Origin of the sequence: Streptomyces sp. NPDC014656 (assembly GCF_043084305.1) — a bacterium.
Taxonomy (GTDB): Bacteria; Actinomycetota; Actinomycetes; order Streptomycetales; family Streptomycetaceae; genus Streptomyces.
Map to the genome: position 1 here is coordinate 1 of NZ_JBIBZN010000017.1, position 110,985 is coordinate 110,985.

The 110,985-nt window shown below is 73.6% G+C and carries 106 protein-coding genes, 1 pseudogene and 1 riboswitch; of the genes and pseudogenes, 58 read left to right on the forward strand and 49 right to left on the reverse strand.

From position 1 onward, the window contains the following. Positions 1 to 200 precede the first annotated feature (200 nt). The 10 genes from ACF1ED_RS30530 to ACF1ED_RS30575 all read left to right on the forward strand — a co-directional run bounded on the left by ACF1ED_RS30530 (position 201) and on the right by ACF1ED_RS30575 (position 10,499). Complete coding sequence (locus tag ACF1ED_RS30530; RefSeq protein ID WP_391765907.1) at positions 201 to 809, forward strand: CDP-alcohol phosphatidyltransferase family protein; 609 nt, start codon at positions 201 to 203, stop codon at positions 807 to 809. Positions 810 to 925: 116 nt separating this feature from the next. After that, positions 926 to 3,421, forward strand: a complete 2,496-nt coding sequence (locus tag ACF1ED_RS30535) for a sugar phosphate nucleotidyltransferase (RefSeq protein WP_391765909.1) — start codon at positions 926 to 928, stop codon at positions 3,419 to 3,421. Between the two features lie 98 nt (positions 3,422 to 3,519). Then, positions 3,520 to 4,449, forward strand: a complete 930-nt coding sequence (locus ACF1ED_RS30540; protein WP_391765911.1) for a DUF881 domain-containing protein — start codon at positions 3,520 to 3,522, stop codon at positions 4,447 to 4,449. Beyond that, positions 4,446 to 4,778 (forward strand): small basic family protein, encoded by a 333-nt coding sequence (locus ACF1ED_RS30545; protein WP_030492461.1) that lies wholly within the window; start codon positions 4,446 to 4,448, stop codon positions 4,776 to 4,778. Before ACF1ED_RS30540 ends, ACF1ED_RS30545 begins: the two co-directional genes overlap by 4 nt. A gap of 5 nt (positions 4,779 to 4,783) precedes the next feature. Next, on the forward strand, positions 4,784 to 5,728 hold the full coding sequence (locus ACF1ED_RS30550; protein WP_391765913.1) for a DUF881 domain-containing protein: 945 nt from the start codon (positions 4,784 to 4,786) through the stop codon (positions 5,726 to 5,728). Positions 5,729 to 5,809: 81 nt separating this feature from the next. Further along, positions 5,810 to 6,754 (forward strand): FHA domain-containing protein, encoded by a 945-nt coding sequence (locus ACF1ED_RS30555; RefSeq protein ID WP_391766229.1) that lies wholly within the window; start codon positions 5,810 to 5,812, stop codon positions 6,752 to 6,754. A gap of 32 nt (positions 6,755 to 6,786) precedes the next feature. Then, positions 6,787 to 7,545 (forward strand): MerR family transcriptional regulator, encoded by a 759-nt coding sequence (locus ACF1ED_RS30560; protein WP_391765915.1) that lies wholly within the window; start codon positions 6,787 to 6,789, stop codon positions 7,543 to 7,545. 90 nt (positions 7,546 to 7,635) lie between these two features. Next, entirely contained in the window at positions 7,636 to 8,103 is a 468-nt protein-coding gene (locus ACF1ED_RS30565; protein ID WP_030492457.1) for a bifunctional nuclease family protein, read from the forward strand. Between the two features lie 212 nt (positions 8,104 to 8,315). Continuing rightward, the gene (locus tag ACF1ED_RS30570; protein ID WP_391765917.1) at positions 8,316 to 8,933 is read left to right on the forward strand and encodes a MerR family transcriptional regulator; all 618 of its coding nucleotides are present in this window, start codon (positions 8,316 to 8,318) and stop codon (positions 8,931 to 8,933) included. 72 nt (positions 8,934 to 9,005) lie between these two features. Further along, the gene (locus ACF1ED_RS30575) at positions 9,006 to 10,499 is read left to right on the forward strand and encodes a DNA polymerase IV (RefSeq protein ID WP_391765919.1); all 1,494 of its coding nucleotides are present in this window, start codon (positions 9,006 to 9,008) and stop codon (positions 10,497 to 10,499) included. Between the two features lie 117 nt (positions 10,500 to 10,616). On the opposite strand, the gene ACF1ED_RS30580 is transcribed toward ACF1ED_RS30575, so the two are convergent. Continuing rightward, complete coding sequence (locus ACF1ED_RS30580; protein WP_391765921.1) at positions 10,617 to 10,988, reverse strand: PRC-barrel domain-containing protein; 372 nt, start codon at positions 10,986 to 10,988, stop codon at positions 10,617 to 10,619. Positions 10,989 to 11,101: 113 nt separating this feature from the next. Continuing rightward, positions 11,102 to 11,201: riboswitch (glycine riboswitch) on the forward strand. 179 nt (positions 11,202 to 11,380) lie between these two features. Here ACF1ED_RS30580 and gcvP point away from each other — a divergent pair. After that, on the forward strand, positions 11,381 to 14,266 hold the full coding sequence (gcvP, locus tag ACF1ED_RS30585) for an aminomethyl-transferring glycine dehydrogenase (protein WP_391765923.1): 2,886 nt from the start codon (positions 11,381 to 11,383) through the stop codon (positions 14,264 to 14,266). A gap of 70 nt (positions 14,267 to 14,336) precedes the next feature. Here the strand turns inward: gcvP and ACF1ED_RS30590 are convergent, their stop codons facing one another. Both ACF1ED_RS30590 and ACF1ED_RS30595 read right to left on the reverse strand, forming a co-directional pair. Further along, the gene (locus ACF1ED_RS30590) at positions 14,337 to 14,543 is read right to left on the reverse strand and encodes a DUF5999 family protein (protein ID WP_391765925.1); all 207 of its coding nucleotides are present in this window, start codon (positions 14,541 to 14,543) and stop codon (positions 14,337 to 14,339) included. A gap of 329 nt (positions 14,544 to 14,872) precedes the next feature. Next, positions 14,873 to 15,463: a hypothetical protein gene (locus ACF1ED_RS30595; protein WP_391765927.1), complete on the reverse strand. Its 591-nt coding sequence runs from the start codon at positions 15,461 to 15,463 to the stop codon at positions 14,873 to 14,875. Positions 15,464 to 16,023: 560 nt separating this feature from the next. Between ACF1ED_RS30595 and ACF1ED_RS30600 the strand changes: the two genes are divergently transcribed. Next, entirely contained in the window at positions 16,024 to 17,529 is a 1,506-nt protein-coding gene (locus ACF1ED_RS30600) for a glutamate--cysteine ligase (RefSeq protein WP_391765929.1), read from the forward strand. A gap of 335 nt (positions 17,530 to 17,864) precedes the next feature. After that, positions 17,865 to 18,605, forward strand: coding sequence for a CPBP family intramembrane glutamic endopeptidase (locus ACF1ED_RS30605; protein WP_391766231.1), 741 nt, complete (start codon positions 17,865 to 17,867; stop codon positions 18,603 to 18,605). 66 nt (positions 18,606 to 18,671) lie between these two features. Here the strand turns inward: ACF1ED_RS30605 and ACF1ED_RS30610 are convergent, their stop codons facing one another. Next, positions 18,672 to 19,544: a PhzF family phenazine biosynthesis protein gene (locus ACF1ED_RS30610; protein WP_391765931.1), complete on the reverse strand. Its 873-nt coding sequence runs from the start codon at positions 19,542 to 19,544 to the stop codon at positions 18,672 to 18,674. Positions 19,545 to 19,738: 194 nt separating this feature from the next. On the opposite strand from ACF1ED_RS30610, the gene ACF1ED_RS30615 reads away from it, so the two are divergent. Next, on the forward strand, positions 19,739 to 20,365 hold the full coding sequence (locus ACF1ED_RS30615) for a PadR family transcriptional regulator (protein ID WP_391765933.1): 627 nt from the start codon (positions 19,739 to 19,741) through the stop codon (positions 20,363 to 20,365). Between the two features lie 80 nt (positions 20,366 to 20,445). Here the strand turns inward: ACF1ED_RS30615 and ACF1ED_RS30620 are convergent, their stop codons facing one another. Both ACF1ED_RS30620 and ACF1ED_RS30625 read right to left on the reverse strand, forming a co-directional pair. After that, a complete protein-coding gene (locus tag ACF1ED_RS30620; RefSeq protein WP_391765935.1) occupies positions 20,446 to 20,874 on the reverse strand; it encodes an SRPBCC family protein in 429 nt (142 codons plus the stop codon). A gap of 70 nt (positions 20,875 to 20,944) precedes the next feature. Then, complete coding sequence (locus tag ACF1ED_RS30625) at positions 20,945 to 21,166, reverse strand: hypothetical protein (protein WP_391765937.1); 222 nt, start codon at positions 21,164 to 21,166, stop codon at positions 20,945 to 20,947. A 195-nt stretch (positions 21,167 to 21,361) separates the two neighbouring features. On the opposite strand from ACF1ED_RS30625, the gene ACF1ED_RS30630 reads away from it, so the two are divergent. The 3 genes from ACF1ED_RS30630 (at position 21,362) to ACF1ED_RS30640 (ending at position 24,465) form a co-directional block, all read left to right on the forward strand. Continuing rightward, on the forward strand, positions 21,362 to 22,087 hold the full coding sequence (locus tag ACF1ED_RS30630; RefSeq protein WP_391765939.1) for a Clp protease N-terminal domain-containing protein: 726 nt from the start codon (positions 21,362 to 21,364) through the stop codon (positions 22,085 to 22,087). A gap of 91 nt (positions 22,088 to 22,178) precedes the next feature. Continuing rightward, entirely contained in the window at positions 22,179 to 23,216 is a 1,038-nt protein-coding gene (locus ACF1ED_RS30635) for a DMT family transporter (protein ID WP_391765941.1), read from the forward strand. A 196-nt stretch (positions 23,217 to 23,412) separates the two neighbouring features. Beyond that, positions 23,413 to 24,465 carry a DMT family transporter gene (locus ACF1ED_RS30640; protein ID WP_391765943.1) on the forward strand — a complete coding sequence of 351 codons (1,053 nt, stop codon included), beginning with the start codon at positions 23,413 to 23,415 and terminating at the stop codon, positions 24,463 to 24,465. A gap of 108 nt (positions 24,466 to 24,573) precedes the next feature. On the opposite strand, the gene ACF1ED_RS30645 is transcribed toward ACF1ED_RS30640, so the two are convergent. Both ACF1ED_RS30645 and ACF1ED_RS30650 read right to left on the reverse strand, forming a co-directional pair. Then, positions 24,574 to 25,221, reverse strand: coding sequence for an FMN-binding negative transcriptional regulator (locus ACF1ED_RS30645; RefSeq protein WP_391765945.1), 648 nt, complete (start codon positions 25,219 to 25,221; stop codon positions 24,574 to 24,576). A gap of 9 nt (positions 25,222 to 25,230) precedes the next feature. Then, positions 25,231 to 25,938 (reverse strand): pyridoxamine 5'-phosphate oxidase family protein, encoded by a 708-nt coding sequence (locus ACF1ED_RS30650; RefSeq protein WP_391765947.1) that lies wholly within the window; start codon positions 25,936 to 25,938, stop codon positions 25,231 to 25,233. A 47-nt stretch (positions 25,939 to 25,985) separates the two neighbouring features. Between ACF1ED_RS30650 and ACF1ED_RS30655 the strand changes: the two genes are divergently transcribed. Beyond that, positions 25,986 to 27,320: an aminotransferase class I/II-fold pyridoxal phosphate-dependent enzyme gene (locus ACF1ED_RS30655; protein ID WP_391765949.1), complete on the forward strand. Its 1,335-nt coding sequence runs from the start codon at positions 25,986 to 25,988 to the stop codon at positions 27,318 to 27,320. A 60-nt stretch (positions 27,321 to 27,380) separates the two neighbouring features. Continuing rightward, positions 27,381 to 27,881 (forward strand): DUF6924 domain-containing protein, encoded by a 501-nt coding sequence (locus ACF1ED_RS30660; RefSeq protein ID WP_391765951.1) that lies wholly within the window; start codon positions 27,381 to 27,383, stop codon positions 27,879 to 27,881. Positions 27,882 to 27,897: 16 nt separating this feature from the next. Here the strand turns inward: ACF1ED_RS30660 and ACF1ED_RS30665 are convergent, their stop codons facing one another. Further along, a complete protein-coding gene (locus tag ACF1ED_RS30665; protein WP_391765953.1) occupies positions 27,898 to 28,902 on the reverse strand; it encodes a DMT family transporter in 1,005 nt (334 codons plus the stop codon). 73 nt (positions 28,903 to 28,975) lie between these two features. Here ACF1ED_RS30665 and ACF1ED_RS30670 point away from each other — a divergent pair, with 73 nt between their 5' ends. Further along, positions 28,976 to 29,878 (forward strand): LysR family transcriptional regulator, encoded by a 903-nt coding sequence (locus ACF1ED_RS30670; protein WP_391765955.1) that lies wholly within the window; start codon positions 28,976 to 28,978, stop codon positions 29,876 to 29,878. A gap of 101 nt (positions 29,879 to 29,979) precedes the next feature. Here the strand turns inward: ACF1ED_RS30670 and ACF1ED_RS30675 are convergent, their stop codons facing one another. Then, positions 29,980 to 30,447 carry a pyridoxamine 5'-phosphate oxidase family protein gene (locus ACF1ED_RS30675; protein ID WP_391765957.1) on the reverse strand — a complete coding sequence of 156 codons (468 nt, stop codon included), beginning with the start codon at positions 30,445 to 30,447 and terminating at the stop codon, positions 29,980 to 29,982. Positions 30,448 to 30,562: 115 nt separating this feature from the next. Here ACF1ED_RS30675 and ACF1ED_RS30680 point away from each other — a divergent pair, with 115 nt between their 5' ends. Continuing rightward, positions 30,563 to 31,216 (forward strand): cysteine hydrolase, encoded by a 654-nt coding sequence (locus ACF1ED_RS30680; RefSeq protein WP_391765959.1) that lies wholly within the window; start codon positions 30,563 to 30,565, stop codon positions 31,214 to 31,216. Between the two features lie 69 nt (positions 31,217 to 31,285). Here ACF1ED_RS30680 and ACF1ED_RS30685 read toward each other — a convergent pair whose 3' ends face one another. After that, the gene (locus ACF1ED_RS30685; RefSeq protein ID WP_391765961.1) at positions 31,286 to 31,702 is read right to left on the reverse strand and encodes a Rieske (2Fe-2S) protein; all 417 of its coding nucleotides are present in this window, start codon (positions 31,700 to 31,702) and stop codon (positions 31,286 to 31,288) included. A gap of 170 nt (positions 31,703 to 31,872) precedes the next feature. On the opposite strand from ACF1ED_RS30685, the gene ACF1ED_RS30690 reads away from it, so the two are divergent. Both ACF1ED_RS30690 and lepB read left to right on the forward strand, forming a co-directional pair. Further along, on the forward strand, positions 31,873 to 33,087 hold the full coding sequence (locus ACF1ED_RS30690) for an AraC family transcriptional regulator (RefSeq protein ID WP_391765963.1): 1,215 nt from the start codon (positions 31,873 to 31,875) through the stop codon (positions 33,085 to 33,087). Between the two features lie 115 nt (positions 33,088 to 33,202). Continuing rightward, positions 33,203 to 33,814: a signal peptidase I gene (lepB, locus tag ACF1ED_RS30695; protein WP_391765965.1), complete on the forward strand. Its 612-nt coding sequence runs from the start codon at positions 33,203 to 33,205 to the stop codon at positions 33,812 to 33,814. An 89-nt stretch (positions 33,815 to 33,903) separates the two neighbouring features. On the opposite strand, the gene ACF1ED_RS30700 is transcribed toward lepB, so the two are convergent. After that, a complete protein-coding gene (locus ACF1ED_RS30700; RefSeq protein WP_391765967.1) occupies positions 33,904 to 34,521 on the reverse strand; it encodes a TetR family transcriptional regulator in 618 nt (205 codons plus the stop codon). Between the two features lie 210 nt (positions 34,522 to 34,731). Here ACF1ED_RS30700 and ACF1ED_RS30705 point away from each other — a divergent pair, with 210 nt between their 5' ends. The 6 genes from ACF1ED_RS30705 (at position 34,732) to ACF1ED_RS30730 (ending at position 38,744) form a co-directional block, all read left to right on the forward strand. Continuing rightward, positions 34,732 to 35,412, forward strand: coding sequence for a DUF6230 family protein (locus ACF1ED_RS30705; protein ID WP_391765969.1), 681 nt, complete (start codon positions 34,732 to 34,734; stop codon positions 35,410 to 35,412). A gap of 141 nt (positions 35,413 to 35,553) precedes the next feature. Further along, positions 35,554 to 36,081 carry a DUF6114 domain-containing protein gene (locus ACF1ED_RS30710; protein ID WP_391765971.1) on the forward strand — a complete coding sequence of 176 codons (528 nt, stop codon included), beginning with the start codon at positions 35,554 to 35,556 and terminating at the stop codon, positions 36,079 to 36,081. Then, positions 36,078 to 36,863 (forward strand): DUF6230 family protein, encoded by a 786-nt coding sequence (locus tag ACF1ED_RS30715; protein ID WP_391765973.1) that lies wholly within the window; start codon positions 36,078 to 36,080, stop codon positions 36,861 to 36,863. Before ACF1ED_RS30710 ends, ACF1ED_RS30715 begins: the two co-directional genes overlap by 4 nt. Positions 36,864 to 36,934: 71 nt before the next feature. Beyond that, the gene (locus ACF1ED_RS30720; RefSeq protein WP_391765975.1) at positions 36,935 to 37,330 is read left to right on the forward strand and encodes a DUF6114 domain-containing protein; all 396 of its coding nucleotides are present in this window, start codon (positions 36,935 to 36,937) and stop codon (positions 37,328 to 37,330) included. A gap of 68 nt (positions 37,331 to 37,398) precedes the next feature. Beyond that, positions 37,399 to 38,016, forward strand: coding sequence for a hypothetical protein (locus ACF1ED_RS30725; RefSeq protein WP_391765977.1), 618 nt, complete (start codon positions 37,399 to 37,401; stop codon positions 38,014 to 38,016). After that, entirely contained in the window at positions 38,013 to 38,744 is a 732-nt protein-coding gene (locus ACF1ED_RS30730; protein WP_391765979.1) for a DUF6230 family protein, read from the forward strand. Before ACF1ED_RS30725 ends, ACF1ED_RS30730 begins: the two co-directional genes overlap by 4 nt. Positions 38,745 to 38,799: 55 nt before the next feature. Here ACF1ED_RS30730 and ACF1ED_RS30735 read toward each other — a convergent pair whose 3' ends face one another. After that, on the reverse strand, positions 38,800 to 38,982 hold the full coding sequence (locus tag ACF1ED_RS30735) for a hypothetical protein (RefSeq protein ID WP_391765981.1): 183 nt from the start codon (positions 38,980 to 38,982) through the stop codon (positions 38,800 to 38,802). Between the two features lie 122 nt (positions 38,983 to 39,104). Here ACF1ED_RS30735 and ACF1ED_RS30740 point away from each other — a divergent pair, with 122 nt between their 5' ends. The 7 genes from ACF1ED_RS30740 (at position 39,105) to ACF1ED_RS30770 (ending at position 45,283) form a co-directional block, all read left to right on the forward strand. Continuing rightward, positions 39,105 to 39,977, forward strand: a complete 873-nt coding sequence (locus ACF1ED_RS30740) for a HipA family kinase (protein WP_391765983.1) — start codon at positions 39,105 to 39,107, stop codon at positions 39,975 to 39,977. Then, complete coding sequence (locus ACF1ED_RS30745) at positions 39,974 to 40,357, forward strand: DUF3037 domain-containing protein (protein WP_391765985.1); 384 nt, start codon at positions 39,974 to 39,976, stop codon at positions 40,355 to 40,357. The genes ACF1ED_RS30740 and ACF1ED_RS30745 overlap by 4 nt, the downstream gene beginning before the upstream one ends. A gap of 322 nt (positions 40,358 to 40,679) precedes the next feature. Further along, positions 40,680 to 41,441, forward strand: a complete 762-nt coding sequence (fabG, locus tag ACF1ED_RS30750) for a 3-oxoacyl-ACP reductase FabG (protein ID WP_391765987.1) — start codon at positions 40,680 to 40,682, stop codon at positions 41,439 to 41,441. 28 nt (positions 41,442 to 41,469) lie between these two features. Then, positions 41,470 to 42,237: an SDR family oxidoreductase gene (locus ACF1ED_RS30755; RefSeq protein WP_391765989.1), complete on the forward strand. Its 768-nt coding sequence runs from the start codon at positions 41,470 to 41,472 to the stop codon at positions 42,235 to 42,237. Between the two features lie 148 nt (positions 42,238 to 42,385). Next, entirely contained in the window at positions 42,386 to 43,963 is a 1,578-nt protein-coding gene (locus ACF1ED_RS30760) for an ABC transporter substrate-binding protein (protein WP_391765991.1), read from the forward strand. A 91-nt stretch (positions 43,964 to 44,054) separates the two neighbouring features. Then, positions 44,055 to 44,738: a uracil-DNA glycosylase gene (ung, locus tag ACF1ED_RS30765; protein ID WP_391765993.1), complete on the forward strand. Its 684-nt coding sequence runs from the start codon at positions 44,055 to 44,057 to the stop codon at positions 44,736 to 44,738. 71 nt (positions 44,739 to 44,809) lie between these two features. Next, a complete protein-coding gene (locus ACF1ED_RS30770) occupies positions 44,810 to 45,283 on the forward strand; it encodes a hypothetical protein (protein WP_391765995.1) in 474 nt (157 codons plus the stop codon). A gap of 9 nt (positions 45,284 to 45,292) precedes the next feature. Here the strand turns inward: ACF1ED_RS30770 and ACF1ED_RS30775 are convergent, their stop codons facing one another. The 3 genes from ACF1ED_RS30775 to ACF1ED_RS30785 form a co-directional block, all read right to left on the reverse strand. Continuing rightward, a complete protein-coding gene (locus ACF1ED_RS30775; protein ID WP_391765997.1) occupies positions 45,293 to 45,814 on the reverse strand; it encodes a hypothetical protein in 522 nt (173 codons plus the stop codon). Positions 45,815 to 45,917: 103 nt separating this feature from the next. Then, on the reverse strand, positions 45,918 to 46,457 hold the full coding sequence (locus ACF1ED_RS30780) for a DinB family protein (protein WP_391765999.1): 540 nt from the start codon (positions 46,455 to 46,457) through the stop codon (positions 45,918 to 45,920). Between the two features lie 32 nt (positions 46,458 to 46,489). Further along, positions 46,490 to 47,107: a TetR/AcrR family transcriptional regulator gene (locus ACF1ED_RS30785; protein WP_391766001.1), complete on the reverse strand. Its 618-nt coding sequence runs from the start codon at positions 47,105 to 47,107 to the stop codon at positions 46,490 to 46,492. Positions 47,108 to 47,220: 113 nt separating this feature from the next. Here ACF1ED_RS30785 and ACF1ED_RS30790 point away from each other — a divergent pair, with 113 nt between their 5' ends. Together ACF1ED_RS30790 and ACF1ED_RS30795 are read left to right on the forward strand one after the other, a co-directional pair. Further along, positions 47,221 to 48,414 (forward strand): FAD-dependent monooxygenase, encoded by a 1,194-nt coding sequence (locus ACF1ED_RS30790; RefSeq protein ID WP_391766003.1) that lies wholly within the window; start codon positions 47,221 to 47,223, stop codon positions 48,412 to 48,414. A 58-nt stretch (positions 48,415 to 48,472) separates the two neighbouring features. Further along, complete coding sequence (locus tag ACF1ED_RS30795; protein WP_391766005.1) at positions 48,473 to 49,378, forward strand: Gfo/Idh/MocA family protein; 906 nt, start codon at positions 48,473 to 48,475, stop codon at positions 49,376 to 49,378. Here the strand turns inward: ACF1ED_RS30795 and lnt are convergent. Further along, the gene (lnt, locus tag ACF1ED_RS30800; RefSeq protein ID WP_391766007.1) at positions 49,323 to 50,960 is read right to left on the reverse strand and encodes an apolipoprotein N-acyltransferase; all 1,638 of its coding nucleotides are present in this window, start codon (positions 50,958 to 50,960) and stop codon (positions 49,323 to 49,325) included. The two genes, ACF1ED_RS30795 and lnt, sit on opposite strands and share 56 nt — an antisense overlap. A gap of 57 nt (positions 50,961 to 51,017) precedes the next feature. Further along, positions 51,018 to 51,464 (reverse strand): nuclear transport factor 2 family protein, encoded by a 447-nt coding sequence (locus ACF1ED_RS30805; RefSeq protein ID WP_391766009.1) that lies wholly within the window; start codon positions 51,462 to 51,464, stop codon positions 51,018 to 51,020. A gap of 90 nt (positions 51,465 to 51,554) precedes the next feature. Here ACF1ED_RS30805 and ACF1ED_RS30810 point away from each other — a divergent pair, with 90 nt between their 5' ends. After that, positions 51,555 to 52,148: a flavin reductase family protein gene (locus tag ACF1ED_RS30810; protein WP_391766011.1), complete on the forward strand. Its 594-nt coding sequence runs from the start codon at positions 51,555 to 51,557 to the stop codon at positions 52,146 to 52,148. A 118-nt stretch (positions 52,149 to 52,266) separates the two neighbouring features. Here ACF1ED_RS30810 and ACF1ED_RS30815 read toward each other — a convergent pair whose 3' ends face one another. Next, positions 52,267 to 53,142 (reverse strand): undecaprenyl-diphosphate phosphatase, encoded by an 876-nt coding sequence (locus tag ACF1ED_RS30815; protein WP_391766013.1) that lies wholly within the window; start codon positions 53,140 to 53,142, stop codon positions 52,267 to 52,269. 344 nt (positions 53,143 to 53,486) lie between these two features. Continuing rightward, positions 53,487 to 54,272: a TVP38/TMEM64 family protein gene (locus ACF1ED_RS30820; RefSeq protein WP_391766015.1), complete on the reverse strand. Its 786-nt coding sequence runs from the start codon at positions 54,270 to 54,272 to the stop codon at positions 53,487 to 53,489. Between the two features lie 47 nt (positions 54,273 to 54,319). Between ACF1ED_RS30820 and ACF1ED_RS30825 the strand changes: the two genes are divergently transcribed. From ACF1ED_RS30825 to ACF1ED_RS30835, 3 genes are all read left to right on the forward strand, one after another. Continuing rightward, complete coding sequence (locus ACF1ED_RS30825; protein WP_391766233.1) at positions 54,320 to 55,060, forward strand: DNA alkylation repair protein; 741 nt, start codon at positions 54,320 to 54,322, stop codon at positions 55,058 to 55,060. 52 nt (positions 55,061 to 55,112) lie between these two features. Next, on the forward strand, positions 55,113 to 56,072 hold the full coding sequence (locus tag ACF1ED_RS30830) for a patatin-like phospholipase family protein (protein WP_391766017.1): 960 nt from the start codon (positions 55,113 to 55,115) through the stop codon (positions 56,070 to 56,072). A 95-nt stretch (positions 56,073 to 56,167) separates the two neighbouring features. Next, the gene (locus ACF1ED_RS30835) at positions 56,168 to 57,013 is read left to right on the forward strand and encodes a spermidine synthase (RefSeq protein ID WP_391766019.1); all 846 of its coding nucleotides are present in this window, start codon (positions 56,168 to 56,170) and stop codon (positions 57,011 to 57,013) included. Here ACF1ED_RS30835 and ACF1ED_RS30840 read toward each other — a convergent pair. Together ACF1ED_RS30840 and ACF1ED_RS30845 are read right to left on the reverse strand one after the other, a co-directional pair. Beyond that, positions 56,975 to 58,402, reverse strand: a complete 1,428-nt coding sequence (locus tag ACF1ED_RS30840) for an MFS transporter (RefSeq protein ID WP_391766021.1) — start codon at positions 58,400 to 58,402, stop codon at positions 56,975 to 56,977. The genes ACF1ED_RS30835 and ACF1ED_RS30840 overlap by 39 nt on opposite strands. A 208-nt stretch (positions 58,403 to 58,610) precedes the next feature. Further along, a complete protein-coding gene (locus ACF1ED_RS30845) occupies positions 58,611 to 59,717 on the reverse strand; it encodes a hypothetical protein (RefSeq protein WP_391766023.1) in 1,107 nt (368 codons plus the stop codon). A 187-nt stretch (positions 59,718 to 59,904) separates the two neighbouring features. On the opposite strand from ACF1ED_RS30845, the gene ACF1ED_RS30850 reads away from it, so the two are divergent. The 3 genes from ACF1ED_RS30850 (at position 59,905) to ACF1ED_RS30860 (ending at position 64,145) form a co-directional block, all read left to right on the forward strand. After that, positions 59,905 to 60,366, forward strand: coding sequence for a DUF4442 domain-containing protein (locus tag ACF1ED_RS30850; RefSeq protein ID WP_391766025.1), 462 nt, complete (start codon positions 59,905 to 59,907; stop codon positions 60,364 to 60,366). A gap of 406 nt (positions 60,367 to 60,772) precedes the next feature. Then, positions 60,773 to 63,397 carry a beta-glucosidase gene (locus ACF1ED_RS30855; RefSeq protein ID WP_391766027.1) on the forward strand — a complete coding sequence of 875 codons (2,625 nt, stop codon included), beginning with the start codon at positions 60,773 to 60,775 and terminating at the stop codon, positions 63,395 to 63,397. Between the two features lie 91 nt (positions 63,398 to 63,488). Beyond that, complete coding sequence (locus tag ACF1ED_RS30860; protein ID WP_391766029.1) at positions 63,489 to 64,145, forward strand: DedA family protein; 657 nt, start codon at positions 63,489 to 63,491, stop codon at positions 64,143 to 64,145. A 75-nt stretch (positions 64,146 to 64,220) separates the two neighbouring features. On the opposite strand, the gene ACF1ED_RS30865 is transcribed toward ACF1ED_RS30860, so the two are convergent. Continuing rightward, a complete protein-coding gene (locus tag ACF1ED_RS30865) occupies positions 64,221 to 64,748 on the reverse strand; it encodes a gamma carbonic anhydrase family protein (RefSeq protein ID WP_391766030.1) in 528 nt (175 codons plus the stop codon). A 149-nt stretch (positions 64,749 to 64,897) separates the two neighbouring features. Here ACF1ED_RS30865 and ACF1ED_RS30870 point away from each other — a divergent pair, with 149 nt between their 5' ends. After that, positions 64,898 to 65,764, forward strand: a complete 867-nt coding sequence (locus ACF1ED_RS30870; protein ID WP_391766032.1) for an acyltransferase — start codon at positions 64,898 to 64,900, stop codon at positions 65,762 to 65,764. On the opposite strand, the gene ACF1ED_RS30875 is transcribed toward ACF1ED_RS30870, so the two are convergent. Next, a complete protein-coding gene (locus tag ACF1ED_RS30875) occupies positions 65,748 to 66,611 on the reverse strand; it encodes an EamA family transporter (protein WP_391766034.1) in 864 nt (287 codons plus the stop codon). The genes ACF1ED_RS30870 and ACF1ED_RS30875 overlap by 17 nt on opposite strands. A gap of 119 nt (positions 66,612 to 66,730) precedes the next feature. Between ACF1ED_RS30875 and ACF1ED_RS30880 the strand changes: the two genes are divergently transcribed. Both ACF1ED_RS30880 and ACF1ED_RS30885 read left to right on the forward strand, forming a co-directional pair. Then, a complete protein-coding gene (locus ACF1ED_RS30880; protein ID WP_391766036.1) occupies positions 66,731 to 67,303 on the forward strand; it encodes a helix-turn-helix domain-containing protein in 573 nt (190 codons plus the stop codon). Positions 67,304 to 67,347: 44 nt separating this feature from the next. Next, a complete protein-coding gene (locus ACF1ED_RS30885) occupies positions 67,348 to 67,911 on the forward strand; it encodes a YbaK/EbsC family protein (RefSeq protein ID WP_391766038.1) in 564 nt (187 codons plus the stop codon). 199 nt (positions 67,912 to 68,110) lie between these two features. On the opposite strand, the gene ACF1ED_RS30890 is transcribed toward ACF1ED_RS30885, so the two are convergent. The 3 genes from ACF1ED_RS30890 to ACF1ED_RS30900 all read right to left on the reverse strand — a co-directional run bounded on the left by ACF1ED_RS30890 (position 68,111) and on the right by ACF1ED_RS30900 (position 72,070). Continuing rightward, entirely contained in the window at positions 68,111 to 68,551 is a 441-nt protein-coding gene (locus ACF1ED_RS30890; RefSeq protein ID WP_391766040.1) for a CoA-binding protein, read from the reverse strand. Between the two features lie 164 nt (positions 68,552 to 68,715). Continuing rightward, positions 68,716 to 70,338, reverse strand: coding sequence for a carboxylesterase/lipase family protein (locus tag ACF1ED_RS30895; protein ID WP_391766042.1), 1,623 nt, complete (start codon positions 70,336 to 70,338; stop codon positions 68,716 to 68,718). 241 nt (positions 70,339 to 70,579) lie between these two features. After that, positions 70,580 to 72,070: a long-chain fatty acid--CoA ligase gene (locus ACF1ED_RS30900; RefSeq protein WP_391766044.1), complete on the reverse strand. Its 1,491-nt coding sequence runs from the start codon at positions 72,068 to 72,070 to the stop codon at positions 70,580 to 70,582. Positions 72,071 to 72,256: 186 nt separating this feature from the next. Here ACF1ED_RS30900 and ACF1ED_RS30905 point away from each other — a divergent pair, with 186 nt between their 5' ends. The 4 genes from ACF1ED_RS30905 to ACF1ED_RS30920 all read left to right on the forward strand — a co-directional run bounded on the left by ACF1ED_RS30905 (position 72,257) and on the right by ACF1ED_RS30920 (position 78,750). Beyond that, the gene (locus tag ACF1ED_RS30905; protein ID WP_391766046.1) at positions 72,257 to 73,666 is read left to right on the forward strand and encodes a PucR family transcriptional regulator; all 1,410 of its coding nucleotides are present in this window, start codon (positions 72,257 to 72,259) and stop codon (positions 73,664 to 73,666) included. 9 nt (positions 73,667 to 73,675) lie between these two features. Further along, entirely contained in the window at positions 73,676 to 74,302 is a 627-nt protein-coding gene (locus tag ACF1ED_RS30910; protein WP_391766048.1) for a YigZ family protein, read from the forward strand. A gap of 231 nt (positions 74,303 to 74,533) precedes the next feature. Further along, a complete protein-coding gene (locus tag ACF1ED_RS30915) occupies positions 74,534 to 75,709 on the forward strand; it encodes an exonuclease SbcCD subunit D (protein ID WP_391766050.1) in 1,176 nt (391 codons plus the stop codon). Further along, on the forward strand, positions 75,706 to 78,750 hold the full coding sequence (locus ACF1ED_RS30920) for an AAA family ATPase (protein ID WP_391766052.1): 3,045 nt from the start codon (positions 75,706 to 75,708) through the stop codon (positions 78,748 to 78,750). The genes ACF1ED_RS30915 and ACF1ED_RS30920 overlap by 4 nt, the downstream gene beginning before the upstream one ends. Here ACF1ED_RS30920 and ACF1ED_RS30925 read toward each other — a convergent pair. The 3 genes from ACF1ED_RS30925 to ACF1ED_RS30935 all read right to left on the reverse strand — a co-directional run bounded on the left by ACF1ED_RS30925 (position 78,740) and on the right by ACF1ED_RS30935 (position 81,505). After that, the gene (locus ACF1ED_RS30925; RefSeq protein WP_391766054.1) at positions 78,740 to 79,186 is read right to left on the reverse strand and encodes an Lrp/AsnC family transcriptional regulator; all 447 of its coding nucleotides are present in this window, start codon (positions 79,184 to 79,186) and stop codon (positions 78,740 to 78,742) included. The two genes, ACF1ED_RS30920 and ACF1ED_RS30925, sit on opposite strands and share 11 nt — an antisense overlap. 71 nt (positions 79,187 to 79,257) lie before the next feature. Then, a complete protein-coding gene (locus ACF1ED_RS30930; protein ID WP_391766056.1) occupies positions 79,258 to 80,967 on the reverse strand; it encodes a DUF885 domain-containing protein in 1,710 nt (569 codons plus the stop codon). Between the two features lie 40 nt (positions 80,968 to 81,007). Then, positions 81,008 to 81,505, reverse strand: coding sequence for an Lrp/AsnC family transcriptional regulator (locus tag ACF1ED_RS30935; RefSeq protein ID WP_391766058.1), 498 nt, complete (start codon positions 81,503 to 81,505; stop codon positions 81,008 to 81,010). Positions 81,506 to 81,564: 59 nt separating this feature from the next. On the opposite strand from ACF1ED_RS30935, the gene ACF1ED_RS30940 reads away from it, so the two are divergent. Continuing rightward, positions 81,565 to 82,776: a trans-sulfuration enzyme family protein gene (locus ACF1ED_RS30940; RefSeq protein WP_391766060.1), complete on the forward strand. Its 1,212-nt coding sequence runs from the start codon at positions 81,565 to 81,567 to the stop codon at positions 82,774 to 82,776. On the opposite strand, the gene ACF1ED_RS30945 is transcribed toward ACF1ED_RS30940, so the two are convergent. From ACF1ED_RS30945 to ACF1ED_RS30965, 5 genes are all read right to left on the reverse strand, one after another. Continuing rightward, the gene (locus tag ACF1ED_RS30945) at positions 82,703 to 84,136 is read right to left on the reverse strand and encodes a GNAT family N-acetyltransferase (protein WP_391766062.1); all 1,434 of its coding nucleotides are present in this window, start codon (positions 84,134 to 84,136) and stop codon (positions 82,703 to 82,705) included. The genes ACF1ED_RS30940 and ACF1ED_RS30945 overlap by 74 nt on opposite strands. Positions 84,137 to 84,224: 88 nt before the next feature. Beyond that, the gene (locus ACF1ED_RS30950) at positions 84,225 to 86,954 is read right to left on the reverse strand and encodes a DUF6493 family protein (RefSeq protein WP_391766064.1); all 2,730 of its coding nucleotides are present in this window, start codon (positions 86,952 to 86,954) and stop codon (positions 84,225 to 84,227) included. 32 nt (positions 86,955 to 86,986) lie between these two features. Next, the gene (locus tag ACF1ED_RS30955; RefSeq protein ID WP_391766066.1) at positions 86,987 to 88,354 is read right to left on the reverse strand and encodes an SWIM zinc finger family protein; all 1,368 of its coding nucleotides are present in this window, start codon (positions 88,352 to 88,354) and stop codon (positions 86,987 to 86,989) included. 84 nt (positions 88,355 to 88,438) lie between these two features. Beyond that, a complete protein-coding gene (locus ACF1ED_RS30960) occupies positions 88,439 to 90,067 on the reverse strand; it encodes an alkaline phosphatase D family protein (RefSeq protein ID WP_391766068.1) in 1,629 nt (542 codons plus the stop codon). A 151-nt stretch (positions 90,068 to 90,218) separates the two neighbouring features. Next, positions 90,219 to 91,688 (reverse strand): PLP-dependent aminotransferase family protein, encoded by a 1,470-nt coding sequence (locus ACF1ED_RS30965; RefSeq protein WP_391766070.1) that lies wholly within the window; start codon positions 91,686 to 91,688, stop codon positions 90,219 to 90,221. 47 nt (positions 91,689 to 91,735) lie between these two features. On the opposite strand from ACF1ED_RS30965, the pseudogene ACF1ED_RS30970 reads away from it, so the two are divergent. Next, positions 91,736 to 92,572 (forward strand): annotated as a pseudogene (locus ACF1ED_RS30970) (DMT family transporter); the annotation flags it as partial. A gap of 51 nt (positions 92,573 to 92,623) precedes the next feature. On the opposite strand, the gene ACF1ED_RS30975 reads toward ACF1ED_RS30970, so the two are convergent. Next, positions 92,624 to 93,460 (reverse strand): alpha/beta fold hydrolase, encoded by an 837-nt coding sequence (locus ACF1ED_RS30975; RefSeq protein WP_391766072.1) that lies wholly within the window; start codon positions 93,458 to 93,460, stop codon positions 92,624 to 92,626. Positions 93,461 to 93,813: 353 nt separating this feature from the next. On the opposite strand from ACF1ED_RS30975, the gene ACF1ED_RS30980 reads away from it, so the two are divergent. Beyond that, positions 93,814 to 94,554, forward strand: coding sequence for a GntR family transcriptional regulator (locus tag ACF1ED_RS30980; RefSeq protein WP_391766074.1), 741 nt, complete (start codon positions 93,814 to 93,816; stop codon positions 94,552 to 94,554). 195 nt (positions 94,555 to 94,749) lie between these two features. Here the strand turns inward: ACF1ED_RS30980 and ACF1ED_RS30985 are convergent, their stop codons facing one another. The 5 genes from ACF1ED_RS30985 to ACF1ED_RS31005 form a co-directional block, all read right to left on the reverse strand. After that, complete coding sequence (locus tag ACF1ED_RS30985; protein ID WP_391766076.1) at positions 94,750 to 95,856, reverse strand: IS630 family transposase; 1,107 nt, start codon at positions 95,854 to 95,856, stop codon at positions 94,750 to 94,752. Positions 95,857 to 95,891: 35 nt separating this feature from the next. Then, positions 95,892 to 97,049 (reverse strand): ROK family transcriptional regulator, encoded by a 1,158-nt coding sequence (locus ACF1ED_RS30990; RefSeq protein WP_391766078.1) that lies wholly within the window; start codon positions 97,047 to 97,049, stop codon positions 95,892 to 95,894. A gap of 167 nt (positions 97,050 to 97,216) precedes the next feature. Beyond that, a complete protein-coding gene (mug, locus tag ACF1ED_RS30995; protein WP_391766080.1) occupies positions 97,217 to 97,825 on the reverse strand; it encodes a G/U mismatch-specific DNA glycosylase in 609 nt (202 codons plus the stop codon). A gap of 5 nt (positions 97,826 to 97,830) precedes the next feature. Further along, entirely contained in the window at positions 97,831 to 99,273 is a 1,443-nt protein-coding gene (purB, locus tag ACF1ED_RS31000) for an adenylosuccinate lyase (protein WP_351851780.1), read from the reverse strand. A gap of 112 nt (positions 99,274 to 99,385) precedes the next feature. Beyond that, entirely contained in the window at positions 99,386 to 100,168 is a 783-nt protein-coding gene (locus ACF1ED_RS31005) for an SGNH/GDSL hydrolase family protein (protein WP_391766082.1), read from the reverse strand. Between the two features lie 64 nt (positions 100,169 to 100,232). On the opposite strand from ACF1ED_RS31005, the gene ACF1ED_RS31010 reads away from it, so the two are divergent. Then, positions 100,233 to 101,270 carry a maleylpyruvate isomerase N-terminal domain-containing protein gene (locus ACF1ED_RS31010; RefSeq protein ID WP_391766084.1) on the forward strand — a complete coding sequence of 346 codons (1,038 nt, stop codon included), beginning with the start codon at positions 100,233 to 100,235 and terminating at the stop codon, positions 101,268 to 101,270. Positions 101,271 to 101,447: 177 nt separating this feature from the next. On the opposite strand, the gene ACF1ED_RS31015 is transcribed toward ACF1ED_RS31010, so the two are convergent. From ACF1ED_RS31015 to bioB, 7 genes are all read right to left on the reverse strand, one after another. Next, positions 101,448 to 102,467, reverse strand: a complete 1,020-nt coding sequence (locus ACF1ED_RS31015; RefSeq protein ID WP_391766086.1) for a hemolysin family protein — start codon at positions 102,465 to 102,467, stop codon at positions 101,448 to 101,450. After that, the gene (locus ACF1ED_RS31020; protein ID WP_391766088.1) at positions 102,464 to 103,804 is read right to left on the reverse strand and encodes a hemolysin family protein; all 1,341 of its coding nucleotides are present in this window, start codon (positions 103,802 to 103,804) and stop codon (positions 102,464 to 102,466) included. Before ACF1ED_RS31020 ends, ACF1ED_RS31015 begins: the two co-directional genes overlap by 4 nt. A gap of 200 nt (positions 103,805 to 104,004) precedes the next feature. Further along, entirely contained in the window at positions 104,005 to 104,430 is a 426-nt protein-coding gene (locus ACF1ED_RS31025) for a GNAT family N-acetyltransferase (RefSeq protein ID WP_391766090.1), read from the reverse strand. Positions 104,431 to 104,616: 186 nt separating this feature from the next. Then, positions 104,617 to 104,961: a VOC family protein gene (locus tag ACF1ED_RS31030; protein ID WP_391766092.1), complete on the reverse strand. Its 345-nt coding sequence runs from the start codon at positions 104,959 to 104,961 to the stop codon at positions 104,617 to 104,619. Positions 104,962 to 105,020: 59 nt separating this feature from the next. Beyond that, positions 105,021 to 105,737 carry a dethiobiotin synthase gene (gene bioD / locus ACF1ED_RS31035; protein ID WP_391766093.1) on the reverse strand — a complete coding sequence of 239 codons (717 nt, stop codon included), beginning with the start codon at positions 105,735 to 105,737 and terminating at the stop codon, positions 105,021 to 105,023. A 73-nt stretch (positions 105,738 to 105,810) separates the two neighbouring features. Then, positions 105,811 to 107,091, reverse strand: a complete 1,281-nt coding sequence (locus ACF1ED_RS31040) for an adenosylmethionine--8-amino-7-oxononanoate transaminase (RefSeq protein ID WP_391766235.1) — start codon at positions 107,089 to 107,091, stop codon at positions 105,811 to 105,813. A 9-nt stretch (positions 107,092 to 107,100) separates the two neighbouring features. Further along, positions 107,101 to 108,354: a biotin synthase BioB gene (bioB, locus tag ACF1ED_RS31045; protein WP_391766095.1), complete on the reverse strand. Its 1,254-nt coding sequence runs from the start codon at positions 108,352 to 108,354 to the stop codon at positions 107,101 to 107,103. Positions 108,355 to 108,510: 156 nt separating this feature from the next. On the opposite strand from bioB, the gene ACF1ED_RS31050 reads away from it, so the two are divergent. After that, positions 108,511 to 109,689 (forward strand): 8-amino-7-oxononanoate synthase, encoded by a 1,179-nt coding sequence (locus tag ACF1ED_RS31050; RefSeq protein WP_391766097.1) that lies wholly within the window; start codon positions 108,511 to 108,513, stop codon positions 109,687 to 109,689. A 315-nt stretch (positions 109,690 to 110,004) separates the two neighbouring features. Beyond that, entirely contained in the window at positions 110,005 to 110,448 is a 444-nt protein-coding gene (locus tag ACF1ED_RS31055; protein ID WP_391766099.1) for an ATP-binding protein, read from the forward strand. A gap of 18 nt (positions 110,449 to 110,466) precedes the next feature. Here the strand turns inward: ACF1ED_RS31055 and ACF1ED_RS31060 are convergent, their stop codons facing one another. Next, positions 110,467 to 110,910, reverse strand: coding sequence for a cytidine deaminase (locus ACF1ED_RS31060; RefSeq protein ID WP_391766101.1), 444 nt, complete (start codon positions 110,908 to 110,910; stop codon positions 110,467 to 110,469). Between the last annotated feature and the right edge of the window lie 75 nt (positions 110,911 to 110,985).

The window sequence follows — 110,985 nt, forward strand, 5'->3', positions numbered from 1 at the left end:
ACTGCAGGGGGGACCCTGTGGGAGAGTAGGACGCCGCCGAACAATCATTGTGGGAAAGCCCCGCACCATCTGGTGCGGGGCTTTTCTGCGTTTCCAGGGGTTTTCGGAGGAAGCCGGCCGACCCGGTGCCCGGAGGGGGTCGGGGCGGGAGGTAAGGTCAGGGGTCAACGTCAGTACCGCTCCCAGCAGGAGGCCCCCGGGTGGAGGTCCAGGAGACCGAGGTCCAGACGGACCGGGTCCTCACCATCCCCAACATTCTCAGCATGGCACGTCTCCTCGGCGTGCCGCTGTTCCTGTGGCTCATCCTCCGGCCGGAGTTCGGCGGGCCCAACAGCGATGTCTGGGCACTGGTCGTCCTGATGCTCAGCGGCGTCAGCGATTACCTCGACGGCAAGCTCGCACGGAAGTGGAACCAGATCAGCAGCCTCGGCCGGCTGCTGGATCCGGCCGCAGACCGTCTGTACATCCTGTCCACGCTCGTCGGACTCACCTGGCGCGAGATCCTGCCGCTGTGGCTGACCGCCGTTCTTCTGGCACGGGAAGTCATGCTGCTGGTCATGGTGGGAATCCTGCGCCGGCACGGCTACCCGCCGCCGCAGGTGAACTTCCTCGGGAAAGCTGCCACTTTCAACCTGATGTACGCCTTCCCCTTGCTGCTTCTCAGTGACGGAACCGGATGGCTGGCGTCACTCGCTGAAGTTTTCGGATGGGCTTTCGCCGGATGGGGTACAACTCTGTATTGGTGGGCAGGGATCCTCTACGTGGTCCAGGTCCGTCGACTCGTGAAGGCGGATACCGAGGCCGATTGAGCCCTTCCGTCCCGCGCCGTGCAGCGTCGCCGGCAGGAACGAGGATGTCCGAGGGCGAGTGAGCGGACAGGGCCGGTCGGCAGGACCGTCGTCTCTTCAAGGAGGACGCTTCCGACATGAAGGCCGTCGTGATGGCCGGTGGCGAAGGAACCCGCCTTCGCCCCATGACCTCGAGCATGCCCAAGCCTCTGCTGCCGGTGGTGAACCGGCCGATTATGGAGCACGTCCTACGACTGCTCAAGAGGCACGGTCTCAACGAGACCGTCGTCACCGTTCAGTTTCTCGCGTCGCTCGTCAGGAACTACTTCGGCGACGGCGAGGAGCTCGGGATGGAGCTCACGTACGCCAATGAGGAGAAGCCTCTTGGCACAGCGGGCAGTGTGAAGAACGCCGAGGAAGCGTTGAAGGACGACGCTTTTCTCGTGATCTCGGGGGATGCCCTCACCGATTTCGACCTCACCGACCTGATCCGATTCCACAAGGAGAAGGGCGCGCTCGTCACGGTCTGTCTGACGCGCGTGCCGAATCCGCTGGAATTCGGCATCACGATCGTCGACGAGGAAGGGCAGGTCGAGCGGTTCCTGGAGAAGCCGACCTGGGGACAGGTCTTCTCCGACACCGTGAACACCGGCATCTACGTGATGGAACCCGAGGTGTTCGACTACGTCGAAGCCGATGTTCCGGTCGACTGGTCCGGTGACGTCTTCCCGAAGCTGATGAAGGAGGGCAAGCCGATCTACGGCTATGTCGCCGAGGGCTACTGGGAGGACGTGGGCACCCACGAGAGCTACGTCAAGGCACAGGCCGACGTGCTCGACGGCAAGGTCCAGGTCGACATCGACGGGTTCGAGATCTCGCCCGGCGTCTGGGTCGCCGAAGGAGCGGAGGTGCACCCCGACGCGGTGCTGCGCGGGCCGCTCTACATCGGGGACTACGCCAAGGTCGAGGCCGGCGCCGAGATCCGCGAGCACACCGTCATCGGCTCCAACGTGGTGGTCAAGACCGGGGCCTTCCTGCACAAGGCGGTCGTCCACGACAACGTCTACATCGGTCAGCACAGCAATCTCCGCGGCTGTGTGATCGGCAAGAACACCGACGTCATGCGGGCGGCCCGGATCGAGGACGGGGCCGTCATCGGAGACGAGTGCATGATCGGCGAGGAGTCGATCGTGCAGGGCAACGTCCGGGTCTACCCCTTCAAGACCATCGAGGCCGGCGCCTTCGTCAACACCTCGGTGATCTGGGAGTCCCGCGGACAGGCCCACCTCTTCGGAGCGCGCGGGGTGTCCGGGATCCTCAACGTCGAGATCACGCCCGAGCTGGCCGTGCGGCTCGCCGGAGCGTACGCGACGACGCTGAAGAAGGGCTCCACCGTCACCACCGCGCGTGACCACTCCCGTGGCGCGCGGGCGCTCAAGCGGGCCGTGATCTCCGCGCTCCAGGCCAGCGCCATCGACGTGCGCGACCTGGAGAACGTGCCGCTGCCGGTGGCCCGGCAGCAGACCGCGCGGGGGAGCGCCGGCGGCATCATGGTGCGTACCTCTCCCGGGGTGCCGGACTCGGTCGACATCATGTTCTTCGACGAGAGAGGGGCCGACCTCTCGCAGGCCCGGCAGCGGAAACTGGACCGGGTGTACGCGCGGCAGGAGTACCGGAGGGCCTTCCCCGGCGAGATCGGTGACCTGTCCTTCCCGGCGAGCGTCTTCGACTCGTACACCGGCTCCCTGCTGCGGAACGTCGACACGACCGGGATCGCGGAGGCCGGGCTCAAGGTCGTGGTGGACGCGTCCAACGGGAGCGCCGGTCTCGTGCTGCCCAGCCTGTTGGGCCGGCTCCAGGTGGACTCGCTGACCATCAACCCGGGGCTCGACGAGTCGCGGCCGACCGAGTCCGTCGAGCGCAGGAGGGCCGGGCTCGTCCGGCTCGGGGAGATCGTGGCGTCGGCGCGGGCCGCGTTCGGCGTGCGGTTCGACCCGGTGGGCGAGCGGCTGTCGCTCGTCGACGAGCGGGGCCGGATCATCGAGGACGACCGGGCGCTGCTGGTGATGCTCGACCTGGTGGCGGCCGAGCGCCGGTCCGGGCGGGTCGCGCTGCCGGTCACCACGACCCGCATCGCCGAGCAGGTGGCCGCGTACCACGGCACGCAGGTCGAGTGGACGACCACCTCGCCCGACGACCTCACCCGGGTCGGCCGGCAGGAGTCGACCATCTTCGGTGGCGACGGGCGCGGCGGGTTCATCGTGCCCGAGTTCAGCAGCGTCTTCGACGGGGCCGCGGCCTTCGTGCGGCTGATCGGTCTGGTGGCGCGGACGCAGCTGACGCTGAGCCAGATCGACGCCCGGATCCCGCGGGCGCACGTGATCAAGCGGGACCTCGCGACGCCGTGGGCGGTGAAGGGGCTCGTGATGCGGCGGGTGGTCGAGGCGGCCGGCAGCAGGTCGGTGGACACCACCGACGGCGTGCGGGTCGTGGAGGCCGACGGGCGGTGGGTGATGGTGCTGCCGGACCGTGCCGAGGCCGTCACCCATCTGTGGGCCGAGGGGCCCGACGACACCTCGGCGCAGGCACTGCTCGACGAGTGGGCGCAGGTGGTCGAGAGCGCGGGTCGCTGACGGGACGGCGGGCGGGGGCCGGGCGGCGCCGTGGTGCCGCCCGGCCCTTCCGAGGGGCCATTCGGCGGTAGGACGTGCGACGTGCGACGATGTGCGGCATGTCGCAGCAGCCCCCCGTTCGGAGCACCGGTTCTCCGCCCCCGCGCCCGGACGCGTCGATGTCGCTGCTGAACAACGTCATCGACCACGCGCTGGACGACGGGTACGCGGAGGCGACCGCCCGGCGCGAGGCCGAGGGCGGCGCGCTGCCCAAGCCGCTGCGGGCCAAGCTGGGTCTGGCGGCCGGCCTCGTGCTGGCCGCCGCCGTGGTGACGGTGGGCGCGGCCGAGGCCCGGGTCTCGGCCCCCGTGGTCGCCAAGGAGCGGCAGGAGCTGATCGACCGGATCGAGGGCGAGAACGCGACCGCCGACGACCTGGAGCGGGACGTCGAGCGGATCCGTACCGAGGTCGGCGAGCGGCAGCGGGCCGCGCTCGAACAGCACGGCGGCGACCAGACGGAACTGGTCGCGCTGCTGTCCGGTGCCACCCCCGTGCGCGGGCCCGGTGTGAAGCTCGTGGTCGACGACGCCAAGGAATCCGACAGCGGGGGCGGCGGGCCGCGCGAGAGCGCGGGTTTCTCCGACACCGGTCGGGTGCGCGACCGCGACATGCAGCGGGTGGTCAACGGGCTGTGGGAGTCGGGTGCGGAGGCCGTGTCGATCAACGGCCAGCGGCTGACGGCGCTCTCCGCGATCCGGGCCGCGGGCGACGCCGTGCTCGTCGACAACCGGCCGCTCGTGCCGCCGTACACCGTGCTGGCCATCGGGGACGGGCAGCGGCTGAGCACCGCCTTCCAGGACAGCGCCGACGGGCAGTACCTGCACGCGCTGGTGGAGAACTTCGGGATCCGCAGCGGCATCTCGGTCGAGGGCGAGCTGAGCCTGCCGGCCGCGCCGAGCCTGATCGTACGTACAGCTGAGCCGAGGGGGGCCGGGGCGGCGACGCCGTCCGGCCGGGCCACGGCCGACAAGGGGAAGGCAACATCGTGATCGCCGTACTGGGCCTGATCGTCGGAGTCGTGGCGGGACTGCTGGTCCGGCCCGAGATCCCGGCGGTCGTCGAGCCCTATCTCCCGATCGCCGTGGTCGCCGCCCTCGACGCGGTCTTCGGCGGCCTGCGGGCCATGCTCGACGGGATCTTCGTCGACAAGGTCTTCGTCGTCTCCTTCCTGTCGAACGTGGTCGTGGCCGCGCTGATCGTCTTCCTCGGCGACAAGCTCGGCGTGGGCGCGCAGCTGTCCACCGGCGTCGTGGTCGTGCTCGGCATCCGGATCTTCTCCAACGCGGCCGCGATCCGCCGCCATGTCTTCAGGGCGTGAGGCCGATGAGTGTGAACCCGAACGAGAAGCCCGAGCCGGGCGACGAGCGGCCGGAGGGGCCGGACCAGGCGGGGAAGCCGGTGGCCGACGGGAAGCCGGAGGCGGTCGGGGCGTCCGAGGCCGGGCCTGCCGGTCGCACGGAGCCGCAGGGCCGTGCCGCGGAGGGCGCTGAGAGCGTTCCCGAGGGCGCTGTGCCGTCCCCGGAGGCGGGCACGGGGGCCAAGGCCGCGCCGGACGGGCGGCGGCGCCTCGCGGACGCCCTGTGGCCGCCGCGGGTGACGCGGGCGCAGCTCATCGTGGCGCTGTTGCTGGCCTGCCTGGGCTTCGGCCTCGCCATCCAGGTCTCCTCGACGAGCGAGGGCAGCGCGCTGCGCGGGGCCCGGCAGGAGGACCTCGTACGGATCCTCGACGAGCTCGACGACCGGACCCAGCGGCTGGAGGACGAGAAGACGCGGCTGGAGAAGCAACGGTCGGAGCTGGAGTCCAGCTCGGACCAGGCCGAGGAGGCCCGTCGGCAGACGGCGGAGAAGGAGCGGCAGCTCGGGATCCTGGCCGGCACGGTGGCCGCCGAGGGGCCGGGCATCACGCTGACGGTGACCGACCCGGTCGGCGCGGTCGAGTCCGACATGCTCCTCGACGCCATCCAGGAGCTGCGGGCGGCCGGTGCCGAGGCGATCCAGGTCGACGGGGTGCGGGTGGTCGCGAACAGCTATTTCACAGGTGGCGGTGATGACATGCGGATCGATGGAACGCAGGTGACCGCTCCGTACGTCTTCAAGGTCATCGGCAAGCCCGAGGATCTGGAGCCCGCGCTCAACATCCCCGGTGGAGTCGTCCAGACCCTCGAGAAGGAGCAGGCCACGGCCACGGTGGAGCGGTCGGCGAAGATCGTCGTCGACGCCTTGCGACCCGTGAAGCGGCCTGACTACGCTCGGTCGTCCTCCCAGTGAGAGAGGGGGCGAGGGGTCCCGCGACATGGGCTGGAGCGTTGCGGGGGGTCGGCGCACCACAACGGTGGTGCGTGGTGGAAACTGTCCGGAGGATACGGACGTTGTGAAGGTGTCCGGGTCGGCAGGTGTGATGGATCTCGGTTCGTCCTGCCCCACGGGCGGGTCTGTTTCGGTCAAGGGGAATCGCCCGTGAAGTTGTTTGCGAAGTTGTTCGGCAAGAGCGCACGCGAGGACGGCGGCAACGCCAGGCACCGCGCGTCGCGCCATGCCCAGAGCGAGGAGCAGGGCGGCGAGCGTCCGCTCTTCCGTGACGAGGTCGGCGGCCAGGGTGGTGACATTCCAGGCGGACGGGGCGCGTCGTCTGTTGACCCCGCCGGTGCCGCGCGCATAGGTTTCGGTGAACCATCAACCTCAGGTACGGGTGGAGGGTTTACCCCCGATCCGTACGCGACCCAGACCTCCGCGGGGCAGCCGCGGCAGGAGGACGCGTCCATGCCGGTGTGCACGAGGTGCGGTCACCGCAATACGCCGGACAGCCGGTTCTGTTCCCACTGCGGCACGCCGCTGCGGGGCGGGGCCGCCGCCGAGCGTCCCTCCGAGACGACGTCGACGATCTCGATCTCGGGTCTGGAGGCGTACGATGCGGAGACCACCGGCCAGATCGCGATGCCGGCGCTGTCGCCCGAGGCCCTCGCGGCCGTCGAGGCGCTGCCGCCGGGCTCCGCGCTCCTGGTGGTGCGCCGCGGTCCGAACTCGGGAAGTCGCTTCCTCCTGGACGGTGAGCTGACGACGGCCGGCCGGCACCCGCAGAGCGACATCTTCCTGGACGACTTCACGGTCTCCCGGAGGCACGTCGAGTTCCGCCGGCGCCAGGACGGCAGCTTCACGGTCGCCGACGTCGGCAGCCTCAACGGCACCTACCTCAACCGTGAGCCGATCGATTCCGACATCGTGCTGAACAACGGCGACGAGGTGCAGATCGGCAAGTACCGGCTGGTCTTCTACGCGAGCCAGCGAGGCGTCTGACACGCCTGGCGGAGATCCTTCAGGAAAGGTCCATGGTGCGAACACCGACGGGCGGTGCCGGATCCGGCACCGCCACCGCGGGTGACCGGCTGGTGAGTATCGGCACCGTGCTGAACCAGTTGCGGGACGAGTTTCCCGAAGTGACGATCTCCAAGATCCGCTTCCTGGAGGCCGAGGGGCTCGTCGAGCCCCGGCGTACGGCCTCCGGGTACCGGAAGTTCAGCCCGGAGGACGTGGAGCGGCTCGCCGCCGTCCTGCGGATGCAGCGGGACCACTATCTTCCGCTGAAGGTCATCCGGGAGCACCTCGACGCCCTCGCCCGTGGCGAGCAGGTGAAGCTTCCGGCGCCCGGCCGGCGGCGCGATCTGCTGGACGGGCTGCTCGACGGCTCCGCGGACGACGAGGGTGACGAGCGGCCGACCGCCGCGCGGCTGGGCCGTGCCGAGCTGGTCGCCGCGGCCGGGGTCACCGAGGCGGAGCTGGTGGAGTGGGAGTCGTACGGCCTGATCGGCGAGAGCGAGGGCGGCGGCTACGACGCGGAGACCGTCAACGTGGCGCGGATCGTGGCCGATCTCGGGCGGTTCGGGCTCGAACCCCGGCACCTGCGGGCCGTGAAGGCCTCGGCGGACCGGGAGGCCGGGCTGATCGAGCAGGTCGTCGCGCCGCTGCGGCGGCACCGCAATCCGCAGACCAGGGCCCATGCCGAGGAGACGGCCGCCGATCTGGCGCAGCTGTCGGTGCGGCTGCACGCGGCGCTGGTGCAGACGGCGCTGGGCGTACGGCTCCCGTGACCGGCGCGGACGGCTCCGGAGCGGGGTTCCGGCGGCGCTGAGCGGGGGCCCGACTATCCAAACAGGTCGGGCACGTCCTAGGGTTGCTGTGTGAACGAGCTCGACGTTGTGGGTGTCCGGGTGGAAATGCCCTCCAACCAGCCGATCGTGCTCCTGCGCGAAGTGGGAGGCGACCGGTACCTTCCCATCTGGATCGGACCCGGCGAGGCGACCGCGATCGCCTTCGCCCAGCAGGGCATGGCGCCGCCCAGGCCGCTGACGCACGACCTGTTCAAGGACGTGCTGGAGGCGGTGGGGCAGGAGCTGACCCAGGTGCGCATCACCGACCTGCGGGACGGGGTCTTCTACGCCGAGCTGGTCTTCGCCAGCGGCGTGGAGGTGAGTGCGCGGCCGTCCGACGCGATAGCCCTGGCGCTGCGGACCGGTTCGCCGATCTTCGGCAGCGACGGCGTCCTCGACGACGCCGGGATCGCGATTCCCGACGAGCAGGAGGACGAGGTGGAGAAGTTCCGCGAGTTCCTCGACCAGATCTCGCCGGAGGACTTCGGGAGTCAGTGACGGGACGGCTCCCGTGCGCCGCTCGGGCGGGGCGCGTGGGGGGCGGCCGAGGACCGCTGTCGGCGCATTCGAGTAGCCTTTCCCCGGAGTGGGATACGTGAAACCACTCTCTGGGTGATTATCACTCGGCGTGCCGAGTGTGGCGATCGTTGACGCACCCCTAGCGACTGCCTACCTTCGAGTGGGCAGGTCAAGGACGGAGGGTCGGCGTGATGAGCAGCGCGGACGGTACGGCAGGGAGCTCGCTCGGACGCGTGTCCGGGGAGAGCGCGCCGTATCCGCTTCACGGCAGTGTGGGCGACTTCGGTACGGAGCGGAGCGCCGGGGTGGCGGACGAGGCGATCGGGTATCGCGGTCCCACGGCCTGCGCGGCCGCCGGCATCACCTACCGCCAACTGGACTACTGGGCGCGCACCGGGCTCGTCGAGCCGAGCGTGCGGCCCGCGTACGGCTCCGGGACGCAGCGGCTGTACAGCTTCCGCGACGTCGTCGTCCTGAAGATCGTGAAGCGTTTCCTGGACACGGGCGTGGCCCTCCAGAACATCCGGGCGGCGGTGCAGCACCTGCGGGCCCGCGGTTTCCGCGATCTGGAGCGGATGACGCTGATGAGCGACGGGGCGACGGTCTACGAGTGCTCCTCGCCGGACGAGGTCGTCTCGCTGCTCCAGGGCGGGCAGGGGGTCTTCGGGATCGCGGTGGGCGTCGTCTGGCGCGACGTCGAGGCGGCCCTGTCGCAGCTGCACGGGGAGCGCGTGGACACCGGGGAGACGCTGGTGGGGCACAACCCGCAGGACGAACTGGCGCGGCGCCGGCGCGACCGGGCCGTCTGAGCTCTTTCCGGGAGGCCGGTGCGGGCGGGCCCGTACCGGCGATTGTCAGTGGCGTGAGGCAGCATCGGAGACGTGAGAGCCGCCCCCACGATCCTGCATCTGGACATGGACGCCTTCTTCGCCGCCGCCGAGCAGGCGTCGAAGCCGAGCCTGCGCCGCAAGCCCGTGGTGGTGGGCGGCCTCGGTCCGCGCGGTGTGGTGGCCACGGCGTCGTACGAGGCGCGGCGCTTCGGGGTGCATTCGGCGATGCCGATGGGGCAGGCGCGGCGGCTCGCGCCCCACGCCGCGTATCTGGTGCCGCGCTTCGCGTTCTACCGGGCGATCAGCGGGCAGGTGATGGAGCTGCTGGGGCGGCTGTCGCCGCTGGTGGAGCCGCTCAGCCTCGACGAGGCGTTCGTGGACCTGGAGGCCGGGGGGCTGGCGGACGACAGCGCGAGCGCGCGTGCGGTGGGGGAGCGGCTGCGGGCGGACATCCTGGCGACGACCGGGCTGACCGGTTCGGTGGGCCTCGCGGGGTCCAAGATGCTCGCGAAGATCGCGTCGGAGGAGGCGAAGCCGGACGGTCTGGTGCTCTTCGAGCCGGGGACCGAGCGGGAGCTGCTGGCGCCCCGGTCGGTGCGGATCGTCCCGGGGGTGGGGCCGGCCACCGGTGACCATCTGCGGCGGGCGGGGATCACGACGGTCGCCGACGTCGTGGAGGCGGGCGAGGACGAGCTCGTACGGATCCTGGGGCGGTCGCACGGGGCCTCGCTGTACCGGATGGCGCTCGGGCACGACGACCGGCCCGTGGTGGCCGAGCGGGACGCGAAGTCGGTCTCCGTGGAGGACACCTTCGACATCGACCTGCACGACCGGCTGCGGATCCGGCTGGAGGTGGAGCGGCTCGCCGAGCGGTGTGTGGCGCGGCTGCGGGGGTCGGGGCACTCGGGGCGGACGATCGTGCTGAAGGTGCGGCGGTACGACTTCTCGACGCTGACCCGGTCGGAGACGCTGCGGGGGCCGACGGACGATCCGCTGGTGGTGCGGGAGGCCGCGGAGCGGCTGCTGGAGCTGGTGGACACGACGGGCGGGGTGCGGCTGCTGGGCGTGGGGGTGAGCGGGCTGGCCGATTACACGCAGGAGGACCTGTTCGCGCAGGCCGGGGCGGGGACCGGGGGCGGGGCGGCGGTGGGGGACGCCGGGGCGGGTGCGGGTGCGGGTGCGGGTGCGGGTGAGGGTGCCGGGGCGCCGGGTGCCGCCGTGGCCGCGGACGTGGGGGAGAGCGGGCCGGAGGAGGTCTCCGGGTACCCGGCCGACGCGCCGCCGACGGCCACCGGACCCGCGACGCGGCGGTGGGCCCCGGGGCACGACGTGCGGCACGCGGTCCTCGGGGCGGGGTGGGTGCAGGGCAGCGGGCTCGGCCGGGTCACCGTCCGCTTCGAGGAGCCGGGGAGTACGGCTCCGGGGCGGGTGCGGACCTTCGCGGTGGACGATCCGGAGCTGGAGCCCGCGGATCCGCTGCCGCTGGTGCCCGGCGGGGTGACGGGGGCGGAGGGGGCCGCCCCGGCCGTCCGCACGGGCGCGTGACCCCCCGGGGGTGTCCGGGCGGGTGGGTGAGCCCTTCCGGGGGCGTCGGGAGGGCTCTGCGCGGGTTTCTCCGGGGCGGGGCGTCCCGTGCCGCGTTCTTTCCCGCGTCGCGTTCTCCTAGGCCGCGTCGTCCTGGCCGGCCAGCCGCCCGAAGTCGGGGATCTGCGCCGGCGGGGGCGGCAGCGTCAGCTCGTAGTGGCGGTAGAGCTGGAGCTCCTGCTCGGGGGAGAGGTGGCGGCCCACGCCGAAGTCCGGCGCGTCCTTGATGAGGGAGCGTTCGAAGGGGATGTGGAGGCCGTCGTCGGCCAGTTCGCTGGGCTCCAGCGGGACGAAGGCGTCCCTGCTGAACAGGCCGGTGCGGACGGCCGCCCACTCGGGGACGCCGGTCGCGTCGTCCAGGTACACCTCGTCCACGGTTCCGATCTTGTGTCCGTTCCGGTCGAACGCCTTGCGGCCGATCAGGCTGCGCGGATCGATGTCGGTCTGCACGGTCCCTCCAACTGGTCGCAACTGCTCTACACCCCTACGAAAGTGCACAACTGGGATGTCGGCCACTTGAGCGATGAGGGCGACAACCGCGCTGGTAGGCTGGCTGTGGCTGTCGACACCGTGCGGGAGAGTCCATCGGAGAGGGTTTCCGGTGGCGCCGAAGGAGCAAATCCTCCCCGGAATCTCTCAGGCACCCGGTACCGCGCGGGCGAGGTCACTCTGGAAAGCAGGGCGGGAGTCCGACGGCACCCGCCCTCACCGACGGTGAAAGCCGGCGTGCCCACGGGCGTGCCGGTGAAGCTCTCAGGTTGAGATGACAGAGGGGGAGGCCGTCCGGGCACCCGCGCCGTGGTGCCCCTCGCAGGTCGTGACGACCAGGAGGCCCCCGCATCATGACCGCCAACCGCACCCCGCTCTCCGAGCTCGAACAGGGCATCCCTTTCGAGCAGCGGCACATCGGACCCGACGCCGAGGCGCGGGCCAAGATGCTCGCGCAGGTCGGATACGGCTCCCTCGACGAGCTGACGGCCGCCGCGGTGCCGGACGTCATCAAGAACGCCGAGGCGCTGGACCTGCCCGGTGCCCGCACCGAGGCCGAGGTCCTCGCCGAGCTGCGCGCCCTCGCCGGTCGCAACGAGGTCCTCGCCCCGATGATCGGCCTCGGCTACTACGGCACCTTCACGCCGCCGGTCATCCTCCGCAACGTCATGGAGAACCCGGCCTGGTACACGGCGTACACGCCCTACCAGCCGGAGATCTCGCAGGGCCGCCTGGAGGCGCTGCTCAACTTCCAGACGATGGTCGCCGACCTCACCGGCCTGCCGACCTCCGGCGCCTCCCTCCTCGACGAGGGCACCGCCGCCGCCGAGGCCATGTCGCTCTCGCGCCGCGTCGGCAAGGTGAAGAACGGCGTCTTCCTCGTCGACGCCGACGCCCTGCCGCAGACCATCGCCGTCATCGAGACCCGCGCCGAGCCGACCGGCGTCGAGGTGGTCGTCGCCGACCTCTCCGAGGGCATCCCGGCCGAGATCGCCGAGCGCGGCGTCTTCGGCGTGCTCCTCCAGTACCCCGGTGCCTCCGGCGGCGTCCGCGACATCAAGCCGCTGATCGACGCCGCCCACGAGCTCGGCGCGATCGTGACCGTCGCCGCCGACCTGCTCGCGCTCACCCTGCTCGTCTCGCCCGGCTCGCTCGGCGCCGACATCGCCGTCGGCACCACCCAGCGCTTCGGCGTCCCGATGGGCTTCGGCGGCCCGCACGCCGGCTACATGGCCGTCCAGGACAAGCACGCCCGCTCCCTGCCCGGCCGCCTCGTCGGCGTCTCCGTCGACGCCGACGGCAACAAGGCGTACCGCCTCGCCCTGCAGACCCGCGAGCAGCACATCCGCCGCGAGAAGGCCACCAGCAACATCTGCACCGCCCAGGTGCTCCTCGCCGTCATGGCCGGCATGTACGCCGTCTACCACGGCCCGGACGGCCTGAAGCAGATCGCGCAGCGCACCCACCGGTACGCCGCGATCCTCGCCGCCGGTCTGACCGCCGGGGGCGTCGAGCTCACCCAGGGCGCCTTCTTCGACACGCTCACCGCCCGCGTGCCGGGCCGTGCCGACGCCGTCGTCGCCGCCGCCCGCGAGGCCGGCGTCAACCTGTACCGCGTGGACGCCGACCGGGTCTCGGTCTCCTGCGACGAGACCACCGGCCGCGAGCAGCTCGCCGCCGTCTGGGCCGCCTTCGGCGTGACCGGCGACGTCGAGGCGCTGGACGCCGCCACCGAGGACGGCATCCCGGCCGGCCTGCTGCGCTCCGACGCGTACCTGACCCACCCGGTCTTCCACGCGCACCGCTCCGAGACCGCGATGCTGCGCTACCTGCGCCGCCTCTCCGACCGCGACTACGCGCTCGACCGCGGCATGATCCCGCTCGGCTCCTGCACCATGAAGCTGAACGCGACCACCGAGATGGAGCCGGTGACCTGGCCCGAGTTCGGCCAGATCCACCCCTTCGCGCCGATCGACCAGGCCCAGGGCTACGTCACGCTCATCACCGAGCTGGAGGAGCGCCTGGCCGAGGTCACCGGCTACGACAAGGTCTCGATCCAGCCGAACGCCGGTTCGCAGGGCGAGCTGGCCGGTCTCCTCGCGGTCCGCGCCTACCACCGCGCCAACGGCGACGAGCAGCGCACCGTCTGCCTCATCCCGTCCTCCGCGCACGGCACCAACGCCGCCTCCGCGGTGATGGCCGGCATGAAGGTCGTCGTCGTGAAGACCGCCGAGGACGGCGAGGTCGACGTCGAGGACCTGCGCGCCAAGATCGAGCAGCACCGTGACGAGCTCTCCGTGCTGATGATCACCTACCCGTCGACGCACGGCGTCTTCGAGGAGCACGTCGCCGACATCTGCGCGGCCGTGCACGAGGCCGGCGGCCAGGTGTACGTCGACGGCGCCAACCTCAACGCCCTGGTCGGCCTCGCCAAGCCGGGCCACTTCGGCGGCGACGTCTCGCACCTCAACCTGCACAAGACCTTCTGCATCCCGCACGGCGGCGGCGGCCCCGGCGTCGGCCCGGTCGGCGTCCGCGCGCACCTCGCCCCGTACCTGCCGAACCATCCGCTCCAGCCCACCGCGGGCCCGGAGACCGGCGTCGGCCCGATCTCGGCCGCCCCGTGGGGCTCCGCCGGCATCCTGCCGATCTCCTGGACGTACGTCCGCCTGATGGGCGGCGAGGGCCTCAAGCGCGCCACCCAGGTCGCCGTCCTCGCGGCGAACTACATCGCCAAGCGCCTGGAGCCGCACTACCCGGTGCTCTACACCGGTCCGGCCGGGCTCGTCGCCCACGAGTGCATCGTCGACCTGCGGCCGCTGACCAAGGCGACCGGCGTCACCGTCGACGACATCGCCAAGCGCCTGATCGACTACGGCTTCCACGCCCCGACCATGTCCTTCCCGGTCGCAGGCACGCTGATGATCGAGCCGACCGAGTCCGAGGACCTGGCCGAGCTGGACCGCTTCTGCGACACGATGATCGCGATCCGCGCCGAGATCGAGAAGGTCGGCTCCGGCGAGTGGCCCGCCGAGGACAACCCGCTGCGCAACGCCCCGCACACCGCGGCCGCGCTCGGCGGCGAGTGGGCGCACGCCTACGACCGCGACGTGGCGGTCTTCCCCGCCGGGGTCTCGGCCGCCGACAAGTACTGGCCGCCGGTCCGCCGCATCGACGGCGCCTTCGGCGACCGGAACCTGGTCTGCTCCTGCCCGCCGCTGGACGAGTACGACCACTGACCGCGGGCATGACAGAGGGCCGGTCCGGAGTCTCCTCCGGGCCGGCCCTCGGCGCTGCCCGCGCGGTGCCTCAGGCGGCCGTCGTCACCCGGCCCGCGGTGAGCGGCCGGTGCGGAGCGATGATCTGCCCGTCCGGCAGCAGTTCGCCGGTGTCCTCGAAGAGCAGGACACCGTTGCACAGCAGGCTCCACCCCTGCTCGGGGTGGCACGCCACAGGGGTGGCGGCCTCACGGTCGGCGGAGTCGGCGGTGGGACAGGCAGGCTGGTGCTGGCACATGGGTGGGTTCTTTCGCTGCGTCGTGGTGGATGTCCTGCGGCTGCTCGCGCTCATGGCCGCCCCCGTAGGTCGGTTCGGTTCCGGTCCCAGTCTTGCCGCACGGACGGCCTTCCGCAGGGATTTCGCGTCAGCTCGTCCTCTCCCGGGAAGACGCATCACCCGCAGGGGCGGTTCAGCTCAACACCCCCGCCCTTTCGGGTGGTTCGGGGTGGCCCGAGCGGGCTAGTCCGTCCGGGAGGGGTGTTCGGCGGCGGTGTTCGGACGCCGGTTGCGGACAGCAGTGCGCCCCGTGACCCGGGCGGGTCACGGGGCGCGGCGCGCGGACCGGGTCAGGCGGTCGCCGCGGATCCGAGCAGGGGCGGCGGCGCGAGCCGCGTGCTGAGCACCGGCAGCAGATCGGCCACCCGGTAGGGGCGGTTGGCGGCGATGCCGGGCGGTGCGGGGGCGAGCGGCACCAGCACGTCGGCGGACTCCGCGCCCGGCTCCGTCCCGTCCGGGTCCTGCTCCGCGTGCAGCCACAGCGTCAGCATGTACAGCTCCGGCACCGAGAGCAGCCGTGGCTGGTACGTGCCCGGCAGCGCCTCGGCCTGGACCAGCGCGCGCTCCGTGGCGGCGACGTACGGTCCCTCGAAGAAGTGCGAGAAGGACCAGCCGTCCGGCGTGAGCATGGTGTCCGCGGCGGCGACCGCCCGGTCCCCGCTCCGGATCAGGAACCGCCAGCCGACGAGCCGGGTGCCCGGCTCGTGTCCGGGGGCCCCGGAGATCCTCAGCACGTGGACGGGCAGCGGGAGTTCGGGACACAGCGGTCCGGAAGCGGCCCGCAGGGCCGGGGTGCGGGCCTCTCGGACGGCCGTGGGCGAGCCGAGTGCCGCGAGGACACTGCGGAGGGCCGGCGCGGGGGCCGGGGAGGGTCGGAGCATCGTGTGGGTCGCCTCTCGCTCAGGAGACACGGGATACGGGTACGGGTGCGGGTCCTGGTAAGGGCCTTGGTACGGGTCCTGGTACGGCATGCGCGGCTGCGGGCCGGGTGCGACGGCGCTGTCGGCGGCGGGGGCGGAGCGGGGGGCCACGGGTCGTGGCCGGTCGCCGGCGCTCTGCCTCGTCCGCGGAGTTTATACGACACGTGTTCAGAGATTGTTTCCGCTAGACCCCGCCGATATTCCTGACAAGGCGTCATCAGGCCGTATGCGGTGGGCCGCGGGGCGGAATCGGAGCGAGGACAGGATCTCCGTCCTCACATTCCCCGGCAAGCCGGACGTCCGAATTCCGAAAGCCGCGCCGCCTCCACCGGGGAGGCAATATGACATTGGTATATGTCGAAGGCCGTTCCGGAAGTGTGGTCCCGCGCGCGCGGCGACAGGTTCGTACCAGACTATCCGCGGAGCGGCCGGAAACGCAGGCGTTGTCGATCAGCGGCGTGGGCATCATCGTCCGTACGCGCGGCCTGCCCGGTGGCCGCCCACGCGGGAGGGACGCCTCGATGGGGGAGAAGGTCGTGACGGACGGGTTCGGCCCGGCCGACCGGCAGCGGTACCGGCGCAAGCTCCAGCAGTGTCTGGCAGGGCTCGCCCGGCTCCTCGCGGAGCAGCGGTTCGACCGCCCGCGGAACCTCATGGGCGTCGAGATCGAACTCAATCTCGCGGGCTCCGACGGGCTCCCGCGGATGCTGAACGACGCCGTCCTCGAAAAGATCTCCAGCACCGATTTCCAGACCGAACTCGGAATGTTCAACCTGGAAGTGAACATCGCCCCGAGGCGGCTCGACGGCCACGTTTTCGACCGGCTCGCGGAAGAGCTGAGGACCGGACTGGGATATGCCGACCGGCAGGCCGCCGAACTCGACGCCGGCCTCCTCATGATCGGCATCCTGCCGACCCTCTCGCCGCGCGATCTCGTCTTCGAGAACCTTTCCTCCGCGGACCGCTACGCCCTGCTCAACGACCAGATCCTCGTCGCCCGCGGAGAACGGATCACGCTCGACATCCAGGGCGTCGAAAGGCTCCGGCACACCTCGGAGTCGATCATCGCGGAGGCCGCCTGCACCTCCGTACAGCTGCACCTCCAGGTCACGCCGGCCCGCTTCCCGTCCGTCTGGAACGCCGCCCAGGCCGCCGCCGGCGTGCAGATAGCCCTCGGCGCCAACTCGCCCTTCGTCTTCGGCCACGAGGTGTGGCGCGAGTCCCGCCCGCCGCTCTTCACGCAGGCCACCGACACCCGCCCGCCCGAACTCCAGTCCCAGGGCGTGCGGCCGCGCACCTGGTTCGGTGAGCGGTGGGTGGACTCGGTGTACGACCTCTTCGAGGAGAACGTGCGCTACTTCCCCTCGCTGCTGCCGCTGTGCGACGACGAGGACCCGCTGCGCGTGCTCGACGAGGGCGGGGTGCCGCAGCTCAAGGAACTCGTCCTGCACAACGGCACGGTGTACCGCTGGAACCGGCCGGTCTACGGCTGGGTCGACGGCGTCCCGCACCTCCGGGTGGAGAACCGCGTCCTGCCCGCCGGGCCCACCGTCACCGACGTCCTCGCCAACGCCGCCTTCTACTACGGACTCGTCCGCTCGCTCGCCGACGACCCGCGCCCGCTGTGGAAGCGGATGGCCTTCGAGGACGCGGAGGCCAACTTCGACGCCGCCTGCCGGCACGGCATCGAGGCGGAGCTGCGCTGGCCCCGGGCGGGACGCGCGGGCGGGACGGCGACCCTGCCGGCCGTGCGCCTCGTCCTCGACGAGCTGCTGCCGCTGGCCGCGGCGGGGCTCGACGCGTGGCACATCGACCCGGCGGACCGCGACTTCTACCTGGGCGTCATCGAGCAGCGCTGCCGCCGCCGGGTCAACGGCGCGTCCTGGCAGGCCGACACCTTCCACCGAGCCCTGGACTCCGGCCTCGACCGGGAGGCGGCGCTGGCGGCGACCACCCGGCGGTACCGCCGGCTGATGCTGGAGGGGGAGCCGGTGCACACCTGGGAGGTGGGGGTCGCGGGGGCCTGAGCCGGCCGGGCGACTTGGAGGCCGTTCCGGTCGCCGGGGGGCTCCGGTCGTCGGGGCGTTCCGGTGGCGGGGAGCTTTTCTTTGGGGCCGGGGAGGTGCTCCTGGGACGGGGAGGCGTTTCCGGGGGCAGGGGGTGTTCTCTCCGGGGCCGGGGAGGCGTTCCGGTGCCTGGATGGCGTTCCGGGGGTGCCGTCACGCATGATCGTCGTGAGGGGGGCCGAGGCCGGTCCCCGTGGCGGTCGTGACGGGAACCGGAACGGGAACGGGAGACGGGTGTGGTGTCGGAACAACGGGTCGTGGACGCCGGCCCGCCGCCGGGCGGTCTGTCGCGGCGGATGCTGCGCTCCGAGACCCTCATCGTGCTCGCGCTCTCGCTCGGCGCGAGCGCGGTCTCCTCGCTCGTCAGCTTCATCGGCTCGCTGACCAGACCCGGCGCGCTCAAGGAACAGGCGGCCACCCTCAACGGCTCGTACGCGCCCGGGCGCCCCTGGCTCGACCTCACCTGGCAGCTCTTCGGCATCGCCACGGCCCTCGTGCCGGTCGTGCTCGTCGCCCACCTGCTGACGCGGGAGGGATCCGGGATGCGGGCCATCGGCTTCGACCGGACCCGGCCGTGGCCCGACCTCGGGCGCGGGACCCTGGTGGCCGCCGGCATCGGCAGCGCCGGCCTCGCCTTCTACCTGGCGGCGCGCGCCTCCGGCTTCAACCTCACGGTGGTCCCCGAGTCGCTGCCCGACGTGTGGTGGAAGTACCCCGTCCTGATCCTCTCGGCGATCCAGAACTCCGTCCTGGAGGAGGTCATCGTCGTCGGCTATCTGCTGCGCCGGCTGGACCAGCTGGGGTGGTCGCCGAAGGGCGCGCTGGTCGCGAGCTCGGTGCTGCGCGGCTCGTACCACCTCTACCAGGGCATCGGCGGCTTCGTCGGCAACATGGTGATGGGCGTCGTCTTCGTGCTGCTCTACCGCCGCTGGGGGCGGGTGGGGCCGCTGGTGGTCGCCCACGCGCTGCTCGACATCGTGGCCTTCGTCGGCTACGGACTGCTGGCGGGGAAGGTGGACTGGCTGCCCACCGTGTGAGCACGGGACGACCGGAGGGGCGTACGGCACCGGAGCCGTACGCCCCTCCGGCGCGTCCGGGCCGCGTCAGGCGTACAGCTCGCCGTCGACGACCGTCACGGCGCGGCCGGTGAGCAGGGTGCGGTCGCCGCGCAGGCGGGTGCGGACCAGGCCCGTACGGGCACCGCCCTGGAAGCCGGTGAGCTCGTCGCGGCCGAGGCGGGCCGACCAGTACGGCGCGAGCGCGGTGTGGGCGCTGCCGGTCACGGGGTCCTCGTCGATGCCGACGGAGGGGAAGAAGCCGCGCGAGACGAAGTCGTAGCCGCTCAGGGGGGCGGCGGCGAGCGCGGTCGCGATCACGCCGCGCGACGAGTGGGCCCTGAGCGCCGCGTGGTCGGGGGCGAGGCCGCGGACGGCGGCCTCGTCGCGCAGTTCGACCACGAGGTCGCCGACGTGCGCGGCCGTGTCGTGGACGGCGACGATCTCGGCTCCCAGCGCCTCCGCCAGGCCCTCGGGGACCGGCGCGGGGGTGAGCGAGGAGGTCGGGAAGTCCAGGGTGATGCCGCCGTCCGCCTCGGTGACGGCGCCGAGGACGCCCGAGCGGGTCGCGAAGCGGACCGGGCCGGCCGCCGCGCCGGTGGTGTGCAGGACGTGGGCGGTGGCGAGGGTGGCGTGACCGCACATGTCGACCTCGGTGGTCGGGGTGAACCAGCGCAGCGCCCAGTCGGCCTCGCCGCCCGCGGGCAGCGGGTGCGCGAAAGCGGTCTCGGAGAGGTTGACCTCGGCGGCCACCTTCTGGAGCCAGGAGTCGTCCGGGAAGGAGCCGGGGGAGCCGGGGGAGGCGGAGGAGCCGGGGGAGGTGGAGGGGTCGAGGGAGGTGGAGGGGTCGAGGAGGACGACTCCGGCGGGGTTGCCGGAGAAGGGCCGGTCGGTGAAGGCGTCGACGATTCGGATGCGCATGAAGCGGACGGTACCGGGGGGCCGGAGGGGCGGGCCAAGGCCAATCCGGGGCGGCCGGCCTGGGCGGGGTGATGGGGGCGCCGTGCGGTGGGTTGACGGGTCGGTTGTTCGATCGGTTGCTCACCGAACAGTTCCGATATATCGTTGAGGCATCGCGACAGTTCAACGATGACTCTCACGGAAGGAGCGTTGCGATGCGTTCACATGGACACGACCACGGACACGAGTTCGGCCACGGTGCCGGGCGCGGGAACTGCGGGCCCGGGCCGCGGGGCGACTTCGAGGGACGGCGTGCCGCCTTCGGGCCCTTCGGCCCCGGTTTCGGCGGCCCCGGCTTCGGCGGCGGGCCCTTCGGGCGCGGCCGGGGCGGCGGTCGGGGGCGGGCGCGGCGCGGTGACGTGCGCGCCTCGATCCTGGCGCTGCTCAAGGACCGTCCGATGCACGGTTACGAGATGATCCAGGAGATCGGCGAGCGCAGCGGCGGGGCCTGGAAGCCCAGCCCCGGCTCGGTCTACCCGACCCTCCAGATGCTGGAGGACGAGGGGCTGATCATCAGCGCGAGCGAGGGCGGCAAGAAGCTCTTCTCGCTCACCGACACCGGGCGCGAGGAGGCCGAGGCCGCGCCGGACGCCCCCTGGGAGGAGGCCGGCCGCGGTGTCGACTGGGATGCCCTCAACGAGATCCGGCAGGCCGGTTTCGGCCTGATGGAGGCGTTCGGCCAGGTCTGGAAGACCGGCAGCGCCGAGCAGCGGCAGAAGGCCGTCGAGGTCATCAACGAGGCCCGGAAGAAGCTGTACCTGATTCTCGCCGACGAGCACTGAGGCGGGGTCCGCACGGGGAAGGCCCCCCGCGCGACACATGTCGCGCGGGGGGCCTTCCCCGTGTCCGTGCGTCCCGGTGCTCAGGCGACCAGGCCGGAGAGCTTGCGCAGCGACTCGTTGAGCGCCGTCGTCGCCGAGTCCTTCAGTTTCCCGGCCATCAGCGAGACCGCCGCGCCGGTGAACTCGCCGTCGATGCGGACGGTCGTCGCGCCGCCCTCGTCCGCGAGCGAGTAGCGGGTGCCGACGATCACGCCCATGGGGCCCTTGCCCCGGATGGCGAGGACCCGGCCGTCCTCCAGCTCCTCGACGGTCCACAGCACCTCGGCGGGAAAGCCCATGAGCTTCATGTTCTCGGTGAAGGTGGACCCGGCCGCCAGGGTCTCCGGGCCGCCGTTCGGGAAGCTGGTGTGGGTGGCGTTCCACTCGCCGTACGAGCCGAAGTCGGTGAGGCGTTCCCACACCTTCCCGGCCGGTGCCTCGATCCGTGCCTCCGCGGTGACTTCGGCCATGACGACCACCCCTTCACGCGTGCCCGCTGGGTTCTGGTGTCGCGGAACGTAGCCGGAGGGGCGTGAACATTCAATACTGATGAACCGTCAGTTCTGCGGCGGCCGGACCCGTACCGCCGATCCACCAGATCTCGGCCGCGTCGAAGCGGTCCGAGACGCGCGGGCCGCCGTCCTCCTCGTGGCTGTGGAACGCGGCCCAGAACAGATCGCCCGGCAGCGCGTCCCGGGGGGCGTACACCCGGTACACGTACTGCCGGCCGTCGCGCGCGGGCAGACCGACCATCCAGAACACACAAGAAGGACGCTCGGGAGCGGTTCGTGGTTGCGATGAGGGCGTGAGGCAAGGCGGCGCGCGCCCCGCAGGGGAGATCGACCGGATCTCCTCCCCCAGGAGGAGGACTCGCGCGGGCGTGCACGACTCCGGTGGGACGCGGACATGGTTCTCCCGTGTGATGACCCGCGCGGGCGCGGCTGGTGAGGTGGGAGGGTGCACCCTCCCGTCCCGTCGCGCCCCACCGCGCCCCCGGTTCACGCCGGGCCCGAGCCGCTCCTCGCCACCGTGGTCGCCGCCGCCCGCCGCCGGGCCCTGCGGGACGGCGACCGTCAGGTCGACACCGCCCACCTCCTGCACGCCCTCGTCGAGTCCGACCCGGAGACCCGCGCCGCCTTCGACGGCGAGGAGCGGGTCACGCGCGTCCTCGGCTACCTCGTTCAGCGGTCGATCGGATACGGGCTCCGCTGGCAGCGGTCCGCCGAGGGCGCCGAGGCCCCGCGTCCACTGCCCGCCGTACGGGCCGGGGAGGGGGTGCGCCGCCGCCCCTCCCGCTGGTCGCCGGCCGCCGCGGCCGCGCTGGAGGAGGCCCTGCGGCGCGCCGCCGCGCGCGGGGAGGAGCAGCCCCACGGGCTCGACCTGCTGGCCGGGCTCGCCGCCGACCCCGACAGCCGGGCCGGCGAGGTGCTGCGGCACGCCGGGGTCGACCCGCCCGCGCTCGGCGCCCGCGCCGTGGCCCTCGCCTCCGTCATCGCTCCGCGCGGCGCCGGTGCCTGGCCGGGCGTCGAGGGTGGCGCCGGGCCTCGTGCCGGGGCCGGTGCCGGGCCGGGTGCGGGGTCCGGGGTCGGGTCCGGGAGTGGGTCTGGTGCCTGGTCCGGTGCCGGGCCCGGTGGTGGTGCTCTTGGCGGTGAGGGGGGCTTCGCGCGGGACGCGGAGGGCTGAACTCCGGGTCCGGGGAGGGTTGCCAGGGGCCCTCGTCTCAACAGGTGCGACGGGGGTTACACGCCTGACCGGGTCCTGCCATGATGGCCCGATGCACGCGTCTCAGGGGAGAAGCGCCGGCCTGGGACTCGCCCTGGCCTCGGCCTTCGCATTCGGTGGTTCGGGAGTGGCGGCCAAGCCGCTGATCGAGGCGGGACTCGATCCGCTCCATGTCGTCTGGCTCCGGGTCGCCGGCGCCGCCCTCGTCATGCTGCCCGTGGCCTGGCGCCACCGGGACCTGCTGCGCCGCAAGCCCGGCCTCCTCGTCGGCTTCGGCCTGCTCGCCGTCGCCGGCGTCCAGGCCTTCTACTTCGCCTCCCTCTCCCGGATCCCGGTGGGCGTCGCCCTCCTCATCGAGTACCTCGCCCCGGCGCTGGTCCTCGGCTGGGTCCGCTTCGTCCAGCGCAGGCCCGTCACCCGCGCCGCCGCCCTGGGCGTGGTGCTCGCGGTCGGCGGTCTCGCCTGTGTCGTCCAGGTCTGGTCCGGACTGAGCTTCGACCTCCTCGGGCTGCTCCTCGCGCTCGCCGCCGCCTGTTGCCAGGTCGGGTACTTCGTCCTCTCCGACCAGGGCGCCGACGAGGCCGAACCGGCCGACCCGCTCGGGGTGATCGCGTACGGGCTGCTCATCGGCGCACTCGTGCTCACCGTCGTCGCCCGCCCCTGGGGCATGGACACGTCCGTGCTGGCAGGGCGCGCCGACCTCGGCGGAACCGCCGTGCCGGCCTGGCTGCTGCTCGGCTGGATCATCCTGATCGCCACCGTCCTCGCGTACGTCACCGGCGTCGTCTCGGTGCGCCGGCTCTCGCCGCAGGTCGCCGGTGTCGTCGCCTGTCTGGAGGCGGTCATCGCGACCGTCCTCGCCTGGGTTCTGCTCGGTGAGCACCTGGAGACGCCGCAGCTCCTCGGCGGCGCGCTCGTCCTCGTCGGGGCCTTCATCGCCCAGTCCACCGCGCCCAAGGCGCCGTCCGAGGGGCCGGTCGCCGGCTCCGAAGCCGAGCGCGACGGGCGTGACGAGAGCGGCGGGAGCGGCGAGCGGGGGATCGCCGCGGGCGCCGAGGGGGAGTTGTCGGGCGGCCGGACCAGCCCGTAGGGTGCCGAGCATGCATTCGACCGTACTTCCGCCGCCCGCCGCCTAGCGCGCGCGGCCCCTTCTCCCGAAGACGACCGACCGGGCTCGGGCGGGCGATCACGCCCCCGAGCGGTCCGTCGCTGCCCGCGCGCGGAGCCGGCGACCATCCTTCACCCCGGTCCGTCCGCACGGACGACCGTCCTCACGGAGAAACCACGTGTCGAACCCGCAGTCCCTTTCCGCTGTGCGCCCCGCCCTGCCCGTCGGGCGGAGCCTGGTCTACCTCGTCGTCGCCGGAATCGCCTGGGGCACCGCCGGCGCCGCCGGCTCCCTCGTGTTCCGGAACAGCGACATGGGCCCCCTCGCCCTCTCCTTCTGGCGCTGCGCCGGCGGCCTGCTGCTGCTCCTGGCGGTTCCCGCGCTGCGGCTGCTGCGTCCCGGGCGGGCCCGGACGGAATCAGCAGGGTCCGCCGCCTCTTCCACCGGTGGGTCCACCGGTGGGTCCACCGCCTCGTCCGCCGGCGAGAGCCGCGCGACGCGGCTGATCCGGATCGGTGGCACCGGCCTCGGTCTCGCGGTCTTCCAGACCGCCTACTTCGCCGCCGTCGAGTCCACCGGGCTCGCCGTCGGCACGGTCGTCACCCTCGGCGCGGGGCCCATCCTCATCGCCGCCGGCGCCCGCGTCACCATGGGCGAACGCCTCGGCTCCGGCGGACTCGCGGCCGTCCTCGGCGCGCTCGCCGGGCTCGCCGTCCTCGTCCTGGGCGGCGGGGGAGCCGAGGTCCGGCTCGCCGGCGTCGGTTACGCGGTGCTCTCCGCCGCCGGCTTCGCCGCCCTCACCCTGCTCACCCGTTGGCTCGGCCGCAGCGGTGCCGGTGCCGCCGGCTCGCTCGCGAGCACCGCGTGGTCCTTCGGCGTCTCGGCGCTCGTCGTGCTGCCCCTCGCGGTCGTCGAGGGACTGCTGCCGCACACCGAGGACGTCGTCCGGCTGCTGCTCCTGCTGCTGTACGTGGCGGCCATCCCGACGGCCCTCGCCTACGCGCTGTACTTCGCCGGGGCCGCGGTCGTCCGGGCCGCCACCGTCTCCGTGATCATGCTCCTGGAGCCGGTCAGCGCCGCGCTGCTCGCCGTCACCCTCCTCGGCGAGGAGCTGACGGTGACGACCGTGCTCGGCACGGTGCTGCTGCTCGCGGCCGTCACCGGCCTCGCCCTCGCGGAGGCGCGGACGGCGGCGGAGCGGCGCAGGGCGGTCGAGCTCGCGGCCGTATAGCCGCACGGCTGCACGGCTGCACGGCTGCACGGCTGTATGGTTGCACGGCCGTATGGCTGCGCGGCTGGGGCTGGGGCTTGTGCCTGTGGTTGGGGCGTGCGGTGTCGGTCAGGTGTCCCCGGGCAGGCGGCGGAGCTGGTGGGCGCGGGCGGCGAGGTCGCCCGGGCCGGCCCGCTCGGCCAGCCGGGCCGCGACCCGGCGCTGCACACCGGCCGGCTTGTTGCCCGCGTACTTGAACTTCGCGCGCACCTCCGTCACGTCCAGGACCAGTCCCCGGATGCCGGGGAGCAGCCGGCCGAACGGGACCTCGCCGGGGGCCACCGGCGCGGTCCCGCCGTCCGGCTGGAAGTGGGCGACCTGGCGGTTCAGCAGGTCCGCCTTCTCCGCCGGATCGTCCACCACGCGCGCGACACAGTGCAGTTGCACAGCCGCGTAGTACGAGGTCGGGGTCCCGTGCTCGGTGGGCTCGCCCTCTGGGGCCGTCCAGTGGCCGGGGACGTACACGTAGTCGTCGACGACGCTGAGCAGCACTTGTGCGTCTGCCTCAAGGGCGCGCCACAGCGGGTTGGGCCGGGCCAGGTGGGTGAGGACCCTGCCGTACGGGCCGGGCTCCGCCTCGTACCGGAAGTGCGCCGGCTGCACCCAGGGCGGTTCGCCGGGCAGGCCGTTGACGGCGAGCTGTCCGAAGTCGTGGCGGGCGAGCCACTCCCGCCACTCGGTCTCGTCGGCGGCGGCGTCCCAGGGATGGATGAGCATGCCGGTTCCTCAGCGTGCGGTCAGGTAGGAGGGCAGGGCGATCGCCGGGTCCAGGTCCGCCGAGGCGACCGGGGCGCCGGTGCGGGGGGCGACCGGGACCACGCCGGCCCAGTGCGGCAGGGACAGGTCCTCGGCGTCGTCGTTGGGGCCGCCGGTGCGGACCTTGGCCGAGACCTCCTCCAGGTCGAGCCGGATCACCGCGGTGGCGGCCAGCTCCTTGGCGTTCGCCGGCCGCGAGTCGGCGGCGCGGCCCGGGACGACCTGGTCGACGAGCGCGTCGAGCGCGGAGCGCAGCTCCTCGGGGTCGGTGACCTGGTGGGCGGTGCCGTGGACCACGACCGAGCGGTAGTTGAGCGAGTGGTGGAAGGCGGAGCGCGCCAGGACCAGGCCGTCGACGTGGGTGACCGTGAGGCAGACGGGCAGTCCCGGGGCTTCGGTGGGCCCCTTCGCGCCGGCCATGCGCAGCGGGCTGGAGCCGGTGGAGCCGTGGACGTAGAGCCGCTCGCCGATCCGGCCGTAGAGGGTCGGGAGGACGACGGGCGCGCCGTCGCGTATGAAGCCGAGGTGGCAGACGTACCCCTCGTCGAGGATCGCGTGGACGAGCGCCTTGTCGTACGAGGCGCGCTGCCGGGAGCGCGTGGGCACGGTCCGGTCGGTGGGCGGGTAGCTCGGGCCGCCCTCGGCCGGCGAAGTCGTCTCGGTGGTCGTGGTGCTCATGGCGGGTCCCCTTGCCCTTCGTATTGCACTAGTGCATAATCTGGTTTGTGCTAGGAGAGTATCGGATCGAAGGTCGTCGCGCATCGGAGATCGCCGCCAGCGTGGAGCGGGGGGTGGGGGCCGGCGCGCTGGAGCCGGGGCAGAACCTGCCGCCCATGCGGGAGTTGGCGGCCGACCTCGGCGTGAACCCCAACACCGTCGCCGCCGCGTACCGGACCCTGCGGGAGCGCGGGGTCATCGAGACCGACGGGCGGCGCGGCAGCCGGGTGCGGCCGCGCCCCGCCACCACCGCGCGCGGCTCGCTGCGCGTCGAGGCGCCGCCGGGCGTGCGGGACATCAGCGGAGGCAACCCCGACCCGGCCCTGCTGCCACCGCTCGACGGCGCCCTCGCCGAGGCGGCGCGGCGGTACGCCGTGCGGCCCGGGCTCTACGGGGAGGCGCCCGTCGACCCGGACTTCGCGCGGCTCGCCCGCGCGGCGTTCGACGCCGACGGCGTCCCCGACGGGCCGGTCGGCGTCGCCTCCGGTTCCCTCGACGCCATCGAACGGGTCCTCGCCGCGCACCTGCGACCCGGTGACGCGGTCGCCGTCGAGGACCCCGGCTGGGGCAGCCTCCTCGACCTCGTCCCCGCCCTGGGGCTGCGTCCCGTCCCCGTCGCCGTCGACGACGACGGGCCGCTCGCGGACCGGGTCGAGCGGGCGATCCGGCACGAAGGCGTCCGCGCGGTGATCGTCACCGACCGCGCCCAGAACCCCACCGGCGCCTGCGTGGGCCCCGCCCGCGCGGCGCAGCTGCGCCGCGTCCTCGCCGGCCACCCCGGGGTGCTGCTCATCGAGGACGACCACGGCCACGGCATCGTCGCCCGGCGCCTGCGTCCGCTCGCCGGCGTCACCGACCGCTGGGCGCTCGTCCGCTCGGTCGCCAAGGCGTACGGGCCGGACCTGCGCATCGCCGCCTTCACCGGCGACCCCGAGACCGTCGACCGCGTCCTCGGCCGGCAGCGCCTCGGCCCCGGCTGGGTCAGCCGCCTCCTCCAGCAGGCCGTCGCCCACCTGTGGGCCACCGGCGCGGTCGACCCCGAGACCGTCGCCGACGCGTACGGGGAACGGCGCGACGCCCTCGTCCGGGCGCTGGCCCGGCGGGGCGTCGAGGCGCACGGGCGCAGCGGCATGAACGTCTGGGTGCCCGTCGCCGACGAGACGGGCGCCGTCGCGCGGCTGCTCTCCGCGGGGTGGGCGGTCGCCCCCGGCGCCCGCTTCCGCATCGCCGCCGGTCCCGGGGTCCGCCTCACGGTCTCGCCGCTCACCCGCCACGACATCGAACCCCTGGCCGACGCGGTGGCCCTGGCGGCGGGCCCGGCCCCCGCCCGGAGCTACGGCTGACGCGGACGTCTCCGCCGGCGGGCGGGGTGACTGTCGGACCCGTGTGCGAGAGTCGGCGGCATGACGGATCAGGAGCGGCGGGACGACGCGCGACGGGCGATCGAGGGCTGGGACACCTGGGCGGCGTTCGTCGTGCGGACCGACTTCGGCGACGAGACGGCGTGGCGGGAGGTGCTCGCGGAGCTCGACGGCCCGGACGGGGACGCCGAGACCGGTGTCCGGGTGCTCGACGCGCCGTGCTGGTCGGGGGCGAGCGTGGAGGAGGTGCTGGCCGCCGTGGACGGCGACGAGGGGCCGGCCGCCGTCTTCCTTGCCGACCGGCACACGGCGGAGTCGCCCGTACGGGCCCTGCTCGCGGTCGACACGCTGTGGGAGGACGAGAGCGGGCTCGACCCGGAGTACTACCAGGAGCTCGTGGACTCGCCGGCGCCCCGGGAGTTCCGGCTCGTACCGGCCGCCGTCCACGGGGTCCACGCGAACCTGGAGCTCGGCAACCTCGGGTTCGAGGAGTTCGCCGCGTCGGCGGCGGCGGGGCCCGGCGGGGTGCTGCGGCCCGCCTGAAACCCCGCCTGCCGGGTCAGGCGCGGGTCGGGGTCTTTCGGGGGGCTTCCGTCAGGGGCGCGGTGGTGCGGGAGGGGACGGGGGTGCGGGGGGAGGTGCGGGTCTGGGTGAGGGCGGCGCCGAGCAGGACGACGGCGGCGCCCACGGGGGTGTTCCACGCGAGGTGTTCGCCGAGGAAGGCCACGCCCGCCGCCGTCGCGATGACCGGGATGAAATACGTGACCATCGAGGCCGTCGTCGGGCCGACCTCCGCGACCACGCCGTACTGGAGCAGCATCGCGTAGCCGGTGCCGAGGGCGCCGAGCGCGATCACCGCGAGCAGGGGGAGGAGCTCGACCGACTCCGGCAGGGTGGTGAAGAGCGGGGTGACGAGGGCGAGCTGCAGGGTGGCCACGCCGACCTGGCCGGTCGCCAGGGAGAGGTGCGAGGAGCCGGTCCCGCTCAGGGTGCGGCGGACGTAGATCCAGCCGACGGCGTAGCTGAAGGAGGCCAGCAGGGCCAGCGCGGTGCCCGTCACGTCGAGGCCCGAGAAGCCCTGCCACGCGCCGAGGACCGTCAGCACGCCGATGAAGCCGATGCCGAGGCCCGCCGCGCGCACCCGGGTCGGCCGGTCCTCCGAGAGCGCCACGAGCGAGAGGACCATGCCCCACAGCGGGGTCGTCGCGTTGCAGATCCCCGCCAGCGTCGAGGGGATCGTCAGCTCCGCGTACGCGAAGAGCGAGAACGGCAGCGCGTTGAGCAGGAACGCCGCCACCGCCAGGTGCCCCCACGTGCGCGCCCCGCGCGGCAGCCGGTCCCGCTTGACCAGCAGCGCCGCGGCCAGCACCGCCGTACCGAACAGCAGCCGGCCGAAGGTCACCTGGAAGGGCGCGAAACCGTCCGTGCCGACCTTGATGAAGAGGAAGCTGAAGCCCCAGATCAGGGCCAGCACGCCGAAGCGCACCCGCCAGTCGAGGAGGCGGGAGCGGAACGGGGAGGGGAGGGGCGAAGGTGAGGGGGCGGAGGCGGTCGCGTGGCTCATGCACTCAGGGTGACCGGACCGACCTCGTAGGACAAGCGAGATTATGTCGACCCCTTCCCTTAGCATTGCTTACATGTTGAACCTGGAGCGCCTGCGCACCCTCGACGCCGTCGCCCGGCACGGCTCCGTCAGCGGCGCCGCTGACGGGCTGCACGTGACGACCTCCGCCGTCTCCCAGCAGCTGTCCAAGCTGGAGCGGGAGGTGGGGCAGCAGCTCCTCGCCAAGAACGGGCGGGGAGTGCGGCTCACCGACGCCGGCCTGCTGCTCGCCGAGCACGCCGCCCGGATCCTCTCCCACGTCCAGCTCGCCCAGGCCGACATCGAGGCCCAGCGCGGCCAGGTCGTCGGCGAGGTCCGGCTCGTCGGCTTCCCGACCGCCGCGCGCGGCCTCTTCCCCGCCGCCCTCGCCGCCCTGCGCGCCCGCCACCCCGAGCTGCGCGTCCGCACCGCCGAGTTCGAACCCGAGCAGGGGGTGCGGGCGGTGCTGCGCGGCGACGCCGACCTGGCGATCGTCCTGGACTGGAGCAACCGCCGCTCCCCGGTCCCCGGCGAGCTGGAGCGGGCCCATCTGCTCGACGACTCGGCGGACGTGGCCCTGCCGGCCGGCCACCGGCTCGCCGGGCGGGAGGCGGTGGACCTGGAGGACTTCGCCGACGAGGACTGGGTGTCCTGGCCGGAGGGCGAGTTCTGCCACGACTGGCTGATGTTCACCCTCCGCTCCCAGGGCATCGAACCGCGCATCGCCCACTTCGCCGGCGAGCACCACACCCAGCTCGCGCTCGTCGCCGCCGGACTCGGCGTGTGCGTCACGCCCCGGCTCGGCCGGCCGCACCCGGAAGGGGTCGTCTGCGTGCCCGTACGACAGCAGATGCGCCGGCACATCCACGCCACCTGGCGCACCGACGCCGGCCGCCGGCCCTCGCTGCGCGCCGTCGTCGAGGCGCTGCGGGAGGCCGGGCGGCCGCACACGCGCTGAGCGGCGCCGCGGTGCGTACGGGCTGCCGTGTGCGGGGCCCGCGACGTGTACGGTCCGCGGTGCGCATGGCCCGTGGTGTGCGCGGGCCGCGGCGTCGCGGGTTACAGCGTCGCGAGCTTGCGGAAGTCCCAGGAGGCGATCGCGTCCGGGGTCAGCCGGAGCCAGGCGTGCCGGCCGTCGTGCGGCATGGCGTCCAGGCCGAAGTTCTTCGCGGCGAAGAGGTGTTCCACCGCGTCGAGCTCCGGGCAGGGCTCGCCCGTGCGCGGCGCCTCGCCGACGAAGACGGCCGTCCCCGACAGCTCCGCCCCGCGCAGCTCGCCGTACTCCTCGCCGTCGTCCACCAGGACCGAGAGCCTGGGGTCGGCCGTCAGTTCGGCCCAGCGCCGGCTGCGGGTCAGCGAGTAGAGCCAGAGCGAGGTGCCGTCCCACGCGTACCAGAGCGCGCTGAGGTGGGGACGGCCGTCCGCGGAGACGGTCGCCACCCGGCAGGTGCGCTGCTCGGCGAGGAAGGAGTCGAGCTCCTCCGGGGACATCATGATCCGGCGGCCATGGCGCTGTGCGACGGTCATCGTCCGCACCCTTCTGGATTTCTGATGAGACGTCAGAAATCATGGGGGCGTGCCCGCGCCGGTGCAAGAGGCGGAGGCGGGCGGCAGGGACGCCGGGCTGATGCTAGGGGGAGCGATGGGGCACAGGGAAGAACTCGACGAGCGGCTGCGGCCGGACGGGGCCGTGCTGCTCACCGTCGAGTGCCAGCAGGGGGTCGTCGGCGCGGACAGCGCCCTGCCCGAGCTCGCCGCCGTCGCCCGGAAGTCGGGCGCCCTGGCCAACGTGGCCCGGCTGGTCGACGCCGCCCACCAGGCCGGAGTGCAGGTCGTGCACGCCGTCGCCGAGCGGCGCCCCGACGGGCGCGGCTCCAGCGGCAACGCGCGCCTCTTCCGGGCCGCGGCACGCCTTCCTGTGCAACAGCACAGCGGCTCCACGGCGGTGCGCGTCGCGGAACCGATCCAGGTGGCCGACGAGGACCTCGTGGTGCGGCGGCTGCACGGCCTGTCCCCGCTGGCCGGGACGGACGTGGACGCGCTGCTGCGCAACCTCGGCTGCCGGACGCTCGTCGTCACCGGCGTCTCCGCCAATGTGGCCGTGCCCAACGCCGTCTTCGACGCGGTGAACCTCGGCTACACCGTCGTCGTGCCCCAGGACGCCATCGCGGGGGTGCCGGCCGACTACACCCCCGCGATGATCCGCAACACCCTCGCCCTCGTCGCCACCATCGCGACCACCGACGACCTGCTCACCGCCTGGAAGGCGCCGAGGCGCCCCGTCGGCCGGGGCTAGAGCGGGCCGGGGTTAGAGCGGGCCGGAGCGGCCCGGTCCGGGCGCCTGCCCGGGCGGCCGGTCAGCCGGTCAGCCGAAGGAGATCTCCTCGCCCTTCACCTCGATCGGCTCCGGCGGCAGGGGCGACGTCGCCGGGCCCGACTTCACGCTGCCGTCCGAGATGTCGAACTTGCTCTGATGGCACGGGCAGACGATCACGCCGTCCTTCACCTCGCTCACCGCGCATCCCGCGTGGGTGCACTTCGACGAGAAGGCCTTGTACTCCCCGGCCTTCGGCTGGGTGATCACGACCCCCTTGCCGGCCAGGACCTTGCCGCCGCCCACCGGGATCTCCCCGATCTTCGCCAGCGGACCCTCCGGCGCGCCGTCCGCCCCTCCGGTGCCGGTGTCCCCCTCCGCGTCCGAGCCCCCGCAGGCGGCCAGTGCCGCCGCCGCGAGCCCCGCCCCGCCGGCCGCCACCACGGTCCGCCGTGCCACTCCGCTCATGCCTGCCCCTCTCGATGCGCCTCTGGCGTGTTCCGGGAGCGACGGTAGACGGAGTTCCTGTGACGTACGCCCTGTTCGGCCCAGACTCCCCCAACCGCCTTACAGTTCGCATTAGAGTGTCCGAACCTGGACAGTCGACAGGTGAAGTGTCAAGCGCGCGGGGGGCGGGGATGCGGACGGGGTCGGTCAGCGCCCATCACGTACGGGCCGTGGTGCTGGGCGCCCAGCGGCGCGGGATCGCCGCGGGGCCGCTGCTCGCGCGCGCCGGACTGCCGCCCGAACTCCTCGCCGGCCCCGGGCCGCACGGCGGCCCCGGGCCGCACGGCGGCCCCGGGCCGCACGCCGGCGGCGGGGCGCGCGGTCCGGAGCGGGTGCCCTCCGCGCGGTTCGGGCGGCTCGTCCGGATGCTCTGGGCGGCCCTGGACGACGAGCTGATCGGCTTCGGCGGCGCCCCCACCAAGGTCGGCACCTTCGCGATGATGGGCCACGTCGTCGTCCACGGCAGCCGCGACCTGCGCGAGGCCCTGCACCGCGCCCGGACCTTCTACTCCCTCTTCCCCGGCGGCCCGAGCTTCCGACTCGTCGAACCGGCCGTGCCGGCGGGGGAGCGCGGCGCCCCCGACGAGGTCCGGCTGGAGTTCGACGTCTCCGGCTACGACGACCCCCTCCACTTCGGGGCCGAGGCCACGGTCCTCGTCGCGCACCGCTTCGCCGGCTGGCTCGTCCGCCGCCGGATCGGGCTGCGCCGGGTCGAGTTCGCCCACGCCGAGCCCCCTCACGCCGCCGAGTACGCCCTGCTGTTCGACGCCCCCTGCGTCTTCGGCGCCGGGCGCACCGCCGTCGTCTTCGACCGCGCCGACCTCGACGAGCCCGTCCTGCGGGACGAGGAGGCGCTCCGTGCCTTTCTCCGCCGCGCCCCCGACGGGGTGCTCGTCTGTTCGGAGTGGGGCAGCACCGCCACCGGCCGGGTGCGTCATCTCATCGGAAGGGCGCTGCCGGCCGGGCCCGTCCCCACGCCTGAGGAGCTGGCCGAGCGGCTCTCGGTCAGCCCGCAGACCCTCCGCCGGCAACTGGCCGCCGAGGGCACCACGTACCAGCGGCTGCGCGACCAGGTGCGGCGGGATCACGCCATCGCGGAGCTGACCGCGGGCCGGGTCTCCATCGAGCGCCTCTCCCGCCGGCTCGGCTTCTCCGAACCCAGCGCCTTCCACCGCGCGTTCCGCCGCTGGACCGGCGAGACCCCGCGCGCCTACCAGGTCCGCGACCGGGACGCCGTACGCGTCCCCGGGCCCGGTCCCGGGGACGTACCCGGAACCGGGGCCGGGCCCGTACCCCCGCCCGTACCCGGATCGGCTGCCTTGTCGACGCGCGGTCAACAAGGCTGAGCGGTACGGTCACAGCCGCCGCCCGCCACCCGGCCTACCTTCCCGCCATGACCGAATTCGACCGGTCCGGGGCCGTACCGCACCCCGGCCGAAGGAGCCGCCGAAGGGGTCGCCGATGAGGGCGGGCCGCGTCCTCGGCGCCGTCCTGGGGACCGGCGCCCTGCTCGCCCTGCTCGCGGGAGTGGCCGTGACCGCCCTCGGCGTCCGGGTCGACGGGGCCAGCATGGACCCGACCCTGCGCCCGGGCGACCGGATCCTCGTCTCGCCGGGCTCGGAGGGGCGGGTGCGCCGCTTCGACGTCGTCCTGCTGCGCGGCGGCCGGCAGGACTCCCTCATGGTGAAACGCGTGATCGGACTGCCCGGCGACCGGGTGGCGATCGTGTCGACCGGCGAGGAGCCCTTCCAGGTCCTGCTCCAGGAGGGCGGGAAGGGGCCCGTCCGCCGGGTGGCCGCCTCCCAGTGGGCCGAGCGGGCCCACCGCGCGGGCGCGTGCTGCTCGGCGGAGGGCACCCGTTCGGCGCGCGCGGAGCTGCGGACCGTGCCGGAGGGCGGCTTCTTCTACCTGGGCGACAACCCCGACCTGTCCGACGACTCCCGGCAGTACGGCTGGGGCGCGATCGACCGGGTCGAGGGGCGGGTCGGGCTGCGCGCCTACCCCGTCTCCACCGCGCCGGGCCTCGGCAACCGGCCCGTACTGGAGGAGTACGCGGGGCCCCGGCCGCCGTAGGAGGCGGAGCCGCGCCGCCGCCGGGGTCCGGGAAGGGCGGAACCCGGCCACCGAGGTCCCGGAGGAACGGAGCTGCCGCCGCGGCCGGTTCAGCCGCGGGACGCGTCCGCCGGCAGCCGCTCGTGGCCGGTGCTGAGGGCGACCCGTACCGCCGTGTCCGCGATGCGGCGGGCCGACTCCTCCGGGGAGGCGGTGGCCTGGACGACGTGACTCGCCGTCAGGCGTACCGCCGTGTCCACCGCCAGCTCGCGCGCGACCGGGTCGATGGACGGCCAGGTCTCCGCCACGTACGTCCCGATCATGGCCGTGGCCAGGTCGAAGGCGGCGGCCGACCGGGTCGTCAGATAGGGGAGGAGTCCGCCCTCGCCGGTGCTCGTCAGCATCGCCCTGATCAGGGGGTTGCGGCCGGCCAGCGTCAGCGTGAAGCCGACGGCCGCCTCCACGGCGGCACGGAGGTCGTCCGGGTGCGCGTCCAGGCCCTGCTGGATGCCGACCAGGCAGCGCTCCAGCTCGCGCCGGAACAGCGCCTCGCCGACCGCCTCCTTGGAAGGGAACTCGGAGTACAGCGTCTGCCGGCTGACGCCCACGTCGCCGGCCAGATGCGCCATGCGCAGCTTGTCGAAACCGTGCCGGGCGACGCGCTCGAAGGCTGCGTCCAGCAGGCGTTCGCGCAGCAGTGTCCGGACCGTCTCCCTGAAGCGTGCCATCGAGCCAGCGTAGAGCAGCGCCGGAGAGCCTCCGGAGCCACGACAAATCCATGGAGCCTGTCCGCACTATTGACACAACTTCTCACAGTGTCCAATTCTCGAACAGGCAGCCGCTGAGTGTCCGTCGTCCTCGGCCTCCGGCCCCGGACGCACGGCTGTCCCTCGCCCCCACCCCGCGCCACCCGCGCGGACAACGGTTGGAGAACCCTCATGCAGAACGAGCCCAGAGGCGTCACCCGCTGGCGCAGATCGGCCTTCCTCGCCGTCCCCGCCGGCGCGGCGGTCGCGGCCATGGCCACCGCGATGGTCCAGGGCGCCCTCGCGGCGAACCTGTCCCTGACCAGCGTGCCGTTCACCCTCAGCTCCAAGACGGTGGCGGCCCCGCAGGGCATCGGCGCGGTCATGCACACCATCGACGCCGGCGGGGCCAAGGGCGCCGCACAGATCGGCATCGCCAAGGCGGGCCTCGACGGGATCTGCGTCCACGCCACCCAGTCGGTCAACCTCCCGGTGGTCGGCAGCCTCGGGACCTGGTCGCTCAACATCTCCTCGCCCGCCGCCCAGACCCCGCTCACCAGCGACCAGCTGGTCAACGGCGCCGGGCTCCAGGCCAACAAGCTCATCCTCGACGCGCAGGCGCTCAAGGCGGCCACCGCCACCCTGAACGCCAGCGACACCACCCCGAACGTCATCGGCGCCGCGGCCGACGGCGACGGCATCAAGGCCACCGGCATCAAGGACGGCTCCGCCGGCCAGTTCGGCCTCGACGCCACCGGTGGCCGTACCGACATCAGCAACCTGAACGCCGATGCCAACGGTGCCACGATCGCCGGAGCCATCACGCTGCCGGACCTCGCGATCGCCATCAAGCACGGCGACTCGGGCTGCTGACACCCCCTCCGCACCGCATGAGCACTGCCGCACCACCGCCCCACCGCACGACCCGGACCGGGACGGCGCGCCACCGCGGGGCGCGCCGCCCCGGGACCGGCCGTCCGCCCATCCCCTCCCGAACGCCGCTGCGAGGCCACCGTGACGACCACCGACCCGCCCGCGCCCGACACCGAGACCTCCGGCGCGCCCGCCGCGACCGGCCCCCACGTGCCGCCGCCCTCCGCCCCGGCGCGTGCCCGCCGGGCCTTCCGCCGCTGGCGCCGCACCCGGCCGTTCTGGGCCGCGCTGTGGATCGCCCTCGGCGGCTTCGTGATCTTCTTCCTGCCGATGGCCCCGCTGGGCAAGATCCTCCAGGTCGGCGTCGGCGGCATCGCCGGCATGGCGGGCGGCGTCGTCATCATGGCGATGGCCCTGCTCGTCCTCGCCCTGCCCGGCCAGCGCCACACCGCCGGGACCATCGCCGTCATCGCCGGCGTGGCCTCCTTCCCCCTCTCCAACCTCGGCGGCCTCTTCGTCGGCATGACCCTCTCGGTCCTGGGCGGCGCCATGGCCTTCGGCTGGCTGCCCGAGAAGCCCGCCAAGCGCCGCGGCGGCCTCCTGCGCCGCACCCGCGCCACCGACGGGACCCCCGTGTCCCCCGCATCCGTTGGGAGCGGCCCCGCATGAACCCCCTCCTCGCAGGCCCCCGCAAGGCCGGCGGCTCGCTCGCCCGGCTCGGCGCCGACGGCGTCCGCGCCACCGCCGGCTGGAACGCCCGGATGCTCGCCGAGGCCGCCGACGGCACCCGCCGCGGCACCCGCTGGGGCCGCGGCGCCCTCGCCCTCGTGCCCTCCTGCCTGGCCGTCGGCGCGCTCGGCGCGGCACTTGCACAAGGTGCCCTCGCCGCCAACTTCAGCGTCACCGGGCAGCCGTTCACCCTCACCTCCAACGGCGTGTCCGGCACCGGCTTCGGCGCCATCGTCAACACCCCGGCCGTGGGCCGCCCCGACGGCACCACGACCACCAACACCGCGATGGCGCGGGTCGGCTTCGCCAGCGCCGGCCTCGCCGGACTCTGTGGGATCGTCCACCAGTCGATCGCGGGCGTGCCGTACTCGCTCCTGCTCACCGGCGGCCAGACGGTGACCGCGACCCCGCCCGCGAGCTTCACCACCGACATCGACGCCTCGAACCTCTACATCCAGGCCACCGAACTCCAGGCCTACGGCCCGACCACCCTCCAGAACGCGGTCCTCGGCCAGTCCGCCGACCAGGTCACCGTCGCCGGCAAGCCGCTCACCGGCGCGCTCCCCGGAGGCTTCGGACTCGGCTCGGCGGGCGGCGAGGGCGGCAGCTCCATCAAGCTGCACGGCCTCAACGCCACCGCGTACGACGCCGAGATGGCCGGTGCCCTGGTGCTGCCGAACCTGAAGCTGAGGGTCGTCGCCGGAACGGCCACGGCGTGCTGAGCCGGGGGAGGGGCCGCGAGGGGAACGGGGAGGGGCGCGGAGAGGGCCGGGGCAGGGCCGCGTACGCCCGGATGCGGAGCGCGTACGCCTGGTTCCGGGCCTTCCGCCGCACCCGCCCCTTCTGGGGCGGGCTCTGGCTGGTGGCCGGCGGCTGGACCGTGCTCAAGTTCTCCCTCAGCTCGGTGCAGCTCATCGTCAGCACCGGCTTCGGCGGCGTCGCCGGGTACCTCGTCGGCGGCGGGATGATCCTGTGCGGGCTCATCCCGATCGCCGCCCCCCGGCAGCGCTACACCTTCGGCCTCATCGGCTGCGTCCTCGCCGTGGTCTCCCTCGTCGTCTCCAACCTCGGCGGCTTCCTCCTCGGCATGCTCCTCGGCGTGCTCGGCGGTTCGATGCTGGTCGGCTGGGGCGTCAAGCGCCCCCGCGCCGCCGGGACCGGAGCCGCACCCGAGGCGGTGGAGGCGTGACGGGCGCGGAAACACGGGAGGGGGACGGCGCGGGGCGCAAGCGGAGTTGGGCAGGTGCACAAGGGGCGGTGGGGGTACGGGGGCGGCGCAAGGCCGTCGCGGTCGTGGCCGCGCTGCTGCTCGCCGTCGCCACCGCCCTCGCCGCCGGGCAGCCGAGCAGCGCCGCCGGGCGGCCGCCCGCGGCCGTGACCCCGCTCGGCGTACCGTTCCTGCCCTCGCCCCACCCCCTCCACGTGACCATCGACAGCATGGTCGCCGTCTCCCTGACCGTCGACAAGGACGTCACGATCCGGCTCTCCGACGGCACCACCCGGGTCACCAACAAGTACACCTTCACCAAACTGAAGATCCGCTCCCACATGAACGTGACGCAGCGGGCCGACGGCCACACCGTCGTCATCGACGTGCCGAACGAGGGCTCGCTCGGCGGCTACGACAGCGCCGGCCGGCCCGAGACCACGACGATGTGGGGGAACATCACCAACGTCTGCGTCCGCGTCCTGCTCAAGATCTGCGGGGTCCAGGGACTGCTCGACTTCTTCGGCTCGCTGATCCCGCTGACCGCCGGCGCGGAGGACTTCGCGGGCGACATCTACGCCATCCGGACCGTCGACGACCACGCTGCCCTCAACTCGACCGACAACCCCGTCCACCTCCCCGGAACGATCACGGTGACCACGCCATGAGCCGCTCGGACCCACGCCCCGGCCCCCTCCGCCCCGCCTCCCTCCGCCACGAGGGCCGCACGCACTGGCGGCGCAGCCTCCTCGTCGCCGTGCCCGCGCTCCTCGCGGCCGGCGGGCTCGGCTCGGCGATGGCCACCGGCGCGCTCGCCGTCGGCCTCCGCATCCAGGAGCAGCCCGTCGACTTCACCACCAGCAGCCTGTACGGGACGCAGTACGGCGCCGCCGTAGTCGACCAGGAGGTCGTACGGTCCGACGGCACGGCCGGCAGCGTGCGGGTGCTGCGGATGGGCTTCGCGGACGGGGTCCTCAACGGCCTCTGCCTCAGCCGGCGCCAGCAGATCGCGGGAGCCACGTACACCTTGCTGCTCACCCTCGGCGACGACGACCCGGGCTCCTGGGAGATCCGCACCCAGAACACCGTCCTCGACCTCAGGAACGCCACCGGCGAACTCGACATGGACGGCATCGTCGACCTCAACGTCAACGGTGCCGACGTCCGCACGGTCAAGGACCCCGCCGGGACCTACGTGCCCAACCCGCTGGGCGCCCCGCAGCACCGCTTCGGCATCCAGGCCCGCTACGCCAAGTTCGACCGGATCAGCGGCACCGCGCAGGACTTCCAGATCCCCGGGCTGCTCACCACGCCCAAGCTCAGGCTCTCCGTCCGGCCCGGCACCGTCGCCTGTCCCGAGCCCGCCGCCCCGACCGGGACCCCCGGCACGCCCTGAGGCGCGCCGGCCCCGCCGGGGGCGCACGGAGCCGGGGGCCCGCCGGGCAGGCCGGTCAGTCCAGCAGGCCGAGCAGCCAGCCGAAGAGGTCGCCGACCGCGCCGAAGGCCCACTGGGCGGCGAGGACGAGCAGGACGCAGATGCCGAGGAAGAGGACCGTCCCCCAGCCGCAGCCGTGACCGCCCACGTCCGGCCCGTTGTCGTCGCGGCCGCCCGCCTCGAAGTCGAACAGGTCCATGGACTCCCCCTGGTGATCCTCCGCAGGGCCCCCCGGCCCCGCCCCCATGATCCCAGGACTCCTCCGAGGACCCGCCGGTTCCCGCCCCGGCCCGGGCGGACCCGGGCGGTTAGCCTGGCCCGATGCTTAATGAAGTGACGGCGACCCGCTACGTCACGCCCCTGCGCGAGGGCGGATCGCTCCCCGGGATCGTCGAGGCCGATGATCTCGGCACGTATGTCATGAAATTCACCGGCGCCGGACAGGGCCGCAAGACGCTGGTGGCCGAGGTGATCTGCGGGCAGCTCGCCCGTCGGCTCGGGCTGCGCGTGCCCGAACTGGTCACCATCCAGCTCGATCCGGTCATCGGGCTCTCCGAACCCGACCAGGAGGTGCAGGAGCTGCTCAAGGCGAGCGGCGGGCTCAACCTGGGCATGGACTTCCTGCCCGGCTCGCTGGGCTTCGACCCGCTGGCGTACGAGGTCGACCCGGCGGAGGCCGGGAAGGTCGTCTGGTTCGACGCCGTGATCAACAACGTCGACCGGTCCTGGCGGAACCCGAACATGCTCGTCTGGCACGGAGACCTCTGGCTCATCGACCACGGCGCCACCATGATCTGGCACCACAACTGGCCCGGTGCCGCGGCCTCGGCCGCCAAGCCGTACGACGCCTCCGACCACGCCCTCGCCCCCTTCGGCCCGGACGTCGCCGCGGCCGCCGCCGAGCTCGCCCCGCTCGTCACCCGCGAACTGCTCGACGGGGTCGCCGCCGACGTGCCCGACGAGTGGCTGGTGGACGAGCCCGGCTTCGACTCCACCGACGCCGTGCGCGCCGCGTACGTCGAGGCCCTGCTGCCGCGCGCCGCCACGATCCACGAGCGGATCACCCTCGGCCCGCGCACCGAGCACCGCCCGCAGCAGCCGCCCGGCTGGCTCGCCGAGCGCCTCGCCCCCCGGCCGCAGGCCACCGAGAACAGCAGCGGCAAGAACAGCAGCGACAAGGACAGCACCACGTGACCGACCGCGATGTCTTCGAGTACGCGCTGCTGCGCGTGGTGCCGCGCGTCGAGCGCGGCGAGTGCTTCAACGCGGGCGTGGTCGTCTACTGCCGTGCCCGGTCCTTCGTTGCCGCCCGCACCCACCTCGACGAGGCCAGACTGGCCGCGCTCGACCCCGCGGCCGACGTGACCGGCGTCCGCGCGGCCCTGCGTGCCGTCGAGGGCGTCTGCCTGGGCGGGGACGCTGCCGGACAGGCCGCCCGGGACGACGCGGGGCGCCGCTTCCGGTGGCTGATCGCGCCGCGCTCCACGGTGGTCCAGCCGGGCCCGGTGCACACGGGCCTCACCGGGGACCCCGAGGCCGAGGTGGAACGCCTGCTCGACCTCCTGGTGCGGTGACGCACGGCCTCCGGCGCGGCGGCGCACGGCCTCCGGCTCCGTGACGCACGGTCTTCCGCTCCGCGGCGCACGGTCTTCCGCTTCGTGACGCACGGCCTCCGGCGTGGCGGCGCGCCGCCGTCCGCGCCGTGACGCGCCGCCGTCCGCGCCGCCATGCGCCGCCTCCCGCGCGGCGCGTGACGGCGGAGTGACGGGGTGCACCCGGTGGGCCGTTGACACCGGGTGCCAGGGCTTCTAGCGTCTCGTCCAGCGGTCGATACTAAGCGGTCGCTCATGTCCCGGGGGAGAGCCCGGGAACCCCTGAGGGCGAGGAGAAGCAAGCATGTCCACCACCGAGCAGCGCGTAGCCGTCGTCACCGGTGCCGCACGGGGCATCGGCGCCGCCACCGCGATCCGCCTGGCGGCCGAGGGCCGCGCCGTCGCCGTCCTCGACCTCGACGAGGCGGCCTGCAAGGACACCGTCGAGAAGATCACCGCCGCGGGCGGCCGCGCCCTCGCGGTCGGCTGCGACGTCTCCGACGGCGCCCAGGTGGAGGCCGCGGTCGCCCGGGTCGCCGACGAGCTGGGCGCGCCCACGATCCTCGTCAACAACGCCGGCGTCCTCCGCGACAACCTCCTCTTCAAGATGTCCGAGGCCGACTGGGACCTCGTCATGAACGTGCACCTCAAGGGCGCGTTCCTGATGGCGAAGGCCTGTCAGAAGCACATGGTGGACGCGGGCTTCGGCCGGATCGTCTCGCTCTCCTCCTCCTCGGCGCTCGGCAACCGCGGCCAGGCCAACTACGCGGCCGTCAAGGCGGGCCTCCAGGGCTTCACCAAGACGCTGGCCAAGGAGCTGGGCAAGTTCGGCATCACCGCCAACGCGGTCGCCCCCGGCTTCATCGTCACCGAGATGACCGCCCAGACCGCCGAGCGCGTCGGCATGGGCTTCGAGGACTTCCAGGCCGCCGCCGCCTCCATGATCCCGGTCCAGCGCGTCGGCCGCCCCGAGGACGTCGCCAACGCCATCGCCTTCTTCGCGGGCGACGACGCCGGCTTCGTCTCCGGCCAGGTCATGTACGTGGCCGGCGGCCCCCTCAACTGACCCGGCGCAGCGAGAGAAGGAGAAGGGGATGACCGCACAGCAGCCGCCGGAGCTCTCCGGCAGGGTCGCGCTCGTCACCGGCGCCAGCCGGGGCATCGGCTTCGGCATCGCGGAGGCGCTCGTCGCCCGCGGTGACCGGGTCGTCATCACGGGACGCGGCGAGGAGGCCCTCAAGGAGGCCGTGGAGCGCCTGGGCGCCGACCGGGCCGTCGGCGTCGCGGGCAAGGCCCACGACACCGCGCACCAGGCCGCCGCCGTCGAGGCCGCGATGGACGCCTTCGGCCGCGTCGACCACCTGGTGAACAACGCCGGCACGAATCCGGTCTTCGGTCCCATCGCGGACCTGGACCTGGACGTGGCCCGAAAGGTCTTCGAGACGAATGTGGTCTCGGCGCTCGGTTTCGCGCAGCGGACCTGGCACGCCTGGCAGAAAGAACACGGCGGAACGATCGTGAACATCGCCTCCGTCGCCGGAATCTCCGCCTCCCCCTTCATCGGGGCGTACGGCGTGAGCAAGGCCGCCATGATCAATCTGACCCAGCAGCTGGCGCATGAATTCGCTCCGGTCGTCCGGGTCAATGCCATCGCCCCGGCCGTCGTGAAGACGAAATTCGCCCAGGCGCTCTACGAGGGCCGCGAGGCCGAGGCCGCCGCGGCCTACCCGATGGGCCGGCTCGGCGTCCCGGAGGACATCGGCGGCGCCGCCGCCTTCCTGACCTCGGACCAGTCGGGTTGGATCACCGGACAGACGCTGGTCGTCGACGGCGGCATTTTCCTGAACGCCGGAGTCGGGTGACCGATAACCGGACACTTTCCGGATTTCCTGTCCGGATTGGCCCCGGTTGCCACTCGATCGTCTCAAGTGCCCCGCCGGGCTCGCCCATTGACCTGGCGGGGTACTGCGGTATCGTCGGCCGACCCCAGGCTGAACGAGGAGCGTGCACGTGTTCAACCGGACGAGTCTGCAGGCCGCTGCAGCCCTTGCGTCCATATCCCTGGTATCCGGATGCGGTGTTTTCTCGGATACCGAGTCCGCCGGGGAGCAGAGGATCACCATCGGGACGACGAGTTCCCCCTCCACGCTCGATCCGGCGGCTTCCTGGGACAATTCCTGGGAGCTTTTCAGGAACGTCTACCAGACCCTGGTGAGTTTCCCGACCGGAACGACCACGCCGAAGCCCGACGCGGCCGAATGCAAATTCACCGACGCGTCCAGCCGGGTCTTCGAGTGCACGCTCCTGGAAGGGCTGAAGTTCTCCAACGGCCACAAGCTCGACGCCAAGGCCGTGCAGCACTCGATCGAGCGCATCCGCACGATCGACGCCGAGGGCGGCCCCAACGGCATGCTGGGCTCGCTCGACTCCATCGAGACGGTCGGGGACCGCCAGATCGTCTTCAAGCTGAACAAGGCCGACGCGACCTTCCCCTTCATCCTCGCCACCCCGGCGATGTCGATCGTCGACCCGGCCGAGTACCCCGCGGACCAGCTCCGCAAGGACGGCAAGATCGCCGGCTCCGGCCCGTACGTCCTGGACGGGTACGAGGAGCGCAAGACGGCCGAGCTGACCCGCAATCCGAACTACAAGGGCTTCGCCGACCGCAAGAACGGCGGCGTGACCATCAAGTACTTCGACGACTCGGAGGCGATGGTCAAGGCGCTGCGCGCCGATGAGATCGACGCCACCTACCGCGGCCTCACCGCGGAGGAGGTCACCTCCCTGGAGGCCGACAAGGAGGAGAACAAGGGCCTCCAGCTCGTCGAGTCCACCGGCGCCGACATCCGCTACCTGGTCTTCAACACGGAGGACGAGTCCGTCGCCGACCCGGCCGTCCGCCGGGCCATCGCGCAGCTCGTCGACCGCGACGAGCTGGTCAGCAAGGTCTACCGCGGCACCGCCGAGCCGCTCTACTCGATGGTGCCCAAGGGGATCGCCGCCCACACCACCAAGTTCTTCGACACCTACGGCCACCCCGACAAGGCCAAGGCCAAGCAGATCCTGCGCAAGGCCGGGATCAAGGACAAGGTCGAGCTGAGCTTCTGGTACACGACCGACCGGTACGGCTCCTCCACGGCCGCCGAGTTCGCCGAGCTGAAGCGCCAGCTGGAGGAGTCCGGCCTCTTCAAGGTCACCATCCAGGGCAAGCCGTGGACCGAGTACCAGGCGGCCTACCAGCAGGGCGAGTACCCCGTCTTCGGGCGCGGCTGGTTCCCCGACTTCCCGGACCCGGACAACTTCATCGCCCCCTTCCTGGGCAAGAAGAACGTGCTCGGCACCCCCTACCTGAGCCCGCGCATCACCGACGAGCTGCTGCCCAAGTCCCGCCGCGAGAGCGACCGCGGGGCCGTCTCGGACGAGTTCGAGGAAGCGCAGTCGATCATGGTCGAGGACGTCCGGCTGCTGCCGCTGTGGCAGGGCAAGCTGTACATCGCGGCCCGTGAGGACATCGGCGGCGGCGAGCGCGCGCTCGACCCGCAAACCGTCATGCAGCTGTGGGAGCTGCACCGCCGGGCCAGCTGGTAGCGGACGGTACGGAGGGCCGCCGGGGCCCGTTGTCAGTGGGCCCCGGTAGGTTCCGTATCCGGAACTGCCGAACCACCGGAGGTTGTGGACCGTGACCGACATCAACATGCTGCCCGAGTCCTGGCGGGGCGTCCTCGGCGAGGAGCTGGACAAGCCGTACTTCGAGCAGCTCACCGAGTTCGTCGAGCGGGAGCGGGCCGCAGGGCCGGTCTACCCGCCGAAGGACGAGGTCTTCGCGGCCCTCTCCGCCACCCCGTACGACAAGGTGAAGGTCCTGATCCTCGGTCAGGACCCGTACCACGGCGAGGGCCAGGGCCACGGCCTCTGCTTCTCCGTCCGGCCCGGCGTGAAGACCCCGCCGTCGCTGCGGAACATCTACAAGGAGATGCAGGCCGAGCTGGGCCACCCGATCCCGGACAACGGCTATCTGATGCCGTGGGCCGAGCAGGGCGTCCTGCTGCTCAACGCGGTGCTCACCGTCCGCGCCGGCGAGGCGAACTCGCACAAGGGCAAGGGCTGGGAGAAGTTCACCGACGCCGTCATCAAGGCCGTCGCCTCCCGCCCGGACCCGGCCGTCTTCGTCCTGTGGGGCAACTACGCGCAGAAGAAGCTGCCCCTGATCGACGAGGAGCGGCACATCGTGGTGAAGGGCGCCCACCCCTCGCCGCTGTCGGCGAAGAAGTTCTTCGGCTCCCGGCCGTTCACCCAGATCGACGAGGCCGTCGCCGCCCAGGGGCACGAGCCGATCGACTGGCGCATCCCCGACCTCGGCTGAGCCTCGGCGTGATCGGGGCCGCGGCCGGTTAGCGTCGGACCTCCACGCAGTGCGAGCGCCGGGAGGCCGCGGTGACCGAGCAGCAGCGGACATCGGACGAGGGGGTCCTGACCAGGATCGGGCAGGCCAGGATGCTGCTCCACGGCGGTGACCGGGAGGAGGCGCGCAACCGCCTCGGCGTCCTGTGGCAGCAGCTCGGCCCCGACGGGGACCCCCTGCACCGCTGCACCCTCGCCCACTACCTGGCGGACACCCAGGACGACCCGGACACCGAACTGGCCTGGGACCTGCGCGCCCTGAGCGCCGCCGAGGGCCTGGAGGACGGGAGGCTCGCCGCGCACGACTCGGCCGCCGCCCTGCGGGCCCTCTACCCCTCGCTCCACCTCAACCTCGCCGCCGACTACGCCAAGCTGCGCCGGCCCGACGCGGCGCGGGCCCACCTCGAACGGGCCCGCGCCGCCTCGGAAGCCCTCGACGACGACCGGTACGGGACGGGGGTCCGGGCCGAGATCGAGCGGCTGGACCGGCGGCTGCGCGAGGGCTGAGCGCCGCGCTCAGCGCTCGTACGCGCTCCGGCACAGTCCGGCCTGCACGCTCGCGGGGTCCCAGCCGCCGTACCTCTCGCCCAGGTCGCACACGTCCTTCCCGGCGACCGGCGGGGTCTGCCGCAGCTGCTCCGCCAGCCGCTCCAGCTCCCGGACGTCCGGTGTGGCGGGAGGCGACACCCGGGGGGCCGGGGGCGGGGCGGAAGGCCGTCCGGCGGCGGGGGAGGAGGGCTTCGGCGCGGCGGTGCGGGACGGGGCCGCGTGGCCGGTGGCACGGCGGGTCTCGCCGCGCGGCGGCGCGACGGCGGCGGTGGGCGCGGGCGACGGGAGTGCCGCTTCGAGCGCCTCCCGGGCCGGGCCCTGGAGCACGATCTGCGGCTCCACGTCGTGGGCGGGTCGTACGGGATCGGTGGCGGGCACGGGGGCCGGTGCGGGCGCCTGGGGCGGCCCGTCGACGGCCACGCACCCGGTCAGGGCGGCGGCGACGGCCGCTCCGACCAGGAGCTGCGCGGGGGTTCGGGTTCCTTGCACCCGCGCCACTCTGCTGGTCCGGCGCCGGTCTTCGAACCCCTACCGGCGGGGAATGCCCCGCACGGGTGAGCGCCCGGTCACCCTCCTTGACCGGCGCGGTGCGTCAGAGGCCGGCGCTGCCGTCGATGCGCTCGCGGAGGAGGTCGGCGTGACCGTTGTGCCGCGCGTACTCCTCGATCATGTGGAGGTAGATCCAGCGCAGGTTGATGAGGTCGCCGGTGCGGTGGTGGGTGCCCGCGCCGAGGTCGTCGAGGGCGTGCTCCGCGGCCAGCGCGCGGGCGTGGGCGATCTCGGCCTGCCAGGTGGCGTACGCCTCCTCGTAGGTGTCGCCGTCGGTGGTGTGGATGTCCCGGTCGTCGTCCTCGTCGGTGGCGTAGAGCCACCGGGTCTCCTCGCCCGCGAGGACCTTGCGGAACCAGCCTCGTTCGACCTCGGCCATGTGGCGGACCAGGCCGAGCAGATTGAGCTCGGAGGGCGGGGCGGCGAGGGTGCGGAGCTGCTCGTCGGAGAGGCCGGCGCACTTCATCGCGAGGGTCGTGCGGTGGAACTCCAGCCACTGTTCCAGGGCCTGGCGCTCGCCGGTCGTGGTATCCGGGTGGACGCGCTCGGGTACGGCGATGCGATCGGTGGTCATATGGGACATCGTGGCGGACGGCCGGGGCGGGCGCCAGCGGTTCAGCGTGACGCTCCGGTGAGCATTCCGCGCAGCAACTCGTCGAAGCCGGTCCGCAGTTCCGCGCGGCTCGGCACGGCCGCGTGGAAGGAGCCGGCGGCGCAGGAGAACATCAGCCCCTCGCACCAGGCGATGACCGAGAGCGCGTGCCGCTCGGGGGCGGGCGAACCGGCGCCGCGCATCATCGCGGTCACCGGATCGTGGAAGGCCGAGCCCGCCCGGTCGAAGAAGCCGCGCAGCTCGGGGCGGCGGGTCGCCTCCAGGGCCAGCTCGTAGCGGGAGACGAGCAGCGACCTGTGGTCGGTCAGATAGCGGTGCAGCGCGAGGGCGAGGGCGTCCGCGAGGACACCGGGACCCGCGCCGGGCGGCGGCAGCTCGTGCGGCGCGAGGACACGGGCCTCGCGCTCGGCCTGGCGCCGGACGGCCGTCTCCAGGAGGGCCTGGCGGGTCCGCGCGTGGTTGGAGGTCGAGCCCTGGGGCAGTCCGGCCCGCTCGTCCACCGCGCGGTGGGTCAGCCCCCGCATCCCGCGCTCCACCAGCAGGTCGAGCGCCGCGTCGCCGATCCGCTCGGCGCGGGTCGGGGCGGGTTCCGGGGCCTGGGCGGGGGTGCGGGCGGTCATGGGGACAACCTACCTACCGCACCCGACTACACCTGTAGTACGGTCAGGACGTCTACCGACTACAGCTGTAGTGCCGGTGGCCGGCGATGCCGTCCCCGACCGAGGGAGCAGTCATGTCACCACACCGTGCCGTCGTCCTGGGAGCGGGCATCGGCGGCCTCACCGCCGCCGTCGCCCTCCACCGGCGCGGCTGGACCGTCACCGTCCTCGAACGCGCCGCCGACCTCGCCCCCGTCGGCGCGGGCATCGGCCTCGCCCCCAACGCCCTGCGCGCCCTGGACGTCCTCGGCCTCGGCGACCGGGTCCGGGAGCTCGCCGCCTGGCAGGGCGACGGCGGGATGCGCGCCCCGGACGGACGCTGGCTCGCCCGCACCGACGCCCGCGCCGCCGCCGAACGCTTCGGCGACCCCCTCGTCCTCCTCCACCGCGCCACCCTAGTCGAGATCCTCACCTCCGCCCTCCCGGCGGAGGCCGTCCGCACCGGCACGCCCGCCGCGCTCGCCCACCCCGGCGACGCGCGGACCCCCGCCCGCGTCACCACCCCCGACGGCACGCTGGAGGCCGAACTCGCCGTCGCCGCCGACGGCATCCGCTCCGCCGCCCGCACCGTGCTCTTCCCCGCCCACCCGGGCCCCCGCTACTCCGGCTGCACCACCTGGCGGCTCGTCGTCCCCGCCCCCGAACGGCCCTTCGCCCCGCACGAGACCTGGGGCGCCGGCCGCATCTGGGGCACCCAGCCCCTCAAGGACGGCCGGATCTACGCCTACGCCATGGCAGCCGCGCCCGCCGGCGCCCACGCCCCCGACGACGAGCGGGCCGAACTCCTCCGGCTCTTCGGCGACTGGCACCGCCCCGTCCCCGAGATCCTCGCCGCCGCCGACTCCGCCCGGGTGCTGCGCCATGACGTCCACCACCTCACCGACCCGCTGCCCGCCCACCACCGGGGCCGTACGGCGCTGATCGGCGACGCGGCGCACGCGATGATGCCCACCCTCGGGCAGGGCGGGAACCAGGCCGTCGAGGACGCCGTCGTCCTGGCCCACCACGCCCGCGTCCCCGCCGCGTTCGACCCGGGCCCGGCCCTCGCCGCGTACACCGCCGACCGGCTGCCCCGCACCACCGCCCTCGTCCGCAAGGCGGCCCGCACCGGAGCACTCACCCTCGTCTCGGCCCGCCCCGCCGTCGCCCTGCGCGACGCCCTCGTCCGGACCGTCTCGCGCTTCGGCCCCGGCTTCGTCCTGCGCGGCTTCGACGGCATCGCCGACTGGCACCCTCCGACGGCCCCGGACTCCGCACGCGTAAGCTGACCGGCGCGAACGGCCCCCGTGTCACGGGCCGTCGGACCACCGCAGAGGGAGAGACCCCGTGAAGATCGGCTGCATCGGACTCGGCGACATCGCCCAGAAGGCGTACCTGCCCGTCCTCGCCACCCTCCCCGGGGTCGAACTCCACCTCCAGACCCGCACCCCCACCACCCTGAACCGGGTCGCCGACACCCTCCACCTTCCGGCCACCCGCCGCCACCGGGACCTCGACTCCCTGCTCGGCGCGGGACTCGACGCGGCCTTCGTGCACGCCTCCACCGCCGCCCACGCCGAGATCGCCACCCGCCTCCTCGACGCCGGCGTCCCCACCTACGTCGACAAGCCCCTCGCCTACGAGTACGCCGACTCCGAGCGGATCGTCGAACTCGCCGAGAAGCGGGGCGTCTCGCTCGCCGTCGGCTTCAACCGGCGGCTCGCCCCCGGCTACGCCCAGTGCCTCGACCACCCGCGCGAGCTGATCGTGCTCCAGAAGAACCGCATCGGCCTCCCCGAGGACCCGCGCACCTTCGTCCTCGACGACTTCATCCACGTCGTCGACACCCTCCGCTTCCTCCTCCCCGGCGAGGCCGACCACGTCGACGTCCGCGCCCGGGTCCGCGACGGCCTGATGCACCACGTGGTGCTCCAGCTCTCCGGCGACGGCTTCACCGCCCTCGGCATCATGAACCGGATGAACGGCTCCACCGAGGAGGTCCTGGAGGTCTCCGGCCAGGACACCAAGCGCCAGGTCCTCAACCTCTCCGAGATCATCGACCACAAGGGCCAGCCGAGCGTCCGCCGGCGCGGTGACTGGGTCCCGGTGGCCCGCCAGCGCGGCATCGAACAGGCCGTGCTCGTCTTCCTCGACGCCGTCCGGGACGGCACGGTCCTCAGCGCCCGCGACGCCCTGCTCACCCACGCCCTGTGCGAGCGCGTCGTCCGCGACGCCCTGGAGCAGGCGGCCTGAGCGCACCGGCGGCCCCGGCCGCGCACACCGCGCCGACCACCCCGCACGCGCCGTACAGCGGCCAGTCGCCCCAGCGGACGTAGACCGTCGTCGCCCCCGAGAGCGGCAGCTCCCGGACGACGGCCGTGCTCGCGTCCCGGCCGACGGGCGGTCCCACCCGCCGGCCGTCGGGGCCGTACGCGGCGCTGATCCCGGTCAGCGTCACGTGCGCGACCGGACGCCCGGTCTCCGCCGCCCGCAACGCCGCCAGCGAGGCGTGTTGTGCGGGTGCCCAACTCCGCTGGAAGGTACTGGTCGCGGACTGGACCACGAGCAGATCGGCCCCGTCCCCCGCCAGGCGGCGGCCCATGTTGGGGAAGGCGGACTCGAAGCAGACCAGCGGCCCGACCCCCAGCCCCGGCGCCCCGTTGGGCAGACGCATCACCACCGGCTCGGTGCCCCTGCGCCGGTCCTCCTCCGCGGCCCTGCCCACGGACGTCGCCCAGCCGAGCAGCCCCCGGGCCGGCACGTACTCGCCGAAGGGCACGAGCCGCATCTTGTCGTACCGGTCACCGGTCGGTCCGTCCGGAGCGAACAGCAGCGCGCTCTTGTAGATGCCGGGGCGGTCCGCCCGGCGCGCGTCCACGTTCACCAGGAGCGGCGCGCCGACCGTCCGCGCCAGCGCGGTCAGCCGCGCGGTCAGCGCGGGGTCGCCGGCCGGATCCCGGCCCACCCCGCTCTCGCCCCACACCACCAGGTCCGGCCGCTGCCCGGCGAGGCCGCGCGTCAGCTCCACGGCCCGGTCGAGCCGCCGCTCGGCGCCCTCCGGCCCGCCGTACACCCCCGGCTGCACCATCGCCACCCGCACCGAACCCGCCGGGCGCGGCACCCCGACGCCCCACGCCGCCGTCCCCGCCACCAGCGCGCACGCGGCCAGCCCCGCCGCTCCGACCGACCGCGGCCCCCGCGCGGCGAGCAGCAGCGCGACGGCCGTGTTCACCGCCACCACCGACAGGCCCACCAGCCACACCCCGCCCACCGAGGCGAGCCGCAGCGCCACCGGCACGTCCCACTGACTCGCGCCCAGCAGCCCCCACGGCCCGCCCAGGCCCTCCCACGACCGCGCCCACTCGACCAGCAGCCACCCCGAGGGCACCGCGACCAGCGCGGCCGCGGCCCGCCGCGGACTGGGCGCCCCGCCCAGCAGCGCCCGTACGAGCACGCCCCACGGCAGCCAGAGCAGCCCCAGCAGCACCGCCATCACCAGCAGGAAGACATGGACGCTCGGCAGCAGCCAGTGGTGCACGGCGAGCAGGAAGCCGACGCCCCCGCACCACCCGTCCAGCGCGGCCCGGCGCGCCCCCGGGGCCGTACGCACCAGCAGCAGCCAGGGCACGAGACACACGTACGCCCACCACCACAGCCCGGGCGCGGGGAACGCGAGCGCGGGCAGCGCGCCGCACCCGACGGCCAGCAGCGACCGCGGCGCGCCGGACACGCGGCTCGGCTCCCGGTTCCGGCTCGGCTCCCGGTTCCGGCGCGGAGCGGGGCCCGCGCCCCGCTCGGGCGCCCGCCCGGGGTCCGCGCCCAAGGGGTTCCGCATGGCGTGCCTCCCGCCCTTCGCCTCCAGTCTGCGCCCGCCCCCGGCGGCGGGGCCCGGTCAGGGGAGCCGGCGCCAGCGTTCCTCCACGACGACCGAGCGCAGCCGCCAGCCCTCGGTGGTGCGGCGGGCGGCGAAGGCGTACCGGCCGCCGCAGACGAAGTCGTCGCCGGAGGTCATCCGCATCGGATTGACGTAGTCGGCGCGGACGTCGGCCGCGTCTCCGGTCTCGGCGTAGCCGCCGGGGCGGTGCAGGGTGACCCGGCGGTTGACGATCAGGTGCTGGCGCACCGGGAAGAGCGTCATCGTCCGCGCCAGCCAGTCGGCGACTTCGGCCGCCGGCCCCTCGACGCCGCCGGAGCCGGAGTAGTCGGCCCGGCCGTCGGGGGTGAAGAGGGCCCGGTAGGAGGTCCAGTCGGCGTCGTCCACGGCCGCCGCGTAACCGGTGATCAGGTCGTCGATGGCGAGCCGGTCCATCACGTTCGCGAGGTCCACGCGCTGCGTCATCGCCTCAGTGTCGGGCAGCGGGCGCGCGGCGCCAAGAGGCGTGCGCCCCCTGTCGCGTCCGGCGGGTCGCGCGGGCCGCATACTGGCCGGATGCGCATCGACGTCGACCCCGCCCTGACCGACCCCGCCTCCGTCTACCGGCTGCTGACGGCGACCGTCGTCCCCCGGCCGATCGCCTGGGTGTCGACGCGTTCCGCCGACGGCACGGACAACCTCGCCCCGCACTCCTTCTTCACCATCGCCTCGGTGGCCCCGCCGGTCGTGCAGTTCACCTCCGTCGGACGGAAGGACTCGCTGCGCAACGTGGAGGAGACCGGCGAGTTCGTGGTGAACCTCGCCCCCGAGGGCCTCTTCGAGCAGATCAACGCGACGGCGACGGACTTCCCGCGCGGGACGAGCGAGTTCGACGCGTGCGGCGTGGAGCGCGAGCCGGGCCGCCGCGTGAAGGTGCCGCGGGTGGCCGCGTCCCCGGTGGCGCTGGAGTGCGAGCTGCACAGCACGCTCCGGATCGGTGACTCCACCGTGGTCTTCGGCCGGGTCGTGCACGTCGCGGTCGACGAGGAGTACCTGACGGACGGACACCCCGAGATCACGCGGATGCGCCCGCTGACCCGGCTGGGGAAGAACGAGTGGGGCACCCTCGGCGAGGTCCGGGAAATCGCCCGCGTCCCCTACCGGGGCTGAGCCCGCGCCCCCTACCGGCCTGAGAACGCCTCGGGGGCGGGTCCCGGCGCTGCGCGCCGCGCGCCGCGGGATCCGCCCCCGATGGGGTGTCGGTGTGGTGCTGTGCCGTGGAGGGCGGTCAGCCGCCGGACTCGCCGGCGTGGGGGCTGAGGACCCCGGCGCCGACCAGGACGAACAGCAGGATGCCGAGCGCGATGCGGTAGATCACGAACGGCATGAAGGACTTCGTGGTGATGAACTTCATGAACCAGGCGATCACCGCGTAGCCCACGCCGAAGGCGACGATCGTCGCGAAGACCGTCGGTCCCCACGAGACGTGCCCGCCCTCGGTCGCGTCCTTCAGCTCGAAGACGCCGGAGGCGAGCACGGCCGGGATGGCCAGGAGGAACGAGTACCGGGCGGCGGACTCGCGGGTGTAGCCCATGAGCAGACCGCCGGAGATGGTGGCGCCGGAGCGGGAGACGCCCGGGATGAGGGCCATCGCCTGGCAGAAGCCGAAGATCAGGCCGTCGCGGACGCCGAGGTCCTTGAGCGTCTTGCGCTCGCGGATCGCCCGGTGCCGGCCGCCGATCTCGTCGCGGGCGGCGAGCCGGTCGGCGATGCCGAGGACGATGCCCATCACGATGAGCGTGGTGGCGATGAGCCGCAGGTCACGGAAGGGGCCCTCGATGTGGTCCTTGAGCGTGACGCCGAGGACGCCGATCGGGATGGAGCCGACGATCACCAGCCAGCCCATCTGGGCGTCGTGGTCGGAGCGCATCGACTTGTCCGTCAGGGAGCGGAACCACGCCGTGACGATCCTGCCGATGTCCTTGCGGAAGTAGATCAGGACGGCGGTCTCCGTGCCGATCTGCGTGATCGCCGTGAAGGCCGCGCCCGGGTCCTCCCAGCCCGCGAAGGCCGCGGTGAGCCGGAGGTGTGCGCTGGAGGAGATGGGAAGGAACTCCGTCAGCCCCTGGACGAGTCCGAGGATGAACGATTCGAACCAACTCATGGGGCTTGGGCCGTCCCGGTATGTACGTGTGCGGTCAGAAGGTCGAGCGCAGCGTACCGCCCCAAGGTGACGTGTTCGTGATCAGGCCGAGCCGACGTCGGCGGCACCCGCCCCACCATCGCGCTCCCGCCACCGCCCCCGGCTCGCGTCCGGCGCGCCCGCGGGGCCCGCCACGGCCTCCGGGCGAGGTGCGGGGCCGGGGCACTCTCCGGCGCGATGACCGATGACCGTCGAAGCGCTCTGGTCGGCCACGGCCAGTCGGCCATGGCGCTGGCCGGCCAGCCAGCCGGCCGGCCACGGTCACCGGCCACGGTCAGTCGGCTATGGCCATGGCTATGCCATGACTAGCCGGCCACGGCCCGGGAAGCCGCCATCGCCGCCGGTGCCGCCGCCGGCGCGGTCGTGGATGCGACCGCGGGCGCCGGGGCGGGCGGGCGGCGCAGCGTGTGGCGCTTGCGCCAGGCCACGACCGCCGCGGCGAGCCCCGACACCACGATGAACCCCGCGGAGATCAGGAACGCTGGGGAGCCCGGCTCGCCCGCCTGGGCCCCGGCCACCACGTACGCGGCCGTGTTCGGCACCGTCCCGATCGCCGTGGCCAGCAGGAACGGCACGTACCCCATCCGGGAGACGGCCGCGCAGTAGTTGGCGGCGGCGAACGGCACGCCGGGGAAGAGCCGGATCGCCAGCATCGAGCGGAAACCGTGCCGGCTCAGCTGGCCGTCCGCGGCCTGGAGCCACCGCCCCCTGAGGAGAGGCCGCAGCGCGTCCTGGCCCAGCACCCGGCCCAGCGTGAAGGAGATCCCCGCGCCCAGCACCGTCCCCGCCACCGCCGCCGTCAGCCCGTACGCGGATCCGAAGAGCGCCCCCGCCGCCAGGTTCAGCACCGGCCGCGGTACGAAGGCCGCCGTGCACAGCCCGTACGCCAGGCCGAACAGCAGCACCGCGCCCGCGCCGCCGGACCGCGGCCACCCCGAGGCGAGCAGGCGCTGCGGCTCGTACAGCACCACCAGCGTGGCGGCGGTCAGCAGGACGAGCGCGAGCAGCGAGAGCCGCGACCAGGGCGAGAGCAGGGCCCGGGAGCAGCGGGCGGCGAACGGGTCCGTCGGCCGGGGCACGGGAGCGAGCATCCCGGGAGAGTAACGGAGACCTCCGTATGATCGCCGTAATGTGCGCCATGTCCGAACCCGGTCACCCGCCCGTCGACGGCCCCGCCCCGCTGCCGTACGCCGTCCCCGACAGCGAGCTCGCCGACACCGTCATGGGCCGGCTCACCACGCTCTACCCCGCCGCGGGCGATCCCTTCCGGGCGCAGGAGATGGTCGCGTACATGAAGGGCGTGGCCCCCTTCCTCGGCATCCGCTCGCCGGAGCGCCGCACCCTCTCCCGTACCGTCCTCGACGGCACGCCCCGCCCCGCCGAGGACGACTGCGCGGCCGTGGCGCTGCGCTGCTTCGCCCTTCCCGAGCGCGAGTACCACTACTTCGCCGTCGACTACCTGCGCCGGCACGTGAAGCGCTGTTCGTCGGACTTCCTGCCCGTCGCCCGCCGCCTCGTGCGGACCGTCTCCTGGTGGGACACCGTCGATCACCTCGCCGCCCACGTCGTCGGCGGGCTCGTCGCCGCCGACCCCGCGCTCGGCGGCGAGATGGACCGGTGGATCGACGACGCGGACCCGTGGACCGCCCGCACGGCGCTCCTCCACCAGCTGCGCTTCAAGGGCGACACGGACGCCGACCGGCTCTTCGCGTACTGCCTGCGGCGCGCCTCCGACACCGACTTCTTCCTCCGGAAGGCGATCGGCTGGAGCCTGCGCGAGTACGCCAAGACCGCCCCCGGTGAGGTGCGGGCCTTCGTCGCGGACAACCGTTCCCTCTTCTCCCCGCTCTCCGTACGCGAGGCACTCAAGCACCTGTGAAGGGAGCCGCCCCGCCGGGACCGCGGCCGGGCGGCTGCGTCAGACTCGGGCCATGAGTGATGCGGCGGGCGGGGCGGGGAACGGCGGGACGGCACTCGTGCTCGGAGCGGGCGGGCTCGTCGGCGCCGCCTGGGAGACCGGGATCCTCCATGGGCTCGCCGAGGCCGGAGTGGACCTCTCCGACGCCGATCTGGTCGTCGGCAGCTCCGCGGGCGCCGTCGTCGGCGCCCTCCTCACCTCCGGCACCACCAGCCTCGCCGAGCTGTACGAGCGCCGGCTCGACGGCGCGGACGGGGAGCCGGCCGTCCGCTTCGGCGCCGGCACCCTCCTCCGCTACACCCTCGCCGTGCTCACCTCCCGCACCCCCGAGGCGTACGGACGCAAGCTCGGCCGGCTCGCGCTGCGCGCCCGCACCGTCGACGAGGCCACCCGGCGGGCCACCGTGGCGCGGCGCCTCGGCGAGCTCGCCGACTGGCCCGGGGGCGGGCGCCTGCGGCTGACGGCCGTCGACGCGGAGACCGGGGAGCTCGGCGTCTTCGACGGCGGTGGCGGCGGTCGTGGCGAGACCGGCCCCGGCACGGAAGACGGCGGCCTCGGCACGGGGCCGGGGCTCGGCAGGGGGTCAGGGCTCGGCGGGGTCGGGCTCGTCGACGCGGTGACCGCCAGTTGCGCGATCCCCGGGGCCTGGCCGCCCGCGAGCCTCGTGGGCCGGCGCTGGATCGACGGCGGCATCCACTCCACCGCCAACGCGCACCTCGCGGCCGGCTGGGAACGGGTGGTCATCGTCGCGCCCAGCGCGCTGGGCAACAGGGCCGTGCGTTCCCCCGCCGGCCAGGCGGCCGACCTCGCCGCCGCCGGTGCGCGCGTCGAGGTGATCACGCCCGACGCGGACGCGAAGGCCGTGATCGGTGCCCGCGCGCTCGACCCCGCCCGGCAGGCCGCCGCAGCCCGCGCCGGCCGCGCCCAGGCCGCCGCGCACGCGAAGGCCGTCGCCGCCGTGTGGACGGGCTGACCCGGGGGACGGGCTGATGTGGGGGACGGGCTGGCGCGGGGGACCGGCGTGCGGCCCGGGCGCGAGCAGGTTCTGTGCGGTTGCACAATGAAGGGGTGAACGAGCAGATCCCCGTCCTGCGCGAGGTCGACCACGGCACCGCGCGTCTCATGCCCGACGTGGACCGGGAGCGGGCCTGGCTCCTCACGGTCGACGGCGCCCCGCAGTCGTACGTCGACCTCGACGCCCCCGACCACCTGGAGTTCGAGTACGCCCGCCGGCTCGGGCACGTCGTCGACGGCGCCGCCGAGGAGGGCGCGCCGCTGGACGTGCTGCACCTCGGCGGCGGAGGCCTCTCGCTGCCCCGGTACGTCTCCGTCACCCGGCCCGCTTCGCGCCAGGACGTCGTCGAGGCGGACGGCGGGCTCGTCGCGCTGGTCGCCGAACACCTGCCGCTGCCGGAAGGCTCCGGTGTGACCGTGCACACCGCCGACGCGCGCGCCTGGCTGGAGGCGGCACCCGCCGCCTCGGCCGACCTGATCGTCGGCGACGTCTTCGGCGGCTCGCGCGTCCCGGCGCACCTCACCTCCCTCGCGTACGCGCGCGAGGTGCGGCGGGTGCTGCGCCCGGGCGGGGTCTACGCGGCCAACCTGGCCGACGGGGCGCCGTTCGCCTTCCTCCGGGGCCAGCTCGCCACCTTCGGCGCGGTCTTCCCCGAGCTGGCGCTGGTCGCGGAGCCGGCGGTGCTGCGCGGCCGCCGGTTCGGGAACACGATCCTGGTCGCCTCCGACGCGCCCCTCGACCTCCCGGGCCTCACCCGTCGCGCCGCCGGGGACGCCTTCCCCGCGCGCGTGGAGCACGGGGAGGCGCTGGCGCGGTTCACCGGGAAGGCGGCTCCGGTCGACGACGCCGAGGCGGTGGGGTCACCCGTTCCGCCCGAGGGCGCCTTCGGCATCGGGTGACGTGCCCTGCGCGGGCACGGCGCCGCCCGGCGTCGTCGCCCGTTCCGCGCCCGGCGCGCCGATCCCCGTACCGGCGCTGCCTTCCGTACCGGCGCCGGTCCCCGTACCGGCGTCAACATCCGTACCCGCGTCACCCTTCGCCGCCGTCGCGCCGTGTGGACGCCGGGTCATGTTGCGCACGTCGGGGACGAGCAGGACGAGCGCGGTGACCAGGGTCATCAGGGCCACCGCGCCCCACAGGGACGGCGTCCGGCCGAACGCGGTCTCGGCAGGGCCCGCGAGCGCGGTCGACAGGGGCAGCAGGGCGGTGGAGCCGAACCAGTCGTAGGCGGAGACCCGGGACAGCTTCTCCTCCGGGATCTCCTGGTGCATCGTCGTCATCCACAGGACGCCGAAGATCTCCATCGCCACTCCGCTGGCGAACATCACCAGGGTGAGGCCGACCGCGTGCAGCGGGATGGCGAGCGCCGCCGAGGGCAGCGCGATGGGGAAGACGCCGAGGGTGCCGATGAGGAGCATCCGGCGCGGCTTCCACCGGGTCATCAGGACGGCGCCGGCGACCGTGCCCACGCCGTAGCCGGCGAGCGCGATGCCCCAGGGGCGGGCGCCGCCGAGTTCGTCCCGGGCGACCAGGGGCCCGTACACCGCCTCGACCGCGCCGATGAGGGCGACGACGACGGAGAACTGGGCGACGATCGACCACAGCCAGGGACGGCCGACGAACTCCTGCCAGCCCTCGCGCAGATCGGCGAAGAGCCCGCCGCCGGGCTTGCGGTCGGGGATGCCGCTGACGTCGAGGAAGGCCCGCAGCGCGCCCGCCACGGCGAAGGCGGCGGCGTCGACGGCGAGGACCCAGCCGGGGCCGACGAAGGCGACGAGCGCGCCGCCGAGCGCGGCTCCGCCGATGCCCGCGCCGTGCATCGCCATCCGGTAGAAGGCGAAGGCGCGGCTCGCCTGCTCGCCCGTGACGCTGGACATGAGCATGCCCTCGGCAGCCGGGTTGAAGAAGGCCTGACCGGTGCCGCAGAGCCCGGTGAGCACCATCATCTGCCAGATCTCGGCGGTGCCGGAGAGGACGAGGGCGGCGAAGACCGCCTGGGAGACGAAGTTGAGCGCGTTGGCCGCGACCATCACCCGGTGCCGGGGTATGCGGTCCGCCACCGCTCCGCCGATGAGCAGGAAGAGGACGAGCGGCAGGAAGCGCGCCATCGCGACGAGGCCCACGTCGCCCGCGTCGCCGCCGGACTCGAAGACGGCCCAGGTGGTGGCGATGAGGGCGCCGTGGGCGCCGAGGCTGGTCACGATCGTGGCGGCGGTGAGCAGCACGTAGTTGCGCCCGGCCCATTCGGGGCGGCGGGTGGCGGGGGGAGAGGCGGAGCGATTCGTCACTCCGGGACTATCCCCGCCGCCTCCCCTTCCTGCCAAACCGAATACCGGACGGACCCTGGACTCGTCCCGGCTCGGACCCCGGGCGTGCCCTGGGCCGGAGCCCGGACGTGCCCCGGTCCGGAGTCCCGGCGGCCCCCGGTCCGGAGCCCCGAGGGCGGTCGGGCCGGAGCCCCGAGGGCGGCCGGGGGCGGTCCGTGGTACCGGTGGGTCAGGAGCTCTTGGAGAGCCGGACCGTGGAGAGGATCTTCTTCATCGTCGCGTCCGGCAGTTCGTCCTTCACGCCGTCGGCCGCGTAGAGCACGAAGGTCGAGAAGTCGTTCTCGGCGTTGAGGAAGGTGAAGGCGATCGACTTGCCGTCGGTCTCGCACTTGTTCCGCTTCTTCACGCCCGGGGCGGTGGCCGTGGCCATGCTGCCCTTGAGGCCCGACTCGGTGGTGTACGGCACGGCCTTGCTGATCTTGATGGTCTTCTCCGGCATGTGCTGGGCGAACGCGGCCCACACCCACATGCCCGCCTGGCCGCGCGCGGCGGAGGCGGTGTCCTTCGCGCCCTGGTTGCCCTTGGTGCCCGCGCCGGCCAGACCCGAGTACTCGGGACGGCCGTTCTTGTCGGAGTCGACGGCGCACCACTTGCTCTTGAGGTCGGCGGGCCCGGACATGGCGACGAGGGGGCTGCCGTCGCCCTTCTCGGCGTCCTCGAAGCCCACGCTCATGGTGGGCTTGCCGACCTCCCACTCCGGGGGGACGTCGAAGAGGGTGCCGTACTTCGGGTTGTGGACGACCTTCCAGCCGGGGACCGTCGGCTCGAACTCCTGGCTTTCGCGCGGGTTGTCGAGCTCGGTGGTCGGAGCATCCGACGGCTCGCCGGACTCCGACTGCGACGCGGACGCGTCGGGGCCGGGGGCCGAGGAGCTGGTGGCCGGCTTGTCGGCGACGTCCTTCTTGCCGTCGTCCTCGCCCAGGACGAGGAAGGCGGTCACGCCGCCCGCGACGACCACGGCGGTGGCGGCCACGATCGCGATGAGCGTCGTCCGCTTCCGGCCGCCGCCGTCCGGTCCCTGCGGAGGGACGCCGCCGGGCACCTGGTACTGCGGCACGGTCGGCTGCTGGTACGGGTTCGGCTGCGCGTACCCCTGCTGCGGCCAGCCCTGCGGGGGCTGGCCGGGCGCCTGCGGGTAGCCGCCCTGCTGCGGGTATCCCGGCTGCGTCGGCTGCTGGTACGGGTTCGGCTGCTGGTACCCCGGCTGCTGGTACGGGTTCTGGTTCGGGTCCTGCGGGTTCTGCTCGCCCCCGGGCGGCTGCTGTCCTGGCCACATGGGCCGTAACGATAGAGGGGCGGCCTCGGCTCGGCCATGCCCGGCCCCGGCGCTCGGCCGTGTCCGACCCGTCGGCCGACCGTGCCCGGCCCCGTCGGCCGGGGGTGCCCGGCCCCGGCGCCGGGTCGGAAACGGCCTGCCGAGGAGGCATGGCCAATACTTCTACTCGCGGGTAACATCACGGCACATGAGCGCAGACCCCAAGTCCGTCGGCGAGATGCTCGCCGCCACGGTCCCCATGGCCGGAACCCTCAACCTGGAGTTCCTGGAGACCACCGCCGAGCGCGCCGTCGTGCGCCTGCCCGATCAGCCCGCCTACCACAACCACGTGGGCGGCCCGCACGCCGGCGCCATGTTCACCCTCGCCGAGTCCGCCAGCGGCGCCATCGTCCTCGCCGCCTTCGGCGACCAGCTGGGCCGGGCCGTACCGCTCGCCGTCAACGCCGAGATCGCGTACAAGAAGCTCGCCATGGGCGTCGTCACCGCGACCGCCACCCTCGGCCGCCCCGTCGCCGACGTCGTCGCCGAACTCGACGCCGGGCAGCGCCCCGAGTTCCCGGTCCGCATCGACATCACCCGCGAGGACGGCGCCGTCACCGGCGAGATGACCGTCCTGTGGACCCTGAGGCCCAACGACTTCGGCAAGTGAGTCCTCGGCCGGTCTGCCGGGCACGCGCGCGCGTGCCCGGCAGACCGGGTCCGGCTCCGGCTCCGGACCCGGCTCCGGACCCGGACCCGGACCCGGATCTGGACTCGGTTTCGGCTCCGGACCCGGGTTTCTCCGCCCCCGCGCCCTCCCTTCGGGTGCGGGGGCGGTCGTGTTCCGGGGCGGCGGCCCGGAAGCGGAAGGGGCGTCACGCACACTGCGCACAGGGGCCGGACCCGCCGGGCGGGCGGGAGGCCGGGGCCGTACGGGTCCCGCCGCCCGCCGCACCGGGGCCGTACGGGCCGGGCGTCCGCCGCGTCGGAGCCGTACCGCGCGGCCGTCCGCCGTGCCGGCCCCGCCCCGGACCGGCGCAGCAGGCGGCCGGCCGGCCGCACCGAGGAGCCGCCGCGTGTCCGACGAGACCACCACCCCCGACCACTCCGCCGCCCCCGCCGCCCCCGGTGAAGCGCGCCGGGGCCACGCGCGCGTGCGGGGCGCCCGGCTCAGGCTGTCCCGACGGGGCCTCCTGCTCGCCCTCGCCGGCGGAGGCGCCCTCGCCGGTACGACGGCGCTCGCACGGCGTACGGCCCGGGCCGCCCCGCCCGGCACGACCCCGGCGGCCCCACCGGCCGCCCCCGCCCCGCCGACCGCACCCGCCACACCCGCCACCTCCGGCACTCGCGTCGACAACTTCCTCGCCCGCCTCACCCTCGACGAGAAGATCTCCCTCCTCCACGGCGCCCCCGACCCCGCGAGCCTCGGCCAGGCCGGCCACGTCCCCGGCGTGCCCCGGCTCGGGATCCCGCCCCTGCGCCTCGCCGACGGGCCCGCCGGCATCCGCGTACGCCGCACCGCGACCGCCCTGCCCGCGCCCGTGATGCTCGCCGCCGCCTTCGATCCCGGCCTCGCCCGCGCCTACGGACGCGTCCTCGGCCGGGAGGGCCGCGCCCTCGGCCAGGACGTCCTGCTCGCGCCGATGGTCAACCTCATCCGCACCCCCTACGCCGGACGGAACTTCGAGACCTTCTCCGAGGACCCGCTGCTCTCCGCCGACCTCGTCGCCGAACTCGTCCGCGGCGTCCAGGCCGAGGGACTCGTCGCCACCGTCAAGCACTTCGCCCTCAACAACCAGGAGCGCGACCGCGACTCCGTCGACGTCCGCGCCGACGACCGCACCGCCCACGAGACCGAACTGCGCGGCTTCGAGGCGGCCGTCGAGGCCGGCGCCGGCGCCGTCATGGCCGCGTACAACAAGGTCGGCGGCGTCCACGCCGCCGAGAACGCCGACCTCCTCACCGGCGTGCTCCGCGAGCGCTGGGGCTTCGACGGCTGGGTCATGAGCGACTGGGACGCCGTCCACACCACCGCCGGGGCGCTCACCGCGGGACTCGACATGGAGATGCCGGGCGGCGCCCGCTACGGCGCCCCGCTGCGCGAGGCGGTCCGCGGGGGCCGGATCCCCGAGGCCGCCGTCGACCGGGCCGTACGCCGCGTCCTCTCCGTACGCGACCGGCTCGGCCTCCTCGACGGGACGTCCGCCCCGCGGCCCGGGCGCGACGCCGCCTCCGGGGCGCGGCTCGCGCTGCGGGTCGCCACCGCCGGCGCGACCCTGCTCCGCAACGAGCGGGCCGCCCTGCCGCTCTCCGGCGCGGCGGCCCGCTCGCTCGCGGTCATCGGCCCCACCGCCGCCGTCCCCTTCGTCAGCGGCGGCGGCAGCGCGCACGTCGTCCCCGACGCCGCCGCCCGCCCCCTCGACACGATCCGCACGCGCGCCGGCGCCGGCGCGAGCGTCACGTACGCCACCGGCGAGGACCTCTTCGGCCGCCGCCTGCCGCCGCTGGCCCCCGCGCTCGACCTCGACGGCGTCGGCGTCGCGGCCGGCGCGGCCTGGAGCCGTACCGCCACCCTCACCACGGCCGAGACCGACGAGTGGACCTTCCTCGTCCACTACAGCGGCACCCGGCCCACCGTCACCCTCGACGGCACCGAACTCTTCCCCGTCCGCCAGGGCGTCGCCGAGTACTTCGCGGGCGGCCTCCTCGCCGCCGGCCCCGACGGCCTCGCCGTCCGCCGCGCCACGCTCCGGCTCGCCGCCGGAGACCACGCGCTCGCCGTCACCGCCCACGGCGGCGCGGACGGGCAGCTCTTCCGGCTCCGCGCGGTCTCCGGCGCCGACCGGGCCGCCGACCTGGCCGAGGCCGTGCGCCACGCGCGCGTGGCGGAGGCCGCCGTCCTCTTCGCCTACGAGGACGCCACCGAGGGCCAGGACCGCACGAGCCTCGCCCTCCCCGGGCACCAGGAGGCCCTCATCGAGGCGGTGACGGCCGTCAACCCGCGGACGACCGTCGTCCTCAACACCTCGTCGGCCGTCACCATGAAGTGGCTGGAAGGCACCGCCGCCGTCCTCCAGATGTACTACCCGGGACAGGAGGGCGCCGCCGCGACGGCCGCCGTGCTCTTCGGCGACGCCGACCCCGGCGGCCGCCTCACCCAGACCTTCCCGGCCGCCGAGGACCGCCACCCGACGGCCGGCGACCCGCGCCGCTACCCGGGACGCGACGGGATCGAGGAGTACTCCGAGGGCGTCCACGTCGGCCACCGCTGGTACGAGAAGGAGGGCGTCGCCCCGCTCTTCCCCTTCGGCCACGGCCTGTCGTACACGACCTTCGCGTACGAGGACCTCGGCGCCGGCCCCGCGACGGGCGGCGCGGGCGGCGTCGACGTCAGCTTCACCGTCCGCAACACCGGCCCGCGCGCCGGCGTCGACGTCGCCCAGGTCTACCTCGGCCCCTCGCCCGACCTGACCGCGCGGGGCCTCGACCAGCCCCGCTCGCTCCTCGCCGGCTACCGGCGCCTCGAACTCGCCGCCGGGGAGCGCCGCCGCGTCACCGTCCACCTCACCGCCCGCACCCTCTCGTCCTGGTCCGGATCCGACGGCGGCTTCGTCCTCGGCACGGGACGCCGGCGGCTGCGCGTCGGCAGGTCGGCCGCGGACCCCGGGCTCACGGCCGTCGTCGAGGTCCGTTCGAGTTGACCGGGTAGGCTGCCCCGGCGCGCCCGACGCGGGGCGCGCCACCGCAGCGGCCCGCGACCGGGGCCGCGCCGGCACAACGGGAGGACCCGCGTTGCACGTCCAGGAGTGGCTGGAGACGATCCCGGCCGTCGCCATCTACGCGCTGGTGGGGGTGGTGATCGGACTGGAGAGCCTCGGCATCCCGCTCCCCGGCGAGATCGTCCTCGTCAGCTCGGCCCTGCTCGCCTCGCAGCACGGCGACATCAACCCGTACGTGCTCGGTGGCTGTGCCACCGCCGGTGCGATCATCGGAGACTCGATCGGGTACGCCATCGGCCGCAAGGGCGGCCGCCCGCTGCTCGCCTGGCTCGGCGGGAAGTTCCCCAAGCACTTCAGCGAGGCGAACATCGCCCTCGCCGAACGCTCCTTCCAGAAGTGGGGCATGTGGGCGGTCTTCTTCGGCCGCTTCATCGCCCTCCTGCGGATCTTCGCCGGGCCGCTGGCGGGCGTCCTGCAGATGCCGTACTGGAAGTTCCTCACCGCCAACGTCCTCGGCGGCATCCTGTGGGCGGGCGGCACCACCGCCGTCATCTACTCCGTCGGCGTCGTCGCCGAGGCGTGGCTGAAGCGCTTCTCCTGGCTGGGCCTGGTGCTCGCCGTGCTCATCGGCGTCACCTCGATGCTCGTCATCAAGAACCGTGCCAAGAAGGCGGCCGAGGAGGCCCGGCAGCGCCCGGAGGCCCCGCTGGAGCCGGTCACGGCGGACTGAGCGCGCACCCGTACGCGACGGAGGGCGGCACCCGGACCAGGTCCCGGGGTGCCGCCCTCCGTCGCGTGCCGGCCGTCAGCCCTCGTACGCCTCGGCGTGGGTCTTGGCCAGGTGGACGTACATCTCGGCGTTCAGCCGGATGCCGGCCAGCTCCTCGTCCGTCAGCGGGCGGCGCACCTTCGCCGGGACGCCGGCGACGAGCGAGCCGGGCGGGACCTGCATGCCCTGCGGCACCAGCGCCTGCGCCGCGACGAGCGAGCCGGCGCCGATCCGGGCCCCGTTGAGCACGGTCGCGCCCATGCCGACGAGGACGTCGTCCTCGATGACACAGCCGTGCACGGTCGCGTTGTGCCCGATCGTCACCCGGTCGCCGATCGAGACGGGGAAGCCGGGGTCGACGTGGACGGTGCAGTTGTCCTGGACGTTGGAGTCCTCGCCGACGGTGATGGGGCCGCAGTCGGCGCGCAGCACCGCGTGGTACCAGACTCCGGCGCGCGCCCCGAGCGTCACCTCGCCGAGCACCACCGAGGTCGGGGCCGTGAACGCGGTCGGGTCGACGCTCGGCTCCTTGCCGCCGACGGCCTTGATCAACGCCTCTGCCATGGGGGTCACTCCTGAGGGTCCGTACGGCCCGTGCGGCCGTGGTGGTGTCGCGCCTTCCGGTTGTCTGCCCGCACCCTATGCCGAGCCCATGACGGACATCACAGGGGACCGCGGCGAGCAGCCCCGGCACCGCCGACTACGGTGTCGGGGTGCCCAGAAACGGAAACACGTTCTCATCCCTGGCCGCCTGGCGGCGCCGGGTCGTCGCCCACGCCCTCCAGGGCGGCTGGCGCTGGGCACAGCAGGCGGGCGCCGTGACGGCGGAGCACCCCGGACGGCTCCGGTTCCGGCGGCTCGGCGCGGGCACCCGGCTGGCCTTCCCGCAGGGCACGGTCTTCGGCGAGCGGTGGATCGAGATCGGCGAGTGCTGCATCATCGCCGAACAGGTCACCCTGACCGCCGGCATGCTGCCGGGGCTCGACCTCGGCACCGAGACCGTGCTCACCCTCGGCAACGGCGTGGTGCTCGGGCGCGGCAGCCACGTCATCGCCGACACGACGATCACCATCGGCTCGGACACGTACTGCGGCCCGTACGTCTACATCACCTCGACCAACCACAGCTACGACGACCCGCATGAGCCCATCGGCCGCCAGTGGCCCCGCTCCGAACCGGTCTCGATCGGCCCCGGCTGCTGGCTGGGCACGGGGGCGGTGATCCTGCCGGGCGCGCGGATCGGCCGCAACGTCGTGGTCGCGGCCGGTGCGGTGGTGCGCGGCGAGGTGCCGGACCACTCGGTGGTGGCGGGCGCCCCGGCCAGGGTCGTACGGCGCTGGGATCCGGAACGGGGCTGGCAGCCGCCGCTGCGCACCCCGGCCCCGAAGCCGATCCCCGAGGACGTCACTCCGGAGCAGCTGGCGGCGCTGGCTGCGTGGGAGATCGAGCAGGAGGAGCGGGAGGAGCGGGGGCGGCCGGGGGAGCGGGCGCGGCGGGAGGCCGAGGCGGCGGCTTCCCGGAGCCGGGCCGGGTCGTCGGTCGCCGGCGAGGAGGGGGCGTCCGTCAGCCGCCCGCGATGAGGACCGTGCCGACGAGCGCCAGCCCCGCCCCCGCCGCCTGGATCGCGCGCAGCCGCTCGCGGAGCACGCCGAAGGCGGCGAGCGCGGTCACGACCGGGTAGAGGCTGGCGAGCACGGCGGCCACCAGGACCGGGCCGCGCTGCGCGGCCAGCGCGTAGGTGCCGTTGGCGGCGACGTCGGCGAGGCCCACGAAGGCGAGGGCCGGCAGCGCGCCGCGGATCACCCCGAAGCCCTCCTCGGGCAGGGCGCGGCCGCCGCGCCGTACGGAGAGGTACAGCGCGCCGCCGCCGACGGCCACGTTGGTGACGCGCTGCACGAACAGTGCGAGGAAGAGGCCGGTGAGCGTGGTCGACGCCTCGGCGATGAGCGCCATGACGGCGCCGAACCCGAAGGCGGCGAAGAGCGTGAGGACGACCGCCTGGCGCTGGACGGGCGCGCCGCGCAGTTCGGGGCCGCCGGCGAGGACGATGCCCACGACCGCCGCGACGATGCCGCCGACCTGGAACAGGCCGGGGCGGTCGCCGAGCACCAGGCCGACGGTGACGGGGACGACCACGCCGAGCGAGCCGAGCGGCGAGACGACGCCCATCGGGCCGAGCGCGAGGGCCTTGTAGAAGGCGAGCATGGCGGCGGGTCCGACGACGCCGGCGGCGACCGCGTACCAGAGCTCGGGGCCGGCCTCGGTCCACGCGCTGGTGGCGAGGACGACCGCGCCGAGGACCAGGACCGCGAGGCTCTGTGAGACCACGACGACGGTGAGGGCGGGGACGCGCCGGGTGAGCAGTCCGCCCCCGAAGTCGGCGAACCCCCACAGGAGGGCGGTGGCCAGGGCGAACACGGCGGTCATGGGGGTCCTCGCGGGCAGGTACGGGCGGAGCGGGGGGCAGTACAGTGCAGTGCACGATCGGGCGCACCTCACCGTAGGGCAGTCTGTTGAACTCTGTCATCCAGAATATTGGACGGAATGTGTCGGACCTCGACCAGCTGACCCAGTCGCTCGCCCGCAACCTCAAGCGCTGGCGCAACGAACGGGGCTTCACCCTGGACGCGCTCGCCGCCCGCGCCGGCGTCAGCCGCGGCATGATCATCCAGATCGAGCAGGCACGGACCAACCCGAGCGTCGGCACCACCGTCAAGCTGGCCGACGCCCTCGGCGTCTCCATCAGCACCCTCCTCGACCACGAGCAGGGCCCCCACGTCCGGCTCGTCCCGCCGGAGCAGGCCGTCCGCATGTGGTCCACCCCCGCCGGGAGCTCCACCACCCTCCTCGTCGGCACCGAGGCCCGCGGCCCCCTCGAACTCTGGTCCTGGTCCCTCGTGCCGGGCGAGGGCAGCGCCTCCGACCCGCACCCCCAGGGGACCACGGAGCTGCTGCACGTCGTCGCCGGGGTGCTCACCCTGGTGGTGGACGGCGTCGAGCACACCGTCCCGGCCGGCACCTCCGCCGTCTTCGAGGCGTCGGCGCCGCACACGTACCGCAACGACGGCGAGGAGACGGTCGAGATGACGATGGCCGTCTCGATCCCGCCCGTACGCTGAGACGGCCGGCCGCGCGGCCCGCGGGAGCCGTTAGCGTGACGCGCATGCGCGCACCCATCGGAAACTTCGACGACGCCCGGCCCGCCCCCGACTGCCTGGACCTCCTCACCCCGCCGGTCGCCGCGGCCGTCCGCGCCTGGACCGGACCGGTACCGGCCGACCAGATCCTCTACGTCGACACCGACCCGGCCATCGCCGACACCGCCGTCTTCGTCGAGCACCACGGACCCGCCCTCCTCGACGAGTCCGCGAACTGCGTCGTCGTGGCCGGCAGGCGCGGCGAGACGACGACCCTCGCCGCGTGCGTGGTGAAGTCGGCGACCCGCGTCGACGTCAACGGTGCCGTACGCAAGCACCTCGGCGCGCGCAAGGCGAGCTTCGCCCCGATGGACACCGCGACCGGCGAGAGCGGCATGGAGTACGGCGGCATCACCCCGATCGGCCTGCCCGCAGACTGGCCGCTCCTCGTCGACGCCGCCGTGGTCGACACCCCGTGGGTCCTCGTCGGCAGCGGCCGCCGCCGCGGCAAGATCATCGTGCCGGGCAAGGCATTCGCCCAACTGCCGAACGCCGTCGTCCTGGAAGGACTGGGCCTGCCCGCGATGTGACGACGCGTCGCACGGCTGACGCGGGGCGCGTCGCACGGCGGGGCGCGCCCCACGTCGCACGGCGTGCCGGCGGGTACCTCACGGGTTCCCACGGGCGCCTCACGTGTGCCTCATGTGTGTCGTCACGGAGGCCGTCGCGGATGCCGTCACGGAGGCCGTCGCGGAGGCCGAGCGAGGTGCGTCGGGCCGCCGTTGGGCATCAGCCCAGGCGCGGGATCTCGATCGCGGGGCAGCGGTCCATCACCATGTCGAGGCCCGCCTCGGTCGTGCGCGCGTACGCGGCCTCGTCGACGACGCCGAGCTGGAACCACACCGCCTTCGCGCCGGCCTCCCGCGCCTCGTCGGCGACGGCGCCGGCGAGGTCGCTGTTGACGAAGACGTCCACGACGTCGACGGGGAAGGGAATGTCGGCGAGGGAGGCGTAACCGCGCTCGCCGTGGACCGTCTCCGCCTTCGGATGGACCGGGACGATCCGCTTGCCGAAGCGCTGGAGCACGGCCGCCACCCCGTACGCGGCACGCTCCCGGTTGGAGGAGAGGCCCACGATCGCCCAGGTGTCGCCCGTGCCCGTCAGGATCCGGCGGACGGTCTCCTCCTCGGAACGCTCCGTCGCCTCGGTGGTCGTGGTGTCGACGCTCATCCCTGGTGCCTTCCTTCGTTCCGTGACTGGGCTCCACCCGTTACGAACCCACCTGATCCCCGGATCCTTCCCGCACCGGGGGAGGGGACCCGGGGCGCACCGCACCGGTTCCAGGCATCACGTCGGGCTCGGCCGTCATGTCGGTCTCAGGCGTCGCGGCGGCCTCAGGCGTCCCAGGAACGTCGCTCGTCCTCCCGGGGAGCCGTCACGAGAGCCTGGCGCCCGGGACCGAAGGCCATCACCGGCCGTTCCGCGTCCCACGCCCGCCACCCGGGGTCGCCGTCCGTCGCGAACGCCACCCAGGCCGCGTGCATCGCCTCCGCCAGTTCGCGCGGTGCGTCCGGCCCGGTCAGCACCTCCGCCTCCGGCGTGTCCAGGGTGTCGAAGACGAAGCCGAGCTCCAGCGCGTGGCAGGCGCCCAGTCCGAGCACCGGCGACGGCCAGCCGAACTCGTACAGGTACGTGCGCCCGGCCGCCCCCGCCCTCAGCCGCGCGTCGGCCACCCGGTTCAACGGCACCCGCAGCAGCTTGTCGGTGGCGAGCGCGCCCAGGATCTCGCCGGGCCGCGCCTGCGGCCGGTTCGCGCGGTAGACCCGTGCTGTACGGGACGGCACGCGCGTCTTCCACAGGGCGAGCCGCAGCATCAGCGGCGACAACCGCTCCACGAGTCCGCCCGGCACGAACCAGAGCCGGTACTCCTCCGTCGTGGTCCCCAGCAGCAGGTCCACTCCACCGGATTCGACGTCCGGCCCCTCCACGGCCTCCTTGGGCACCTGCCCAGCAGAGGACCGGCCGGCCTCCCCGACGGGACCGCCGGCCGTCAGGGCCTGCGCGGGATCGCGCGGGAGCACGTCGCCGTCCACGACGATCTGGAAGGAGTGCCCGCTCCCGGTCAACGGCGAGCCCTTCGCCGTCACCTCCGTCTGCGCCGTGAGCAGTCGCTCCCGGTCCACCGAGGCGAACGCCTCCGCCGTCGCCGCGATCCCCAGCCGCTTCGCCACCGCCTCCGTCGTCCGCCGCGCCCGCTCCGGCGGGACCGCCATCGGCGCCCCGCTCTGTACGACCGCCCTCCGGAACAGTCCGCGCGCGAGGGGCGAGACGAGCAGCGCCGCGATCGAGATCGCGCCCGCGGACTCCCCGAACACCGTCACCCGCTCCGGATCGCCGCCGAAGGCCGCGATGTTCTCCCGTACCCACACGAGGGCGGCGATCTGGTCGCGCAGACCGAGGTTTGCGGGCGCGTCGGGGAAGACTCCGAAGCCTTCCACGCCGAGCCGGTAGTTCACGGAGACGAGGACGACGCCGTCGCGCGCGAACGCGGTCCCGTCGTAGACCGGCACGGCGTTGGAACCGTGGATCAGCGAGCCGCCGTGGATCCACACCATCACCGGCCGGCAGGAGGGAGGAGCGCCTTCCGGGCCCGTGGTGTCCGCCGTGCTCGCGGGACCCGCCGGGCCCGGGGGAGTCCACGGCGCCCAGACGTTGACGTTGAGGCAGTCGTCGCCCTCGACCACGGGGTCCGGCAACAGCGCGTCCAGCGGGGGAGCATAGGGCCGCTTCGGCGCCGTCGGCCCGAACTCCGTCGCCTTCCGCACGCCCTCCCACGGCTCCACCGGCTCCGGCGCCCGGAAACGGAGCGCCCCGAAAGGTGCCCGCGCGTACGGCACCCCGAGGAAGGCAGCCACCCCGTCGGCCACGAACGCGCCGCTCACCCGCCCGGCGCCGACGACCGCCTCGGGCGCTCCCGCTCCGGACACGGCGTCCTGATCCAGCTCCGGCGTCGTCATGACTGCGTCCTTCCGTACCGAGAGGCGAGAGGCGCAAGGCGCAAGGCGAGGGTCGGGGCGGTGGGGGAGGGGGTGTGCGCTGGATGTGGATGATGACGCACGGAACCGCCGGGGCGGGAGCCCGTACCGCGACTCGTACGCCGATGTGCACATGCCCAGCCGTCGGGCGAAGTCCCCGGTCCCGTCCCCGTCCCCGTCCCCAGCCCCAGGAACGAGGTGCGGCTTCGCTCCGCGATCCGGTTCAGCCGGAGGGCGTCACCAGTGCGCGCTTGAGGACCTTGCCGGTCGGGCCGAGGGGGAGCGCGTCGACGAAGCGGACGAGGCGCGGGTACTTGTGGCGGCCGAGGCGCTCCCGGGCCCAGTCGACGAGCTCGTCCTCCGTGACGGGGGCGGAGCCCTCGCGGCGGACCACCACCGCGCACACCTCCTCGCCCTTCGCCTCGTCCGGGACGCCGATCACGGCGACCTCGGACACCGAAGGGTGACGGACCAGGACCTCCTCGACCTCGCGGGGGTAGATGTTGAACCCGCCCCGGATCACCAGGTCCTTCTTCCGGTCCACGATCCGCAGGAAACCGTCCTCGTCCCGCGCGCCCAGGTCACCCGTGCGGAACCAGCCGTCCACGATCGCCGCGGCCGTCGCCTCGGGATCGTCGAGATAGCCGGCGAAGACGTTGTGTCCGCGCACGACCACCTCGCCGATCCCACCGTCCGGCAGCAGCCGGATCTCGCCGTCGACCGCCGCGTCGGCCACTCCGACCTCGACGCCCCACACGGGATGCCCCACCGTGCCGGGCCGGCGTCCGAGGTGCGGCTGGTTGAACGTCGCGACCGGCGAGGTCTCCGTCAGGCCGTACCCCTCCAGGACCTGCGTCGCGAAGGTCTCCTCGAAGCGCTCCAGGACGGCGACCGGCAGCGCCGCGCCGCCGGAGACCGCCGCGCGCAGCGCCTCCGGACGCCGGTCCGACGCCGCCGAGGCATCCACCAGCGCGTGGTACATGGTCGGCACGCCCATGAACACCGTCACGCCCTCGTCGGCCAGCACCTTCAGCGCCGCCGGCCCGCTGAACCTGGGCATCAGCACAAGCGTGGCGCCCTGGCGCAGAGTCCCGTTCATGGCGCACGTCTGCCCGTAGCTGTGGAACAGCGGCAGACACCCGAGGACGACGTCGTCCGCGCCGAGACCCAGCAGATCCTGCGAGGTCACGGCCGCGTTCATGACGATGTTGAGATGGGTCAGACGGGCCCCCTTGGGGCGGCCCGTGGTGCCGCTCGTGTAGAGGACCACCGCCGTACCGGACGGATCGGCCGGCTCCGCGGCGACCAGCGGCTCCGATGCCGACGGAGCGCCCTGGAAGGCACGCACACCCGCCGCCCGCGCCGCCTCGTCGGCGACCGCCCACAGCGGGCCACCGCTCACGATCGCGACCGCGCCACTGTGCTCCAGCACAAAACGCACCTCGTCGGCGACGAGCAGCGCGTGCACCGGCACGACGGTCGCGCCCGCGGCGAGCGCGCCGTAGTAGACCCGCAGGAACTCGGTCGTGTTCGGCAGCAGCACCGCCACCCGGTCGCCGGGCTTCACCCCCGCCTCGCGCAGCCCGGCGGCGCAGCGCAGCGCCGCGTCCCACAGCTCGCGGTAGGTGAACCGGCTCGCACCCTCGACGACGGCGATCCGGTCGGGGAAGTGGCGGGCTGACTCGCCCAGCACGCCGGCGACACTCAGTGACATGACACGCTCCTGAGACGTGGAGTTGACGGCGGCGTCAACATTCCGTGACACGGCCCAGAATCGATCGTGGAAGCACCACGACACCATGTGCAGACGCCCACCATGCGGGGATCAGGGCTGGGCATCGGCCCCTCGGCCGCCGCCGGAGCGTGGCATTCGCCAAAGCGCGGCGCTACGGTGCGAGCCATGACGCCCAGCCCGCCCGGCGCCCCCGACCCCACGTCCGGCCGCTCGTCCGATCCACCGGCCGCACGCGGCGCGCACACCCGGCTCGGCTCGGCCGGCGGCTCCGGCGCACTGCGCCACTCCCTCGCCACCGCGCTGCTCGCCGACGCCGACCGGCTCACCGACCGGGCCGTGGACGACATCCGCGCCCACTCCGGCACCTACGCCTCCGGAGATCCCGTCAGCCGTGACGACCTGTGGGCGATCTGCCGCGACAACATGCTGCGAGCCCTGGAGGACTTCGGCGGGCTCGCCCCGACCGGCGGAGACTTCGAGGGCGCCGCCCGCGAGACCGGCCGCCGCCGCGCCGAGCAGGGCGTCCCGCTCGACATCGTCCTCCAGGCGTACCGGCGCGGCGGGCGGGTTCTGTGGCAGGTCATGGCCGAGCACCTGCGGACCCGGACCGGCCGCGAGGCGGACAGCCGCGACCTGGAGCTCGACGTCGCCGGCGCGGTCTGGGAGACCATCGACCGCTACTCGGTCGCGATGGCCGACGCGTACCGCCTCGCCCAGCTGGAACTCCAGAACCAGCAGGACACCCGCCGCGCGGCACTCTTCGAAGCCCTCCTGGACGGCCGCGCCGACGACCCCGCGGTCGCCTCCGCCGCGGCCGCCGCCCTGGGCGTTCCCGCTCAGGACCGCTACGTCGTCGTGGTCGCCACCCAGGATCCGGCCGCGCCGCCCCAGCCCGCGCCCGTCCTGGAGGCCCAGGGGCTGTGGTCGTACTGGCGCCCGCGTTCCGGGCGGTACGCCGGCATCGTGCGCCTCCCGCGCCGCGACGCTCCCGCCGGACGGACCTCGCCCCCGCCCGGCGCCCCGCCCGATCCGGCGCTGGTCCGGCTCCTCGGCGCGCTGCGCGAACGCACCGGCGCCACCGCCGGCGTCTCGCCCGAGTTCGAACGCCTCTCCCAGGCGGGCCGCGCCCTCCGGCGCGCCGAGCAGACCCTGCGTACCCTCCGCGCCGGCAGCGGCGAGGCCGCCGTCTTCGACGCCCGGCTCCCCGAGGTCCTGCTCAGCGGACGCCCCGACGTCGCCGAGCGGATCGTCACCGTCAACCTCGGGCCCGTCCTCGCCACCGGCGGCGAGCGCAGCGCACTCCTGAGCACCCTCCGCGTCTGGCTCGACCACGGCTGCTCCGCCTCCCGGGCGGCGGAACTCCTCTACTGCCACCGCAACACCGTGCTGAACCGCATCGGCCGCGTGGCCGAGCTCACCGGCCGCTCCAGCGAATCGGGCGAGGCGCGCATGGGTTGGGCACTTGCCCTGCGCGCCCTCCCGTACATCGGCCTCCCCGACGCCGCCGGGGCGGCCCCGGCCCTGGCGGACCAGTACGGCTCGGGCGACGCGGAATGGGACGCGTACGGCACGTAGGCTGGCGGAATGCAGGAGCAGTACCGCACGCTCGCCCGCGAGGGCGTCCACGAGACCGAGATCAACCGTTCGCGCTTCCTCTGTGCACTCGCACCGGTCGCCGACGAACGCGAGGCCCAGGAGTTCGTCGCCCGGATCCGCCGGGAGCACCCGACGGCCACCCACAACTGCTTCGCCTACGTGCTCGGCGCCGACGCCTCCGTCCAGAAGGCGAGCGACGACGGCGAGCCCGGCGGGACGGCCGGCGTCCCGATGCTGCAGATGCTGCTGCGCCGCGAGATGCGGTACGTCGCCGCCGTCGTCACCCGCTACTACGGCGGTGTGAAGCTCGGGGCGGGCGGCCTCATCCGCGCGTACGGCGGCGTCGTCGGCGAAGCGCTCGACGCGCTCGGCACCGTCACCCGCCGTCGCTACCGGCTCGCCACCGTCACCGTCGACCACCAAAGGGCCGGAAAGCTGGAGAACGACCTCCGGTCCACCGGCCGTGCCGTGCGGGAGGTGCGCTACGCCGAAGCCGTCACCCTCGAGATCGGCCTGCCCGACGCCGACGTGCCCGCCTTCCGCGCCTGGCTCGCCGACGTGACGGCCGGCATGGCCACCGTGGAACTCGGCGGCGAGGCGTACGGCGACGCCTGACCCACCGACCGGCCCCCGCTCCACGCCCCCGCCCGCTCCGTACCTCCGCTCGCCCGGCGTCCCCGCCCGCTCCGTCCCGCATCGCCCCCGTATCTCCCCGGTGCGGCCCCTGCCACCACCCCCGCCGGGTTAGCGTGGTGGGCAGACACACAACACCGGGCCCGGCGGCACGCGACGGGACCCGGAACCAGGGGCGAGGAGCGGCACGCGCATGCGGGGTGGGACGACGACGTGAGGCTTCTGCACACCTCGGACTGGCATCTCGGCCGGTCCTTCCACCGCGTCGGCCTCCTCGGCGCGCAGGCCGACTTCCTCGACCACCTCGTCGCCACCGTCCGCGACCGCGAGGTGGACGCCGTCCTCGTCGCCGGCGACGTCTACGACCGTGCCGTGCCCCCGCTGCCCGCGGTCGAGCTCTTCGACCGGGCGCTGCACCGTCTCGCCGAGGCCGGCGTGCCCACGGTCATGATCTCCGGCAACCACGACTCCGCCCGCCGTCTCGGCGTCGGCGCCGGGCTCATCGGCCGCGCCGGCATCCACCTGCGTACCGACCCGGCCGGCATCGGCACCCCCGTCGTCCTCACCGACGCGCACGGCGAGGTCGCCCTCTACGGGCTGCCGTACCTGGAGCCCGCGCTGGTGAGGGAGCAGCTCGGCGCCGTGAAGCCGGGGCACGAGGCGGTGCTCGCCGCCGCCATGGACCGGGTCCGCGCCGACCTCGCCGCGCGGCCCGCCGGCACCCGTTCCGTCGTGCTGGCGCACGCCTTCGTCGCGGGCGGCGCGCCCAGCGACAGCGAACGCGACATCACCGTCGGCGGTGTCGCCGCCGTCCCGACCGCCGTCTTCGACGGGGTCGACTACGTGGCCCTCGGCCACCTCCACGGCTCACAGACACTCACCCCCCGCGTGCGGTACTCCGGTTCGCCGCTCGCCTACTCCTTCTCCGAGTCCGACCACCGCAAGACCATGTGGCTGATCGACCTCGGCGCCGACGGCGAGGTGGCCGCCGCCGAGCGCGTCGACTGCCCGGTGCCCCGCCCCCTCGCCCGCCTGCGCGGCCGCCTCGACGACCTCCTCGACGACCCGGCCCACGACCCGCACCAGGACTCCTGGATCGAGGCCACCCTCACCGACGCCGTACGGCCCCACGACCCGATGGCCCGGCTCGCCGAACGCTTCCCGCACACCCTCCACCTCGTCTTCGAGCCCGAGCGGGCCGACACCGACTCCCTCGCCTCCTACGCCCAACGGCTCCGCGGCCGCAGCGACCAGCAGATCGCGGAGGACTTCGTGACCCACGTCCGCGTCGGCGGCGGACTCGACGCGGCGGAGCGGAACGTGCTCTACGGCGCCTTCGACGACGTCCGCGTCGACGCCGCCGCCACCGAGCGCGAGGGGGGACGATGAGGCTGCACCGGCTGGAGATCACCGCCTTCGGGCCCTTCGGGACCACCCAGACCGTCGACTTCGACACCCTGTCGACGGCCGGGCTCTTCCTGCTCCACGGCCCCACCGGCGCCGGCAAGACCTCCGTCCTCGACGCGGTCTGCTTCGCCCTGTACGGGAGCGTGCCCGGCGCCCGCCAGGGCCCCGGCACCACCCTCCGCAGCGACCACGCCCCCGCCGACACCCGCACCGAGGTGCTGCTCGACCTCACCGTCGGCGGCCGGCGCCTGGAGATCAGGCGCAGCCCCGCCCAGCCGCGTCCGAAGAAGCGGGGCGGAGGTTTCACCACGGAGAAGGCGCAGAGCACACTGCGCGAGTACGACCCCGCCACGCGCGCGTGGACCGGCCTCAGCAAGTCCCACCAGGAGATCGGTGAGGAGATCACCCAACTCCTCGGCATGAGCCGGGACCAGTTCTGCCAGGTGGTCCTGCTGCCGCAGGGCGACTTCGCCCGCTTCCTGCGCGCCGACGCCGAAGCCCGCGGGAAACTCCTCGGCCGTCTCTTCGACACCCGTCGCTTCGCCGCCGTGGAGGAGCGCCTCGCCGAACTCCGCCGCGCCGCCGCCCATCGCGTCGAGGAGGGCGACGCCCGGCTCCTCGCCCTCGCCCACCGCATGGCGCAGGCCGCCGGCGGGCTGCCCGCGGCCCGGACCCCCGTCGAGGGGAAGCCCGGCGAACCCGGCCTCGCCGACACCGTCCTCGGCTGGGGCGCCGTCGCCCGCACCGAGGCCCGGGAGGCCGCGGACATCGCCGCCGTCCGGCTCGCCGCCGCCGAACACGCCGAGAAACTCGCCCGCACCGCCGCCGGACACGCCCGCGACCTCGCCGCCCGCCAGGCCCGCCACGCCGAGGCCCTGCGCCGCCGCGAGGTGCTCACCGCCCGGATCCCCGACCGGGACCGCGACCGGGACGCCCTCGAACTCGCGCTCAAGGCCGAGCGGGTCGCCCCGGCGCTCGCTCTGCGGCACGAGGCCGAACGCGAGCACGCGGGCGCGCTCGCCGCACGCGGCGCGGCCCGTGCGCAGCTGCCGCCGGATCTCGCCGAGGCCCCGGCCGAGCGGCTCTCCACCCTGGAGAACCGGCTCCGCGAGGACCTCGGAGGCCTCGCCGCGGCCCGCCGCGCCGAGAGCCGGGCCGCCGCGCTCGCCGAGGAGCGGACTCTCCTCGACCGGGAAGCCCGCGCCGACGAGGAAGCCCTCCAGGAGGCGGCCGGCTGGCTCGCCGACTGGGAGCCCCGGCGGGCCGCGCTCCAGCAGCGCGTCGACGCCGCTCAGGAGGCCGCCGCCCGCGCCGAGCAGCTCGCCGGCCGGCTCGAACCCCTCCGCCTCCGGCTCGCCGCGGCCCGCCGCCGTGACACCCTCGCCCGGACCCTGACCCAGACCGAGGAGTGGTACGCGACCGCCCGCGAGCACCGCAACACCGCGCACGAGAACTGGCTCGACCTCAAGTCCCGCCGGCTGCGCGGCATCGCCGCCGAACTCGCCGCGACCCTTGTCGACGGCGACCCCTGTCAGGTGTGCGGATCCACGAACCACCCCGCTCCGACCGTGACCGCGGCCGACCACGTCGACCGGGCGGCCGAGGAGGCCGCGTACGCCCGCTACACGAAGGCCGACGAGGTCGGCCGTGCCGCCGAACGCGAACTCGCCGGCACCCGCGAAGCCCTCGCCGCTGCTCGCGAAGAGGTCCACTCCCTGGCCTTGTCCGGGCATACGCACCATCAGCCCACCGTCGCGGAACTCGCCGCCGAGGTGGAGGAACTGACCGCCCGCCACGCCGAGGCGCACGCGCTCGCCGCCCGGACCCATGCGGCGCGCGAGGCGCTGGCGCGGGCCGAGCGCGAGCACGAGGAGAGGGCAGTCGCCCAACGAGAGGCGGAGCGGCGCGTAGCCGCCCGCACCTCGCAGCGCGAAGGCATCGAACGGCAGCGGGCGGAGATCGCGGAGGAACTGGCCCGGGGACGCGGCGCGTTCGCCACGGTGGCCGAACACGCCGGCCTCCTGGAGCGCCGTATCGCCCTCCTGGTCGACGCCGCCGGAGCCGTACGCGCCGAGGAGGTCGCCGCCGACCGCCTCAAGAGGGCAGATGCCCAACTCTCCGACGCCGCCTACCGGGCCGGGTTCACCACCCCCGCCGAGGCCGCCGAAGCCCTCCTCGACGAGCACGGCCGCCGTGCGCGCCAGCACCGTATCGACCTCTGGCAGGCCGAGGCCGCCGCGGTCGCGGACCGGCTCGCCGAACCCGGCGTCGAAGAGGCCGCCTCCCTCCCTCCCGCCGAACCCGCCGCCGCCGAGGCCGTCCACGCGGCCGCCGAGCGGGCACTGCGTGCCGCCGCCGCCGCGCTCGCCGCCGCGCGCGACCGCGTCACCGGACTCGCCGGCCTCGCCCGCCAGGCCGAGGCCGAGGTGCGGCGCCTGGGCCCGCTGCGTACCGAACACGACCGCGTGGCGCGGCTCGCCGGCCTCACCGCCGGCACCTCCGCCGAGAACGAACGCCGCATGCGCCTGGAGTCGTACGTCCTCGCCGCCCGGCTCGAACAGGTCGCCTCGGCCGCCTCGGCCCGCCTCCAGCGGATGTCCTCCGGCCGCTACACCCTCGTCCACTCCGACGTGCGCGCCGGCACGCGTCGCAGTGGCCTCGGACTCCACGTCGTCGACGCCTGGACCGGCAACGAACGCGACACCGCCACTCTTTCGGGCGGCGAGACCTTCTTCGCCTCGCTCGCGCTCGCCCTCGGCCTCGCCGACGTCGTCACGGACGAGGCGGGCGGCGTCCGCCTCGACACCCTCTTCATCGACGAGGGTTTCGGCAGCCTCGACGACCAGACCCTCGACGAGGTGCTCGACGTCCTGGACTCGCTGCGCGAACGGGACCGGAGCGTGGGCATCGTCAGCCACGTCGCCGACCTGCGCCGCCGGATCCCCGCCCAACTGGAGGTCACCAAGTCCCGCCACGGCTCGGCCGTACGCCTCCGTGCCGGCGGCGACGGACTCAGCGGCTGACGGCGCGGCGGGGGAGCGGCGAGGAGTAGACGACGCTGGTCGTCACCGAGCCGAGCGTGCCGATCTTCCCGGAGATCTCCTCCAGGTGCCGCATGGAACGGGCGGCGACCTTGATCACGAAGCAGTCGTCGCCGGTGACGTGGTGGGCCTCCAGCACCTCGGGGGTGACGGCGACCAGGTCGTGGAACGGCTTGTAGTTGCCGGTGGGGTAGCGGAGCCGTACGAAGGCGAGGATCGGCAGTCCCAGCCGCTCGTGGTCCACCACGGCGGTGTAGCCGGTGATCACCCCGGCGTCCTCCAGGCGCCGCACCCGCTCGGTCACGGCCGACGGCGACATGGAGACGGCGCGGGCGAGCTCGGCGTAGCTGGCCCGGCCCTGGGCCTGGAGGGCGTCGAGGATGCGCCAGTCGGTGGCGTCCGGGGTGTAGTCGTTCATGAGACCCGAGCCAACAGGGGTTTCCCCGGCGGATCAAGTCATCCGCCGGGGAAACCTCCCGTACGGCACGGTCAGAGGCGGGAGATCTCGTCCACGAGGTCGTCCAGACCCAGCGGTCCCTGACTCAGCGCGGCCATGTGCCAGCGCTTCGCGTCGAAGGCGTCACCGTGTGCCTCGCGGGCCCGCTCGCGGCCGAGCAGCCACGCCCGCTCGCCCAGCTTGTAGCCGATGGCCTGGCCCGGCATCGACAGGTAACGCGTCAGCTCGCTCTCCACGAACGCCGGCGGCCGGCTGCTGTGCGCCTGGAAGAACTCCTGCGCCAGGTCCGGGGTCCACCGCTCACCGGGGTGGAACGGCGAGTCCGCCGGGATCTCCAGCTCCAGGTGCATGCCGATGTCCACGATCACCCGGCAGGCGCGCATCATCTGCGCGTCGAGGTAGCCGAGCCGGCGTTCCGCGTCCGGCAGGAAGCCGAGCTCGTCCATCAGCCGCTCCGCGTACAGCGCCCAGCCCTCCGCGTTGGCGCTGACCATGCCGATGGTGGCCTGGTAGCGCGAGAGGCTGTCGGCGACGTGCGCCCACTGCGCGATCTGGAGGTGATGACCGGGGACGCCCTCGTGGTACCAGGTCGACACCAGGTCGTAGACGGGGAACCGGGTCTGCCCGTCCACCGGCAGCCAGGTGCGGCCGGGGCGCGAGAAGTCCTCGGAGGGGCCAGTGTAGTACGGGGCGGCGGCACCGCCCGCCGGGGCGATGTGCGACTCCACCTTCCGCACCCGCTCGGCGAGTTCGAAGTGGGTGCCGTCGAGCGCGTCGATCGCCTCGTCCATGAGCCGCTGGAGCCACTCGCGGACCTCGTCGACGCCCTCGATGTGGGTGCCGTGCTCGTCGAGGTGGGCGAGCGCCGCCCACGGGTCGGAGCCGGGCAGGATCCGGTCGGCCTCCGCGACCATCTCCTCGCGCAACCGGTGGTACTCGGACCAGCCGTAGGCGTACGCCTGGTCGAGATCGAGGTCGGTGCCGTTGAAGTAGCGGCTCCAGCGCCGGTAGCGCTCGCGGCCCACGGTATCGGGGGCGTCGGCGACGGCGGGGACGTACACGTCGCGCATCCAGTCCCGCAGCGAGGCGAGGGCGGCGCCGGCCTCGACGGCGGCCGCGGCGAGCTCGGTACGCAGCTCCGCCGGGAGCGTGTCCGGGCGGTTCGCGGCGTACTGCTCGAACCAGCCGGGCTCGCCGTCCCCGCCGGCCCAGTCCGTGAGCTGGCCGACGAAGGTGGCGGTGGCGCGCGGTCCGCCGAACAGCTTGCGCTCCACACCGAGCGCGAGCGAGGCCCGGTAGCCCTCCAGCGCGGCCGGGACCGCCCGCAGCCGCTCGGCGACTGCCGTCCAGTCGTCCTCGGTTTCGGTCGGCATCACGGTGAAGACCAGCCGGATGCTGTGCGCCGGCGAACGCATGTTGCTGACCGCGCACAGACCCTCGTCGGCGTCGTGCACGGCCAGTTCGGCCGTGAGCCGCTCCCGGAGCAGGCGGGCGCAACGCCGCTCGGCGTCACTGTCCGCGCCCGGGACCCGCTCGGCCTCGTCGAGCAGGGCGAGGGTCCGGCGGGCGAGCTCGGCCACGGCCTCCTGGCCTTCGGGGGAGAAGTCGGGAAGGCGGCCGGCGCTCTCCCGGACTCCCAGGTGGGTGCCGGTGATCGGGTCGAGGGCGATGAGGTCGTCGACGTAGGAGTCGGCGACCTGACGGGGCAGATGGCTGCGGGAACTCTCTGGCATGTGTCTCATCCTGATGCCTCCGTCCGCCTCCCGTCACCCTCGACCGGACTTACACGGCTGACATGGACGGTCCCGCGCCGGGCGGCAGCAGAGGTCCGCAGTCCCACTGCTGGAAGATCAGCCGGGTCTCGACCCGCGCCACCTCGCGCTGGGAGGTGAACTCGTCGAGCACGAGTCGTTGCAGGTCGGCCGGGTCGGCGACGGCCACGTGCACCAGGTAGTCGTCGGGGCCGGTGAGGTGGAACAGCGCGCGGGACTCGGGCAGGGCCCGGATCCGGTCGACGAACGGACCGATCAGTTCCCGTCGATGGGGCCGGACCTGGACGAGCAGCAGCGCCTCCAGACCGCGACCGAGTTTGGCCGGATCCAATCGCAGCTGATGTCCGAGGACGACTCCGGTGCGACGGAGCCGGGCCACGCGGTCCAGACAGGTGGAGGGGGCGACGCCGACCTCTGCGGCGAGTTCGCGGTAGGTGGTCCGGGCGTCGTTCTGCAGGAGGCGGAGAATGTGCAGATCGACCGCGTCCAGTACGACAGAATCGGCCATTGGGCGAACGTAGCACGGATGTTTGTCGCTACTTCCCGGTATCCGTTCACAGTGCGGCCATGGACGCCATGGATCACGCCCCTTCGGCCACCCCGAAGGCGCTCGCCACCGAAGCCGTGCACGCCGGCCGGGAAGACCTCGCCGCGCTCGGGCTGCACGCCCCGCCGCTCGACCTGTCCACCACCTACCCCTCGTACGACGCGCGGGCGGAGGCCGCCCGCATCGACGAGTTCGCCGCCACCGGAGCCCGCCTTGACGGCCCGCCCGTCTACGCGCGGCTCGACAACCCGACCGTGGCGCGCTTCGAGGAAGCCCTGGCCCGGCTGGAGGGCACCCAGGCCGCCGTCGCCTTCGCGAGCGGCATGGCCGCCCTGACCGCGGTCCTGCTGGCCCGCGCCGCCCAGGGCCTGCGACACGTCGTCGCGGTTCGCCCGCTGTACGGCTGCAGCGACCACCTCCTGGACGCCGGCCTGCTCGGCACCGAGGTGACCTGGACCGACCCCGCGGGCGTCGCCGACGCGATCCGCCCGGACACGGGTCTCGTGATGGTGGAGTCACCGGCCAACCCCACCCTGGCCGAGGTCGACATCCGCGCCGTCGCCCACGCCTGCGGCGCGGTCCCGCTCCTCGTCGACAACACCTTCGCCACCCCGGTCCTCCAGCGCCCGGCGGGCCTCGGCGCGCGCATCGTCCTGCACAGCGCGACCAAGTACCTGGGCGGACACGGTGACGTCATGGGCGGCATCGTCGCCTGCGACGAGGAGTTCGCCCGCGAGCTTCGCCGCGTCCGCTTCGCCACGGGCGGTGTGCTCCACCCGCTCGCCGGCTATCTGCTGCTCCGAGGTCTCTCCACCCTTCCGGTCCGGGTCAAGGCGGCCTCGGCGACGGCGGCGGAGCTGGTGCGGCGCCTGGCCACCGACCCGCGGATCGCCCGCGTCCACTACCCCGCGATCGGCGGGGCGATGATCTCGTTCGAGGTGTACGGGGACCCGCACGAGGTGATCGCCGGCGTCAGGCTCATCACTCCGGCGGTCAGCCTCGGCAGTGTGGACACGCTGATCCAGCACCCTGCCTCGATCAGTCACCGCATCGTGCACGAGGGCGACCGCCGGGCCGCGGGTGTCAGTGATCGACTGCTGCGGATGTCGGTGGGCCTGGAGGACGTCGAGGACCTGTGGCGCGACCTCACCCAGGCGCTCAGCGCTCGCTCTGCCGAGCCTGCGGGTGCGGGCGCTCGCTCCGTCGCGGTGCCGAGTCCAGCCGAGCGGTGATCACCAGCGTCCCCTCCTCGATCTGGTAGTCGAGGGGCAGGTTCAGCGCCCGCATCGCCGCGACCATGCCCGTGTTGGACGCCTGGGTCACGGCGTAGACGCTCTCGCATCCGGCCTCCTCGGCCATCGTCACGAGCCGGCCGAGGAGTTCGGAGCCGATTCCGCGCCGCTGCCAGTCGTCCTCGACCAGCAGCGCCACCTCGGTCTCGTCACCGTCCCACAGCAGGTGGCCCAGGGCGACGAGCCGTCCGGACGCGGTCTGCACGGCGAGGGTACGTCCGAACCGCGGGCTCAGCAGATGGTCGAGGTATCGGTCCGCGTCACCCACCGGCCCGTGGTAGCGCAGGCTCAGCGTGCGCGCCGAGCAGCGGTCGTGCATGGCGCGGGCGGCTGCCAGGTCACGCTGGTCGGCGCGACGGACGGTGATCTCGTTTCCCTCGGGGAGGGTGAGCACGTCCTGGCTGCGGGGGACGCGCGGGCCGAGTCGAGCGTCCAGTTCGACCAGCGCGCGGGCCCGGGCGAACTCGGTCGGGGTGAAGGGAAGGTAAGGCCGTTCGATCAGCAGGGTGCCCCCGCTGGGGTCGCGCAGCTTCATCACGGTCTCTTCGAGCACACCCTCGACCGGTGCCTGTTCCCCCATCGGGCGTCCGGTGAGCGAGACGGCCGGAACCGAGTGAAGGGTGCACCGGCCGAGGAGCTGGCGGAGCGCGAGGGGCAGCTCGGCGGCGTCGAGCGCGGTACGGGTGGCGAGGCCGAGGACCCGTGTGGGGGTGTCCACGAGGTCGTGGGCGTCAGCCCGTTCGGTCCAGGTGTCGCGTCCACCGGCGGTTCCGATCTCCTGTGCGAGATCACCGGCGGAGAGACCGGCCGGCGCACGAAGCAGGAACTCGTCCACCGTGCCTTCCGTCAGAGGGTGGGTCTGGAGGGTGAGGATGTCGACGCCGAGCCGGCCCAGCACCGTGCACAGGGAGGCCAGACTGCCCGGCGCGTCGTCGACGGTGGTCCTCATCCGCCACAGTGCGGTCTCGACGGCCTCAGGCGCCCGGCCCTGGTCGGCGTCCGCGTGCGGTTCCGCCGACTCGTCAGGGGTGGGTGCCGCTGCGGACGTGCCCGGGGCGGGAGCGGCGGTGGCGGGTGGAGCATGGCTGTGCCTTCGCGCCCACCATGTGTGGAAGCCGGCGGTGGCGACCAACGCGATCGCCGAGAACACCAGGAGGTAGGGACCGTCAGGTCCCTTGACGATGGTCTTGGCGATCGTGTCGGCCACCACCACGGCGGTGAACAGGGCGGCGAGCTCGATCAGGTCGTGCCGCCAGTGGTGCGGGCGGCGGGTGCTCTTGGAGGACGTCACATCGGTCATGACTTCACTGTGACCGAGGGGTGTTGCGTGATCACGAACGCTTTGTGACTGGCGGGTTAAGTGGCGATCTGGAGGATTTATGACTGATTCAGGTCGTTTCTGGCTTGCCTTGACCGGCCCCTTGGTGGAGTGCGTTCCGTAGCCGCCTCGCCTGGGTGACCAGCTGTGACGTACCCCGGGCCGACGCGTGTCGTTCGAGCCCCGCCAGCTCCCCCGTCGCCCCGCACCGTTCCACGCAGTCCGCCGCGATGGCCAGGAGTTCGCCCAGGCCTCGCATCGGCTGCTCGGCCTCCAGCAGAGTCGGAAGAGCCTCCGAGAGCATCGTCCACACGGTCCTGTACGCACCCGTCGCAGCCGCGGTCCGAGCGGCGTCCGCGAGACGGTTCGGCTTCATCGACCGCTCGGCGAGGAGCCAGGCGAGATCCCGGCCCACCCGGCGGGTGTCGAGCTCCCCCCGAGAGGCCAGTACCAGCAGCGCGTCCACGGCGCGCAGCCGGTCGTCCGCGTCCCGGCAGCCGAGCCCGAAGGCCAGCAGCAGGGCGACCGCCCTGCCCACCTGGCCCTCGCCCTCGGCGAGCAGGGTCAGAGGGCCCGTCACGTCCCGGGTCGAATCGCCGTCCACCGCGCTCGCCATGGAGGACAGCAGGCATGCCGCGAGCAGTTCACGGTCTGCCGGAAGCAGTGTGGCCCAGCGCTCGGGCACCTGCTCCCAGTGATAGCAGCGGCGGGCATTCGGAAGCAGGCCGCCGCCGAGCCAGTGGAGGGCCTTCGGGAACTCCTTCCGGAACTCAGGCCGCTTCGCCGTCTCGACGAGGATCCGGTCCACCAGCCACCAGCGGCCCGACTCCTTCTCCTTGCGCGGATGGAACCGTACGGTCGCCTCCAACGGGTTCTCCGACCGAAGCCATGCGGCCAGCCGAGCCCCGGCGGTGCTGCCCAGGGCCTCCGCCTCCTCGGCGGCTCGGCCCGCGGACGGGTCCTGCCGGCGTACGCGCAGCAGTGCGTGCCCCAGATCCACCGGCGCAGGCTCGAGACCCGCGTCCGCGTACTCCCGGAGTCGCCGGACCAGCTCCAGCGGATCGATCCCACCGGTGTGCCGCGTCGGCGTCGAAAGGAGCAGAGGCAGCGTTCCCCCTCCGATCAGGTGAGCGATCTCCCAGATCCGGATCTCGTGTGATGCCTCCATCGCCCCATGCACACAGGACGTCATCGGAACGGGCTGGTTCCGCCCCGCTTCGATCCGTTCCGGTTTCACCTTCCCCAGGACTGAGGCGAGCACCGCGTCCATGCCGCGCGGTCCGTGCTGGAAGTGGTCGTAGTCGTGGTGGAGGGCGAAACCGTCCGCGTTCTGCCAGTACGCGTCGGCGAACGCTTCCCGCAGCTGGGACGCCAGAGCCTCCCGGTCCTTGTGCGCATGCCGCACCAGGCCGTCGAGGGTCCGCTCGTACTCCACCGCGCTGTCAGACCGCCGCTGGACCAGCAGGTCCTCCACGAGCTCCTCCAGGGTTCCCTCCGGCCCGGGCAGGAACTGCGGTTCGGGCACGGGAGGCAGGATCTCCTCGTAGGGCAGGCGCTCGGGTTCCCCGAGCCGCCCCCCGAAGACCGCCTCGGCGGCGGACCGATGGGCGGGCCCGAGAAGCGATGCGGCCTCGGCCAGCTCACGGCACGTCTGCTCGTCGACGGCCTTCAGATGACGAGCCACGACCTGCAGCGCCCGCTCCTGGACCTCCGAGTCCTCGTGCCCGAAGGCGTCGGCCACCACCGGGAGCACCTCGGCGGCGAGCTTCGGATACTTGGCGAGGACCTTGTTCACCAGGGACAGCTGGGTCCTCAGCAGCTTCTTCTCCGTGCGGAACAGCACACCGGAAGTCATCTCCGCGAAAGCCCCGCCGGGCAACGCCCCCTCGAGCGCCAGCCCCGAGAGCGTCTTCTGCGCGTACCCCGCGACCGGGGAGGTCGCGTCGGCGGTCATGCCGATCCAGTCGGCGACCCGGTCCCGTCGCTCTTCCGCATCGGGCGGCACCAGCTGGAGCAGCGCCATGGGGAACCGCAGATCACGCGGGCGCCCGCCGCGCAGCAGCCGCGCCACGCACAGGTCGACGACCTCCCCGCGGTCCAACAGCCCCTCCCGCGTGAGCGTCGCCAGTGCCGTGGGCCAGTGTGTCGCCGAGCCGTTCGTCCCGGACCAGGTCAGCTGGTCCGGCGTCTCCTGCATCGAGAGGGCGTGGGCGACCAGCACCCGCGTCTGCGGATCCGTCCTCAGCCGCTCCAGCAGCTTGTCGTCCGTGATCGCGCGCGCCCAGCCGAGCACGTACCCGTCCGTCGCCGGCACTGCCGCCCCCGAGCCCTCCACAAGTCGCCGGATGAGCCCGTAGCTGCTCTCCGCGACCGCCGGCTTCGCCGCCAGCCGATGGGCCACGTCGGCACGCCATTCCGCCGTGCGGTCCGTGAGCACCCGCAGGACCAGGGTCCCGTCCTCGGTGCGCCGGCTGAGCAGATCGCGGCCCCCGAGCCAGTCGGCCGCCGCGGCGGCCCCCGTGTGGCAACCGGCCCCCGCGACGTACAGGGCCCGCCGCACCCGTGCGGTCTCTTCCCAGCGGTTCCAGTCCCAGGAACGCGCCTCGGTGCGCAGCGCCTTGAGCTGTGCCAACGCCTCCGCGCGCGCGGCCGTGTCCAAGAGATCCAGAAGCGCAGGGACCGCGCTCGCCCGACCGGCGCGCACGGCGGTCATCAGGGCGCCGACCCCCTTGCCGCCGCCGGCCCCGCCCCGTGCTTCAGCCCTCATTTCCGCCCCCATCGGTTTCCTCGATTCGTTCATGGCCGCTCCCGGCCGCGGCTCCGGCCCCGTCGTCATGCCACCGCCGCCACTGCCGAGCCGCGGCGGACCATCCGTACCGCCAAGGCGTGCTTGCAGGGCCCCCGCCGACCGCGATGCTCCGCCCACCACGCGCACGTACAGCTCAGCGCACCGTCCGACTCCCGCACCCGGTAGCGCCGCTCGCCCGAAGTCACCGTCGCGACCTCGCCGTCGACTCTCACCGCCTCCTCCGCGACCAGCCGGCGCGCGGCGACGAGCCGTGGATTGTGCCGCTCCGCCCGGTCCGCGTCGTAGGGGAGCTCCCGGTGGAAGTACGCGGCATCCGCGACGTCGTAGCCCACGCGTCCCGCGGTGCCCAGCCGGGCCAGAGCGGCGCGGACCCGATCGGCCGTGAGGCCGGACTGCTCGGCGAGGTCGGCCGGATCGATCCTCGGCTCCCAGGCGAGGAGCACGGCGATCAGTTCCGCGTCGGCCGCCGCGTCGTCCGTCGCGATGGCTTCCAGCACTCCGCCTTCCCCGGAGAATCCACGAGCGGGGTCGGGCGAGAGGGTCAGCGTCAGCCGCATGCCGGGCAGCGTCAGCTCCCAGGCGCCGGCCGAGGCCGAGCCGTCGGGCACCGGCCCGTACACCCGCAGCCCCGTGGCGAATCGCAGCACCCGCTCCAACGCTGCCAGCCGGTCGGGTCCGGGCAGGCACACGGCACCCGCTCCCGGGCGCGTCGTCGGGCGCAGGGTCCGGCCGGCCTGGACCACCCACAGCGGCGCCCGGCCGCGGCTCGGCGAACGGGGCAGTCCTCGCAGGAAGCGGACGGCCTCGGCGCCGGTGAGTTCGGCCCGGAGGTCGAATCGGGCCGAGGCGACCTGCGCCTCCGCGAAGCCGCGCAGCCAGCGGTCCGGGAGTGGCACCTTCTTCTCCACCACCGATCCGCCGAGTGTGGTGACGGCCATCTCTTCGGGACCCACCCGGAGGTACATCGGATCGTCACCGCTCATCCGGGAAAGTGCTTTGCGCAACGGGTCGTTCACATCGACATTCGTGGTGCCGTGGCCCGTCTCCGTGCCGGCCAGGCCCTCGTCGAGCACGTCGAGCCGCGCGTACACCCCGCCGCAGCCGGAGAACGACTCGAATCGCAGTCGGTCCCCGTTCCCCGTGACGACGGGGTCCAACGAGCGCGGTCTCGTCCGTTGGTGATAGCGGGCCGCTGCCACGTCCGCCACCGCCAGCAGACCCCGCGCGGCGACCTGAGGGGCGGCCAGGAAACCGGCGAAGAAGCGGGGGTGGGCCTCGGCCCCGTGAGGGGTCAGGCCTCCGGCCGTCTCCAGACCGAGGAGGCGGCCGGAGGCGGTGGACTCGAGGGAAGATGGGCGTGCGTAGGCGAGTGCCTGTACGGATCGCGTCATGGAAACGACCGTAGGGCTCGCCACTGACATCCGCTCGTATCCACAGGCCGCCCTGTGGATAACTTCCCTGGCCCGGCTTTTGCGTTACTGTCCCACCAGCCCCGGCCGCAGCGTCTTCGTGAACAGCACGGTGTCGTCGTCCCCGCGCAGGCGCACCGTCAGCTCCCCGCTTCCGCCATCGATGTCCACCTCGCCGAAGTACTGCGGACTCTCCATCGGCGACACGTTCGCCCGCTCGGGCGCGCGCACGAACACGCGTTCCGGGCCGAACGTCCCGTCCAGTTTGTTGGCCGGAAACCCACCTGCGGCCAGTGGCCCCGACACGAACTCCCAGAAAGGCGCGAAGTCCTGGAAGGCGGCCCGCTGCGGCGCGTAGTGCTGCGCGGAGGTGTAGTGGACATCCGCGGTCAGCCACACCGTGCCGGTGATCCGGCGGTGCTTGACGAACCGCAGCAGCTCGGCGATCTGCAGCTCTCGTCCGAGCGGTGCGCCGGGATCACCCTGCGCTATGGCCTCGAAGGCGGTGGCGCCGTCCGGGACGACCAGCCCGATCGGCATGTCCGCGGCCAGTACCTTCCACACCGCCCGCGAGCGCGCCAGCTCCCTCTTCAACCAGCCGAGCTGTTCCGCGCCGAGGATGCCCGTGGTGTCGTCGGCCTGCCGGCCGGGCGAGTTCGCATTGCGATACGAACGCATGTCGAGCACGAAGACGTCGAGCAGCGGCCCGTACCGCACCACCCGGTGCATGCGGCCCTCGGAACCGGAGCCGCTTCCCGCTCCGGCCTGGAGCGTGGAGACCGGGAAGTACTCGGAGAAGGCGCGTGACGCCCGCGCGGCGAGCACGTCCACGTCCTTCTCGGTGTAGCGCGCGTCGTCGAGGATCTGTCCCGGATACCAGTTGTTGCGGACCTCGTGATCGTCCCACTGGACCACCGTCGGCACCTGTGCGTTGAACGTCCGGACGTTGTGGTCGAGCAGGTTGTAGCGGAAGTTCCCGCGGTACTCGTCGAGCGTCTCGGCCACCTTCGCCTTCTCGGGCGTCATCACGTTGCGCCAGACCCGTCCGTCGGGGAGCGTCACCGACGGCTGGAGCGGCCCGTCGGCGTACACGGTGTCGCCACTGCACAGGAAGAAGTCGGGGTCGAGGCGCCGCATGGCCTCGAACGCGCGGAATCCGCCGATGTCCGGGTTGATGCCCCAGCCCTGTCCGGCGATGTCGCCGGACCACAGGAACCGCACGCCGCCGCGGCGCCGATCCGGAGCCGTGCGGAACGTGCCGAGGACCGACTCGCCCGTCCGGCGCGGATCGTCGGGGTCGGCGAGGACCACCCGGTAGTGGATCTGCTCGCCGGCGGGCAGACCGCGCAGGAACGTCGTCCCCGTGAAGTCGGTGCCCGTCCCCAGCAGCGGCCCGTGATGCCGGTGGACCCGTCGGAACGACTCCGTCGCCGATGTCTCGACGATCATCCGTGCCGGCCGGTCCGACCGGGCCCACACCAGTCCCGTATGGGCGGTCACGTCCCCCGTCTGGACACCCCACCGTGCCTCCGGACGCTCTGACAGGGCGAAGGCCGGTGCCGCCGTACCCGCCCCGCCCAGGGCGAGGCCCGTGGACACCGCGAGCGAACCGCGCAGCACATTGCGGCGTGCGGGCGCGGAAAGGGGCGGCGTGGAGGGGACGGCGGGGTCGGAACCGGGCGGGTATGCGGTCATGCGGAGCCTCCGGGAGCGGATCGGGGTCGACGCGACGCCGCAGCGGCGTCAAGGTCGTTTTCCGGAACGAGAGTTCGGTCCGGAGTCCCTGCCTAACCGCCGTGAGCAGCGCCCGCGCGAACCCCGTATGAACAGATAGCCCAGGGGCGGTTCACCGTGTGCCGAGAGCCTCCGCCGTCCGCCGCATTCCCGCGGTGATCGTCGCCGGCGTCAGATGCGCGTACCCGACGACGAGCCGTACGGCGCCGTCAGCGGGCCGCGCCGTCCCGTACTCCTCCAGGGAGCGCAGGGCCACGCCGACGCCCGCCGCCACCTCCAGGAACCGCCGCGTCGGTCCGTACCGGGCCGGAAGGCGCGCGATCACGTGCAGCCCTGCCGCGATTCCGGTCACCTCCGTGCCAGGAAAGTGTTCGTCCAGAGCGGCCAGCAGGGCGTCGCGCCGCTCGCGGTACGCGCGCTGGCAGCGCCGCAGCTGCCGGTCGTAGCCACCGCTCGTCACCAGGTGTGCCAACGCAGCCTGGTCGAGTGCCGGATGGCCGAGGTCCATGGTCCGCTTCCGTTCGACGACCTCGTCGACGAGCGACTCGGGCAGTACCATCCAGCCGAGTCGGAGCCCCGGAGCCAGCGACTTACTCACCGAGCCCGTGTACACGACCCGCTCGGGGTCCAGACCCTGGAGGGCCCCCACCGGGGCGCGGTCGTAGCGGAAGTCGCCGTCGTAGTCGTCCTCACAGACGTATCCGTCCACCGATCGTGCCCAGTCCAGGAGCATCCCGCGTCGTTCCGCGGACCAGGCGATCCCGGAGGGGAACTGGTGCGACGGCGTCACCACCACCGCCCGCGTGCCCGATCGGGAGAGCGGGGCCCGGCGCAGGCCCTCTTCGTCGAGCGGCAGCCAGACCGTGTCCAGACCGGTCGCCGCGAAGAGCCGGGCGTGCTCCGGGCTGCCGGGGTCCTCCACGCCCACGCCGTGGTGTCCTCGTGCTCGGAGTACGGATCCGAGCAGCGTCGCCGCCTGCGCCACCCCCGAGCACACGACCAGTCGGCCGGGGTCGGCCACCACGCCCCGCCTCCGGCCCAGCAGCGCCGCGAGTGCGGAACGCAGCACAGGCAGCCCACGGGGATCCGGATAGCCGAGCGCGCTGTGGGGCAGCTCGGAGAGCACCGTCCGCTGTGCCGCCGCCCAGGCCGTGCGCGGGAAGAGGGACAGGTCGGGTGTGCCGGGCCGGAAGTCGGCGATCACGCCGGAGCCCGGTGCCGCCGGAGTGCGTGGGTCGGGGTCCGGCGCGGTCCGTCCCGTACGCACCGCGCCGCCGACCCAGGTGCCCGAGCCACGGTCGCTGCGCAGATAGCCCTCCGCCGTCAGCTGTTCGTACGCCTCCGTGACCAGGCCGCGGGAGACCCCCAGGTCCTGGGCGAGCGCCCGGCTCGACGGCAGCCGGGTACCGGCCGTGAGCCGTCCGGAGCGCACCGCCTCGCGCAGTGCCTCCTGGAGGGCGCGGCCGCGTCGGCGTGCGGGTGCGCCTGCCGCCAGCAGCAGCACCTCCCAGGCGGGTTGCGCGCCCGTCTCCCGGACGGATGGCGCGGCCGCCGTGGTCGAAGTGGTCCCCGATGGCTTCATGGAAGTGGACCTTAATCCGGGCCGCCCGGCTTTCTAGCGTCAGGACCATGAACGCCAACGCCCTGCGCGGGGTCCTGCTCGTGACCCTCGCCTATGCCCTCGTCGGGGCCTCCTTCACCGCCAACGGTCTGCTCGGCGACTATCCTTACGCGGGTGGGCAGGCCCTCCGCTACGCCGCAGCCTGTCTGCTTCTCCTTCCGCTCCTCGGCCGCGGCGGGCTCGCTCCGCTCCGTCTGCTCGGTGTCGCCTCATGGGTGCGGATAGCCGTGCTGGCCGCCGTCGGCATGGTCGGTTTCAACCTCGCCGTCCTCGCGGCCGAGCGCACCGCCGAGCCCGCCGTCCCCGGCGTCGTCGTCGGATGCGCGCCGATCGTGGTGGCCGTGCTTGTGCCGCTGCTGGAGGGCCGGCGCCCCACGCCGCCAGTGCTGTACGGCGCGCTGCTCGTCGCCGCTGGTGCCTTCACCGTCCAGGGGTGGGGGCGCACCGACCTGGCGGGGCTCGGCTGGTCGGTCGCGGCGCTGGTGGGCGAGGTCGGGTTCACCGTGCTCGCGGTGCCCGTGCTGCGTCCGCTGGGGCCGCGCCTGCTCACGGTCGCCGTGTGCGGTGTCGGGGCCGTGGAGGCGGCGCTGATCGGGCTGGTGGTGGACGGTGCCGGTTTCGTACGGATGCCGACGGCCGTGGAGACGGGCGCGTTGCTGTGGCAGGCGGTGCTCGCGACCGTCGTCGGGTTCGTCCTCTTCTACATGGCGGTCCAGCGCATCGGCATGGAGCGCGCCACGCTCTATACCGGCGCCATTCCCGTGGCGGCCGCGCTGAGCGCGGCCGCGGTCGGTCAGGCGACCCTGGGGCTGCCGCAGGCGGCCGGCGGCCTTCTCGTCGGGGCCGGGGCCGCGCTCGGTACCGGTCTGCTGACCGGCCGGAGGGCGGTGGCGGGTTCAGCCGGTGGCGCTGCCGTCGAGGATCACGCGGGCGACGAGCGCGGGGTCGTCGTTCATCGGGACGTGGCCGCAGTCGGGCAGCCGCACCAGGCGCGCGCCGGGGATGGTCCGCTTGGCGCGGACGCCCTGCCTGCGCAGCAGCAGCCGGTCCCGGGTGCCCCAGGCGACGGTGACCGGAAGGGACGGGATGTCGTCGTGGAAGAGGACGGCGCGGCCCGCGTCGAGGGTCTGGTGGAAGCCGGCGGCCTCGCGCAGCGCGAGCGTCTCGGCGAGCACCGCCTCGGGTGAGCGGCGGCCGGGCCGGGCGTAGATGGTGCTGGTGAGCGCGGTGCGTCCGGCCGGGGTCCGGGAGAGCCGCTCGATGAGGGGGAGCGGCAGCGACAGGGCCGCGCCCCGCATCGCGCGCAGGGTTCCGAAGGCGTACCGGCGCTCGCTCTCGGACCAGAACCCGGCGGGGGAGAGCGCGGTGACCGAGCGGACGGCCTTCTCGCGGCCGAGTTGGAGGGCGAGCAGTCCGCCTAGGGAGTTGCCCGCCACGTGGGGCCGCTCGGCGCCGAGGGCCGCGCAGAAGGCGGTGAGCACGGGCGCGACGGTCGCCAGGTCGTAGGCACAGCCCGCCGGGAGTCCGTCGGACGCGCCGAAGCCGGGCAGGTCGACGGCGATGACGTCGCGTTCGGCGGCGAGGACGTTGAGGACCGGTTCCCACGCCTGCCAGTGGTGCCCGATGCCGTGCAGCAGGAGCAGCGGTTCGCCCGTCCCGCGGCGTTCGTACGTCAGGGAGGTGGTGCGGCGGCCCTGCGGGGTCTCGAAGTCGAACGCGATCCGTGCCGGCATGGAGGCTCCCTCGTACATCCTCTTAGACGTCCTGTCAGCAAGGATTACTGGTCGGTAGTCGGGAGTTCAAGGGCTCTGCGCGAAGTGATGTCACCGGATCGGGCCCTCCTCCCCCCTGTGCCCGAAGACCCGCTCGCCGTCAGGCGGGCGGGACTTCGGGCTTCGCGCGCCTCACGGAGGTGCGAACGTCCTGTGAACGATCAAGGTCAGAGGGTCACATTTCCGGACGTTCGGCGGAGGATTGGTCTTGACCAAGGGGGTGGCGCGCCCTATGGTCGCAGAGTTAGTGCAGGAACCTTTAATAAACAAGGGCGCGGAAACGCCGCGGGACACGGCGAATTGCGGAGGACAGGGTGGGGACCACGCAGCTGGAAACGGTCCAGGAACCGAAGTACCAGCACCTCAAGACGGTGATCGGCGAGGCTCTCGACTCCGACTTCGCGGTCGGCGAGATCCTGCCGAACGAGCGCGAGCTCGCGGCCCGCTTCGGCGTCGCCCGGGCCACGCTCCGCCAGGCTCTGGAGCAGCTCGAGCTCGAAGGACGCCTCCAGCGGCGGCGCGGTGTCGGCACCACGGTCGCGCCCCCGCGCGTCGGCGTCGACGTCTCGACCACGCAGCAGGCGTGGCCCGGCGTCGGTGACGACGCCTGGCAGGCCCAGGACTCGGTCCTCGGCGCGGCGCCCGTCGCCGTCACGCGACTGCTGGAGAGCCCGGCCGGCGAGGACGTGCACATCGTCCGCCGGGTGCGCATGAGCCAGGGGCAGGCTGTCGCCGCAGAGCTCCTCTACGTGCCCACCGCCTCGGTCGCCGGGCTCACCGCCGCCGATGATCCCACCGGTTCCGCCGGCGCCCGCGCGGTGCTGCGCGAGCTCCAGCACCTGGCCCTCGACGGCCAGGACCGCTCGGTGGAGCTGGGTTCCGCGCGCGCCGACGACGCCAAGGAGCTGGACCGACTGCCCGGCTCGCCGGTGCTGGTCGTGACGACCCGCTACCTCTCCGGAGGCCGTACCGCGGCCGTCTCCGTCGCGACGTACCGCGCCGACACCTGCCGTCTCACCTTCGGCGACACCGCCGACCTGGCGATGGCCTCCTGACCGATCCGCGTGGTCCGGCCCTCGCGGGCCGGCGCTCCGTGCTCAACGCGACGCCCCGCTCAACGTGACGCCCCGGCCTTTCGAGGCCGGGGCGTCACGTTTGCCGTGTCTATGTGCGGGGGCGTCCATTCGGTGGTGGCGCTTCAGTGGCGGTGCTGCTCAGTAGCGGTGCTCCGGACGGACGGTCGCTCCGGTCTAGTGTGCTGAGTCTGTAATTCGTCGGCAGTATGAGGCCAGTGATTCGAGGATCTGGTCGGCGGTCTTGGTCCAGACGAACGGCTTGGGGTTGTCGTTCCATGAGTCGATCCAGGTGCGGATGTCCTTCTCCAGTGCCTGGACCGACTTGTGGACACCTCGCCGTATCCGCTTGTTCGTCAGCTCCGCGAACCACCGCTCGACCAGGTTCAGCCAGGACGAGCTTGTGGGGGTGAAGTGCATGTGGAACCTGGGATGGGCCAGCAGCCACTTCTTGACCGCCGCGGTCTTGTGGGTCGCGTAGTTGTCGCAGATCAAGTGGACCTGCAGTCCGGCAGGGACCTGTTTGTCGAGCTTGTTCAGGAACTTCCTGAACTCTTCGGCCCGGTGCCGACGGTGGAGGGAGCCGATCACCTTGCCGGTGGCCGCGTCGAACGCGGCGAACAGCGTGGTGCCGGCGCGGACGTAGTCGTGACTGGCCCGCTCGGGCACCCCGGGCATCATCGGCAGCACTGGCTGCGAACGGTCCAGCGCCTGGATCTGGGACTTCTCGTCCACGCACAGCACGAGCGCGCGCTCCGGAGGATCGAGATAAAGCCCGACCACGTCGTGGACCTTGTCGACGAAGAACGGGTCCGTGGAGAGCTTGAACGTCTCCGAGCGGTGCGGCTGCAACCCGAACGCCCGCCAGACCCGGGAAACGGTGGACTGCGACAGGCCGGTCTTCTTCGCCATCGAACGGGTCGACCAGTGCGTGGCGTTCTCCGGAGCCGACTCCAACGTCCGGGCGATCAGATCGGCGACCTGCCCGTCCATCACCGTCCGGGGCCGGCCCGGACGCGGCTCGTCCGACAGCCCGTCCAAACGGTCCACCAAAAACCGTCGGCGCCACTTCGAGACGGTGTCGCGAGACACCCCGACCCGCTCCATCACCACGCGCGTCGAGACAGGAAAACCGTCCTCCCCGACGTCGTCACAGGCCAGGATCACACGCGCCCGCATCGCCATGTCCTGCGCCGACTTACGCCGCCGCACCCAACCCTCCAACACCGATCGCTCGGCATCGGTCAGATCCAGCGGCGCAAGCTTCGGTCCCGGACGAGTCATACATCCAACCCTACGGGAACTTAAGACTCAGGACACTAGCGCCGGGCCGTCACGCTGCCCTCGACCGCGAACAGCTGCTCCTCGACGTGGTCGAGGGCGAGCCGGAGCGCACCCGTTCCGACGGCGGCCTCGCCGAGCAGCGACAGCACCACCCGCGGCGGGCGGAGGCAGAAGCGCGCCAGTTCCTCGCGGAGCGGCTGTAGCACGCCGTCCAGACCGGCCGCCCAGCCGCCGACGACCACCAGCTCCGGATCGAGCGCGAGAACGAGCGCCCCGACGTCGTGCACCAGCCGCTGGATGAAACGCTCCACGGCGGCCTCGGCCCGTGCGTCACCCTTCTTCGCCAGCGCGAAGACCTCCGCCACCGCCTGCTCGTCCAGCGGGTGCAGCGGTTCGTCGGTCGTCGACAGCAGGTGCTCCGGCGTCACCCCGCGCCCCAGGAGGTGCAGGGCGCCGATCTCGCCCGCCGCGCCGCCGTAACCGCGGTGCAGACGGCCGCCGATCATCGAGCCCGCGCCCGGGCTCAGCCCGGCGAGGACGAAGACGATGTCGTCCGAGTCGGTCGCGGCGCCCTTCCAGTGCTCGGCGACGGCCGCCGCGTTGGCGTCGTTCTCCACGATCACCGGACAGCGGAAGGAACGGCGCAGCCGCTCGCCGAGCGCCAGCCCCGTCCAGCCGGGCAGCGCGGTGCCGAGCCGTACCGTGCCGTCGGCCTCCACGATGCCGGGGGTGCCCACACCGACCGCCCGCAGGTTCGACCGGGGCACGCCTGCGCGGCGCAGCACGTCGGCGACGACCATGCGCACCTTGTCCAGACGCTCGTCCTCGGTCGCGGTCTCCGCCACCTCGCGCGCGCCGGCGCCGATGATCCGGCCGTCCAGGCCGGACAGGAGGGCGGCGACGCGGTGCGGGCCGATCTCGATGCCGAGCAGATGACCGGCCTCGGCGCGGAAGCGGAACCTCCGGGCCGGGCGGCCCTGGCGCCGGGCCTCGCCCTCCTCGGGCGCGACCTCCACGACGAGGCCGCCTTCGATGAGTCCCTCGACGACACCCTCGACGGTCGGCCGGGACAGGCCGGTGATCCGGGTCAGATCCGTCAGCGTGCGCGCGTCGGAGCCCCGCAGCGCATGGAGTACCACCGCGGAATTGATCCGCCGCAGTAGAGACGGATCCCCGCCGGTCAGCCGCCCCACCGTGTGTCCTCCCAGCTCGTGCCCGTCTCAGGCGGATGGTACTCAATGGTTCCGGAAGCGGCGAGGGCCGCCCCCGCCCCGCCCCTGCCCCGCCCCCGCCCAGCCTCCGGCCCGTGTCCGCGCCGGGGTCCGGCCGGCGCCGGGGCCGAACGATCTGGCGTCGGCGGTCAGTCCGTGGGCGGCGGGACCGGAGGGCTCGTCGTACCCGTCGTACCCGTCGTCGCCGCGGGCGGCAGGCCGGCGGCCCGACGGAGGCGGGCGTACTCCTCCGCCATCGTCTGCGCCGTCCAGTGCGCGTTGAGTCCGCTCGGGTTGGGCAGCGCCCAGATCCGCGTCGTGCCGATGGTCCGCTCCTGCGGGCCGATCGCCGCCTTCGGTTCGCCGAACGCGGTGCGGTACGCGGTGACGCCGACGACCGCGAGCCAGCGGGGCTTCAGCCGCAGGACCTTCTCGGTGAGGACGCGGCCGCCCTCGACGTACTCCTCACGGCTCAGCTCGTCGGCGCGCGCGGTCGGCCGGGCGGCGACGTTGGTGATGCCGAGGCCGTACGCGAGCAGTTCGTCCTGCTCGTCGGGGCGGAGCAGGCGCGGGGTGAAGCCGGAGAGGTGGAGCACTGGCCAGAAGCGGTTGCCCGGCCGGGCGAAGTGGTGGCCGGTGGCGGCGGTCATCAGCCCCGGGTTGATGCCGCAGAAGAGGACGGCGAGGCCGCCCTCGGCCACGTCGGGGACGACGCGGTCGCGGGCGGCCTCCAGTTCCTCACGGGTGAACCGGCGCATCCGGGTCAGAGGATCGCCCCGGGGGTGTACGCGGCGGCCTCGGGGTGCTGCTTGGCGAGCTCCTCGATCCGGGACACCACGGTCGCGACCTGGTCGGCGGCGGCACCGGTGAAGGAGAGCTTGTCCGCCATCAGCTCGTCGAGCTGGGCGCGGTCCAGCGGGATGCGGTCGTCGGCGGCGAGCTTGTCGAGCAGCTCGTTGCGCTCGACGCCCTGCTCGCGCATGGCGAGGGCGGAGGCCACCGCGTTCTCCTTGATCGCCTCGTGGGCGAGCTCGCGGCCCACGCCGGCACGGACCGAGGCCATGAGGACCTTCGTGGTGGCGAGGAACGGGAGGTAGCGGTCGAGCTCGCGGGCGACGACGGCCGGGAAGGCGCCGAACTCGTCGAGCACGGTGAGGAAGGTCTCCAGCAGGCCGTCGAGCGCGAAGAACGCGTCCGGCAGGGCCACGCGGCGGACCACGGAGCAGGAGACGTCGCCCTCGTTCCACTGGTCGCCGGCCAGCTCGCCGGTCATCGAGGCGTAACCGCGCAGGATGACCATGAGGCCGTTGACGCGCTCGCAGGAGCGGGTGTTCATCTTGTGCGGCATCGCGGAGGAGCCGACCTGGCCGGGCTTGAAGCCCTCCGTGACCAGCTCGTGCCCGGCCATCAGGCGGATCGTCTTGGCGATCGACGACGGCCCGGCGGCGAGCTGCACCAGCGTGGTGACGACGTCGTAGTCGAGCGAGCGCGGGTAGACCTGGCCGACGGACGTGAAGGCGTGCGCGAAGCCGAGGTGACCGGCGATCCGCTGCTCCAGCTCGGCGAGCTTGCCGGCGTCGCCGCCGAGCAGGTCGAGCATGTCCTGGGCGGTGCCGACCGGGCCCTTGATGCCGCGCAGCGGGTAGCGGCCCAGCAGCTCCTCCAGGCGGGCGTACGCCACGAGCAGCTCGTCCGCGGTGGTCGCGAAGCGCTTGCCGAGCGTGGTGGCCTGCGCGGCGACATTGTGCGAGCGCCCAGCCATGACCAGCTCGCCGTACTCGGCGGACAGCTTGCCCAGGCGGGCCAGGACGGCGACCGTACGGTCCCGGACCAGCTCGAGCGAGAGGCGGATCTGGAGCTGCTCGACGTTCTCCGTGAGGTCACGGGAGGTCATGCCCTTGTGCACGTGCTCATGGCCGGCGAGGGCGTTGAACTCCTCGATGCGCGCCTTCACGTCGTGCCGGGTGACCTTCTCGCGCTCGGCGATGGAGCCGAGGTCGACCTGGTCGAGGACGCGCTCGTAGTCGGCGATCGCCGCGTCCGGAACCTCGATCCCGAGGTCCTTCTGGGCACGCAGCACGGCGAGCCACAGCTGGCGCTCCAGCTTCACCTTCTGCTCGGGGGACCAGAGGACGGCGAGCTCCGCGGAGGCGTAGCGGCCGGCCAGGACGTTGGGGATACGGGGCTTCACAGTCGCAGCAGTCACGCGTCCAGAGTTTACTGGTGATTTCTGCAGGCCAGCGCCGTGGTCCAGGCTGGAGCTTGCTACGAGACGCAGCTCACGCGCCGCAGGTCCGCGCCCGCGGCCCTCGATCCGCTCAGACCTCGGACCGCGTCTCGTACGGCAGCAGGTCGGGCCGCTTCGGCGGGCGGCCGTCACCGGACGAGCGGCCGGTCAGCCGGCGGCCGATCCACGGGCCGAGGTGCTCCCGCGCGAACCGGGCGTCCGCGGCGCGCCGCGTCAGCCAGCCGGGAGGCTCGGTGGCCGGCAGCGGGGTGCGCCAGTCGAGCTCGGGCGCGAGCCCCAGCGCCTGCCACACCGCTTCGGCCACCCGCTGGTGGCCGTCCGCGGTGAGGTGCAGCCGGTCCACGTCCCACAGGCGGGGATCGCCCAGGGCGGGCACGCCGTACAGGTCGACGACGAGGGCGCCGTGCCGGGCGGCCAGCTCGTCGATGTGCTCGAAGAGCTCCTCCATCCGGGGACGGAAGCGCTCCATGACCGGACCGTTCCGGCCGGGGCTGCGCATCAGGACGAGCTGCCCGCAGGAGGGTGTGAGGTGTTCCACGGCCTCGGTCAGGAGACCCTTCACGCGGCCCATGTCGACCTTGGGGCGGAGGGTGTCGTTGAGGCCGCCGACGAGGGTCACCACATCGGCCTTCATCCCTGCGGCCAGGGGGACTTGTTCCTCGGCGATCTGTCCGATGAGCTTCCCGCGCACGGCGAGATTCGCGTACCGGAAGCCCGGCGCGCGCGCCGCGAGCCGGGCGGCGAGGACGTCCGCCCACCCCCGGTAGGAACCGTCGGACCTCAGGTCCGACATACCCTCGGTGAAGCTGTCCCCGACGGCGACGAGACTGTTGTACGTGGCATTGATCTCCATGGCGGAGCCGATCATACCGCGCGGTATGCGCGGATGCCGTGGAGAACCCGGGAGGGGAAACCCGATGAGCGACGCGCTCCTGAACGCCCTGGCCGAGGCGCTGGCCGGGCTGGTGACGGCGGTCGAGACCAGCGACGAGGACGTACTCGACCCCGCCGCGGCCGTGGCCTGGCTGGAGGACACCGGTCACGTCCTGGCCGGGCTCGGCACCGCCGACCGGCGCGCCCTGGACCGCCTCTTCCGCGAGGCCGCGCTGCGCGAGCCGTCCGGCGCCCGGCGCCGGCGGCTGCTCACGGTCCCGGAGGGCTTCGGCCTCGGGGGCGACACCCACCTCGCGACCGTCGACGCCGTCGTCGAGCAGGCGCGGCGGTACGCGGACACCGTCCGCGGCACCGATCCGGCCACGCCCGTCCCGACCTGCCCCGGCTGGAACCTCGGGGACCTGACCCGTCACCTCGGCACCCTCCACGGCTGGGCCGAGCACCTGGTGACCGTCCGCCCCGCCACCCGCGTCCGGGCCGGCGAGCTCCCCCTCGACCCGCCCGTCGACCCGTCCTCGTACCCCGGCTGGTTCGCCGCCCGCGCCGAGGGCTTCACCGCCGCGGCGCGCGCGGCCGATCCCGCCGCGCCCGTGTGGTCGCCGGGCGCCGACCCGTACGTGCGGCACTATCCGCGCCACGTCCTCGCCGAGACGGTCGTCCACCTCGCCGACGCGGAGATCGCGCTCGGCGGGACGGCCGGGCCGTTCGACCCGGGCACGGCCACCGACGCGCTCGACCACTACCTCACCACCGCCCCGTACGTCCCGTGGATCGCCGAACCGCTCGCCCACCTCGACCGCGACGGCGCGGTCCTGCGCCTGGCCGCGCGCGACAGCGGCGCGGTCTGGACGCTGGTGCTCGGCGGGGGCGGCTTCACCTGGAGCCGGAGAAGCGGCGGCGAGACGGCGGCGGCGTCGACGGCGGCGACGGCGACCGTGACGGCGGACGCGGGTGACCTGCTGCTCCTGCTGCACCGGCGGTACGACGCCGACGACGCGCGCTTCACCCTCACCGGCGACCGCGACCTCCTCGACGAGTGGCTCGCGGCCGGCGCGCTCTGACGGCGATCGCGAGGATTGCGGCGATCACGGCGATCATGCTGGCGTCACCGGTCCGGTGCGGCGGGCGTCAACCGCCCGCGGGGCGTCACCCGTCGTCGGAATCCGGCCGTTTTCCCCGCGGACGCGGGAAGGGCCCCGGGATCCGAGATCCCGGGGCCCTTCCCGCCGCGTGCGGCGTCACGGTGCCGCGGGGCGGCCCACCAGTTCGCGCAGTACGTCCTCCATCGTCACCAGGCCGGCGAGCTTGCCGTCCTCGTCGAGCACGGCGGCCAGGTGGGTGCGGCTGCGGCGCATCGCCGTCAGCACGTCGTCCATCGGGGTCGCGGCCCGCACACGGGCGATCGGCCGCAGCGCCGACACCGGGAACGGAAGGTCGCGCGGCGTGATGTCCAGGGCGTCCTTCACGTGGAGGTAGCCGAGGATCCGGCGATCGGAGTCCACGACCGGGAAGCGGGAGAAGCCCGACTCGGCGGACAGCGCCTCCAGCTCCTCGGGAGTGGTGCCCACCTGCGCGTACATGACCTTCTCCACCGGCATGACCACGTCCCTGACCGGGCGGCGGCCCAGCTCCAGGGCGTCGTGCAGACGCTCCGTCGCACGGTCGTCGAGCAGGCCGGCGTCACTCGCGTCGGTGACCATCCGGGCCAGCTCGTCGTCCGAGAACGTCGCCGACACCTCGTCCTTGGTCTCCACCCGCAGCAGCTTGAGCAGCGCGTTCGCGAAGGCGTTGATCGTGAAGATCACCGGTCGCAGGGCGCGCGCCAGGGCCACGAGCGGAGGGCCGAGGAGCAGCGCGGTCTTGGCCGGCTCGGCGAGCGCGATGTTCTTCGGCACCATCTCGCCGAGCAGCATGTGCAGATAGGTGGCCACGGTCAGCGCGATCACGAACGAGATCGGGTGGACCAGGCCGTGCGGCACGCCGACGGCGTCGAAGACCGGCTCCAGCAGGTGCGCGATGGCCGGCTCGGCCACGATGCCGAGCACCAGGGTGCACAGCGTGATGCCGAGCTGCGCCGCCGCGAGCAGCGCGGAGACGTGCTCCAGACCCCAGACGACGCTGCGGGCACGCCGGTCGCCGGACTCGGCGAGCGGCTCGATCTGGCTGCGCCGGACCGAGATCAGGGCGAATTCCGCGCCGACGAAGAAGGCGTTCACGACCAGCGTGAGCAGGCCGATCAGCAGCTGGATCGCGGTCATCGGCGGGCCTCCCCGGTCTCGTCCTCTTCCTGGGGCAGCGGTGCGTGCAGCAGGACGCGCGCGGCGCGGCGCCCGGAGGCGTCGACGACGTCGAGGCGCCAGCCGCCCAGTTCCACGGTGTCGCCGACCGCCGGGATGCGGCCCAGTTCGGTCGCGAGGACGCCGGCGAGCGTCTCGTAGGGTCCGTCGGGCACCCTCAGACCGATGCGTTCCAACTGGTCGGTACGAGCGGCTCCGTCGGCCGACCACAGCGCGCGGCCGTCCTCGTCCTCGCCCGCGTGGGCCAGGTCGGGGGTCTCGTGCGGGTCGTGCTCGTCGCGCACCTCGCCGACGACCTCCTCGACGATGTCCTCCAGGGTCGCGACGCCGGCGGTGCCGCCGTACTCGTCGATGACGACGGCCATCGTCTGCTTGCCGGACAGCCGGTCGAGCAGCTTGTCCACGGTCAGCGTCTCCGGCACGAGCAGCGGCTCGCGCGCGATGTCGCCGACGCGGCGCAGGCGCCGCTGGTCGGCCGGTATGGCCAGGACGTCCTTGACGTGGGCGATGCCCACGACCGTGTCGAGGTTGCCCCGGTAGACGGGGAAGCGGGAGAGGCCGGTGGCACGCGTGGCGTTCGCGACGTCCTCGGCCGTGGCCTGCACCTCCAGGGCGGTCACCTGGACGCGCGGCGTCATCACGTTCTCCGCGGTCAGCTCCGCGAGGTTCAGTGTGCGGACGAACAACTCGGCCGTGTCCGCCTCCAGCGAGCCCTCCTTCGCCGAGTGGCGCGCGAGGGCCACCAGCTCCTGGGGCGAGCGGGCGGAGGCCAGCTCCTCTGCGGGTTCCATGCCGAGGCGGCGCAGGATCCGGTTGGCGGTGTTGTTGAGGTGGCTGATCAGCGGCTTGAACGCGGCCGTGAACACGCGTTGTGGAGTTGCCACGACCTTGGCCACCGCGAGGGGCGAGGAGATCGCCCAGTTCTTGGGGACCAGCTCGCCGACCACCATGAGGACCACGGTGGACAGTGCCGTGCCGAGGACCAGGGCGATCGAGGAGGCCACGGAGGCGGAGAGGCCGAGCGCCTCGACCGGGCCCTTGATGAGCGCGGCGATGGAGGGCTCGGAGAGCATGCCGACGACCAGGTTGGTCACGGTGATGCCCAGCTGTGCGCCGGAGAGCTGGAACGTGAGCGACTTGACGGCCTTGAGGGCCCCGGCCGCGCCGCGCTCGCCGCGCTCCACGGCCGCTTCGAGCTCGCCCCGTTCGACGGTGGTCAGGGAGAATTCCGCCGCCACGAACGCGCCGCACGCGAGCGACAGCAGCAGCGCCACCATGAGCAGAAGCACTTCGGTCATCGGTTCACCTCCGTCCCATGATCGGCCTGGGGGGCTCGGAGTGCGCGATGTCGGTCGCCGTGATCGCAACCGGTGCTCTGGGGCAGGGAGGAACCAGTGCTACTGGGAGGCTCGCCCATGGGCGGACGTTCACACCTTTCGGTCGTCTCGGTCTTCTGAAGGAGATCCCATGGTAAAGGATCGGCAAAACTGTGGGCCGATCACCCCGTGAAGGGCTTCACCCAGCGGCGCCAGGTGTCCTGGCGCTCGTAGCCCGCCGCGGTCCACGCCTGGTGCGCGCGCTCGTTCGCCTCCAGGACCATCGCGTCCGCGCGGCGGCCGCCCAGCATGGCGAACCGTTCCTCCGCGGCCTGCAGCAGCGTCTTCGAGATGCCGCGCCTGCGGTACGAAGGGAGCACGGCGAGCCGGTAGAGGGAGGCGCGCCAGCCGTCCCAGCCGGCGATCACGGAACCCACGATCCGGTCGCCGTCCAGGGCGAGGATCAGTGCCTCGGGGTCGCGGTCGAGGAGCCGCTTCACCCCGTCGGCGTCGTCGGAGATGGAGGTGCCCTCGGCGGCCTCCCGCCAGAAGGAGAGCACGGAGTCGGCGTCGGTCGGTGCGGCGGCGCGAATCTTCAGGTCGATCACGGCACGATCCCACCACGCGGGTACGGGCCTGGCCAGCACATTCCGCAGCGTGGACGGGACCGGACGGGGCCGGACGGGATCGGACCCGGCGAGGATGGGGCGGGGCCGCCATCCGCTCCGGCCCCGGCTCCGGCCCCGGCGAGGTCGTGTCGGCCCCGGCCCCGGCGAGGTCGCTCTCGTCGCCGTCTACCCCGTGACGAAGCAGAACTCGTTGCCCTCGGGGTCCCGCATCACCTGGAAGGACCCCTGCGCGTCGGTGACGAGACCGCCGACGCGGACCGCGCCGAGCGGGGCCACCGTGTCGGCGGCCTCCTCCGGATCGGTCACCTCGACGTCGAGGTGCAGGCGGTTCTTCACGGTCTTGCCCTCGGGCACGCGCTGGAAGGCGACGCGGACGAAACCGGGCGGATCCACGTACGACCAGTCGGGGCCGCGGTCGACGGGTTCGCCGCCGAGGAGCCCCGCCCAGAAACGGACCAGGGCGGCCGGGTCGCCGCAGTCGAGGACGAGTTCCTGTACGTGTGCGCGCATCCCCTCACTCTACGGAGGGAGGGGACGCGCGGAAGCGGAGTGCGGGGAGTGCCCGGGGCTCAGGCGCCGGCCTCGCGGCTGAACGCGTCCGCGTCCCACGTGCCGCCGAGGGCGGGGGCGAGCCAGCCGGCCGCCGCCGCGCGGAAGGCCGCCGGGTCCAGCGCGCCGGAACCCTCCGGCACCGCGCCGAGCAGTGGCGCGCCGGCCGCCTCGGGCAGGTCGGCCAGATTGCACCGCGCGGCGAGGTCCGGGTCCGCCGGCCAGCTGCCCACCACGACACCGAGCTGCTCGATGCCGCGCGCCCGCAGGGCCTCCGCCGTGAGCGCGGTCGAGTTCAGCGTCCCGAGTCCGGCCGGCGCGACCACCAGGACGGGGGCGTCGAGCAGCCGCGCCGCGTCGGCGAGCGTGCCGCCGTCGTCGTCGAAGCGGACGAGCAGGCCGCCCGCTCCCTCGACGAGGACCAGGTCGTGCTCCGCCGCGAGCGCGCGCGCCGCCTCCGCGACCCGCTCGGCGCCGACCCGGGGCATTCCCGCGCGCCGGGCGGCCGTGCCCGGGGCGAGCGGTTCCGGATAGCGGGCCAGCTCGGCGGAGGTCTTCGCGCCCGAGAGGCGTACCACCTCGTCCGCGTCGCCCCGCTCGTCGGGCGCGAGCCCGGTCTGCGCGGGCTTGAGGACCGCGACCGTACGTCCGGCGGCGACGGCCGCGGCGGCGACGGCCGCGGTGACGACCGTCTTGCCGATCTCCGTCCCCGTCCCGCTGACGACGACGATGCTCATGTTGTTCCTCTCTGTCCGTCTTTCCCGCCGGGGCCCGTCTCCGCGACGCGGGGACGGGCGGGCTCGGGCGGGTTCAGCCCGCGGTCGCGGCGGCGCGCACCGCCGCGCAGATCCGGGCCAGGTCGGCGTCCTCCGTCACGTACGGCGGCATCGTGTAGACGAGGTCCCGGAAGGGGCGAAGCCAGACGCCCTCCCGGACCGCCGCCCGCGTCGCGGCCGCCATGTCGACCTCGTGGTCGAGCTGGACGACGCCGATCGCGCCGAGCACCCGCACGTCACGGACGCCCGGCAGGGACTCGGCGCCGGCGAGGCCGTCGCGCAGTCCGGTCTCGATCCGCTTGACCTCCCGCGCCCAGTCCCGGGACAGCAGCAGGTCGATGGAGGCGCAGGCGACCGCCGAGGCCAGCGGGTTGCCCATGAACGTCGGGCCGTGCGCGAGCACCGGCACCTCGCCCCGGGAGATGCCGTCGGCCACTGTGCCGGTGCACAACGTCGCCGCCATCGACAGGTAACCGCCCGTCAACGCCTTGCCCAGGCACATCACATCGGGCGAGACGCCGGCCTGGTCCGCGGCGAACAGCGTGCCCGTGCGGCCGAAGCCGGTCGCGATCTCGTCGAAGACGAGGAGCACGCCGTTGGCGTCGCAGGCCTCGCGCAGCACCCGCAGATAGGCCGGGTCGTGGAAGCGCATGCCGCCCGCGCCCTGCACCACCGGCTCCACGATCACCGCGGCCAGTTCGTCCGCGTGCCGCGCGATCGTGGTGCGGAGCAGCTCGGCGTACGACTCCTCGTACGCGGCCGGCGGCTCGTCCACGAAGACCTGCCGCTGGAGCACGCCCGACCACAGCTGGTGCATCCCGCCCTCGGGATCACACACCGACATCGGCTGCCAGGTGTCGCCGTGGTAGCCGCCGCGCCAGGTCAGCAACCGCCGCTTGTCGGGGCGGCCGAGCGAGCGCCAGTACTGGAGGCACATCTTGGCGGCGACCTCGACCGCGACGGAACCGGAGTCGCTGAGGAAGACGTGCCGTAGCGGCTCGGGCGTGATCTCGACCAGCCGGGCCGCGAGACGGACCGCCGGCTCGTGGGTGAGCCCGCCGAACATGACGTGGCTCATCCGGCCGAGTTGCTCGCGCACCGCCTCGTTGAGCACCGGGTGGTTGTAGCCGTGCACAGCCGACCACCACGAGGACATGCCGTCGATCAGTTCCGACCGTCCTTCGGACGGCTCGGCGAGGTGCAGACGCACACCGGACGCGGACGCGACCACGAGGGGCTCCGCACGGCCCGGCATGGGGCCGTACGGATGCCACACGTGCGCCCGGTCCAGGGCGAGGAGTTCGTCGTTGAGCATCGTCACCCGTTACGCGTTCGGGGCGAGGTCCGTGCCGGCGCCGCGGCGGCGTACCGCCACCAGGTCGGTACGGGCGTCCGAAGCGGCGGGCACCTCGGCCGGGGCCTCCGCGTGGCCGCCGCAGGGACCGCAGCCGCCACCGGCCGACGCGTCCGCGTGGGAACCGCAGCCGGCCGCCGCCGCCGCCTCCGAGCCGCAGCCGCTCGCCGCGGCGTGCGAACCGCAGCCGCCGCCGGCGCCCGCCGCCGCGAGGGCGTCGGCGCGGTGGGCGGGCAGCGTGGTCGTGCCCGCCCCCTCCACCTCGAAGCCGGCGTCCGCGATCATGTCGAGGTCGGCCTGACCGGCCTGGCCCTCGCTGGTGAGGTAATCGCCGAGGAAGATCGAGTTGGCGATGTTCAGCGCCAGCGGCTGCATCGACCGCAGGTGGACCTCGCGACCGCCCGCGATCCGGACCTCCACGTCGGGGCAGACGAACCGGACCATGGCGAGGATCCGCAGGCAGCGCTGCGGGGTGAGGTTCCACTCCTTCGCCAGCGGCGTGCCCTCGAAGGGGATCAGGAAGTTGACCGGCACCGAGTCGGAGTCCAGCTCGCGCAGCGCGAACACCACGTCGACCAGATCCTCGTCGGTCTCGCCCATGCCCGCGATCAGGCCCGAGCAGGCCGACAGGCCCGCCGCGTGCGCCTTCTGCACGGTGTCCACCCGGTCGGCGTACGTATGGGTCTTGGTGATCCCCGCGTACGTCGCCTCGGAGGTGTTGAGGTTGTGGTTGTACGCGTCGGCGCCGGCCGACTTGAGCCGCTCGGCCTGGCCGTCGGAGAGCAGACCGAGGCAGGCGCACACCTCGACGCCCTCGTTCTGCTCCTTGATGGCCTCGATGGTCCTGCCGACCCGGTCGACGTCCCGGTCGGTCGGGCCGCGGCCGCTCGCCACCAGGCAGACCCGCTTGGCGCCGCCGGCGATGCCCGCGGCCGCCGCCTCGGACGCCTCGTCCGGCTTCAGCCACGTGTACTTGAGGATGTCGGCCTTGGAGCCGAGCCGCTGCGAGCAGTACGAGCAGTCCTCCGGGCACAGGCCGGACTTCAGGTTGACGAGGTAGTTCAGCTTCACCCGCCGCCCGAACCACTGACGGCGCACCTTTCCGGCGGCCGCCACCACATCGAGCAGCTCGTCGTCGGAGGTCGCCAGCACGGCGAGCGCTTCTTCACGGGTCGGCGACTCGCGCCGCAGCCCCTTCTCCACCAGCGTGTTCAGCAGGTCCATAAGGGCTGATCCTTGCCTACCGCACACCCCCCGGCCAAGGAGGATCTGAACAAACGGGCCCGATCGAGGTGTGTGTATGACCACATCCCGACCTTGGCCTCCTGCCGTTAGGGTCTGTGCGCTGCCTACAAAAGGTGCCTACAAAAGGAACGCCGCATGTCCCAGGCCCAGCCGACCCCGCCCGCGCGCCGCACCGCCTTCGACTGGACCGGTGCCGAGGCCCGCCGCCGGGCCGAGGCCGGGCTCGTCCGGACCCTGCGCCCGCGCCCGGCCGCGTCGGACCTGCTGGACCTGGCGAGCAACGACTACCTCGGTCTCACCCGGCACCCCGGGGTCACCGGTGCCGCGGCCGAGGCCGCCCGCCGCTGGGGGGCCGGCGCGACCGGTTCGCGCCTCGTCACCGGCACGACCGAGCTGCACGGCACGCTCGAACGCGAACTGGCCGCGTTCTGCGGCTTCGAGGCCGCCCTCGTCTTCTCCTCCGGTTACACCGCCAACCTCGCCGCGCTCACCGCGCTCGGCGGGCCGGGCGCGCTGATCGTGTCCGACGCCGCCAACCACGCCTCGATCGTCGACGGCTGCCGGCTGGCCCGCGCGGAGGCCGCGGTGGTCCCGCACGCCGACCCCGAAGCCGTACGCAAGACGCTGGAGGCGCATCCGGGGCGGCGGGCGCTCGCCGTGAGCGACTCCGTCTTCTCGGTCGACGGGGACAGGGCCCCGCTGGAGGAGCTCGCCGCCGCCTGCCGTGACCACGGCGCCGGGCTCGTCGTCGACGACGCGCACGGGTTCGGCGTCCTCGGCGCGGGCGGCCGGGGGGCCCTTCACGGCGCCGGACTCGCCGGCGACGAGGACGTGGTGGCCACCCTCACCCTCTCCAAGTCGCTGGGCAGCCAGGGCGGTGCGGTCCTCGGCCCCGCGCGGGTGATCGAGCACCTCGTCAACGCGGCGCGCACCTTCATCTTCGACACCGGGCTCGCCCCGGCCGCCACCGGCGCGGCGCTCGCGAGCCTGCGGCTGATCGCCGCCGACCCGGGCCTCGCCGAGCGGGCGCGCACGGTCGCTGTCACTTTGCACAGGATGCTCACCGAGGCCGGGTTCACCTCGGCCCGGCCGGACGCGGCCGTGGTGTCGGTCCGCGCGCCGGGTCCCGAGGAGGCGCTGCGGTGGGCCGCCGACTGCCGCGAACACGGCCTGTCGGTGGGGTGCTTCCGGCCTCCGTCCGTGCCGGACGGGATCTCCCGCCTGCGGCTGACGGCCCGCGCGGACCTCACGGACGCCGAGGTCGAGCGGGCGGTCGCGACGATCGTGCGGACCGCGCCGGCCGGGGCGCGCTGAGCCGGGGTCGAGCTGAGCCCACGGCGCTGAACCCACGGGGCTGAGCACGCGGGGCTGAGCAGGCGGGGCTGAACCCACGGGGCTGGGCACGCGGGGCTGGGCACTGGCACCGAGCGCACTGGGCACCGAGCGCGTCGGCGCGGAGTGCCTTGGGCAGGTGTCCAAGGCCGGGTCGTGGGGCGAGAGTTCACCGCTTCGGGCGACAGAACGGGGCATATCTCGGGAGAACGACCCACCCGGGCGTCCGATCGGTGACAGTCTGACGCGGAGCGCGATCCGGGGCGACGGCCCCGGCGGGAAAGGGACGACGTCGCCATGGCAGATCACCAAGAAGCATCCGTCACTCTGCCGAGCGAACCCGCCTCGGTCGCCGCCGCGCGGAGGTTCGTGGCTGAGGTGCTCGGACGCTGGGGTCTGGACGACGGCGCGGACGCGGCGGACGCGGTGCGGCTGATGGTGTCGGAGCTGGCGACCAACGCGGTGGTGCACACCTTTGGGCAGTCGCCCACCTTCACGGTCGAGCTGCGCCTCGATCGCGAGGAGGTGCTGCGGGTCGGTGTCACCGACAGCCATCCGCGTTTCCCGCGACGGCTCCCGGCCGCCGTCCAGCAGGACAACGGCCGCGGCATGGTGATCATCCGGGTCCTCGCGGCGGAAGCGGGCGGGCGGCTCTCCTTCACGCCGACTGCGGAGGGCGGCAAGACCGTGTGGATCACACTGCCGTGGGCCGCGGCGGCGGCCGCCGTCCCCGCCTGCTGAATCCTCCGCCGTCCCCGTTCACCCGGAGTGCATCGCGGTCGAGGGCCATGCGCCGCCGGCGAAGTGGGGCGCCCAGTAGTACGGGTTGACCTCGACGAGCCTGCGGGAGAGCCAGCGGGTCGGATCCTCGGGATCGGGGACGCCGACCTCGACGTCGGGGCCCCAGAGCGCGAGCCGTTCCTGGCAGATCCCGCACGGCGGCAGGATGACGTACCGGCCGTCCTCGGGGTCGCGGAAGACGCAGACGGAGGCGGTCACCCCGCGGTCGAGGGTGTACGCCTGGCAGTACGCGCCGGTCTCCTGGCACAGGGCGACGCTCGGGTGGATGTTGTCGAAGCCGACGCTCGTCAGGATCCGCCCGTCGTCGAGGCGGACGGCGGCGGCTCCGCCGGGCTCGTCGGCGGACCAGCGGCGGTCCAGTTGCGCGATGGCGGCGTCGACGAGGGCTTGGTCAAGTGTCATCGCCGCACCCTAGGAAGGGCCAGGGCGATTGCACAGCGGCCCCGGTCGGGGCGGGGAGGGGCTCCCGGCGCCTGC

Bases quoted from the DNA above. Each gene is read 5' to 3' on its own strand.
- ACF1ED_RS30610 (WP_391765931.1), bottom strand. From the start codon at position 19,544: ATGCGCATCCGAATCGTCGACGCCTTCACCGACCGGCCCTTCTCCGGC.
- ACF1ED_RS30785 (WP_391766001.1), bottom strand. From the start codon at position 47,107: ATGACCGCCCGCACCCCCGCCCAGGCCCCGGAACCCGCCCCGACCCGC.
- ACF1ED_RS30875 (WP_391766034.1), bottom strand. From the start codon at position 66,611: ATGACCGCCGTGTTCGCCCTGGCCACCGCCCTCCTGTGGGGGTTCGCC.
- ACF1ED_RS30920 (WP_391766052.1), top strand. From the start codon at position 75,706: ATGAGGCTGCACCGGCTGGAGATCACCGCCTTCGGGCCCTTCGGGACC.
- ACF1ED_RS30635 (WP_391765941.1), top strand. From the start codon at position 22,179: ATGCACGCGTCTCAGGGGAGAAGCGCCGGCCTGGGACTCGCCCTGGCC.
- ACF1ED_RS30735 (WP_391765981.1), bottom strand. From the start codon at position 38,982: ATGGACCTGTTCGACTTCGAGGCGGGCGGCCGCGACGACAACGGGCCG.
- ACF1ED_RS30660 (WP_391765951.1), top strand. From the start codon at position 27,381: ATGACGGATCAGGAGCGGCGGGACGACGCGCGACGGGCGATCGAGGGC.
- bioD (WP_391766093.1), bottom strand. From the start codon at position 105,737: ATGAGCATCGTCGTCGTCAGCGGGACGGGGACGGAGATCGGCAAGACG.
- ACF1ED_RS30975 (WP_391766072.1), bottom strand. From the start codon at position 93,460: ATGCCGGCACGGATCGCGTTCGACTTCGAGACCCCGCAGGGCCGCCGC.
- ACF1ED_RS31030 (WP_391766092.1), bottom strand. From the start codon at position 104,961: ATGCGCGCACACGTACAGGAACTCGTCCTCGACTGCGGCGACCCGGCC.
- ACF1ED_RS30950 (WP_391766064.1), bottom strand. From the start codon at position 86,954: ATGAACGAATCGAGGAAACCGATGGGGGCGGAAATGAGGGCTGAAGCA.
- gcvP (WP_391765923.1), top strand. From the start codon at position 11,381: ATGACCGCCAACCGCACCCCGCTCTCCGAGCTCGAACAGGGCATCCCT.
- ACF1ED_RS30590 (WP_391765925.1), bottom strand. From the start codon at position 14,543: ATGTGCCAGCACCAGCCTGCCTGTCCCACCGCCGACTCCGCCGACCGT.
- ACF1ED_RS30680 (WP_391765959.1), top strand. From the start codon at position 30,563: ATGGGGCACAGGGAAGAACTCGACGAGCGGCTGCGGCCGGACGGGGCC.
- ACF1ED_RS30605 (WP_391766231.1), top strand. From the start codon at position 17,865: ATGCTGCGCTCCGAGACCCTCATCGTGCTCGCGCTCTCGCTCGGCGCG.
- ACF1ED_RS30850 (WP_391766025.1), top strand. From the start codon at position 59,905: ATGAGCGCAGACCCCAAGTCCGTCGGCGAGATGCTCGCCGCCACGGTC.
- ACF1ED_RS30570 (WP_391765917.1), top strand. From the start codon at position 8,316: ATGAGCAGCGCGGACGGTACGGCAGGGAGCTCGCTCGGACGCGTGTCC.
- ACF1ED_RS30830 (WP_391766017.1), top strand. From the start codon at position 55,113: ATGAGTGATGCGGCGGGCGGGGCGGGGAACGGCGGGACGGCACTCGTG.
- ACF1ED_RS30535 (WP_391765909.1), top strand. From the start codon at position 926: ATGAAGGCCGTCGTGATGGCCGGTGGCGAAGGAACCCGCCTTCGCCCC.
- ACF1ED_RS30960 (WP_391766068.1), bottom strand. From the start codon at position 90,067: ATGACCGCATACCCGCCCGGTTCCGACCCCGCCGTCCCCTCCACGCCG.
- ACF1ED_RS31040 (WP_391766235.1), bottom strand. From the start codon at position 107,091: ATGCTCAACGACGAACTCCTCGCCCTGGACCGGGCGCACGTGTGGCAT.
- ACF1ED_RS30890 (WP_391766040.1), bottom strand. From the start codon at position 68,551: ATGAGCGTCGACACCACGACCACCGAGGCGACGGAGCGTTCCGAGGAG.
- ACF1ED_RS30540 (WP_391765911.1), top strand. From the start codon at position 3,520: ATGTCGCAGCAGCCCCCCGTTCGGAGCACCGGTTCTCCGCCCCCGCGC.
- ACF1ED_RS30780 (WP_391765999.1), bottom strand. From the start codon at position 46,457: ATGTCCCATATGACCACCGATCGCATCGCCGTACCCGAGCGCGTCCAC.
- ACF1ED_RS30650 (WP_391765947.1), bottom strand. From the start codon at position 25,938: ATGAGCACCACGACCACCGAGACGACTTCGCCGGCCGAGGGCGGCCCG.
- ACF1ED_RS30925 (WP_391766054.1), bottom strand. From the start codon at position 79,186: ATGAACGACTACACCCCGGACGCCACCGACTGGCGCATCCTCGACGCC.
- ACF1ED_RS31055 (WP_391766099.1), top strand. From the start codon at position 110,005: ATGGCAGATCACCAAGAAGCATCCGTCACTCTGCCGAGCGAACCCGCC.
- fabG (WP_391765987.1), top strand. From the start codon at position 40,680: ATGTCCACCACCGAGCAGCGCGTAGCCGTCGTCACCGGTGCCGCACGG.
- bioB (WP_391766095.1), bottom strand. From the start codon at position 108,354: ATGGACCTGCTGAACACGCTGGTGGAGAAGGGGCTGCGGCGCGAGTCG.
- ACF1ED_RS30700 (WP_391765967.1), bottom strand. From the start codon at position 34,521: ATGGCACGCTTCAGGGAGACGGTCCGGACACTGCTGCGCGAACGCCTG.
- ACF1ED_RS30945 (WP_391766062.1), bottom strand. From the start codon at position 84,136: ATGACCGATGTGACGTCCTCCAAGAGCACCCGCCGCCCGCACCACTGG.
- ACF1ED_RS30905 (WP_391766046.1), top strand. From the start codon at position 72,257: ATGACGCCCAGCCCGCCCGGCGCCCCCGACCCCACGTCCGGCCGCTCG.
- ACF1ED_RS30600 (WP_391765929.1), top strand. From the start codon at position 16,024: ATGGGGGAGAAGGTCGTGACGGACGGGTTCGGCCCGGCCGACCGGCAG.
- ACF1ED_RS30685 (WP_391765961.1), bottom strand. From the start codon at position 31,702: ATGAGCGGAGTGGCACGGCGGACCGTGGTGGCGGCCGGCGGGGCGGGG.
- ACF1ED_RS30940 (WP_391766060.1), top strand. From the start codon at position 81,565: ATGGACGCCATGGATCACGCCCCTTCGGCCACCCCGAAGGCGCTCGCC.
- ACF1ED_RS30885 (WP_391766038.1), top strand. From the start codon at position 67,348: ATGCGCGCACCCATCGGAAACTTCGACGACGCCCGGCCCGCCCCCGAC.
- ACF1ED_RS30690 (WP_391765963.1), top strand. From the start codon at position 31,873: ATGCGGACGGGGTCGGTCAGCGCCCATCACGTACGGGCCGTGGTGCTG.
- ACF1ED_RS31015 (WP_391766086.1), bottom strand. From the start codon at position 102,467: ATGACCGCGATCCAGCTGCTGATCGGCCTGCTCACGCTGGTCGTGAAC.
- ACF1ED_RS30730 (WP_391765979.1), top strand. From the start codon at position 38,013: ATGAGCCGCTCGGACCCACGCCCCGGCCCCCTCCGCCCCGCCTCCCTC.
- ACF1ED_RS31060 (WP_391766101.1), bottom strand. From the start codon at position 110,910: ATGACACTTGACCAAGCCCTCGTCGACGCCGCCATCGCGCAACTGGAC.
- ACF1ED_RS30895 (WP_391766042.1), bottom strand. From the start codon at position 70,338: ATGACGACGCCGGAGCTGGATCAGGACGCCGTGTCCGGAGCGGGAGCG.
- ACF1ED_RS30620 (WP_391765935.1), bottom strand. From the start codon at position 20,874: ATGGCCGAAGTCACCGCGGAGGCACGGATCGAGGCACCGGCCGGGAAG.
- ACF1ED_RS30820 (WP_391766015.1), bottom strand. From the start codon at position 54,272: ATGCTCGCTCCCGTGCCCCGGCCGACGGACCCGTTCGCCGCCCGCTGC.
- ACF1ED_RS30825 (WP_391766233.1), top strand. From the start codon at position 54,320: ATGTCCGAACCCGGTCACCCGCCCGTCGACGGCCCCGCCCCGCTGCCG.
- ACF1ED_RS30865 (WP_391766030.1), bottom strand. From the start codon at position 64,748: ATGGCAGAGGCGTTGATCAAGGCCGTCGGCGGCAAGGAGCCGAGCGTC.
- ACF1ED_RS31050 (WP_391766097.1), top strand. From the start codon at position 108,511: ATGTCCCAGGCCCAGCCGACCCCGCCCGCGCGCCGCACCGCCTTCGAC.
- ACF1ED_RS31020 (WP_391766088.1), bottom strand. From the start codon at position 103,804: ATGACCGAAGTGCTTCTGCTCATGGTGGCGCTGCTGCTGTCGCTCGCG.
- ACF1ED_RS30720 (WP_391765975.1), top strand. From the start codon at position 36,935: ATGCGGAGCGCGTACGCCTGGTTCCGGGCCTTCCGCCGCACCCGCCCC.
- ACF1ED_RS30560 (WP_391765915.1), top strand. From the start codon at position 6,787: ATGGTGCGAACACCGACGGGCGGTGCCGGATCCGGCACCGCCACCGCG.
- ACF1ED_RS31010 (WP_391766084.1), top strand. From the start codon at position 100,233: ATGAGCGACGCGCTCCTGAACGCCCTGGCCGAGGCGCTGGCCGGGCTG.
- ACF1ED_RS30965 (WP_391766070.1), bottom strand. From the start codon at position 91,688: ATGAAGCCATCGGGGACCACTTCGACCACGGCGGCCGCGCCATCCGTC.
- ACF1ED_RS30935 (WP_391766058.1), bottom strand. From the start codon at position 81,505: ATGGCCGATTCTGTCGTACTGGACGCGGTCGATCTGCACATTCTCCGC.
- ACF1ED_RS30595 (WP_391765927.1), bottom strand. From the start codon at position 15,463: ATGCTCCGACCCTCCCCGGCCCCCGCGCCGGCCCTCCGCAGTGTCCTC.
- ACF1ED_RS30805 (WP_391766009.1), bottom strand. From the start codon at position 51,464: ATGACGCAGCGCGTGGACCTCGCGAACGTGATGGACCGGCTCGCCATC.
- ACF1ED_RS30985 (WP_391766076.1), bottom strand. From the start codon at position 95,856: ATGACTCGTCCGGGACCGAAGCTTGCGCCGCTGGATCTGACCGATGCC.
- lnt (WP_391766007.1), bottom strand. From the start codon at position 50,960: ATGCGGAACCCCTTGGGCGCGGACCCCGGGCGGGCGCCCGAGCGGGGC.
- ACF1ED_RS30910 (WP_391766048.1), top strand. From the start codon at position 73,676: ATGCAGGAGCAGTACCGCACGCTCGCCCGCGAGGGCGTCCACGAGACC.
- ACF1ED_RS30615 (WP_391765933.1), top strand. From the start codon at position 19,739: ATGCGTTCACATGGACACGACCACGGACACGAGTTCGGCCACGGTGCC.
- ACF1ED_RS30715 (WP_391765973.1), top strand. From the start codon at position 36,078: ATGAACCCCCTCCTCGCAGGCCCCCGCAAGGCCGGCGGCTCGCTCGCC.
- ACF1ED_RS30810 (WP_391766011.1), top strand. From the start codon at position 51,555: ATGCGCATCGACGTCGACCCCGCCCTGACCGACCCCGCCTCCGTCTAC.
- ACF1ED_RS30900 (WP_391766044.1), bottom strand. From the start codon at position 72,070: ATGTCACTGAGTGTCGCCGGCGTGCTGGGCGAGTCAGCCCGCCACTTC.
- ACF1ED_RS30670 (WP_391765955.1), top strand. From the start codon at position 28,976: ATGTTGAACCTGGAGCGCCTGCGCACCCTCGACGCCGTCGCCCGGCAC.
- lepB (WP_391765965.1), top strand. From the start codon at position 33,203: ATGAGGGCGGGCCGCGTCCTCGGCGCCGTCCTGGGGACCGGCGCCCTG.
- ACF1ED_RS30645 (WP_391765945.1), bottom strand. From the start codon at position 25,221: ATGCTCATCCATCCCTGGGACGCCGCCGCCGACGAGACCGAGTGGCGG.
- ACF1ED_RS30955 (WP_391766066.1), bottom strand. From the start codon at position 88,354: ATGACGCGATCCGTACAGGCACTCGCCTACGCACGCCCATCTTCCCTC.
- ACF1ED_RS30815 (WP_391766013.1), bottom strand. From the start codon at position 53,142: ATGAGTTGGTTCGAATCGTTCATCCTCGGACTCGTCCAGGGGCTGACG.
- ACF1ED_RS30740 (WP_391765983.1), top strand. From the start codon at position 39,105: ATGCTTAATGAAGTGACGGCGACCCGCTACGTCACGCCCCTGCGCGAG.
- ACF1ED_RS30930 (WP_391766056.1), bottom strand. From the start codon at position 80,967: ATGAGACACATGCCAGAGAGTTCCCGCAGCCATCTGCCCCGTCAGGTC.
- ACF1ED_RS30755 (WP_391765989.1), top strand. From the start codon at position 41,470: ATGACCGCACAGCAGCCGCCGGAGCTCTCCGGCAGGGTCGCGCTCGTC.
- ACF1ED_RS30790 (WP_391766003.1), top strand. From the start codon at position 47,221: ATGTCACCACACCGTGCCGTCGTCCTGGGAGCGGGCATCGGCGGCCTC.
- ACF1ED_RS30675 (WP_391765957.1), bottom strand. From the start codon at position 30,447: ATGACCGTCGCACAGCGCCATGGCCGCCGGATCATGATGTCCCCGGAG.
- ACF1ED_RS30665 (WP_391765953.1), bottom strand. From the start codon at position 28,902: ATGAGCCACGCGACCGCCTCCGCCCCCTCACCTTCGCCCCTCCCCTCC.
- ACF1ED_RS30845 (WP_391766023.1), bottom strand. From the start codon at position 59,717: ATGTGGCCAGGACAGCAGCCGCCCGGGGGCGAGCAGAACCCGCAGGAC.
- ACF1ED_RS31005 (WP_391766082.1), bottom strand. From the start codon at position 100,168: ATGGAGATCAATGCCACGTACAACAGTCTCGTCGCCGTCGGGGACAGC.
- mug (WP_391766080.1), bottom strand. From the start codon at position 97,825: ATGCGCCGGTTCACCCGTGAGGAACTGGAGGCCGCCCGCGACCGCGTC.
- ACF1ED_RS30705 (WP_391765969.1), top strand. From the start codon at position 34,732: ATGCAGAACGAGCCCAGAGGCGTCACCCGCTGGCGCAGATCGGCCTTC.
- ACF1ED_RS30550 (WP_391765913.1), top strand. From the start codon at position 4,784: ATGAGTGTGAACCCGAACGAGAAGCCCGAGCCGGGCGACGAGCGGCCG.